107 protein-coding genes, 4 tRNA genes and 1 pseudogene (1 of these 112 only partly in view) are annotated in these 113,108 nt (G+C 68.2%); 64 read left to right on the top strand and 48 right to left on the bottom strand.

Annotation, left to right across the window (positions count from 1 at the left end):
• Both ACZ5ZX_RS18575 and ACZ5ZX_RS18570 read left to right on the top strand, forming a co-directional pair.
• Positions 1-488, top strand: the final stretch of a protein-coding gene (locus ACZ5ZX_RS18575; protein ID WP_465503225.1) for a ricin-type beta-trefoil lectin domain protein. 1,903 nt of this gene lie to the left of the window's left edge; the window shows 488 of its 2,391 coding nt (coding positions 1,904-2,391); its start codon lies beyond the left edge, outside the window; the stop codon is at positions 486-488.
• Between the two features lie 546 nt (positions 489-1,034).
• Positions 1,035-2,348, top strand: a complete 1,314-nt coding sequence (locus ACZ5ZX_RS18570) for an extracellular catalytic domain type 1 short-chain-length polyhydroxyalkanoate depolymerase (RefSeq protein WP_465503224.1) — start codon at positions 1,035-1,037, stop codon at positions 2,346-2,348.
• Positions 2,349-2,367: 19 nt separating this feature from the next.
• Here the strand turns inward: ACZ5ZX_RS18570 and ACZ5ZX_RS18565 are convergent, their stop codons facing one another.
• The 4 genes from ACZ5ZX_RS18565 to ACZ5ZX_RS18550 all read right to left on the bottom strand — a co-directional run bounded on the left by ACZ5ZX_RS18565 (position 2,368) and on the right by ACZ5ZX_RS18550 (position 6,098).
• Positions 2,368-3,159, bottom strand: a complete 792-nt coding sequence (locus ACZ5ZX_RS18565; RefSeq protein ID WP_465503223.1) for a class I SAM-dependent methyltransferase — start codon at positions 3,157-3,159, stop codon at positions 2,368-2,370.
• On the bottom strand, positions 3,152-3,418 hold the full coding sequence (locus ACZ5ZX_RS18560) for a MoaD/ThiS family protein (protein ID WP_465503222.1): 267 nt from the start codon (positions 3,416-3,418) through the stop codon (positions 3,152-3,154). Before ACZ5ZX_RS18560 ends, ACZ5ZX_RS18565 begins: the two co-directional genes overlap by 8 nt.
• Positions 3,415-4,584 carry an acyl-CoA dehydrogenase family protein gene (locus ACZ5ZX_RS18555; protein WP_465503221.1) on the bottom strand — a complete coding sequence of 390 codons (1,170 nt, stop codon included), beginning with the start codon at positions 4,582-4,584 and terminating at the stop codon, positions 3,415-3,417. Before ACZ5ZX_RS18555 ends, ACZ5ZX_RS18560 begins: the two co-directional genes overlap by 4 nt.
• A 278-nt stretch (positions 4,585-4,862) precedes the next feature.
• Positions 4,863-6,098, bottom strand: coding sequence for an MFS transporter (locus ACZ5ZX_RS18550; protein WP_465503220.1), 1,236 nt, complete (start codon positions 6,096-6,098; stop codon positions 4,863-4,865).
• Between the two features lie 90 nt (positions 6,099-6,188).
• Between ACZ5ZX_RS18550 and ACZ5ZX_RS18545 the strand changes: the two genes are divergently transcribed.
• Complete coding sequence (locus tag ACZ5ZX_RS18545) at positions 6,189-7,355, top strand: citrate synthase (RefSeq protein ID WP_465503219.1); 1,167 nt, start codon at positions 6,189-6,191, stop codon at positions 7,353-7,355.
• A 12-nt stretch (positions 7,356-7,367) separates the two neighbouring features.
• Here the strand turns inward: ACZ5ZX_RS18545 and ACZ5ZX_RS18540 are convergent, their stop codons facing one another.
• Positions 7,368-8,609, bottom strand: a complete 1,242-nt coding sequence (locus tag ACZ5ZX_RS18540; RefSeq protein ID WP_465503218.1) for a cytochrome P450 family protein — start codon at positions 8,607-8,609, stop codon at positions 7,368-7,370.
• A gap of 344 nt (positions 8,610-8,953) precedes the next feature.
• Between ACZ5ZX_RS18540 and ACZ5ZX_RS18535 the strand changes: the two genes are divergently transcribed.
• Together ACZ5ZX_RS18535 and ACZ5ZX_RS18530 are read left to right on the top strand one after the other, a co-directional pair.
• Positions 8,954-9,721 (top strand): dioxygenase family protein, encoded by a 768-nt coding sequence (locus ACZ5ZX_RS18535; protein WP_465503217.1) that lies wholly within the window; start codon positions 8,954-8,956, stop codon positions 9,719-9,721.
• Between the two features lie 227 nt (positions 9,722-9,948).
• On the top strand, positions 9,949-10,569 hold the full coding sequence (locus tag ACZ5ZX_RS18530; RefSeq protein ID WP_465503216.1) for a hypothetical protein: 621 nt from the start codon (positions 9,949-9,951) through the stop codon (positions 10,567-10,569).
• Positions 10,570-10,767: 198 nt separating this feature from the next.
• Here the strand turns inward: ACZ5ZX_RS18530 and ACZ5ZX_RS18525 are convergent, their stop codons facing one another.
• From ACZ5ZX_RS18525 to ACZ5ZX_RS18505, 5 genes are all read right to left on the bottom strand, one after another.
• On the bottom strand, positions 10,768-11,769 hold the full coding sequence (locus ACZ5ZX_RS18525) for a zinc-binding dehydrogenase (protein ID WP_465503215.1): 1,002 nt from the start codon (positions 11,767-11,769) through the stop codon (positions 10,768-10,770).
• A gap of 278 nt (positions 11,770-12,047) precedes the next feature.
• Positions 12,048-12,692, bottom strand: a complete 645-nt coding sequence (locus ACZ5ZX_RS18520; protein ID WP_465503214.1) for a lytic polysaccharide monooxygenase auxiliary activity family 9 protein — start codon at positions 12,690-12,692, stop codon at positions 12,048-12,050.
• A 111-nt stretch (positions 12,693-12,803) separates the two neighbouring features.
• Entirely contained in the window at positions 12,804-13,280 is a 477-nt protein-coding gene (locus ACZ5ZX_RS18515; RefSeq protein WP_465503213.1) for a YiiD C-terminal domain-containing protein, read from the bottom strand.
• A gap of 165 nt (positions 13,281-13,445) precedes the next feature.
• Positions 13,446-14,960 carry an aldehyde dehydrogenase family protein gene (locus ACZ5ZX_RS18510; RefSeq protein ID WP_465503212.1) on the bottom strand — a complete coding sequence of 505 codons (1,515 nt, stop codon included), beginning with the start codon at positions 14,958-14,960 and terminating at the stop codon, positions 13,446-13,448.
• A 69-nt stretch (positions 14,961-15,029) separates the two neighbouring features.
• A complete protein-coding gene (locus ACZ5ZX_RS18505) occupies positions 15,030-16,049 on the bottom strand; it encodes an AraC family transcriptional regulator (RefSeq protein WP_465503211.1) in 1,020 nt (339 codons plus the stop codon).
• A 118-nt stretch (positions 16,050-16,167) separates the two neighbouring features.
• On the opposite strand from ACZ5ZX_RS18505, the gene ACZ5ZX_RS18500 reads away from it, so the two are divergent.
• The 6 genes from ACZ5ZX_RS18500 to ACZ5ZX_RS18475 are packed head-to-tail and all read left to right on the top strand — an operon-like array spanning position 16,168 to position 22,261.
• Positions 16,168-17,052, top strand: coding sequence for a MaoC/PaaZ C-terminal domain-containing protein (locus ACZ5ZX_RS18500; protein WP_465503210.1), 885 nt, complete (start codon positions 16,168-16,170; stop codon positions 17,050-17,052).
• A 21-nt stretch (positions 17,053-17,073) separates the two neighbouring features.
• Positions 17,074-18,273, top strand: a complete 1,200-nt coding sequence (locus ACZ5ZX_RS18495) for a lipid-transfer protein (RefSeq protein WP_465503209.1) — start codon at positions 17,074-17,076, stop codon at positions 18,271-18,273.
• A 27-nt stretch (positions 18,274-18,300) separates the two neighbouring features.
• Positions 18,301-18,735, top strand: a complete 435-nt coding sequence (locus ACZ5ZX_RS18490) for a type II toxin-antitoxin system Rv0910 family toxin (protein WP_465503208.1) — start codon at positions 18,301-18,303, stop codon at positions 18,733-18,735.
• A gap of 1 nt (position 18,736) precedes the next feature.
• Entirely contained in the window at positions 18,737-19,621 is an 885-nt protein-coding gene (locus ACZ5ZX_RS18485; RefSeq protein ID WP_465503207.1) for an SDR family oxidoreductase, read from the top strand.
• Positions 19,618-20,457 carry an SDR family oxidoreductase gene (locus tag ACZ5ZX_RS18480; protein ID WP_465503206.1) on the top strand — a complete coding sequence of 280 codons (840 nt, stop codon included), beginning with the start codon at positions 19,618-19,620 and terminating at the stop codon, positions 20,455-20,457. The genes ACZ5ZX_RS18485 and ACZ5ZX_RS18480 overlap by 4 nt, the downstream gene beginning before the upstream one ends.
• Positions 20,458-20,497: 40 nt before the next feature.
• Positions 20,498-22,261 (top strand): AMP-dependent synthetase/ligase, encoded by a 1,764-nt coding sequence (locus tag ACZ5ZX_RS18475; protein WP_465503205.1) that lies wholly within the window; start codon positions 20,498-20,500, stop codon positions 22,259-22,261.
• 75 nt (positions 22,262-22,336) lie between these two features.
• Here the strand turns inward: ACZ5ZX_RS18475 and ACZ5ZX_RS18470 are convergent, their stop codons facing one another.
• Positions 22,337-23,269, bottom strand: a complete 933-nt coding sequence (locus tag ACZ5ZX_RS18470; protein ID WP_465503204.1) for an esterase/lipase family protein — start codon at positions 23,267-23,269, stop codon at positions 22,337-22,339.
• A gap of 188 nt (positions 23,270-23,457) precedes the next feature.
• Here ACZ5ZX_RS18470 and ACZ5ZX_RS18465 point away from each other — a divergent pair, with 188 nt between their 5' ends.
• Positions 23,458-24,501, top strand: coding sequence for an AraC family transcriptional regulator (locus ACZ5ZX_RS18465; RefSeq protein ID WP_465503203.1), 1,044 nt, complete (start codon positions 23,458-23,460; stop codon positions 24,499-24,501).
• Between the two features lie 168 nt (positions 24,502-24,669).
• On the opposite strand, the gene ACZ5ZX_RS18460 is transcribed toward ACZ5ZX_RS18465, so the two are convergent.
• Positions 24,670-26,160: a carboxylesterase/lipase family protein gene (locus tag ACZ5ZX_RS18460; protein ID WP_465503202.1), complete on the bottom strand. Its 1,491-nt coding sequence runs from the start codon at positions 26,158-26,160 to the stop codon at positions 24,670-24,672.
• Between the two features lie 96 nt (positions 26,161-26,256).
• Between ACZ5ZX_RS18460 and ACZ5ZX_RS18455 the strand changes: the two genes are divergently transcribed.
• Complete coding sequence (locus ACZ5ZX_RS18455; RefSeq protein ID WP_465503201.1) at positions 26,257-26,856, top strand: TetR/AcrR family transcriptional regulator; 600 nt, start codon at positions 26,257-26,259, stop codon at positions 26,854-26,856.
• Between the two features lie 689 nt (positions 26,857-27,545).
• Entirely contained in the window at positions 27,546-27,965 is a 420-nt protein-coding gene (locus tag ACZ5ZX_RS18450) for a DUF4279 domain-containing protein (protein WP_465503200.1), read from the top strand.
• 46 nt (positions 27,966-28,011) lie between these two features.
• On the opposite strand, the gene ACZ5ZX_RS18445 is transcribed toward ACZ5ZX_RS18450, so the two are convergent.
• Positions 28,012-28,692 (bottom strand): cysteine hydrolase family protein, encoded by a 681-nt coding sequence (locus ACZ5ZX_RS18445; RefSeq protein ID WP_465503199.1) that lies wholly within the window; start codon positions 28,690-28,692, stop codon positions 28,012-28,014.
• Positions 28,693-29,097: 405 nt separating this feature from the next.
• The gene (locus tag ACZ5ZX_RS18440) at positions 29,098-29,700 is read right to left on the bottom strand and encodes a VOC family protein (protein WP_465503198.1); all 603 of its coding nucleotides are present in this window, start codon (positions 29,698-29,700) and stop codon (positions 29,098-29,100) included.
• A gap of 609 nt (positions 29,701-30,309) precedes the next feature.
• Here ACZ5ZX_RS18440 and ACZ5ZX_RS18435 point away from each other — a divergent pair.
• Positions 30,310-30,924 (top strand): hypothetical protein, encoded by a 615-nt coding sequence (locus ACZ5ZX_RS18435; RefSeq protein ID WP_465503197.1) that lies wholly within the window; start codon positions 30,310-30,312, stop codon positions 30,922-30,924.
• Between the two features lie 266 nt (positions 30,925-31,190).
• On the top strand, positions 31,191-31,532 hold the full coding sequence (locus tag ACZ5ZX_RS18430) for a hypothetical protein (RefSeq protein WP_465503196.1): 342 nt from the start codon (positions 31,191-31,193) through the stop codon (positions 31,530-31,532).
• A gap of 28 nt (positions 31,533-31,560) precedes the next feature.
• On the opposite strand, the gene ACZ5ZX_RS18425 is transcribed toward ACZ5ZX_RS18430, so the two are convergent.
• A complete protein-coding gene (locus tag ACZ5ZX_RS18425) occupies positions 31,561-31,809 on the bottom strand; it encodes a hypothetical protein (RefSeq protein WP_465503195.1) in 249 nt (82 codons plus the stop codon).
• Between the two features lie 736 nt (positions 31,810-32,545).
• Here ACZ5ZX_RS18425 and ACZ5ZX_RS18420 point away from each other — a divergent pair.
• Positions 32,546-32,782, top strand: a complete 237-nt coding sequence (locus tag ACZ5ZX_RS18420) for an MDR/zinc-dependent alcohol dehydrogenase-like family protein (protein WP_465503393.1) — start codon at positions 32,546-32,548, stop codon at positions 32,780-32,782.
• A gap of 33 nt (positions 32,783-32,815) precedes the next feature.
• Here ACZ5ZX_RS18420 and ACZ5ZX_RS18415 read toward each other — a convergent pair whose 3' ends face one another.
• From ACZ5ZX_RS18415 to ACZ5ZX_RS18385, 7 genes and pseudogenes are all read right to left on the bottom strand, one after another.
• Complete coding sequence (locus ACZ5ZX_RS18415; RefSeq protein WP_465503194.1) at positions 32,816-33,163, bottom strand: hypothetical protein; 348 nt, start codon at positions 33,161-33,163, stop codon at positions 32,816-32,818.
• A 398-nt stretch (positions 33,164-33,561) separates the two neighbouring features.
• Entirely contained in the window at positions 33,562-33,780 is a 219-nt protein-coding gene (locus ACZ5ZX_RS18410; RefSeq protein ID WP_465503392.1) for a hypothetical protein, read from the bottom strand.
• A 12-nt stretch (positions 33,781-33,792) separates the two neighbouring features.
• A pseudogene (locus ACZ5ZX_RS18405) lies at positions 33,793-33,858 on the bottom strand (hypothetical protein); the annotation flags it as partial.
• 204 nt (positions 33,859-34,062) lie between these two features.
• Positions 34,063-34,137 (bottom strand) — tRNA-Val (locus ACZ5ZX_RS18400).
• Position 34,138: 1 nt separating this feature from the next.
• A tRNA-Cys gene (locus ACZ5ZX_RS18395) sits at positions 34,139-34,209 on the bottom strand.
• Between the two features lie 25 nt (positions 34,210-34,234).
• A tRNA-Gly gene (locus ACZ5ZX_RS18390) sits at positions 34,235-34,307 on the bottom strand.
• Positions 34,308-34,443: 136 nt separating this feature from the next.
• Complete coding sequence (locus ACZ5ZX_RS18385; protein ID WP_037307077.1) at positions 34,444-34,869, bottom strand: SsgA family sporulation/cell division regulator; 426 nt, start codon at positions 34,867-34,869, stop codon at positions 34,444-34,446.
• Between the two features lie 400 nt (positions 34,870-35,269).
• On the opposite strand from ACZ5ZX_RS18385, the gene ACZ5ZX_RS18380 reads away from it, so the two are divergent.
• From ACZ5ZX_RS18380 to ACZ5ZX_RS18360, 5 genes are all read left to right on the top strand, one after another.
• A tRNA-Val gene (locus ACZ5ZX_RS18380) sits at positions 35,270-35,341 on the top strand.
• A gap of 893 nt (positions 35,342-36,234) precedes the next feature.
• Entirely contained in the window at positions 36,235-37,761 is a 1,527-nt protein-coding gene (locus ACZ5ZX_RS18375; RefSeq protein ID WP_465503193.1) for a sugar transferase, read from the top strand.
• Between the two features lie 109 nt (positions 37,762-37,870).
• The gene (locus ACZ5ZX_RS18370) at positions 37,871-38,485 is read left to right on the top strand and encodes a malonic semialdehyde reductase (RefSeq protein WP_465503192.1); all 615 of its coding nucleotides are present in this window, start codon (positions 37,871-37,873) and stop codon (positions 38,483-38,485) included.
• Between the two features lie 139 nt (positions 38,486-38,624).
• Complete coding sequence (gene thrS / locus ACZ5ZX_RS18365) at positions 38,625-40,685, top strand: threonine--tRNA ligase (protein WP_465503191.1); 2,061 nt, start codon at positions 38,625-38,627, stop codon at positions 40,683-40,685.
• Positions 40,682-41,218 carry an HIT family protein gene (locus ACZ5ZX_RS18360; protein WP_465503190.1) on the top strand — a complete coding sequence of 179 codons (537 nt, stop codon included), beginning with the start codon at positions 40,682-40,684 and terminating at the stop codon, positions 41,216-41,218. Before thrS ends, ACZ5ZX_RS18360 begins: the two co-directional genes overlap by 4 nt.
• A gap of 291 nt (positions 41,219-41,509) precedes the next feature.
• On the opposite strand, the gene ACZ5ZX_RS18355 is transcribed toward ACZ5ZX_RS18360, so the two are convergent.
• A complete protein-coding gene (locus ACZ5ZX_RS18355) occupies positions 41,510-42,052 on the bottom strand; it encodes a YceI family protein (RefSeq protein ID WP_465503189.1) in 543 nt (180 codons plus the stop codon).
• A gap of 117 nt (positions 42,053-42,169) precedes the next feature.
• Here ACZ5ZX_RS18355 and ACZ5ZX_RS18350 point away from each other — a divergent pair, with 117 nt between their 5' ends.
• From ACZ5ZX_RS18350 to ACZ5ZX_RS18325, 6 genes are all read left to right on the top strand, one after another.
• Positions 42,170-42,721: a MarR family winged helix-turn-helix transcriptional regulator gene (locus ACZ5ZX_RS18350; protein ID WP_465503188.1), complete on the top strand. Its 552-nt coding sequence runs from the start codon at positions 42,170-42,172 to the stop codon at positions 42,719-42,721.
• 102 nt (positions 42,722-42,823) lie between these two features.
• Positions 42,824-43,465 carry a phosphatidylinositol phosphate synthase gene (pgsA, locus tag ACZ5ZX_RS18345; RefSeq protein ID WP_465503187.1) on the top strand — a complete coding sequence of 214 codons (642 nt, stop codon included), beginning with the start codon at positions 42,824-42,826 and terminating at the stop codon, positions 43,463-43,465.
• Positions 43,462-44,379 carry a phosphatidylinositol mannoside acyltransferase gene (locus ACZ5ZX_RS18340; RefSeq protein WP_465503186.1) on the top strand — a complete coding sequence of 306 codons (918 nt, stop codon included), beginning with the start codon at positions 43,462-43,464 and terminating at the stop codon, positions 44,377-44,379. The genes pgsA and ACZ5ZX_RS18340 overlap by 4 nt, the downstream gene beginning before the upstream one ends.
• A 22-nt stretch (positions 44,380-44,401) precedes the next feature.
• Positions 44,402-45,547: a glycosyltransferase family 4 protein gene (locus tag ACZ5ZX_RS18335; protein ID WP_465503391.1), complete on the top strand. Its 1,146-nt coding sequence runs from the start codon at positions 44,402-44,404 to the stop codon at positions 45,545-45,547.
• On the top strand, positions 45,544-46,026 hold the full coding sequence (locus ACZ5ZX_RS18330) for an NUDIX hydrolase (protein ID WP_465503185.1): 483 nt from the start codon (positions 45,544-45,546) through the stop codon (positions 46,024-46,026). Before ACZ5ZX_RS18335 ends, ACZ5ZX_RS18330 begins: the two co-directional genes overlap by 4 nt.
• A 548-nt stretch (positions 46,027-46,574) precedes the next feature.
• Positions 46,575-47,072 carry an XdhC family protein gene (locus tag ACZ5ZX_RS18325; protein WP_465503184.1) on the top strand — a complete coding sequence of 166 codons (498 nt, stop codon included), beginning with the start codon at positions 46,575-46,577 and terminating at the stop codon, positions 47,070-47,072.
• 195 nt (positions 47,073-47,267) lie between these two features.
• On the opposite strand, the gene ACZ5ZX_RS18320 is transcribed toward ACZ5ZX_RS18325, so the two are convergent.
• Complete coding sequence (locus ACZ5ZX_RS18320; protein ID WP_465503183.1) at positions 47,268-49,376, bottom strand: elongation factor G-like protein EF-G2; 2,109 nt, start codon at positions 49,374-49,376, stop codon at positions 47,268-47,270.
• Between the two features lie 174 nt (positions 49,377-49,550).
• Here ACZ5ZX_RS18320 and ACZ5ZX_RS18315 point away from each other — a divergent pair, with 174 nt between their 5' ends.
• The 3 genes from ACZ5ZX_RS18315 to ACZ5ZX_RS18305 all read left to right on the top strand — a co-directional run bounded on the left by ACZ5ZX_RS18315 (position 49,551) and on the right by ACZ5ZX_RS18305 (position 54,362).
• Positions 49,551-50,963: an FAD-binding oxidoreductase gene (locus ACZ5ZX_RS18315; RefSeq protein WP_465503182.1), complete on the top strand. Its 1,413-nt coding sequence runs from the start codon at positions 49,551-49,553 to the stop codon at positions 50,961-50,963.
• A gap of 147 nt (positions 50,964-51,110) precedes the next feature.
• Positions 51,111-52,025, top strand: a complete 915-nt coding sequence (pdxS, locus tag ACZ5ZX_RS18310; protein WP_034307818.1) for a pyridoxal 5'-phosphate synthase lyase subunit PdxS — start codon at positions 51,111-51,113, stop codon at positions 52,023-52,025.
• Positions 52,026-52,247: 222 nt separating this feature from the next.
• Positions 52,248-54,362 (top strand): acyltransferase family protein, encoded by a 2,115-nt coding sequence (locus ACZ5ZX_RS18305; RefSeq protein ID WP_465503181.1) that lies wholly within the window; start codon positions 52,248-52,250, stop codon positions 54,360-54,362.
• A gap of 13 nt (positions 54,363-54,375) precedes the next feature.
• Here ACZ5ZX_RS18305 and ACZ5ZX_RS18300 read toward each other — a convergent pair whose 3' ends face one another.
• Complete coding sequence (locus tag ACZ5ZX_RS18300) at positions 54,376-54,801, bottom strand: PaaI family thioesterase (protein WP_465503180.1); 426 nt, start codon at positions 54,799-54,801, stop codon at positions 54,376-54,378.
• Positions 54,802-55,240: 439 nt separating this feature from the next.
• On the opposite strand from ACZ5ZX_RS18300, the gene ACZ5ZX_RS18295 reads away from it, so the two are divergent.
• Positions 55,241-58,027: an AfsR/SARP family transcriptional regulator gene (locus tag ACZ5ZX_RS18295; RefSeq protein ID WP_465503179.1), complete on the top strand. Its 2,787-nt coding sequence runs from the start codon at positions 55,241-55,243 to the stop codon at positions 58,025-58,027.
• Positions 58,028-58,046: 19 nt separating this feature from the next.
• On the opposite strand, the gene ACZ5ZX_RS18290 is transcribed toward ACZ5ZX_RS18295, so the two are convergent.
• A complete protein-coding gene (locus ACZ5ZX_RS18290) occupies positions 58,047-59,111 on the bottom strand; it encodes a DmpA family aminopeptidase (RefSeq protein WP_465503178.1) in 1,065 nt (354 codons plus the stop codon).
• Positions 59,108-59,719 carry a TetR/AcrR family transcriptional regulator gene (locus tag ACZ5ZX_RS18285; RefSeq protein WP_465503177.1) on the bottom strand — a complete coding sequence of 204 codons (612 nt, stop codon included), beginning with the start codon at positions 59,717-59,719 and terminating at the stop codon, positions 59,108-59,110. The genes ACZ5ZX_RS18290 and ACZ5ZX_RS18285 overlap by 4 nt, the downstream gene beginning before the upstream one ends.
• A gap of 149 nt (positions 59,720-59,868) precedes the next feature.
• On the opposite strand from ACZ5ZX_RS18285, the gene ACZ5ZX_RS18280 reads away from it, so the two are divergent.
• A complete protein-coding gene (locus tag ACZ5ZX_RS18280) occupies positions 59,869-61,245 on the top strand; it encodes an APC family permease (RefSeq protein WP_465503176.1) in 1,377 nt (458 codons plus the stop codon).
• A gap of 1 nt (position 61,246) precedes the next feature.
• Here the strand turns inward: ACZ5ZX_RS18280 and ACZ5ZX_RS18275 are convergent, their stop codons facing one another.
• Positions 61,247-61,813 (bottom strand): helix-turn-helix domain-containing protein, encoded by a 567-nt coding sequence (locus ACZ5ZX_RS18275; protein ID WP_061982857.1) that lies wholly within the window; start codon positions 61,811-61,813, stop codon positions 61,247-61,249.
• A 68-nt stretch (positions 61,814-61,881) separates the two neighbouring features.
• Here ACZ5ZX_RS18275 and ACZ5ZX_RS18270 point away from each other — a divergent pair, with 68 nt between their 5' ends.
• From ACZ5ZX_RS18270 to ACZ5ZX_RS18250, 5 genes are all read left to right on the top strand, one after another.
• Positions 61,882-62,595, top strand: a complete 714-nt coding sequence (locus tag ACZ5ZX_RS18270) for an AzlC family ABC transporter permease (RefSeq protein ID WP_465503175.1) — start codon at positions 61,882-61,884, stop codon at positions 62,593-62,595.
• Entirely contained in the window at positions 62,595-62,915 is a 321-nt protein-coding gene (locus tag ACZ5ZX_RS18265) for an AzlD domain-containing protein (RefSeq protein WP_465503174.1), read from the top strand. The genes ACZ5ZX_RS18270 and ACZ5ZX_RS18265 overlap by 1 nt, the downstream gene beginning before the upstream one ends.
• 54 nt (positions 62,916-62,969) lie before the next feature.
• A complete protein-coding gene (gene pdxT, locus ACZ5ZX_RS18260) occupies positions 62,970-63,599 on the top strand; it encodes a pyridoxal 5'-phosphate synthase glutaminase subunit PdxT (RefSeq protein WP_465503173.1) in 630 nt (209 codons plus the stop codon).
• Positions 63,600-63,650: 51 nt separating this feature from the next.
• A complete protein-coding gene (locus ACZ5ZX_RS18255) occupies positions 63,651-64,400 on the top strand; it encodes a YebC/PmpR family DNA-binding transcriptional regulator (protein WP_465503172.1) in 750 nt (249 codons plus the stop codon).
• A gap of 67 nt (positions 64,401-64,467) precedes the next feature.
• Positions 64,468-64,998 carry a DUF4262 domain-containing protein gene (locus ACZ5ZX_RS18250; RefSeq protein ID WP_465503171.1) on the top strand — a complete coding sequence of 177 codons (531 nt, stop codon included), beginning with the start codon at positions 64,468-64,470 and terminating at the stop codon, positions 64,996-64,998.
• A 310-nt stretch (positions 64,999-65,308) separates the two neighbouring features.
• On the opposite strand, the gene ACZ5ZX_RS18245 is transcribed toward ACZ5ZX_RS18250, so the two are convergent.
• Positions 65,309-65,755, bottom strand: coding sequence for a cupin domain-containing protein (locus ACZ5ZX_RS18245; protein ID WP_465503170.1), 447 nt, complete (start codon positions 65,753-65,755; stop codon positions 65,309-65,311).
• A 77-nt stretch (positions 65,756-65,832) separates the two neighbouring features.
• Here ACZ5ZX_RS18245 and ruvC point away from each other — a divergent pair, with 77 nt between their 5' ends.
• The 8 genes from ruvC to ACZ5ZX_RS18205 all read left to right on the top strand — a co-directional run bounded on the left by ruvC (position 65,833) and on the right by ACZ5ZX_RS18205 (position 74,825).
• Positions 65,833-66,432 carry a crossover junction endodeoxyribonuclease RuvC gene (ruvC, locus tag ACZ5ZX_RS18240; RefSeq protein ID WP_465503169.1) on the top strand — a complete coding sequence of 200 codons (600 nt, stop codon included), beginning with the start codon at positions 65,833-65,835 and terminating at the stop codon, positions 66,430-66,432.
• A complete protein-coding gene (ruvA, locus tag ACZ5ZX_RS18235) occupies positions 66,429-67,028 on the top strand; it encodes a Holliday junction branch migration protein RuvA (RefSeq protein ID WP_465503168.1) in 600 nt (199 codons plus the stop codon). Before ruvC ends, ruvA begins: the two co-directional genes overlap by 4 nt.
• Positions 67,029-67,036: 8 nt before the next feature.
• A complete protein-coding gene (gene ruvB, locus ACZ5ZX_RS18230) occupies positions 67,037-68,113 on the top strand; it encodes a Holliday junction branch migration DNA helicase RuvB (protein WP_465503167.1) in 1,077 nt (358 codons plus the stop codon).
• Positions 68,114-68,258: 145 nt separating this feature from the next.
• Positions 68,259-68,654: a preprotein translocase subunit YajC gene (yajC, locus tag ACZ5ZX_RS18225; protein WP_465503166.1), complete on the top strand. Its 396-nt coding sequence runs from the start codon at positions 68,259-68,261 to the stop codon at positions 68,652-68,654.
• Between the two features lie 232 nt (positions 68,655-68,886).
• Positions 68,887-70,587, top strand: a complete 1,701-nt coding sequence (gene secD, locus ACZ5ZX_RS18220) for a protein translocase subunit SecD (RefSeq protein WP_465503165.1) — start codon at positions 68,887-68,889, stop codon at positions 70,585-70,587.
• The gene (secF, locus tag ACZ5ZX_RS18215; protein ID WP_465503164.1) at positions 70,584-71,786 is read left to right on the top strand and encodes a protein translocase subunit SecF; all 1,203 of its coding nucleotides are present in this window, start codon (positions 70,584-70,586) and stop codon (positions 71,784-71,786) included. Before secD ends, secF begins: the two co-directional genes overlap by 4 nt.
• Before the next feature lie 111 nt (positions 71,787-71,897).
• Complete coding sequence (locus ACZ5ZX_RS18210) at positions 71,898-72,416, top strand: adenine phosphoribosyltransferase (RefSeq protein ID WP_465503163.1); 519 nt, start codon at positions 71,898-71,900, stop codon at positions 72,414-72,416.
• Positions 72,417-72,494: 78 nt separating this feature from the next.
• Positions 72,495-74,825 (top strand): RelA/SpoT family protein, encoded by a 2,331-nt coding sequence (locus ACZ5ZX_RS18205; RefSeq protein ID WP_061982870.1) that lies wholly within the window; start codon positions 72,495-72,497, stop codon positions 74,823-74,825.
• Positions 74,826-74,836: 11 nt separating this feature from the next.
• On the opposite strand, the gene ACZ5ZX_RS18200 is transcribed toward ACZ5ZX_RS18205, so the two are convergent.
• Positions 74,837-76,687: a PPC domain-containing protein gene (locus tag ACZ5ZX_RS18200; protein ID WP_465503162.1), complete on the bottom strand. Its 1,851-nt coding sequence runs from the start codon at positions 76,685-76,687 to the stop codon at positions 74,837-74,839.
• 123 nt (positions 76,688-76,810) lie between these two features.
• On the opposite strand from ACZ5ZX_RS18200, the gene ACZ5ZX_RS18195 reads away from it, so the two are divergent.
• Entirely contained in the window at positions 76,811-77,590 is a 780-nt protein-coding gene (locus ACZ5ZX_RS18195) for an enoyl-CoA hydratase/isomerase family protein (protein ID WP_465503161.1), read from the top strand.
• A 111-nt stretch (positions 77,591-77,701) separates the two neighbouring features.
• Here the strand turns inward: ACZ5ZX_RS18195 and ACZ5ZX_RS18190 are convergent, their stop codons facing one another.
• On the bottom strand, positions 77,702-78,487 hold the full coding sequence (locus ACZ5ZX_RS18190; protein ID WP_465503160.1) for an aminotransferase class IV family protein: 786 nt from the start codon (positions 78,485-78,487) through the stop codon (positions 77,702-77,704).
• Between the two features lies 1 nt (position 78,488).
• The gene (locus ACZ5ZX_RS18185) at positions 78,489-79,346 is read right to left on the bottom strand and encodes a peptidylprolyl isomerase (RefSeq protein ID WP_465503159.1); all 858 of its coding nucleotides are present in this window, start codon (positions 79,344-79,346) and stop codon (positions 78,489-78,491) included.
• A gap of 157 nt (positions 79,347-79,503) precedes the next feature.
• Here ACZ5ZX_RS18185 and ACZ5ZX_RS18180 point away from each other — a divergent pair, with 157 nt between their 5' ends.
• Positions 79,504-80,112 carry an MBL fold metallo-hydrolase gene (locus ACZ5ZX_RS18180; protein WP_465503158.1) on the top strand — a complete coding sequence of 203 codons (609 nt, stop codon included), beginning with the start codon at positions 79,504-79,506 and terminating at the stop codon, positions 80,110-80,112.
• A 5-nt stretch (positions 80,113-80,117) separates the two neighbouring features.
• Positions 80,118-80,774, top strand: a complete 657-nt coding sequence (locus tag ACZ5ZX_RS18175) for a hypothetical protein (protein ID WP_465503390.1) — start codon at positions 80,118-80,120, stop codon at positions 80,772-80,774.
• 80 nt (positions 80,775-80,854) lie between these two features.
• On the opposite strand, the gene ACZ5ZX_RS18170 is transcribed toward ACZ5ZX_RS18175, so the two are convergent.
• From ACZ5ZX_RS18170 to ACZ5ZX_RS18160, 3 genes are all read right to left on the bottom strand, one after another.
• Complete coding sequence (locus tag ACZ5ZX_RS18170; protein WP_465503157.1) at positions 80,855-81,109, bottom strand: hypothetical protein; 255 nt, start codon at positions 81,107-81,109, stop codon at positions 80,855-80,857.
• An 83-nt stretch (positions 81,110-81,192) separates the two neighbouring features.
• The gene (locus ACZ5ZX_RS18165; RefSeq protein ID WP_465503156.1) at positions 81,193-82,608 is read right to left on the bottom strand and encodes a YibE/F family protein; all 1,416 of its coding nucleotides are present in this window, start codon (positions 82,606-82,608) and stop codon (positions 81,193-81,195) included.
• Between the two features lie 43 nt (positions 82,609-82,651).
• Positions 82,652-83,629 (bottom strand): GlxA family transcriptional regulator, encoded by a 978-nt coding sequence (locus tag ACZ5ZX_RS18160; protein WP_465503155.1) that lies wholly within the window; start codon positions 83,627-83,629, stop codon positions 82,652-82,654.
• 98 nt (positions 83,630-83,727) lie between these two features.
• Here ACZ5ZX_RS18160 and ACZ5ZX_RS18155 point away from each other — a divergent pair, with 98 nt between their 5' ends.
• Together ACZ5ZX_RS18155 and ACZ5ZX_RS18150 are read left to right on the top strand one after the other, a co-directional pair.
• On the top strand, positions 83,728-84,438 hold the full coding sequence (locus tag ACZ5ZX_RS18155) for a DJ-1/PfpI family protein (protein ID WP_465503154.1): 711 nt from the start codon (positions 83,728-83,730) through the stop codon (positions 84,436-84,438).
• A gap of 84 nt (positions 84,439-84,522) precedes the next feature.
• Positions 84,523-87,489 (top strand): AfsR/SARP family transcriptional regulator, encoded by a 2,967-nt coding sequence (locus ACZ5ZX_RS18150; protein WP_465503153.1) that lies wholly within the window; start codon positions 84,523-84,525, stop codon positions 87,487-87,489.
• A gap of 175 nt (positions 87,490-87,664) precedes the next feature.
• On the opposite strand, the gene ACZ5ZX_RS18145 is transcribed toward ACZ5ZX_RS18150, so the two are convergent.
• A complete protein-coding gene (locus ACZ5ZX_RS18145) occupies positions 87,665-88,741 on the bottom strand; it encodes an erythromycin esterase family protein (protein WP_465503152.1) in 1,077 nt (358 codons plus the stop codon).
• Positions 88,742-89,828: 1,087 nt separating this feature from the next.
• Between ACZ5ZX_RS18145 and ACZ5ZX_RS18140 the strand changes: the two genes are divergently transcribed.
• From ACZ5ZX_RS18140 to ACZ5ZX_RS18125, 4 genes are all read left to right on the top strand, one after another.
• Complete coding sequence (locus ACZ5ZX_RS18140) at positions 89,829-90,686, top strand: helix-turn-helix domain-containing protein (protein WP_465503389.1); 858 nt, start codon at positions 89,829-89,831, stop codon at positions 90,684-90,686.
• Positions 90,687-90,756: 70 nt separating this feature from the next.
• Entirely contained in the window at positions 90,757-92,265 is a 1,509-nt protein-coding gene (locus ACZ5ZX_RS18135) for a CYTH and CHAD domain-containing protein (RefSeq protein ID WP_465503151.1), read from the top strand.
• Positions 92,266-92,340: 75 nt separating this feature from the next.
• Positions 92,341-92,694, top strand: coding sequence for an STAS domain-containing protein (locus ACZ5ZX_RS18130; protein WP_465503150.1), 354 nt, complete (start codon positions 92,341-92,343; stop codon positions 92,692-92,694).
• An 84-nt stretch (positions 92,695-92,778) separates the two neighbouring features.
• Positions 92,779-93,171, top strand: a complete 393-nt coding sequence (locus ACZ5ZX_RS18125) for an SPW repeat protein (protein WP_465503149.1) — start codon at positions 92,779-92,781, stop codon at positions 93,169-93,171.
• 12 nt (positions 93,172-93,183) lie between these two features.
• Here the strand turns inward: ACZ5ZX_RS18125 and ACZ5ZX_RS18120 are convergent, their stop codons facing one another.
• From ACZ5ZX_RS18120 to ACZ5ZX_RS18105, 4 genes are all read right to left on the bottom strand, one after another.
• Positions 93,184-94,638 carry a DNA polymerase ligase N-terminal domain-containing protein gene (locus ACZ5ZX_RS18120; protein WP_465503148.1) on the bottom strand — a complete coding sequence of 485 codons (1,455 nt, stop codon included), beginning with the start codon at positions 94,636-94,638 and terminating at the stop codon, positions 93,184-93,186.
• A 111-nt stretch (positions 94,639-94,749) separates the two neighbouring features.
• On the bottom strand, positions 94,750-96,795 hold the full coding sequence (locus tag ACZ5ZX_RS18115) for an ABC transporter ATP-binding protein (RefSeq protein ID WP_465503147.1): 2,046 nt from the start codon (positions 96,793-96,795) through the stop codon (positions 94,750-94,752).
• Positions 96,795-98,528: an ABC transporter ATP-binding protein gene (locus tag ACZ5ZX_RS18110; protein WP_465503146.1), complete on the bottom strand. Its 1,734-nt coding sequence runs from the start codon at positions 98,526-98,528 to the stop codon at positions 96,795-96,797. The genes ACZ5ZX_RS18115 and ACZ5ZX_RS18110 overlap by 1 nt, the downstream gene beginning before the upstream one ends.
• 31 nt (positions 98,529-98,559) lie before the next feature.
• On the bottom strand, positions 98,560-99,207 hold the full coding sequence (locus tag ACZ5ZX_RS18105; RefSeq protein ID WP_465503145.1) for a TetR/AcrR family transcriptional regulator: 648 nt from the start codon (positions 99,205-99,207) through the stop codon (positions 98,560-98,562).
• A 273-nt stretch (positions 99,208-99,480) separates the two neighbouring features.
• Here ACZ5ZX_RS18105 and ACZ5ZX_RS18100 point away from each other — a divergent pair, with 273 nt between their 5' ends.
• From ACZ5ZX_RS18100 to ACZ5ZX_RS18070, 7 genes are all read left to right on the top strand, one after another.
• On the top strand, positions 99,481-100,701 hold the full coding sequence (locus ACZ5ZX_RS18100) for a sensor histidine kinase (RefSeq protein WP_465503144.1): 1,221 nt from the start codon (positions 99,481-99,483) through the stop codon (positions 100,699-100,701).
• A complete protein-coding gene (locus tag ACZ5ZX_RS18095) occupies positions 100,698-101,132 on the top strand; it encodes a roadblock/LC7 domain-containing protein (protein ID WP_465465010.1) in 435 nt (144 codons plus the stop codon). The genes ACZ5ZX_RS18100 and ACZ5ZX_RS18095 overlap by 4 nt, the downstream gene beginning before the upstream one ends.
• Before the next feature lie 19 nt (positions 101,133-101,151).
• Positions 101,152-101,535, top strand: coding sequence for a DUF742 domain-containing protein (locus ACZ5ZX_RS18090; RefSeq protein ID WP_044855021.1), 384 nt, complete (start codon positions 101,152-101,154; stop codon positions 101,533-101,535).
• A 170-nt stretch (positions 101,536-101,705) separates the two neighbouring features.
• Positions 101,706-102,299 (top strand): GTP-binding protein, encoded by a 594-nt coding sequence (locus tag ACZ5ZX_RS18085; protein WP_465503388.1) that lies wholly within the window; start codon positions 101,706-101,708, stop codon positions 102,297-102,299.
• A gap of 24 nt (positions 102,300-102,323) precedes the next feature.
• Entirely contained in the window at positions 102,324-103,550 is a 1,227-nt protein-coding gene (locus tag ACZ5ZX_RS18080; protein ID WP_465503143.1) for a styrene monooxygenase/indole monooxygenase family protein, read from the top strand.
• Between the two features lie 118 nt (positions 103,551-103,668).
• Positions 103,669-104,529 (top strand): non-homologous end joining protein Ku, encoded by an 861-nt coding sequence (gene ku, locus ACZ5ZX_RS18075; protein ID WP_465503142.1) that lies wholly within the window; start codon positions 103,669-103,671, stop codon positions 104,527-104,529.
• A gap of 148 nt (positions 104,530-104,677) precedes the next feature.
• Positions 104,678-104,890, top strand: coding sequence for a hypothetical protein (locus ACZ5ZX_RS18070; RefSeq protein WP_465503141.1), 213 nt, complete (start codon positions 104,678-104,680; stop codon positions 104,888-104,890).
• A 159-nt stretch (positions 104,891-105,049) separates the two neighbouring features.
• Here the strand turns inward: ACZ5ZX_RS18070 and ACZ5ZX_RS18065 are convergent, their stop codons facing one another.
• The 6 genes from ACZ5ZX_RS18065 to ACZ5ZX_RS18040 form a co-directional block, all read right to left on the bottom strand.
• Positions 105,050-105,271 (bottom strand): DUF2795 domain-containing protein, encoded by a 222-nt coding sequence (locus tag ACZ5ZX_RS18065; protein WP_465503140.1) that lies wholly within the window; start codon positions 105,269-105,271, stop codon positions 105,050-105,052.
• A gap of 126 nt (positions 105,272-105,397) precedes the next feature.
• Positions 105,398-105,553 (bottom strand): DUF6131 family protein, encoded by a 156-nt coding sequence (locus ACZ5ZX_RS18060; protein ID WP_005159014.1) that lies wholly within the window; start codon positions 105,551-105,553, stop codon positions 105,398-105,400.
• Positions 105,554-105,820: 267 nt separating this feature from the next.
• Complete coding sequence (gene ahcY / locus ACZ5ZX_RS18055) at positions 105,821-107,296, bottom strand: adenosylhomocysteinase (RefSeq protein ID WP_465503139.1); 1,476 nt, start codon at positions 107,294-107,296, stop codon at positions 105,821-105,823.
• 254 nt (positions 107,297-107,550) lie between these two features.
• Positions 107,551-108,603: a DNA polymerase IV gene (locus ACZ5ZX_RS18050; RefSeq protein WP_465503138.1), complete on the bottom strand. Its 1,053-nt coding sequence runs from the start codon at positions 108,601-108,603 to the stop codon at positions 107,551-107,553.
• A 9-nt stretch (positions 108,604-108,612) separates the two neighbouring features.
• A complete protein-coding gene (locus tag ACZ5ZX_RS18045; protein WP_465503137.1) occupies positions 108,613-109,038 on the bottom strand; it encodes a YciI family protein in 426 nt (141 codons plus the stop codon).
• 60 nt (positions 109,039-109,098) lie between these two features.
• A complete protein-coding gene (locus tag ACZ5ZX_RS18040) occupies positions 109,099-109,365 on the bottom strand; it encodes a DUF3040 domain-containing protein (protein ID WP_465503136.1) in 267 nt (88 codons plus the stop codon).
• 243 nt (positions 109,366-109,608) lie between these two features.
• Between ACZ5ZX_RS18040 and ACZ5ZX_RS18035 the strand changes: the two genes are divergently transcribed.
• On the top strand, positions 109,609-110,667 hold the full coding sequence (locus ACZ5ZX_RS18035; RefSeq protein WP_465503135.1) for a cobalamin-independent methionine synthase II family protein: 1,059 nt from the start codon (positions 109,609-109,611) through the stop codon (positions 110,665-110,667).
• Positions 110,668-110,729: 62 nt separating this feature from the next.
• Here the strand turns inward: ACZ5ZX_RS18035 and ACZ5ZX_RS18030 are convergent, their stop codons facing one another.
• Both ACZ5ZX_RS18030 and ACZ5ZX_RS18025 read right to left on the bottom strand, forming a co-directional pair.
• Positions 110,730-111,356, bottom strand: a complete 627-nt coding sequence (locus tag ACZ5ZX_RS18030) for a LysE family translocator (protein WP_465503134.1) — start codon at positions 111,354-111,356, stop codon at positions 110,730-110,732.
• Positions 111,353-111,919: a GNAT family N-acetyltransferase gene (locus tag ACZ5ZX_RS18025; protein ID WP_465503133.1), complete on the bottom strand. Its 567-nt coding sequence runs from the start codon at positions 111,917-111,919 to the stop codon at positions 111,353-111,355. The genes ACZ5ZX_RS18030 and ACZ5ZX_RS18025 overlap by 4 nt, the downstream gene beginning before the upstream one ends.
• A gap of 50 nt (positions 111,920-111,969) precedes the next feature.
• On the opposite strand from ACZ5ZX_RS18025, the gene ACZ5ZX_RS18020 reads away from it, so the two are divergent.
• Complete coding sequence (locus ACZ5ZX_RS18020) at positions 111,970-112,779, top strand: alpha/beta fold hydrolase (protein WP_465503132.1); 810 nt, start codon at positions 111,970-111,972, stop codon at positions 112,777-112,779.
• Positions 112,780-113,108 lie beyond the last annotated feature (329 nt).

Raw genomic sequence — 113,108 nt, 5'->3', positions numbered from 1 at the left:
GCACGGTGAACGACACGACGTGGACGGCCGGTCAGGCAGGGCTCGGGACCAGTCAGGGCGAGACGGCGCAGTTCGACAACTTCAGTGTGGTCTCGGCTTCGGGCGGGCAGTCGTCGGCGTTGCGCAATACCGGCTCCGGCCGCTGCCTCGATGTCTTCGGCCAGTCGCAGGCGAACGGCACCCGCACGGTGGTGTGGGACTGCAACGGGGGAGCGAACCAGTGGTGGACGCTCACCGCCGCCAAGCAGTTGCAGGTGTACGGCACCAAATGCCTCGACACGGAAGGGGGCGGCACCGCCCCCGGCACCCGGGTGCAGATCTGGGACTGCGGCGGCGGTGACGGCCAGCAGTGGACCGTCAACGCGGACGGCGCGATCACCGGGGTCCGCTCGAAACTGTGTCTTGACGCTGGCGGCGGTGATAACGGAACGCAGGTGGTACTCGCGGCCTGTATCGGCACGAACGGACAGAAATGGACCCGGGGGTGACCGGGGCCGCGTTCATTCGTCCATTGTAGACAGGGCGATGGTCAGGCAAGGTGGAGTCCGTGAAGGCCTCCTTGAGGGACTCTGAGTCCCTCAAGGATGTGTCGGTCTTGTGAACCTACTTCTGACCAGCAGATGAGCAGTGATTCGGCGGCCCGACGAGCGCGTCTATGAAGGATTTGGGACGTTGAGTGTCCCAAATCCTTCATAGACAGCGGGGGTCCTCACCGGCTCGGCTGCTGATCAAGGGCACCTCACTCAGGTCCCCGGTCAACAAATCATTGCTCGCCAAGGAGGCCTTCACGGACCAGCGACCTTCGTTGGCGAAACGTCACTGCGCGAGTTACGCGTCTGAGCACGCGAGTTACGCCCTTCGCTCCGCCCACCACCCCGGCGAACAGGCCGCCCACGGTCACGACATCTTTGCCGTACCTCGATGTAACTTGCACGGCTCGTGAATCGAGTGTTGACGTGATCACGCGGCGTGCTTAACGTCGGATTCAGAGGTGATGTATGAGACTGTCCCGGTTGATCAAGTCCTGCTCATCGATGAAACTCTTGCTGGCACTGATGATGCTGTTGCCGCTCGTGGCAGGCACGGCGCTGCTGACGGCCCGTCCGGCCAGTGCCGCGGGATTGACGAAGATCGGTGCCTTCGGCGCCAATCCCACCAACCTGAACATGTACCTGTACGTGCCGGCCACGGTGGCCCCGCGGCCGGCGTTGCTGGTGCTGGTCCACTACTGCGGCGGTTCGGCGGGTGCGATCTTCAACGGTAACGGCCACGACTACGCGACCGCGGCCGACCGGTACGGCTTCGTCGTGGTCGTGCCGGAGGCCACCCGCGACGGGCACTGTTTCGACGTCTCCACGAAAGCGGGGCTCACTCGCAACGGCGGCAGCGACTCCACGGGCATCATGTCGATGGTGGCCTGGGCGCGGCAGCGCTATCCGGTCGACCCCGGCCGCATCGTGGTCAGCGGCTTCTCGTCCGGTGCCATGATGACGAACGTGCTGGCCGCCGAATACCCGGACGTGTTCTCCGCCGGAGCGGCGTTCTCCGGAGTGCCCGCCGGCTGCTTCGCGACGACCAACGGTTCGCTGTGGAACAGTCAGTGCGCGGGCGGGAACGTCATCAAGACCGCGCAGCAGTGGGGTGAGCTGGCTCGTGCCATGTACCCCGGCTACACCGGCGGCTATCCCAGAATGCAGCTGTGGCACGGAAACCAGGACACCACCCTGGCGTATCCCAACTACGGCGAAGAGATCAAGCAGTGGACGGCACTTCGCGGGCTGAGCCAGACCCCGTCGTTCACCGACCATCCACAACAGACTTGGACGCGGACCCGATACGGCGACACCGGTACTCGTGCCACGGTCGAAGGAATCAGCATCGCGGGCACCGGTCACACGTTGCCACAGGCCGGGATGCTCGCGTACGCGATCTCCTTCCTGGGTCTCGACGGCGGCGGCGAGACGACCGGTCCGGTGCGCGCGGCGGCGGCCGGCCGATGTCTGGACGTGCCGGGCCTCTCACAGGCGAACGGCACGCAGACGGCGTTGTGGGACTGCAACGGCGGTGCCAATCAGCAGTGGACGGCCACTTCCGGCAAGCAACTGCGGGTATACGGGACCAAGTGCCTCGGCGCCGAGTCCGGCGGGACCGCGCCCGGTACGAAGGCCGTGATCGGCGACTGCGCCGGCGCGGATTCCCAGCAGTGGACGTTCGGCGCGGACGGCGCGATCGTCAATGTCCACTCAGGACTGTGCCTGGCCGCCTCCGGTGGTGGTACGGCCAATGGCACCAAAGTGATCACGTGGAGCTGCGACGGAGGCGCCGCCCAGCGCTGGAGCCGCGGCTGAAATTCTCGGCGCGGGGGAGTCAGGGAAGGGTGGCGACCACGGTGAAACAGGTGTTGTGCAGGAGATAGGAACCGTCGGGACGCCGGTAGGGAGAGATCGATCCGGTGATGGTTTCCGCGACCCTCTCCAGACCGGCGTGGCTGATCGCGGCCGTCGCGGGTCCGGTGGAGAGCAATCCGCGGAGGGCGGTCGTCAGGTCGGGGTACTCCCAGGGGCAGGACAACGTCCGCGCCGGGCCGACGGCCAGGCCGGCGCGCGAGAGCAGCCGCCGCACGGCCGCCGGATCCGTGAGGTGAGCGGCGGGTTCGGCGTGGCGCGGGGCGGGCGGCAGCAGCCCGCCGAGATCGAGGAAGTACGCCATCGCGTCACAGTCCAGGAGCGGTCCCCAGGCGGTGACGGCGATCCGTCCTCCTGGCCGGGTGACCCGGATCGCCTCCGCGACGACCCTGGCCGGGTGCCGCGCGAAGTGCAGGCTGTTGAACGCCGTCACCGCGGTGAATTCCGCGTCGGGGAAGGGAACGTGCTCGATGTCGCCCACCAGGAACGGCCCGGCCGGGTGGCGGGTGCGGGCGATGTCGACCAGTGCGAGGGAGGCGTCCAGGCCGGTGACGCGGGTGTGGTGTGCCGCGGCCAGCCGGGTGAATCCGCCGGCGCCGCAGCCGAGGTCCAGCAACGAATGTGACGACGAAGCCGGCAGCGCGGTCAGCACGGCCTGCCACGCGGGGCGGATCGTTCGCTCCTGGATCTCCGCCCAGTCCCGCGCGTGGCCGCCCCAGCGTTTTCCCTCCGCGAGCGCCGCGTCCTCAGCCACCGGCGACCGCGGTGAAGAACTCGATCCGGTCGTCGTCCCCCAGCGGCATGGTCTCGTCGGGATGGGGGACCAGTTCGCCGTTGAGGAACACGCGGTGCGCCTTCCGCAGGCTTCCGGTGTTGTCGAGCAGGACCCGGCCCATCGAGGGGAACATGCCGGACAGTTCGGCCAGGGCACCGGCGAGCGTGGTGGCTTCGACCGACACCGAACGCTGGTTGTCCGCCGTGCGCAGAAGGATGCCTGTGAACTCGAAGTTCATCCTCGGTCTCCGTTCTCGTGGTTCCGGCCCGCTCGCGCGACGACGCCCGCGCCGAGGTTGGTTTCCAGGATGTCGTTGGTTCCCGCGACGAGCGTGAGCCCGCTGAAGTCGCGCATGTACCGGCCCAGGTGCGGGGTGCCGTAGAAGCCGTAGCCACCCGACACCCGGAACGCCGATTCGAGCACGAAGCGGATCTGCTCGGCCGCGAAATGCTTGGCGGCGGACAGAACCGGGTCGAACACCGGCTCGGCGAGACCGGCGCCGACATGGGTGAGCGCGTGGTAGAGCATCGCCCTGGCCGATTCGATCGCCACGTACATGCGGCCCAGGGTCGCTTCGACGTTCTTGAACCCGGAGACCGGCTCGCCGTAACGGATACTGGTCGACAACCGTGCCGCGCACTCCTCCATGACCCGCTGCGCGCGACCGAGCGGCGCGCAGGTGATCCACAGCCGCTGGTTGCTCAGGAACCGTTGCGCGTGTGTGAGACCGTCGCTGGCCTGGAGTATCCGGTCCGCGGGGAGCAGGACGTCCTGGAAGGTGAGCGCCGCCGCTCCGGCCGTGCGCATCCCCAGCGGTCGCGCCGGGGTCACCTTCACACCCGGGTCGTTCCGCTCGACCAGGCACGCCACCATGTCCCCGCCCTCGTCCAGTGGATAGGTCAGGAAGACGTCACTCATCATCCCGGCCGTCACGTAGGACTTGTAGCCGGACAAGGTGAAGTCGTCGCCTTTGCGCCGCAGTACGGTCCGGAACGACCACGCGTCCGCGTCTTCCGTGTAGGCGATGCCCGCGCCGATGGTTCCCCTGCCGATGGGGACGGCGTACTTCCCGATCAGATCGGTGCGACCGGATTCGTGCGCGAACCGGGCGATGTCTATGGTGTGATTGATGATCATCGGAAGCGCCGAGTCCAGGCATCGGTAGCCGATCTCTTCGAGCACCATGCCCCAGGTCAGGACGTCGACACCTTCGCCGCCGATTTCCGGGTCCAGTGACAGCCCGTGCAGCCCGGCCGCCGCGAGCGCGTCGAGCAGCGCGGCTGGAGGCGGCTGCCTTGCCTCGTCCCGCTCGACCACGGTGCCGCTGACTTCGTCGAGCAAGGTTCCCCACCGGGTGTCGACCAGCTCGGAGATCTCGGCCTGTCGGGCGGAAAGGTCACGCACGGCGTTACCTCCAGCAGCGAGTCAAGGGTCGCTGTCAGTACAGCTTTCGGCCGCTGTGGTGTGCCAGCCGGTTCACGCGTGCTGGATGTTGAACGTGTTGAAGGAGCGCTTGACGTTCAACTTCTTTGTGCTGAACCGGCTATGCGGGGGCTCAAGCGAGTCAATCGCGCGGTCGTAGCGCCGGATGCCCCACGGACACCGGCCCGCCCAGGCATCGGACAACGCAGACGACCACCTCGTCCAGCTCTGGTTCGACATTCTCGACACCGACCCGAATCTCACTCACCATGGCCGTGCCGCCTCCTCGATGAACCGCCGTTCGACCCGCTCGGCAGTGCGCAAGCGGCGAGCAGCGCCGCGATCGTCCACGCGGTCGGCCCCACACCCCACCACGTGGAGAGCGCGCCCGCGGTGACCGCACCGATCGTCTGGGAGCCATAGAGCACGACGATATACAGCGCCACCGCCCGCGACCGCAGGGAAAGGGCCACCGTCGCCTGCAGGAAGCCGTTGTTGACCGTGACCATCGACGCCTGCGCCGCGCCGAACACCAGGCCGGTCGCGAACAACGCCGTCACCGAGCCGAGCAAGGGGAGTGCGGCGAGCGCGAGCGCGGCGAACAGTGCGCACGCGGACCGCAGCAACTGCTCGGGGACGTACCGGCGCAGGTTCGGGTAGGCCACGGCCGAGCAGACCGCGCCGATCCCGAACGCGGCCAACACGAACCCGAGGTCGGCGGCGGAAAGGTGCCGGACTGTCAGGACGTACACCGGGACGATCGCCGACATCGCTTGAGCCAGCGAGAAGAACGCCGCCGCGCGCACGAGCAGTTCGCGGTATCGCGGTGTGGTCCGGAGGAAGGCCGTGGTTTCCCGCAGTGAATCCCGCCATGAGCCCGTGACGTCCGGCGCCACGATTTCCCGGGTCTTCCGGAAACACAGTACGAAACCGGCGAAGGACAGCGCGTTGGCGAGGTAGACCGGGAACCCGCCGACCGCGCCGAACGCGAACCCTCCCGCCGCCGGGCCGAGCGTCCGGGCGAGGTTGAACGACAGGCTGTTCAGCGCCGAGCCATCCTTCACCAGATCCGCCGGTAGTACCGAGGACACTTCCGCGTTCCACGCCGGGTAGGCGGCCGCCCAGCCCGCGTTGAGCGCGAAGGTCAGCACGAGGATCACGACCGGAGTGAGGCCGCCGCACAGCCCGAGCGCGGCGAAGAGGGCCGCCACGAGGGCACTGGTCGCGTTGGCCCAGAACAGGACCGTGCCGCGGCCGATCCGGTCGGCCAGCACACCCGCCGGGAACGACAGGAGCACGGCCGGGAGGGTGGCCGCCGCCAGGAGAAGCGCGTTGATCAGCGGCGACGGCGAAAGGAGCGCGAGCTGCGCGGCGGCCGCGGTGTTGTGCATCCACGTGCCGAAGTTGGACACCGCCGAGACGATCCACAGCTTCCGGTAAGCGGGCACGGCCAGCGGCGGCAGCCCGCGCCACGCGATACGGCTCTCGGACACCACGCCCCCAGTCGATTCGGTTCGGTCCGCCGAGCATCGCCGCTACGATCAAGGTCGTCAATCTTGATCGAATCAATGTGAGATGCTGGCCGCATGACCGATCGGACGTTCACCACGGCGCAGGCCGCCCGTCTGCTCGGGGTGAAGGCGAACACGGTGTACGCCTACGTGAGTCGCGGGCTGCTGAGCAGGACACGGGCCGCCGACGGGCGGACGAGCCGGTTCGACGCCGAGGAGGTCCGGCGCCTGGCGGCGAGGAACCGCCGGGGGACACCGGAATCCGCTCGGATCGAGACGTCGCTCACCGCCATCCGCGACGGCGCGCTGTACTACCGGGGGTGGAACGCCGCCGAACTCGCGGGTACGAACACGTTCGAGGCCGTCGCGAATCTACTGTGGACAGGCGTGCTGGACGAGGAAGCGGCATTCGTGGCGTCCGCGTCCGTGCGCGAACTCGCGTGCGCGGTGATCCGGCCTCTCGTGGGGCAAGCGCGACCGGTGGACCTGCTGCCGGTGATCGTCGGAGCGGCCGCCACGGCGGATCCGCTGCGCTACGACGTGGATCCGGCGATCGTGGTGGCCACCGGACGTGCCCTGCTCGCGGTGATGGTCGACGCCCTGCCCTCGTCCGGGCACGCCGGCCCGACCGACCCCCTCGGGGTGCGCCTGTGGTCGGCGCTGACCACGAGGGAGCCGGACGAGGACGGGATCCGCGCGCTCGGCGCCGCTCTGGTGCTGCTGGCCGACCACGATCTCGCGGCGTCGACGATGGCTGTCCGCACGGCCGCGTCCACCCGGGCCCATCCCTACGCGGTGGTCGCCACCGGGCTCGGTGCCATGGATGGCCCGGCGCACGGCGCGGCCGCGGAAGCGGTGCGCCGCTTTCTGCGTTCGGCGGCCGAACTGGCCGATCCGATGGCCGCCGTCGCCGACCGCGTCCACGACACAGGGCGCGTGCCGGGGTTCGGCGAACCTCGCTATCCCGAGGGTGACCCGCGCGCGGCGAAGCTGCTCGAACTGGTCCATGTCCCAGGCCCGATCCGGTCCATGGTGGATGACCTGATGGTCGCGCGGCCCGGCATGCGGCCGAACGTCGACCTCGCGCTCGCGGTGCTCGCCGAGACCTACGACATGGTGCCGGGCGCGGGCGAGACGATCGGCGCGATCGGGCGGACCGCGGGGTGGCTGGCGCACGCGCTGGAGGAATACCGCGAGCGACCGAACCGATTCCGCCCTCAGGGGTTCTACACGGGGAGCTGACATCCGCCGGAATCAGCGCTTCGGGGAGGTGTCTTCGCGCCTGCCGTGCAGCAAGACCGGCAGCACACGGTGTCCATTGGAAATAAAGGACTCCAGATGCCGCAGTTCCGCCGGGGAGGTCGCGAGTGTCAGATCCGGGAAACGTTCGAACAGGGCAGGCAGCGCGATCGCCGCCTCCATCCGCGCCAGCGGGGCGCCGAGACAGTGGTGCACTCCGTGGCCGAACGCGAGATGTGATTTGTCGGCGCGGGTGACGTCGAACGCGTCGGCGTCCGTCCCGTGCAGCGCCGGATCCCGGCCGGCGGCGGCGTAACCCGCAAGGATCGCCTCGCCTTTCCGGATGACCACATCGGCGACGTGGATGTCGTCGACGGCGTAGCGCAGCGGCAGATGCGCCACCGGTGCCTGCCACCGCAGCGTCTCCTCGATCGCGTCCGGCCAAGACACCCGGCCGGCCCGGATCTCGGCGAGTTGCTCCGGATGGGTGAGCAGTGCGGTGATGGCCTGGTCGAGAAGGTTCACGGTGGTTTCGTGACCGGCCGAGATGAACAGGATCAGGGTGTCGATCAGTTCGGTCTCGTCCAGCCGGGCGCCGTCGTCCTGGGTCTGCGCGGCGATGAGTGCGGTGGTGAGGTCTTCGCCGGGGTTCGCGCGCTTGGCGGCGACGAGGTCGGTGAAGATCGAGTGGATGTCCTGGTACGCGGCCAGCATCGCCGCCTGGCTCGCCGAGGTCTGGAAAAAGACGTCGACGGACTCGCGTAGCCTGCCGCGGGCCGAGTCCGGGACGCCGAACAGTTGGCAGATCACCTCGATGGGCACCGGATAGGCGAAGCTCTCCCGCAGGTCGACGGGTTCGCCCGCGGGTTCGGCCGCGAGCTTCTCCAGCAGGTCGGAGACGATCGCGGTGATCCAGGGCCGCAGCATCGCGATCCGGCGCGCGGTGAACGCCTGCGCGACGAGCGAGCGCAGCCGTCTGTGGTCGGCGCCGTAAGCGGTGAACATGTTCCGCACCGAAACCCATACCAGCAACGGCCAATCCGCGCTGATGTCGGCGAACGCGGGCCAATGTCGCCGGGCGTCCTTCGACACCCGCGGATCGTTGAGCAGACCGCGCAGCACTTCGTAGCTCGTCACTGACCAGGCCACGACACCGCCTGGCAGTTCCACCTGGGTGAGCGGGCCGCGCTCGCGCAGCCGTTCGTTCTCTGCGTGGATGTCGTGGCCGTTCGGGTCCAGCACCAGCGGACGCGTCACCGGGGGTCATCCTTTCGGCGGGGACAGAAGTGATCCCAGCCTGTCAGCAAAGACCGTCGCCGGGGTACCGGCCAACCGGTGACGAGCCGGTCTTGACCCGACCGCGGTCGGTGAGATCGCGGGCGTGCTCAATCACCGATCGGCGTAGGCGAAATGCCGTAATGAGGTTCGAGAATTTGGTCCATCAATGGATACTGCTCGATTCGAAGTATGATGCGCGAGAGTGAACCGTCTCGACAGTGGGACAAGTCATGGCGGACGATCGGATGCGCGCGGCACCCTGCAGGAAAAGCCTTTGTCGCGCTCAGTTCCCCCGTTTCCGTCAATTGGCGAAAAGGAAACCCATGCATGACGATGATGAGCCGGTGGGCCGGGTGCTCGGTAGGCGGCAGGCGTTGATCCTGCTCGGCGCCGCCGGTGCGACACTCGCCGTCGCGGGCTCCACCACGGCGAGCGCGACCACCTCCACCTCGGGCGCGCCCGAGGTGTGCGCGCTGGATTGTGTGGTCAAGCCAGAGCAGATGGAGGGTCCGTACTTCGTCGACGAGCGGCTCAACCGCTCCGATATCCGCAGTGAGCCTGCCACCGGACAACTGGTTCCCGGCACTGCGCTGGTCATCAATTTCACTGTTCAGCAAATTCGGCAGCAGCAGTGCACGCCACTGCCGGGAGCGATGATCGACCTCTGGCAGTGCGACGCGTTCGGGCTGTACTCCGACATTCCGTCTCAGGGAAGTTCCGGCCGCCGTTTCCTGCGCGGTTACCAGAACACCGACCAAGCCGGGACAGCCCGGTTCACCACCATTCTGCCGGGCTGGTATTCGGGACGTACGCTGCATATCCACGTCAAGATACGCACCGTCGGAACGAACGGCAGACCGTACGAGTTCACCTCGCAGCTCTACTTCACGCCCGAGTTCGGCGCGGCCTATCTGCGGACCGAACCGTACCGGCGGAAAGGACCGGCCGACACGACCAACAACCGGGACTCGATCTATCGCAACGGCGGCTCCCAAATGCTGCTGCGTCCGGTGCAGGCCGGGAACGGCTACACGGCGGACTTCGCGATCGGTCTCGACCTGTCGAACACTCAGGTCGGCAGGCCCGACTAGAGCCGTCAGGACCCTCAGCCGCGGCGGGCCGGACAGGGCCGCCGCGGCCGAGGCGAGACTGCTGGAAGCCGGATTCGTGCCATCGGGGGAGCGGGCCAGGACCGCGTCGTCGTTGAGTGGTACTCCGACCCCCAGGCTGGACCACGCGAGTCGCAGAAATTGGCTACCTGCCCCATCGCGCAATGATCTTTGCTAGCGTCCGGAAACCGACTTGAGGAGACTGGGCGATGACAGGAGAAGTTGGGCGACGGGCGGCCTTCGGGATGGCGGCGACCGCCGGCGGCGCGTTACTGGCAGGGGGCACCGCGGCCGCGGCGGAGTCCACTGTGGACTCCACAGTGGACGGCAAGCATCAGGTGAGCCCTTCGTTCACCGTGGTGGACAAGCGAGGGCGGCAGCGGTTCCTGCTCGACAGTCGTAAGCCGCCGCTGATCATCGACGGCCAGACCTACCCGCCCGAGCGGCGCTCCGGACCGGAGAACGGCTCCTATCTGATCTTCAACGACGAGACCGGCGACGAAAAGGGTGGCCTGCTCGTCCACCCCAACGGCGGCCACATCGCCTTCGACTATCCGCACGCGGTGGACGGGATCAATCTCAGCCTGTCCGCGAAGGACAGCGTGGGTGGCGCGGGCCTGACCATCAACGGCATTCCGGATCCCGATGCGGGACCCGGCGTCCGTGCCACGCCACGCGCGCTCTTCGGCTGCCACACCAACTTCGGCGCGCAGCTGGCGTTGTGCGATTCCCAGGGACGGCCGCGGATCGTGCTCCAGGTCGACGAGAACGACCGGCCGACCATCAAAATCCTGGACGGGGACGGCAAAACGGTCAACGAACTGGCCTAGGCCGTGTCCTGCAAGTCATGTTCGCGGTCTCCGCGCCCAGGCGGCCCCTGACGGCACGGGTGGATGCGGCCGAGTACGACCCGGTACGAGGCCGATCCGCCCGCACCGTCAGGAACCACCTGGATCACGAAGCCCATCGAACAGACTTGCAGGACACGGCCTAGTGCTCCGGTTCGGGCGATGGGTCGATTCCAGGCCTCAGTGCCGGACGCGGACGACGAGCTTGCCGGTGGCCCGATCGTGTTCCATGTCGTCATGGGCCTGCGGCACTTGCTCGAGGCCGTCGTAGACGCGATCCACGGGGAACGCCAGCTCGCCGGCCGCGATCGCGTCGAGGATCTCCTGGAGCGCCTCGCGAGGCAGGTCGGTGGCGTCACCGAAGTAGCCCGACAGGCGCACACCCTTCGGCAGGTACTCGTTCGGGGAGAACTCCCGCACCGTCCACTGGTTGGACAGGCTGCCGCCGAAGCAGCCCGTGCCGTGCACACGCACCGCGCGCAGAGTGTCGGGCAGGGTCGGCGTGCCGACGAGATCAAGGGCGGCGTCGACCCCCTCTGGGTACAGCTCGCGCACGGCCGGCGCGACCTCGCCGGTGTCGAGCAGGGGATGGTGGACGCCGTGCTCCTTCAGCAGTGCGAGGCGTTCGGGCCGCCGGGTGGTGGACAGGACCGTGACGCCGCGCCACGCGGCCAGCGCGGCGGCGGCCAGGCCTACCGAGGAGGTTCCGCCGCGGATGAGCACGGTCTGACCGGGCTTGAGGTCCAGGCCGACGGTGAGCGAGCCGTAGGCGGTCTGGACCATCTCCGGCAGGGCGCCCAGTATCTCCCAAGGCAGGTCGGTGTCGACGGGGATGACCTGCGACAGCGGCACCGAGGTGTACTCGGCATAGCCGCCGTCGTAGGTGCGCCCCATGTTGCCCATCATCGCCACGACCCGCTGCCCGAGAGCCAGCCCGCTGCCCTCTGGGGCCGCGTCGACGGTGCCGGCGGCCTCGATACCCGGCACCCTGGGAAAGCTGACCCCTTCGCCCAGTCCCAGCCGGAGCTTGAGTTCCGAGCGGTTGAGCCCGAACGCCTCGACGCGGATGCGCACCCAGCCGTCCCGCTCGGGCGGGAGCGGGAGCGTGGTCAGCCGAAGGTTGTCCACAGGGCCGGGGGCGGAGAGCCGGACGGCGCGCATGGTGGTCGGCGAGGACATCATGGACTTGCCTCTTCCAGGGTAGGAGCGGCCAACGGCGGCCTCAACCTGCGGCCACCGCGGGTTTATTCCCGGCTCGTCCTGGACAACCGGTCCAATGCCGACCGGCTCTCATCGTCGGCGGCGCGGTAGATCACCAACGCTGGTCCGGATCTTGAAGTGACAAACCGACCGCGCGCCCACCGTCGTACTCGCGATGAGTGTTCGCCGGACGGTCAGGCCGGCCCGGCAGGCGGACGCCGTGGGAACTGCCGCCGCCGGGGCCGACCGGGTCGTGGAGGTCAGGTGAAGATGACGTCCGAGCAGGTGTAGAAGGCCTCGCCGGAGTCGGGCCAGTGACGTTGCCAGATCGAGTAGATCAGGTGCCTGCCGGTGCGTCCGCCGGGCAGGTTCGCCCGGAGCTGGTAGGCGTTGCCTGCGACCGGCGGGTTGTCCTGTTTGTAGAACGGGGTGTCTTCCAGGTCGGACCACTTGAGCGGCTTCGTCAGGTCGTAGCCCGGCTTGGTGACGTACAGCTCGAAGGTGCCCGGGTGCGCGGCTGTCCGCTGATACTTGAAGGTGTACGGGCCGCTGCCCGGCATCGTGGTCGCCGGCCAGTCGTTGCGGGCCAGGTCGAGACCCTTGTACTTGCTCCGGCCGGCGCTGCACAGCTTGCCGTCCGGGATGATCTCGCGACTGCGGCCGCCGGCGTCTGCGATGTTGACCTCGTCCCAGTCGTAGATCGGCCAGCTGTCGCCCACCGCGATGGCGGCCTTGCAGGCGGCGGAGCGCGGGTTCTCCGGACCTTCCTGGAAACATTGCATGATCCGGCTGATCGGATTGCTCATCGAGCCGTGCGCGAGGGCGGGGACGGCGGTGAACACCGAGACCGTGCCGAGTACGGCGGTCAGTATCGCGATTTTGACGGTGGAGCGGGAAATTCTCATCGCGGAAGTCCTCTCCTGAGAGGTCTAGACCACACTCAAGGTAGGCCTGCCATCGCACCGGCGTGTAGGCCCGAAAGTCGGACGTGGGCGATTTCGCCGACTCCGGCGCGGTCACGATGTGATCGTTCCCGTGGCGTTCGCCCGGACCTGGTAGGTCCCCTGAGTGCTGGCGACAACCTCGCCGGCGCTATCGGTGATCGTCGCGTCGAGCACGAACTCGGCCTTGCCGTGGTGATCCGCCTCGCGCCGCAGCCGGGCGATCGTGTCCGCATCGAGGGATGCTTCGGCCCGCACATCGGTGGTGGCCGGACGTCGGTAACGGATCCGAACGTCCTTCACCGTCGGGTAGAACCGCTCGATATCGAAGCTTGCGACGAACAACGCGCCGCCCAGCATCTCGGCCAAACCGAACAGGGTTCCGGCGTACATCGTGCCGAGGTGGTTGACGTTTCCCGTCAGCGGAGCCGCACCGATCACGTGCCCTGGCCGCAAGTCGACAACTCGAATTCCCAACGAGTACATCGGCGCGACGCCATGTTCGATCACGGCATTCATGAATCCCGCCAGATCGTCGGCCGCCACCATCATCACTCCTCACCAACAAATCAGCCGACCCGGCCGGGTCGGGTGCTGAAACTCGGATAGCCGTAGCCGACGAAGAACTGCGGCTTCGACAGCCAGATCCACTTCCGCTCCACCTCGCGGCCCCCGGGCCCGCGGTGATCGGTGCGCTCTTGGTTTCTCGTTCGGATGTCAGCGGCCGGTCATCGCTCGCCATCGCCTCCGCATGTCACGAGTTCCGGCGGCGCGCATGAATCTGGCGAACAGTTCCGCGTTGCCGCGCTTGTAGGGGAACCAATGCGGGGTAAGGGGCAGGGCGAACCGGTCGGACAGCACTGCCTGGCTGCGGCAGTACTTGCGGATGCCGTCCGGTCCACCGTTGCGGGCGCCGAGCCCGGAGGCCTTCCAGCCGCCGTGCGGCAGGGGCAGCGCGAGCAGGTTGACGATGACGTCGTTGACGTTCACCGCGCCCACTTCGAGCCGCCGCGCCTGGCGGCGGGCCAAGGCCCGGTCACGGGTCCAGATGCTCGCCGACAGCCCGTAGGGCGAGTCGTTGGCCAACCGGATCGCCTCATCGGCGTCCTTGGCCTTCATGATCGGCAGCAGCGGCCCGAAGGTCTCCGCTCGCATGCAGGTCATCGAGTGGTCGACGTCCACGAGGACGGTCGGTTCGTAGTAGTGCCCGCCCCGCCGCGACCCACCGATCAGCACGCGAGCGCCGCGCTCGCGGGCGTCGGCGACATGCTCGGCGACGATCTCCGTCTGCTGCGCGACCGACATGGCGCCGACGTCGATGCCGTAGCCGGGGGTGACCGGGCCGTGGCGCAACCGCCCGACCTCGGCGACAACGGCGTTGACGAACCGGTCATGGACCTCGGCGACCACATAGACCCGCTCGACCGACACGCAAGTCTGGCCGGCGTTGTACAGCGCACCGAACACCGCTCCCCGGGCCGCTCGCTCGATGTCGGCGTCGGCCAGCACGATCATCGCGTCCTTGCCGCCGAGTTCCAGGCCGCACGGGATCAGCCGCGCCCCGGCGCGCTCGGCGATGCGGCGGCCGGTGCGCTCGGAGCCGGTGAACTGGACGAAGTCGACCTCATCGACCAACGCCGCGCCGGTCTCTCCCGCCCCGGTCACGCAGGCGAAGATGTCCGGGGCGCCGATCTCGCGCCACCCGGCCACGGCGGCCTGGGTGGCCAGCGGGGTGAACTCCGACGGCTTGATCGCCACGGCTGCGCCCGCGATCAGCGCGGGCAGCGCGTCCATCATGGCCAGCGCGAGCGGGAAGTTCCACGGTGAGATCACCCCGACCACCGGGTAGGGGCGCAGCAACCGTTCCTGCCGCTTGTTCGCGACCAGTACCGACGCCGGGCGGGGGCGTTCGGCCGCGAGGAAGCGGGCGGCGTGCTTGGTGTAGTAGTTGATCACGTGGACCGGGTAGGCGGGTTCGGCGCGGGACTCCGGCCACGCTTTGCCCGTCTCCTCCTGCAGCAGCCGGGCCAGGTCGTCGGCGTGGTCGAGCAGCCAGTCGCGGTAGCGGTAAAGCCAGTGAGAGCGCTCGGCGACCCCGAGGGCTTCCCACTCCGGTTGCGCCGCACGCAGGTTCGCGACGATGCGCGCCACTGTCGCCGCGTCGGCGTTGCCGACCGACGCGAGCAGTCTGTCGTCGACGGGTGATCGCACGTCGATCCCGGTTGTTTCCACGGCTACGACGGTAGGAGCGGGTGGATGGGCATCCCATGGCCGTGCCGACCAGATGATTGGCCGAAACGCTCAGGTGTTCTGGTGTTGGTATGCGCCGGGCGGGCTGCCGGTCCAGCGCCGGAAGGCCCGGGAGAAGGTGCTGGGCTCGGAGAACCCGAGCCGTCGTGAGAGGGCCTGCACCGTCTCCTGCCCGCGGACCAGGCCGGCGATGGCGGCGTCGCGCAGGACCTCCTCGCGGATCTCCCGCGCGGAAGTTCCCTCCTCGCGGAGTCGTCGGCGCAGCGTCTGCGGGCTCATCGCCAGCTCGGTGGCGATCTCCTCGACGCGGGCCGGCTCACCGCCGAGGTCGCGGGCCATCCGCGCGCGGACCTGCTCGGTGAGCGTGGTGCTGCATCCGGCATCGGTGAGGATGCGGGTCGCCGAGTCACGCAGGTACTCGTCGAGCTCGTCGGAGCCGCGCATGATCGGCGCCGCGAGCCATTTGGCGTCGAAAACCAGGCCCGGTCGCACCGCGCCGAACATCGCAGGCGCGCCGAAAATCAGGTCGTAGTCGTCGATATCCGGCTGCCGTCGGTAGGGCACCTCGACGCGGTGCAGCGGCAGGCGCTCACCGATCGCCCAGCCGATGAACCGGTGGGCGATCGCGAGCATGGTGTCGATCAGCAGCGGAATGGGATCTTCGACGGCCCGGATGTCGCAGGTGAACCTTGCCAGGTCACCGTCGACCGTCACCACCAGCGGCGGGAACCCCGGGACCGCCCGACGGAACGCCTGGCCTCGCCGCAGCATCCCGCCGAGATCCGGTGCGGTGATCATGGTGTGCCCGAGCAGGTGCCCGGCGCCGCGCGGCACCGGCGCGAGCCCGAAGCCGAGCAGATCGTCGTCGGTGGCGCGCCACAGCCCCTTGATCACGGAGCCCAGCTGCGCGGCGGTGACTCGGGAGCGGCCCTCGGCGAGCAGGTCTGGCGAGATCCCGGCGGCGGCAAGCAGGGCGTTGACATCCCAGCCGCGCCGCATGGCCAGCGCGACGATCTGTTGTACGCGCTGAATCGGGACGGTATGGCCGGTCGTCACCGACACGTCGTGCATGGAATGGAGGTTAGTCCCCGGTCCGCGGCTTCAGCGACCGCAGACGTGAGCGGTTCGGCCAAGAGCGCGAGTGATTCGGCCATCGTCAGGCGACCGGTGCGGTTCATACCTTCACTGCATGTCCGATGAAGCGCAGGAGGTCACCGTGGCCGACAACGAGGGTTACCACCTCGACCGCCTCGACGTGTGGGGTGAGGAGCAGGAGTTCGTGGTCGAGGCCGAGCGCACCATCGCGTATGCGAAGGCCACCAACGACCCCATCGCTCAGCACCTGGACGGCACCTACGCGCCGCCGGTGTTCGCGATCGTGCCGGCGATGGTCATGATGGCCGACGCCACCATGTCCGTGGTGCCCGACGAGCTGATGCTGCGCATCCTGCACGGCGAGCAGGACTTCCGGCTGCACCGGCCGATCGTGCCGGGCGAGACGCTGGTGGTGCGGGCCAAGCCGGTCGGCATCCAGGGCAAGGAATCCGGCGTCGTGGTCACCACGCTGATCGAGACCCGCAGCAGCACCCACGGCGACCTGGTGAACGAGCAGTACTTCATCGGCTTCTTCCGCGGTGGCGAGTTCGAGGGCAGCGTCGGCGTCCCCGCGCCGGAGCACGCCTTCCCCGCCGAACTGCGCGAGCGCGAGCCGGACTTCGTCGCGGAGCAGCGGTTCGACGAGGACCAGACCTTCCGCTACGCCGAGCCGGCCGGTGACCCGATGCCGATCCACACCGACGACGAGTTCGCCCGGCAGATGGGCCTGCCCGGGATCATCATCCACGGCCTGTGCACCATCGCGTTCATCTCGCACGCGCTGATCACCGAGATCAGCCCGGACGACCCGACGCGGCTCAAGCGGCTCGCGGTGCGGCTGACCAAGCCGGGCCTGCCGAAGGAAACCATCACCACCAGCGTGTGGTCGGCAGGCGACGGCGCCTACGCGTTCGAGACGGCCGGTGACGAGAACCCCGGCAAGTTCCTGATCACCGACGGCCGCGCCGAGTTCGCGTAAACCAGCAGAGGAGCGTTTCTCATGAGCAACAAGGTTTTCGTGGTCGGCGTCGGCATGACGAAGTTCGAGAAGCCGGGTCGCCGGGAGGGCTGGGACTATCCGGCCATGGCCAAAGAGGCCGGCACCAAGGCTCTCGAGGACGCCGGTATCGACTACGCCAAGGTCCAGGAGGCCGCGGCGGGCTACTGCTACGGCGACTCCACCAGCGGTCAGCGCGCCGTCTACGAGCTGGGCCTGACCGGCATCCCGATCGTCAACGTGAACAACAACTGCTCCACCGGTTCCACCGCGCTGTACCTCGCGGCCCGGGGCGTGCGCAGCGGCGAAGCCGACTGCGCGCTGGCCATCGGCTTCGAGAAGATGCAGTCCGGCTCGCTGGAATCCGGCTGGTCCGACCGGGAACAGCCGCTGATGCGCCATCTCGAGGCGCTGGCCCAGTTGCGCGAGTTCGCGATGCCGGTGGCGCCGTGGATGTTCGGCGCGGCGGGTGCGGAGCACATGGACGTCTACGGCTCCACCCCCGAGCACTATGCCAAGATCGCCGAGAAGAACCACCGGCACTCGGCCGACAACCCGTACGCGCAGTTCCAGGACGTGTACACGCTGGACGAGATCCGCAGCGCGAAGATGGTGTACGAGCCGCTGGGCATGACCCGGCTGATGTGCTCGCCCACCTCGGACGGCTCGGCCGCGGCCGTGCTGGCCAGTGAGCGGTTCGTCGAGGAGCACGGGCTGGGCGACCGCGCGGTCGAGATCGTCGGGCAGGCCGTGGTCACCGACCTGCCCTCGACGTTCGAGGCCAAGACGGCCCGTGCCCTCGTCGGCGTCGACATGACCGCCGCCGCCGCCGAGAAGGTGTACGCCCAGGCCGGGATCGGCGCTGAAGACATCGACGTGATCGAGCTGCACGACTGCTTCGCCCCCAACGAGCTGCTCACCTACGAGGCGCTCGGCCTCGCACCGGTGGGCGAGGGGCACAAGCTCGTCGACAACGGCGACACCACCTACGGCGGCCGCTGGGTCGTCAACCCATCTGGCGGGCTGATCTCCAAGGGACACCCGCTCGGTGCCACCGGCCTGGCCCAGTGCGCCGAAATGACCTGGCAGCTCCGCGGCGAGGCCGAGGGCCGTCAGGTCGAGGGCGCGCGGATCGCGCTCGCGCACAACATCGGCCTCGGCGGGGCGTCGTTCGTCACCGCCTACCGGCCCGCCAACCGCTGAAAACCACGACACCAAGGAGAAATGAACATGGCCGAGGCACACGTTTCGAAGGAGTTCGGCGTCTCGCAGGAAAAGCTGTGGGCGGTCATCTCCGACCCGAAGCGCTTCGAGGAGTGGCTGACGGTGCACACCAAGTGGAAGGAAGAGCCGCCCACCGAGCTGGCCAAGGGTGCCACGATGGCCGAGGTCCTGACCATCATGGGCATGGCCAACACGATCACCTTCACCGTCGAAGAGTTCGACGCGCCGAACACCACCCGCTTCTCCGGCAACGGCATGGCCGGCGCGAAGATCACCTTCACCCTCTCCGTCGAGGCCAACGGCGCGGACGCCTCCGTGGCCAAGATCGACGCGGAGTTCATCAGCCAGATGATGGTCGGCGCGATCGGTGGCGCCATCGAGCGGGCCACCACCAAGGAGCTCACCGCCTCGCTGGACAACCTCGGGAAGCTGGTGGCCTGACATGGGCATGCTGGATGGACGGGTCGCCGTCATCACCGGAGCGGGCCGCGGCATCGGCCGCGAGCATGCCCTGCTGTTCGCCAAGGAGGGTGCCGCGGTCGTGGTCAACGACCTCGGCGGCGGCAACGACGGCAGCGGTTCGGACGCCGGTCCGGCCCAGGAGGTGGCCGACGAGATCGTCGCCGCCGGTGGCCGGGCCGCGGCCAACACCGGCAACGTCGCCACCTGGGACGGCGCGAAGGCGCTCATCGACCAGGCGGTCGCGGAGTTCGGCGGGCTGGACGTCGTGGTGAACAACGCGGGCATCCTGCGCGACGCGTTCGTCGCCGGGATGGACGAGACCCAGTGGGACTCGGTCATCGCTGTCCACCTGAAGGGCCACTTCGCCGTGCTGCACCACGCGTCGGCGTACTGGAAGGAGCAGACCAAGGCGGGCAAGCCGGTCTCCGCATCGGTGATCAACACCGCTTCGGCGTCGGGCACCTTCATGCCCAACGCGGGCCAGGCCAACTATGGCGCGGCCAAGGCAGGCATCGCGGCCCTCACCGAGGTCGCGGCACTGGAGCTGGAGCGCTACGGGGTGCGGGTCAACGCCATCGCGCCGGTCGCGCGTACCCGGCTCACCCTGGCCACCCCGGGTATGGGCGCGATCTTCGCCGAAGAGGTGCCCGAGGGCGAGTTCGACGCCTTCTCCCCGGCCAACATCGCCCCGATCGTGGCGTACCTGGCCGGCGCGGACTGCCCGCTCACCGGCAAGGTGCTGGCCGTGCAGGGGGGCGCGATCTCGCTGCTGCAGGGCTGGACGTCCAAGGACCTGGTGGAGACCGACGGTCCGTGGGAGCTGGAGAAGCTGCCAGGGCTGTTCGACCAGTGGGCGTCGGCGTGAGCAGGGACAAGACCGCGACGGTCCGCGGCAAGGTCGTCGTCGTCACCGGCGGTGCACGCGGTATCGGTCTCGCGACCGCTACGGCGCTGCACCGCCTCGGTGCCCGCGTCGCCATCGGTGACGTCAACGAGAACGCCGCGAAGGCAGCGGGCGAGCAGACCGGGTTCGAGGTCGCCGGGAAGCTGGACGTCACCGGACGGGAGTCGTTCGAGGCGTTCCTCCGCGACGTCGAGAACCGCATCGGACCGGTCGACGTGCTGATCAACAACGCCGGAATCATGCCGGTCGGCTTGGTGGCCGAAGAGTCCGACGAGGTGACCAGGCGCATCCTGGACATCAACGTCTACGGCGTGATCCTCGGGACCAAGCTCGCACTCGAGCGCATGCTCCCTCGGCGCAGCGGGCATGTCATCAACATCGCGTCCCTGGCCGGTGAGACGTACGCACCCGGGGTGGCCACCTACTGCGGCAGCAAGTACGCCGTCATCGGGTTCACCGACGCGGTCCGGGTCGAGAACCGCGGCAACGGCGTCGACTTCTCCCTGGTGCTGCCCTCGTTCGTCAACACCGAGCTCACCGCGGGCACCAAGGGGATCTCCGGGTTCCGGGCGGCCGAGCCGGCGGAGATCGCCGCGGCCATCGTCCGGCTGATCGGCAAGCCGCGTGCGGTCGTGCGGGTGACCTGGCAGACCGGGGCGCTGCTCGGGTCGCAGAAGTTCCTGCCCCGCCGTGTCTCGGAGGCCGCCGCGCGGCTGCTCGGCGGCGACCACCTGTTCACCGACGACGTCGACCCCGAGCAGCGCCGGGCCTACGAGGAGCGCGCTCGCGGCAACTGACGTCCCGCTCCCCACCCTCATTCACCAAAGGAGCCCCGCGATGCCTCGTGCGGTATCAACCCCCCGAACCCTGTGTGAGGCATTCCAGACGGTCGCGGCGCTGGACCCGGACGCGGTCGCTCTGCGCGATCTCGGCGGCGATGTGGCGATCACCTGGCGGCAGTATCGGGACCGGGTGCGCTCCATCGCCGCCGGGCTGGCGGGCCTGGGTATCGGCCGGGGCGACACCGTCGCGTTGATGCTGACCAACCGGCCCGAGTTCCACCTGTGTGACACCGCCACGCTGCATTTGGGCGCGACGCCGTTCTCGGTCTACAACACGAATCCGGCGCAGGCGCTGGCCTACCAGTTCGACAACGCCGACAACCGCGTCGTGATCTGCGAGCGGCAGTTCCTGCCCGTCATCCGCGAGGCCGTCCAGCAGGGCGGCAAGGTCGAACACGTCGTGTGTGTCGACGGGGACACGTTGTCGCTGGAGCAACTGGAAGCCGCGCCGGCCCCGGAGTTCGACTTCGAGGCGGCCTGGCGTGCGGTCCAGCCGCACGACCTGCTCACCCTCGTCTACACCTCCGGGACCACCGGACCGCCCAAGGGCGTCGAACTCACCCACGCAAACTTCCTTGAGAACGCACGGATCCTCGTCGACTTCGGCGTCCGCGATCAACCCCACCGGATGATCTCCTACCTGCCGGACGCGCACGCGGCCAACCGCTGGTTCAGCCATTACGCCCAGTTGCTGTACGGCGGGCAGATCACCACCGTCGCCGACCCCAAGAGGGTGCTGGACGCACTCACTCAGGTCCGGCCCACCTACTTCCTCGGCGTGCCGCGCGTCTGGGTCAAGATCAAGTCCGGACTGCAAACCGCCCTCGCCCAGCAGGACCCGGTCAAGCGCAGGCTCGCCGAATGGGCGATCGGCACCGGACGGGCCCGTGCACGGGCCCAGTCCGACGCCCGCGAGCAGCATCCGCTGGCCCGGCTGCGGTACGCGGTGGCCGACCGGCTGGTACTGGCGCGGGTCCGGCAGCGACTCGGCCTGGACCAGATCGTCGCCGCGGTCAGCGGTGCCGCGCCCATCCCGCGCGAGGTGCACGAGTTCATCCTCGGCCTCGGCATCCCGCTGTCCGAGGGCTGGGGAATGTCCGAATGCACCGCGGCGGTCACGGTGAACCCGCTGCACCGCATCAAAATCGGCACCGTCGGCCTTCCGGTGCCCGGCGCTCGGATCACCCTGGCCGACGACGGCGAGGTTCTCGCGCGCGGCCCGATGGTCATGCGCGGTTACCGCAAGGACCCGGCCAGGACCGCCGAGGCCATCGACGCCGACGGCTGGCTGCACACCGGCGACGTCGGCGAGTTCGATTCCGACGGCTATCTGAGGATCGTCGACCGCAAGAAAGAGCTCATCATCAACGCGGCGGGCAAGAACATGTCACCGACGAACATCGAGAACGCCGTTCTCGCGAACTGCCCGCTGGTGAGCACGGTCGCGGTCATCGGCGAACAGCGCCCGTACAACACGATGCTGATCTGTCTCGATCCCGACGCCGCGTCGATCTTTGCCGACCGGCATGAACTGCCGGCCGACCTCGCGACGCTGGCCGAGAGCCCGCGGCTGGTGGCGGCCGTTCAAGCCGGGGTGGACGCCGCCAACGCCACCCTGTCCCGGGTCGAGCAGATCAAGAAGTTCACCGTCCTGCCCGAGGTCTGGCAACCGGGCAGCGCACTCCTGACCCCGACCGGCAAGCTCAAGCGCGCGCCGATCGCCACCCACTACGCCCAGACGATCGAGGCCATGTACTGACCCGGACCCACAGCACCCGACCATGATCGGCCGCTCAGCACGAATGCCGCGTGCGCTCCGGACCTGAAAATGTTGTCAGGCTGTCGCGTAGCCGCGTAGTGCGGGTTCGGCGAATACGAAGGGGGCCGCGAGCAGGTCGTCGATGATCGTCCGCACCACGGGCAGGAGCCGGGACAGGGCGTCGGAGTCGATGCCGTCGAAGAACAGTCGCGAGCAGCTTGTCGAGCCGGCGCGGTCAAGGCTGGCCGGACCCGCGTGTGTGAGGGCGTCGTCGACCAATGCGAAGCCGGCGGCGTCGGCAACCTCACCGAGATGTCCGACGATGCGGCCCGGGCAGAGATCCTGGATCAACAGGTTGGTGGCGCCAGGCAGCTTGGTGCTGGCGGGTGCGGGCTGGACGAGTTCGTCGGTGATGGATCCGATCGAGGTAACCGATGGTCCTGGGGCGATCGGCGCACGGGTGACCGCGGCCGACCAAGCGGAGCCGACCCTGCCCTGCCAGGCGACGGGCGGGCATACGCCGAACACACAGATGAGTTTGTTGAGCACCTGTGAGCCCTGGTAGGGCGAGCCGAGCGAGATCGCGTCATCGACGGCGCCGGACAGGTCCGGCCAGAACCGCAGTGCCCAGGCGTTGAGCAGCCCACCCTGGCTGTGCCCGATGATCGAGATCTTGCGGCCGCTGGTGGCGTGCATGTACCGGATCGCGTTGACCACGTACTCCACGGTGATCTGCATGTCCTGTACGCCGCCGCCGGGCAGCGTCACCGTGCACACCGGGTGTCCCTGGCTGCGCAACACTTTCTGATAGCCCCAGCTGTAGACCTGCCGGGGTGTCTCGAATGTGCCGGGCGTCAGCAGGATGGGTGTCTTGTTCGCATCGGCCAGATCGTCCGAGCACGACAGCGCCGCTTGGAGGATCGTCTGCGGCGTCCGCAACGCAGGCCCTTGGTAACTCTCCGCCTCCACCGTGGCGGCGTCCGCAGTCGCCGGCAATACGGTCAGCATCACCAATATTCCTGCGAGACAACAAACTAGGCGTCGAACCGATCCAGTCACTAGCGCCTCCTTGCGCATTTGAGTCACCGGCCACGGTGAAGTCGTGCAGACGAACCTAAGAAAAGCCCCCGCGGTTGCCCAGGTGAGTTACGGCCGGAATCTTGTGAGTTCCGGACACGGTCCGTACGGTGCGCCCCATGGGGCAGTGGGACATTCCTCGGTCGGCGGTCGCCGCGCGGCAACTGATCGCGACCGGCGTGGCCGGAGGACTCAGCGTGCGGGACTGTCTCGCCGATGCCGGACTGGACGACGGTCCGCCGGACCGAGACGGCGAGATCTCGGCCTGGCAGGAGCTGGCGATCGCGCGCAATGTGGCGATGGAGCTCGGCGATCGACCGCAGCTCGGCCTGCGTAGCGGGCTCGCGTTGCACGCCACCGCGTACGGAGTCGCCGGACTGGCCATGCTCAGCTGCCCGACGCTGCGCGCGGCCTTCGACTTCGCCCAGCGCTACGCCGCGTTGACCTACGTGTTCAGCCGAGTCAGTACCGAACGCTCCGACGGCAGCACCATGATCTTTTTCGACGGCAGCGCCATACCGGCGGACGCGCGCAGATTCCTGGTCGAGCGCGATGTCGGCACTGCCACCACGGTGGCCAATGACCTGACCGGCAGACGGATTGCGGCTGACCGGGTCGAGTTCGCCTTCCCCGCACCCACCGGCAGGCCGCGGCTGCGCGGATGGGGTTTCCCGGCTGTCTACGACGCACGGGAGACCCGGCTGGTGATCGCCGATGCGGTGCTCGACCGGCCGCTGCCGCAGGCGAGCGCTGACATGCTGTGGCTCGCCGAACGCGACTGCCAGGCGTTGATCGCCCAGCGGCGCAGCCGGAACACGGTTTCCGGTCAAGTACTCGACCGGCTGCGCAGCGCCAGCGGAATACTGGGCCTCGAACAGGTCGCCCAAGCGCTGCTCACCACGAGCCGGACACTGCGCAGGCGATTGGCGGCGGAAGACACGTCGTTTCGGGAACTGTCCGATCAGGTCCGGGCTTCGGTCGCCGCTGAACTGCTCGCCACGGGCCTGCTGAGTGTCGAACAGGTCGCCAAGCGCCTGGGATACGCCGACACCTCGGCCTTCACACATGCGTTCCGCCGCTGGACCGGGATGACGCCACGGGTGTACCGAACGGTCCTCCGCGGCCGCGGTGATGCGGTCATCGGCGACCGCGTGCCCCGCTAACCGGTAGCGCGCGGTGATCATCGGTTTCAGGCGGGCGGTCCTCCATCGTCTCGCAACTCGGCCGTCGGCCACTTCAGAATGCCGAAGCCGGGCCGATTCGACTTGCCGAAATCAGCCAGGCGTCGGTGTCCGGCGGAGACGTCGCAGTCGTTGGAGCCGCCCGGACGATTACGGGAAATCGAAGGGGGCGGGGAAGTGGCCTTCCCAGATCTGGCGGGATGCCTGTTCGGGGTAGGGCAGAGTTTTCGACTCGATGTCCAGGACGCGGGTGAGATGCCCGCCGGGGCGGTGGGCGGACCAGCCCGCGTCGCCGGTGGTGACGAAACGGATCCATGCCTCCTGGAATTCGCGGGAGAGCGCGATGGCCTCGGGAGTGGGGTTCTCGCCGATGAGCTGGGTGCCGACGGGGCTGTCCAGGGTGCCGAACGCCAGGGGGACGTCGAGACTGTGGCAGGCGCCCAGGATGCCGCCGAGGGCCGGGGCAGCCCAGCACAGTTCGAACAGGTACGAGGTGCCGCCGGCCACGGTGTTCGCCTCGGCCAGCTTCTGTGAGGGCATGCGGAAGAGGGCGTCGGAGTAGACCGTCTCCACCAGTTCCTCCGGGCCTGCCTGCGGGAAGGCGGCACGGTAGGCCCGCGTGCCGTCCGGCTGCGGGGCATGCAATTCCAGGGCTGCGTTGGCGTCCTGCTCGGTGAAGGTGCCGTACCGTCCGCTTACGACGCTGAAGTACCGGAATTCGTCCCGGGTGTGGCCGACGAGCAGTTCGATCCCGCTCACACGCGTGCCGGTCAGCGCGGGCCAGGGTGTTTCCGGGAGGACCTCGCCGTCGACGACGGGGCACAGCGCGGTGCCGGTCTCCGTGAGGCGTCCCCAGTTCTCCCGGTGCGTGTGGAGGCCGGCGTTGAACGAGGTGAGCTCGGCGGCCAGGCGCCATGGGTCGATGTCGCGCAGGGCCTCGGCGGTGGGGGCCGCCGCGCCGAGCCGGTGCGCGAACGTCGCGGTGACCTGCCGTGCCAGTGCGGGGGTGCTGTGCAGCCCCGGCACCGAATGGGCGATGGCCCGCCGGAACAGCCCGCGCGCGGACTTCATCGTCAGCAGCGCGGCGACCGATCCCGCCCCGGCGGACACCCCGCCCACGGTGACCCGGCCGGGGTCGCCTCCGAAGGCGGCGATGTTGCGCTGCACCCACTCCAGCGCCGCGATCTGGTCGAGGAATCCGCGGTTGGGCGGCACGTCGTCGAGGAACGCGAATCCCTCCACGCCCACGCGGCAGTTGATGGTCACCACGACGACTCCCGCCTCGGCCAGCGCTGCCGGGTCGTACATCGGATCGCTCGACGCCGCCGAAAGGTAGCCACCCACGGGGATCCACACCAACACCGGCAGTCCCGCCGCGCCGGGATCCGGAGTGCCGACGTTGAGTGTCAGCCAGTCGGTGCCCTGCGGGGGCACGTCGATCGGCAGGGACAGCGGCACCACGGGGCCGAACTCGACCGCCTGCCTCGTCCCTTCCCAACGGTGCGGCGGTGCGGGCGCGGCGAAGCGGAGCGCTCCGACCGGGGGCTGGGCGTAGGGGATGCCGCGGAACACCGCGTGCCCCTGCCGCCAGAGCCCCTGCACCACGCCTTCCGTGGTTCGTACCTTTGGCTGTTCGGACAAGGACGATTCCCTCCCTCGACTGCCGTCAGGATTATGGGTCAGGTGTATTATGTCAACTGTATTGGAACAGACCCGGGTATCAGGGAGGAGCCGGCGATGCCGAAGCAGGTGGATCACCGGGGCCGCCGCGAAGCGATCGCCCGCGCACTGTGGCGGGTGGTTGAGCAGCGCGGCGTCACTCAGCTGACGATGCGCGTGGTGGCGCAGGAGGCGGGCATGTCACTCGGGCAGCTGCAGCACTACTTCGCTTCCCGGACCGACATGCTCACCTTCGCCATGGATTTCGCGTCCCAGCAGACCTCGGTGCGCGTACAGCAGGGACTCGAAAAGCTCGGTGACCGTCCGCACCCCCGTGACGTACTGCGACTGACGATCGCGGAAATGCTCCCTTTGCATGCCGACGCCCGCGCGACCAGCCGGATGAGCACCGCCTACGTCCTGGAGGCGCTGCACGACGAGGCCGTGCACGAGCAGGCCCGCCGCGGCCTCAGCCAAGGGCGGGCCCTCGTCGAGCAGCTGGTCCGCCAGGCGATCGCCGACGGGCACATCGACTCCGGCCGCGATCCGGCGACCGAGACCAACCTGCTCCTCGCCCTCACCGGCTTCACCCCCCTGATCGAACTCGGCGTGATCGAGCCCCAGGACGCACTCGCCGCGATCGACGTGCACCTGGACCGGCTGTTCAGGAGTACGTGACCCGGTCGCCTACTTCTTGATGCGCCATTCCAAATGAAGAGGAGCGGGAGTTTGCTTGACTTCCTTCATGGGGAACTTCGGGGCACCGTTCGGCAGGACCTCAAGCGGCGGGATACTGATCAGGACCACGCCGACGAGCCCAAGGCGACTGGCCGCGAAGACGCGGGCAACGCCCCGCCACCGCGGGCGGCATCACCTACCTCAACCTCGACGACGAAACCGGCAGGCTGAACATTGTTGTGACACAACGTCTCTGGGGCCGAGAACACAAGATCGTGCGCAGCTCACCCCGGTTACGCCGTCTACCAAGGCGCTGATGGGCTTCGTGTCGACCTGTTGGACGCAGTCGAGCGGCAGGTCCGTGACGCGACAGGGGTCTTGCGTGACGTCGCCGGGACTGGTCCGACGGCAGCCACGCCAGAAAGCTGGCGAAGGAACTGCTGGCGCTGATGGACGCGGGCAGCTGGTCGGATGTGGTGGCTACCGGTTGACGAGAGCGAGTGCCGGCAGCCCCGGCTCGAAACGTTCTTCTGCCGCCCGTCGCGCGTGTGTCAGTGGCGTGACTCCTTGCAGGACCACCACGCGCCCTGGTGCCGGCAGTGACGAAAACGTCGCGACCGCGTGGGAACCGTCCGCTCATGCCGCGAGGAGGTGCTCGGCCCGCGGGTATATGCCTCGCGGTGCGGCGTGTGCTGCGCGATGATGCGCCGGTGCGGACAGGTGCGACGTTTCGGCTCTCAGGTGATCATGGCGGTAGCGCTTCGTCCGTGACTCGACTACTTGGTCTGGAGCCATCCCATGCGTTCGAGGTCGGTGATCGAGTAGGGCGCCGTTCTGGAGCCATCCGTCGGGTGTCGCTGTGGCTGCTGTCGTCGGATTTGCCGCCGGGTGGCGAACTTGCCGATCATCTTCACTGGCTTCTCGACCGGCTCGAGCCAAAGGCTGACACGCTGTGGCAGTTGACGAATCAGGGGTATATGGCCGACTGGTTCTGCTTGGCGGCGTCGGATGCGACAGAACACGCGATCGAGCTCGACCGAAGGCTTCTTCGACGACTGCTGACAGTGCCAGGTGATCTACTCCTGGACGTGATGGGCGATGACGCCTGACCGCATCGTCTGCTCATGCCGCAGTGCGGGCTGTTGAAGAACGCGCTCACGCGGTGGCGGTGGTCTCCGCCCAGTAGGCCGGATCGCGGCCGTAGTTCGGAGTGGTGAACGCACGATCCCAGGCCGCATCGGGCGCGAGGATCTCCCGCCACGGGGCAACCTCGGTATAGAGGACGCGCAGGGAGTTGAGCGCGCCCTCGTGCAAAGCGGGGCCGTCGGTTGACACTGCGTCACTGGGCACGGCGACCTCGAAGTTGCGGGCCAGCGCGGCTCGGGCCGTGGCTTCGACGCACACGTTCGTCTGCAAGCCCGCAACAACGAGTCGCTGGACGCCGAGGTTGTGAAGCAGCGGATCAAGTTCGGTGTAGTCGAAGAAGCTGGCCCGGGTCTTGTCCAGTACGACGTCATCCCGCTGAGGCGCGACAGCGTCCATGATTTGCCGCTTCCACTCCTGCTCGGCCGCTCCCACCTCTGGAATGAGGTGGGAGCGGTGAGCCGACAACCGAGCCATACGGGGACTTACTCCGAGTGTCCCGGCAGCACCGATGGTCGACCGGGAGTAGATCACCTGCAGCCCCTGGGCCCGGGCCGCTGCCAGCAGATCTACGCACGCCGTGACCGTCTCCTCCAACCGCCAGATCGGCGGCCAGCCCAACGCGTCCCGGACGCCATCGTCTGCGACGTACGAGTTCTGCATGTCAATCATCAACAGCGCAGTAGATCCCATCGCTCAACTCTCCTTAAAGTGGACAGTCCTGCCGCTGATCGTCTTCACGCTCTGGCGCGGTGGCAGGAACCGTCAAAGCCGCATCGAAACCACAGCTTGTTCCTGCCATAGTGAAGCCACTGCAGCTTCCCGCGACCCTCGCCGTCGTGGAAGAGTCGCCGGATCAGGTTTTGTACTCGACCACGTCGCGAAGCCGTCTCCCAGGTCGTACAAGCTGCTTTCCTCGTGCTGGGTCGGGGTCCGGCGATGGCGTCCGGTACTCCGGGCGTGTAAGCGGTCGTAGGTGCCGCGATCCACGGCGAGGAGACATCGGATCCGATCCTGGTCGGCGACATATGAGCCCTACAGCCAGATCACTGTCGGCGACCCGCTTTCATCATGCAGACAATCCGGAAGCAGCCCCCGTCAGCGCACCACGATCTCACCTCGGGCGGTGGCGATCCCCACGGCCACAAGGCGTGGCTGACCGCCAACCAGGCGCAGCGGCACATCGACCTCGCCCACCCACTGCCGCACATCGGACGCATCGCCGCCGACCTCCAGATACGTCACCCTGCCAGGCGCACAGTCATGCGCTGCCTCCGTATAAGCGCGTTGCCATCCCGCTATGCGACCGGCGCGGGCGACGTCGTATTCGATGAAGAACGGCCGACTCTGTTCAACCTCGCCAAGCGAACGCCACCGCCCGATGTCTCCGCCGCCGCTCAGCGGCTCGACCTCCAAACCTGCCGCACGGGCATCGAGATCGTCCGGCTCAACCGCCCAGGTGAACAGGCGATCTCCTGCCGCGGTGACGGCCGCCAAACGCGCCGCAGCCTCACTCGCACCGGCATCCGTGGCGGTGACGAGTTCCAGATACACCGGCGGGGCGAGAGGAACCACCGCGTTGGCGACACCCGGAACCGGTGATCCGCCAGGCACCGTCCCCAGACCCCACTTGCGACGAAACCGGTCCGCCGCCTCCTCGAGATCGCGCACTCCCAAAAGAACATGATCAAGAAAGTTCATCCCGAGGACAGTAGCCAGCCGGCCCAGGACGTCACCACGCGCGCAGTGGGCGACGTCACACAGGTTGGCCGAAATCCGGCATCCCCCGATCGAGATAGGCACAAAAATGCCCTCGCGCGGCACACCTGTTGGTGAACATCTGCTCATGCCGCGACGAGGACCTTCGGGCATGCGGCTGGACCAGTCCGCACCACCGCGTCGCAGCGGCCTGGCAGGCTGACCCTGCCGAGGAAATGCCCCCGCCGCCTTGATGCTCCGTCCCGATCGTGCGCATTCTGTGTGGCGGGACCCGGCGTGTTAGAGAGAACCGGCTTCTGAATTCGCGTGTGAGAGGATTGACCTTTGACAGTTTCGCAGTAATGGACCTGTTATTGGGCCCTTCTGGCTAATGGTGAGATCGCCATCTTGGTCACTCGCATGGCGGGTTTCGAGCGACTGGAATGTTTCTCCTGTCAAGTCGATCAGGCAGGGGGAGAAGTCGCGCCGACCTGGCAAAGGTTCCGCATTTCCTGCTGCGGTTTCTCATGTAGGCGCGTAGCGGCACCGCTGGGGCTTCGGTAATACTCGCTGCTTGTAGTTCATTCCCGACGGTTCATGAATGGGGACACAGTGAAATATCATTACTCAGGTCGTTCGCTGGCGCTTCGTGCGACGGTGGCCGCGGCCGCGGCCGTGGCGGCGATGGCGGGGATCACTGGAACGAGTGGAGCCGCAACGTCGACCGGAGGGGCGGATGCCCCGCCGGTCGACAAGGTTGTGGAAGTGGTCATGAACGTTGTCGGATACAATCCGGACGTGGCGACGGCGAACGGTTACGAGGTTCGGACCAGACCCGACGGCACCCAGTACTCGGTGAAAAGAGGAACCCCGGCCGAAGTGATTCCCATGGACGTCGTTCCGGGGAACTGTGGGCGTTCCTGGATGTGGCTCGATGGTGTCGGCGGCAGGTCTGTGCGCATCAACACCGGTTTCCATGTCCGGGATGCGGTATCCACCTTCTCTTGGACCGCGACGTTGTCCGACACCGGCGGAACGACCAAACATGACTTTCCTGGCTTTTATGACGCGGATGGTTATGTGGATCTCAATAGAATCGTTGGTGGCCTTTCGGTTGGTTACGCGAGGGCGACGATCTACGGTTTCCCGTTCCAGAATTTCGCAGTTCTTGTCGATGGAACGGTTTGTTATTCCGGCGGCCCATCGGACGACGCCTACATCACGTGAGTGCTCTACGCTGAACCCGGCGAGAGGTGACTGTCATGGAACAGCAAGACGGAGCGGAGATTCCTGGAGGACGGATGCCGCGTCCCGTGGACAGGCTGGCCCGGTTTCCGCGGCCGGTCGCGATCGTTCATGGTGACGGCTCGCTGGGACCGGTAGCGTCCTTGGACGGTGATGCCGTCAATGACGAGCCATGGGCCATCGAGGCGACGTATCAGAAGTCGGGCAGGCCGTGTCTTGTGATTCGGACGGTGCGCTCGTCACGGGACATGAATCCTCGTGGGCTGCCGGTCGAGGACGCGAGCATTCAGATGGTCAACTTCCTTGCCCGAGCTGACCGTCCGCTGGGACACGGGCTGACCACGCCGTCGAGGGCGTCGTCGAGGGCGGGGTTCGATCAGGTTCGTGCCGCCGTGAACGGGGCCGCTGTTCAGGAGGTCGAGGTGGCGATCGATGGTGAGGGGGTGCGTGGCACCCGGATGGACGCGCTGGACGCCGCGGTCGTCGAACTGGCCTGGCACGGTCAGACTGTGTTCGTCACCGGCCGGCCGGACGCTCTGCAGACCCTCGCGCTCCGCGCCGCGACCCCGGCCGACGTCGCTCACCTCTAGAACTCGCCGGGCCTGAAGTTGCTGGGGCTCAGTCCGAATCGGGGAAGGTGGCCCCGCGCTCGCCGCTCAGCCGGTGGAGCGCGGAGCCATCTGATCCGCAGAGCGTTGACGACAGGCGCGCCGCAGCGTCGCCGTGAACGACGATCGCCGCGTTCTGATCAGCGAGCCCCCCTGCTTCGGCGACGATCGTCACGTCGAGGCCGCGATAGGCCGCTTCGACCACGACGGTGCCAGCACCGAAGGCGATGTCCGCGCCACCGTCGACGAACGTGTGCAAACCGGTGTGTGGGTCGGGCGCGGGGACCGTGGTGACGGCGGGGCAATCGTCGGCGGTCCACTGGCAGCCGCCACTCGCGCTGCTCGAGGGTCTCCGCCTTCCCGGACACGTGGATGTTCCCACGCTGCGCCGCCTATCCGCGAGGACGACAGCGCGCTCAGCACCGCGGCGCGGCAGCTGTGGGTTGTCTCTCGACATCGTTCGTCACCTTCTCGAACAACATCCCGTACCGCCGCGCCCTGTCACGAAGTCTCGAACACGAGCCACAGGGCTGATCCGTGTCGCCGTCCGCAAGGCGCTCCCCGCGAACGCCTCATTGAGTTCCCCGTCGAGGAATCCTGCAGGGCGGTAAGGGGCCGGGGCCTGCCGCTCTCGGCGGTGAGAGCTGAGGGCTGATTCGTTCGACGTTGACGACGATGGCGGTCAGCACGTGCTGACGTGGGCTTTGTCCTCGCTGCGGTAGTGGCACTGGTGCACGCCGTGGCAGTGGGTGAACTACTTGATGGCGTTGGCAACTCCAAAGAAACTGGAGTTCAGGCGCCCGCCGAAGGTCTCGCTTCCATTCGCTCGCGGCGAGGAAATGACACGGTTCTGAGACTATTGAGGGGTGAGGCGAACATGGCGTGCCCCGGCTCGGGGCCGGGCTGACTGACGGAAGCCGGGCCGCGCCCCAATGTCCACAAGGGACACTTTTTGAAGAAGGCTGCTGTCCGCCTTGGGTGGTTTGCGCGGTTTTGTGCCCGTCGGCGCCGGTGCCGTCAATCGTGAACTCGTGCTCGAGAACGATGCCTTTCTCGGCTCGGTGAACGCCAACCTGCGACATTGCCGCCAGGTCGCCGAAGCACTCGCCAAAGCCGATACCCACTGGCTCGAGCGGTTGATCACCCGCCGGGTCGGCTTGGCCCGTGCCGCGGACGCCTGCCGCGGCAAGGAGGACGACGTCAAGGTAGTCGTGGACCTCACCGCCGCCTGAACAAGGAAAGACCGTTCCCGGACGATCGTGAGGTCATAGTCGGTCCGTGTCAGGCTTGGGGTATTGGTCGTATCCGACGCAGGAAGGTATGGACACAGTACGTCGGCTGGCCTCGTCGTCCGCCGTCGCGGAATTTGTCAAGGTGAGTGAGACCAGTGGATGCCAGGCGGCTTTCGTTTCGGATTCGTGGTCGGTGTCGTCGGCGGGTCGGTTGTTCCAGGCGGTGTCGGAGAGATCGAGCACCTTCGGTGTCGTGGTGATGCCACCGAACCGGTGCGGGTTGGCGTCTTCACGCACCAGCTCATCGATCACCGACGATGCGGACGAGCCGCCCGCCGCACCGTCATCACCAGCAGCAGGAACAGGGACTACGTTCAGCATCGGGTCGTACCTTCCCAGCCCATCCACAGGTTTCAAGCATTGCGCCCTCAAGTCCCGGCAGGACACTGACCTGACCACACGAATCCCCGGAGATCGTGGACGCCGCAGAACAGCTCGGTGACATTGTCGACGCGCTTGCTGGCGAACCAGTCGTGCTCTGTCCAGAGGCCGCTGATGACCGCTCGATGGCCTCGCGGTGAAGCTGGGATTCACCGAGGTGGATCGGTTCGAGTACTACACCGCCGGGCAGTGGTTCGGCGTTCGGTACCCGGCCATGCCATCCCAGTGAACTCCAGTGTTGTCGGTGAGCTCATGAAGAATGATGGTCACGGAGCACAAGATCGGGCGGCAGCCAACACCGTGGTGCCTGCCGTCCCCGCCTTGGAAGCCAGCGGATTTCATCTGTCACAGGGAGGGAAACTACGTCGTTGCTGTTTCGGGGCAGGGAGGTTTGTCGCGGCGGATCCGGTGACTCTGCTCGGACCAGTGAAACTCGTCGAAGTTCGTGGCTGGTCCTGGCCGGCGGTTGCCAGGAGACGTCCGTCCGGACTGAACGCCACGCTTTCGACGATGCTGGCATGGTTGAGAGGCTGGCCGGACTGTCGGCGGCTCGTCACATCCCACAGCCGAGCGGTCTTGTCGCTGCTCGCGGTGGCCAGCATGCGGCCACCGGGGCTGAACGCCACCTGGTGGACGTCTCGGTGATGCCGTCCAAAACCCCGTCATTCGACGAGACCGCGTCATCGGGCCCACGTCGAGCGGGCGCACGAAGCTGGGGGAGTGGCACTCGCACCTGCACGCCACTTTTCGTGACAGGCACTTAGAGAGGCAATCGCCACTAAACGACTGAAGCCCCACCCCTCCGAAGAGGAGCAGGGCTTCAGACCTGCCAAAACAGATGGTGCGCGATACTGGGATTGAACCAGTGACCTCTTCCGTGTCAGGGAAGCGCTCTCCCGCTGAGCTAATCGCGCGAGGTGGAGACGGGATTCGAACCCGTGTACACGGCTTTGCAGGCCGTTGCCTCGCCTCTCGGCCACTCCACCGTGTCAGGCCCGAGAGGGCCTTCCGAGCGGATGACGGGATTCGAACCCGCGACCCTCACCTTGGCAAGGTGATGCGCTACCAGCTGCGCTACATCCGCACATCCTCGGTCGGGCTGGGAGGTCAGATCCTCGCGGTTCTGCTCCTCACCCCGTCGCCGTGGTGTGTGTAAACACTATCCGACCCCGAAAACGGCCCTGCAACCGGGGTGCCACTTGCTGTTCGCAAGCTCGTCATCAGGCCATATCGTTCGGGATGAGGTGAGTCAGGGCGTCGTCGACGTCGACCCACAGGTGCTCGTTGCCGGGCAGTACGACGTCGTAGGTCCGGTCGAGGAAGTCGGCCAGCTCCTGAGCGGACGCCTCGAACATGGCGTGCCCGGACGGCGAGTTCAGTTCGATGAGGACGGACTCGGGGTCTTCGACGGAGGGGCGGATGCGTACGTCGCCGTCGCCCGCGTCGGCCAGGAGGCCGTCGGCGAGGAGATCCCGCGCGTAGACCCACTCGACCCAGCCGGCCCGGCCGGTGCGGAAGGCGGCGACGACCGCATAGGGGTCGCGTGTGTCGTATCGCAGTTCCACCTTCACCGGGACCGCGGGGGTCCGCGGCGCCAGGAGGTCGAACACCGCCGTCGAGCGGAGCGTCACGTGATCGTTGCGCATCGTCCTACCCTTCGTCTCCTTCCCGGCTCGGTCGAACCGAGTGGCGATGATGTGACGCGTCGGCCGACTGATCGGAACGCGGTTTTGCCGCAGATCACCCGGACGGGGTCATCGGACCCCGGGTCCATGCTCCGTCACCCCATCATCACCCGCGCGACGCGCAGCCCTACATGCGCCCTGCAGGCAGTCCACATGTACATACTGCGCGGTTTAGTCGTCACGCGATAGCACCGTCGCACGAATGTCGAATCGCGTCGCGGGCGGCCCCCTGCCTCCACAGCCCCGGCTAGCTCGCGGTTGTTCGCTCCGTATTTGCTGGTGAGCGGAGTGTGGTCGGAGCGAACCACCCGTTTGCAGGCCCCCTAAAGTCGTGGGGTAGAGTCTGCCGGACACCGCGAGCGGGCGATTAGCTCAGCGGGAGAGCGCTTCGTTCACACCGAAGAGGTCACTGGTTCGATCCCAGTATCGCCCACCGGATGAAGGCCCTGGACCACTCGGTCCGGGGCCTTGTTCATTCTCGGACAGTGTCGGCGCAGAGCCGTCCGGACGCATTCGATCCCCAGGTCGGACGCGGGTTATCCGGGGACGGTACTTCTGCCGTGGCGGGGCGGGGCGGTAGCACGGCCGGATTCACCCGACGCGACGGCGATGACCGAAGGCCGTCGCGTTCGAAGATCGGCCGCCCGGGCGGTCCGGCCGGTGTGGACATTTGACATAAGTCTTGCGTCGCGCGGTGAATGGGTGGCAAGAGTCCGTCGTCGACACGACATTGTGATCCTCCGCACTGTGCACCCCTTCGGCAGGTTCAGACCACCGTGGAAGTGATACGGGGCACGGAGGAGCGGCTCACCCGCACGGCTCCGGTGCCGGCGTCCCCGTGATGCTGACGTGATGTGACGAAACCTCACTCCGGTGACGGATTGACAAGGTAGGTCGACGTCCGGTGGACGCACCGCGGGCGAGGTGGTCCTCGGCGGCCGCGGGATCCATAGTGGACCGGCCCGTGATCGATTCCCCTGCACCGTCCACTGTGGAGTTTTCCGGGCCATTCGGCCGTTCGGGCGCGCGGTGGTCCAAGTGGCCGCGAGAACCGGAAATTTGTGACTACTTTGCGTAGTTGTTGGGCGGATACGGTTTATTACGCATCGTCATCACCTTGTTATCATCGCGGCATTCATTTGCCGGAAGCCCGCGCAGGATGTGGCTGGAAATCCTTGTAACGATGGCCGGAGAGTGGCCGATACCTTGGCGTGTGTCGCCCCATCGGCCGCTGAAGGATCTTGAGAATCGATCACTCTTCGAAATCGCTCTCATTGACTCAGCGTGTTGATCCGGCGTTCGGGAATTCCCACTCCGGGAGGTCTGATGGAAGAGTCGGTGCGGTCGTCGTCCACCGTCAACGGGACGCCGCAGCACATCGACCTCCAGTCGATCCCGCTTCCCCCGCAACGGGGTGCGGGCAGTGCCGCCGAGGTCGACAACACTTCGGCGCGGCCGCCGTACGCGGCCTGGGAATCGCGCTATCGCGCGTGGGTCATCGGTAGTGACGTTTTCACCGCCTTCGTGCTCATCGTGATGAGCGCCTTCTTGATCGATCGCTCCGATCCGCACGACATGCACGCGCTCGGTACCGCCGCCGCCTTCCTGTTCGGACTGTCGGTTTGCCGGGCCTGGAGTCCGCGCGTGCTCGGCGAAGGCGCCGAGGAGTACCGGACGCTCGGACGAGGCCTGATAACCACCGCGGTGCTCGTCGCACTGGGCGGCCTGCTCTTCGGCGCGCTCGCCGTGCAGCCGTGGGTCTTCATCGTCGTCCCGATGATCTCGATCATCATGTTCCTGCAGCGGTACGCCTTGAGACAGGTGCTGCATCGGCGCAGGCGGCTCGGTGAATGCCTGCTGCCGGTGCTCGCGGCCGGAAGCCCCGACACGGTCGCCGACCTCATCGCCCGCACCAAGGCCGATCCTCATGTCGGCTGGCGGGTCGAAGCCGTCTGCACCTACTCCGGTGGCGGCGCGGAACGGGGGAGTGGCGAGGTGGAGGGTGTCCCGGTCGTCGGGAAGCTCGACGAACTGGCGGGCCACGTCCGCCGCGGCGGCTACCGCGTGGTCGCCGTGACCGCGGACCAGCACTGGAACCCCAAACGCCTGCAGCGGCTCGCCTGGGACCTCGAAGGTACCTCCGCGGAGATGGTGGTCGCCCCGATGCTGATGGAGGTGGCAGGTCCCCGGCTGAACGTCTCCGGTGTACTCGGCATGCCGCTCCTGCGGGTCAGCGCGCCGAGTTTCACCGGTGGGCGCCGCCTGGTCAAGGAGGTGCTCGACAGGTTCGGCTCGACCCTGCTCCTCACCCTCGTTTCCCCGCTGCTGCTGGCGATCGCGGTCGCGATCAAACTCGACGACCGCGGCCCGGTCATCTATCGCCAGCGCCGCGTCGGCCGCGACGGCCACACCTTCACCATGCTGAAGTTCCGCACGATGGTCACCGACGCCGACAAGCTCAAGCAGGACCTCCAGGCGGACAACGAAGGCGCGGGTCCGCTGTTCAAGATGCGCAAGGATCCCCGGGTGACCCGGGTCGGCGCCCTGCTCCGGCGGTATTCGCTCGACGAACTGCCGCAGCTGCTCAACGTCGTGAGCGGACGCATGTCCCTCGTCGGCCCCCGTCCGCCGTTGCCGGAGGAGACCGCGAAGTACGCCCCCGACGCGCGGCGGCGTCTGCTGGTGAAGCCGGGGCTGACCGGGCTCTGGCAGGTCAGCGGCCGCAGCGACCTCAGCTGGGCCGAAAGCATCCGTCTCGACCTGCGTTACGTCGAAGACTGGTCCCTCGCCCTCGACCTGGTGATCCTGTGGAAGACCTTCCGTGCCGTCGTGCAGGGGAGGGGAGCCTACTGACGCCTTCCTGTGACTGGACCCACACGCAGCGATAGTTGAACGAGAAATAGTTCAGCGCTCAACTAGGTTGGGAGGGGTACAGGCAAGCGTACGGAAGGAAGATCCACCCATGACCACCAGCGTTGAGCCGACCGAAGCCCTGAGCCTCCCGCAGGACGTCCAGGACCTGTTGTTCCGCGAAGCCCGCACCGCGAACAGCTTCAGCGACGAGCCGGTGACCGACGAGCAGATCCGCGCGATCTACGAGCTGGTCAAGTGGGCCCCGACCTCGATGAACAACCAGCCGCTGCGCGCGCTGGTGATCCGCACCGAAGAGGGCAAGAAGCGCCTCACGCCGCTGATGTCCGAGGGTAACCGCGCCAAGACCGAGACGGCGCCGGTCACCGTCGTGCTGGCCGCCGACACCGAATTCCACGAGCACCTCCCGCGGACGTTCCCGCACTTCCCCGGTGCGAAGGACCTGTTCGCCGATGAGGCCGGCCGCGTCGAGACCGCCAAGCTGAACGCACTGCTGCAGGTCGGCTACTTCATCATCGGAGTCCGCGCCGCCGGGCTGGCCGCCGGCCCGATGACCGGCTTCGACGCCGAGGGCATCGACAAGGAGTTCTTCGCGGACAAGCCGTGGAAGTCCCTCGTCGTGATCAACGTCGGAAAGCCGGGCGACAACCCGTGGTACGACCGCCTGCCGCGACTCGGCTTCGACGAGGTCGTCGAGACCATCTGACCTCGTCCCTCGCTACGCGAAGGCCTTCTTCCAACGGGAAGGAGGCCTTCGCGCGAGTTAGGGGTAATGCGCGTGAGCCGCGCCGCGTCTGACGACTAACATCACGGGAACCATCCGCTTTAACCACGAGGAGTCCATCGTGTCCCAGCCGTCGTCAGTAGCAGCCGCAACCGCCCCGCGCGTGGTGGTACCGGCGGGCACTACGGCGGGCACCGCGGTCCGCGAAGCCGGGCTGCCGACCAAGGGACCGGACACGATCGTCGTCGTGCGCGACGCCGAGGGCAACCTCCGCGATCTCGCCTGGGCCCCGGAGTCCGAGGTCGAGGTCGAGGCTGTCGCCGCGAACACCGAGGACGGCCGCAGCGTCATCCGCCACTCGGCCGCCCACGTGCTCGCACAGGCCGTGCAGCAGCAGTTCCCGCAGGCCAAGCTCGGCATCGGCCCGCCGGTCAAGGACGGCTTCTACTACGACTTCGCCGTCGACACCCCGTTCACCCCGGAAGACCTGCAGGCGCTGGAAAAGCGCATGAAGCAGATCGTGAAGGGCGCGCAGCAGTTCTCCCGCCGCGTCTTCGATTCGGTCGACGAGGCCAAGAAGGAACTGGCCGACGAGCCGTTCAAACTCGAACTCGTCGACCTCAAGTCCGATGTGGACACCTCCGAGGTGATGGAGGTCGGCGGTGGCGAGCTGACCATCTACGACAACCTCGACCCTCGCACCAAGGAACGCGTGTGGAGCGACCTCTGCCGTGGCCCGCACGTGCCGACCACCAAGTTCATCCCGGCGTTCAAGCTCACCCGCGTCGCCGCCGCGTACTGGCGTGGCGACGACAAGAACCCGCAGCTGCAGCGGATCTACGGAACCGCCTGGGAATCCGCCGAAGCGCAGGACGTCTACCTGGAGCGCCTCGCCGAAGCGGAGCGCCGTGATCACCGCAAGCTCGGTGTCGAGCTCGACCTGTTCTCGTTCCCGGACGAGATCGGTTCCGGACTGCCCGTGTTCCACCCCAAGGGCGGGATCATCCGGCAGGAGATGGAGAACTACTCGCGTCAGCGGCACGTCGAGGCGGGCTACGAGTTCGTCTACTCGCCGCACATCACCAAGGGCGCGCTGTTCGAGACCTCCGGTCACCTCGACTGGTACCGCGACGGCATGTACCCGGCGATGCACCTCGACGCCGAGCACAACGAGGACGGTTCGGTCCGCAAGCCCGGCCAGGACTACTACCTCAAGCCGATGAACTGCCCGTTCCACGACCTGATCTTCCGCTCGCGCGGGCGTTCCTACCGGGAACTGCCGCTGCGGATGTTCGAGTTCGGTTCGGTGTACCGCTACGAGAAGTCCGGTGTCATCCACGGGCTGACCCGCGTCCGGGGCATGACGCAGGACGACGCGCACATCTTCTGCACCCTGGAGCAGGTCCCCGGTGAGCTGAAGTCCCTTTTGGACTTCGTGCTGAACCTGCTGCGCGACTACGGTCTCGACGACTTCTATCTCGAACTGTCCACTCGGAACGAAGAGAAGTACATCGGTTCCGACGAGGTGTGGACCGAGGCCACCGAGGTGCTGCGCACGGCCGCCCTCGACTCCGGGCTCGAGCTGGTGCCGGATCCGGGCGGCGCGGCGTTCTACGGGCCGAAGATCTCCGTCCAGGCGAAGGACGCGCTGGGCCGCACCTGGCAGATGTCGACCATCCAGCTGGACTTCATGCTGCCCGACAAGTTCGAGCTCGAGTACACCGCGGCCGACGGCAGCCGCCAGCGCCCGGTGATGATCCACCGCGCGCTGTTCGGCTCGATCGAGCGGTTCTTCGGCGTGCTCACCGAGCACTACGCCGGCGCGTTCCCGGCGTGGCTGTCACCGGTGCAGGTGGTCGGCATCCCGATCACCGAGGACCAGGTCGAGCATCTGCGCGGGGTCGAGAAGGCGTTGCGGGCCAAGGGGGTCCGGATCAACGTCGACGCGAGTGACGACCGGATGCAGAAGAAGATCCGCACCCACACCACGCAGAAGGTGCCCTTCATGCTCCTGGCGGGCGCGAAGGACGTCGAGGCGGGCGCGGTCTCGTTCCGGTTCCGCGACGGCGGCCAGATCAACGGTGTCCCGGTGGACGACGCGGTCGAGGCGATCGCCGGGTGGATCCAGCGCCGCGAGAACTCCTCGCCGACGGTGGCGGGCTTGGAGGCGGTCCTCCGGTGACGGGCCCCGATGGCCCGGAAGTCGTCGGACAGGACGGTGTGGGGGTCCCGGACGCGTTGCAGCGCCTGTGGACCCCGCACCGGCTCGCCTACGTGCAGGGGTCGAAGAAACCCGACGAGGGCTGTCCGTTCTGCCGTCTCCCCGAGAAGAGTGACGAGGACGCGCTGATCCTCGCGCGCGGGAAAACGGTCTACGCGGTGCTGAACCTGTACCCGTACAACCCCGGCCATCTGATGGCCGTGCCGTACCGCCATGTCGCGGACTACACGGATCTGACGGCGGAAGAGACCGTCGAGCTGGCGGAGTTCACCCAGCACGCGATGCGGGTGATCCGGGAGGTGTCCTCGGCGCACGGGTTCAACATCGGGATGAACCAGGGCGTGATCGCCGGTGCCGGCATCGCCGCGCATCTGCACCAGCACGTGGTGCCGCGGTGGGGTGGCGACGCGAACTTCATGCCGGTGATCGGGCATACGAAGGTGTTGCCGCAGCTGCTGGGGGAGACACGGAAGCTGCTGGCCGGGGCCTGGTAGCTCCTGCTTGCGCGTGAAGGCCCCCTTCCCTCGGCTCAGTCGAGGGAAGGGGGCCTTCACGCGCAGCCGCTGTGACTGGCTGGTGGACGTGGCTGAAGGGGACTTTCCCCTCATCTCACGCGGCGAAGGGCGCTTTCCCCACATGCGATGCGGGGAAAGCGCCCTTCAGCCCCGAGGCGCAAACCAGGATGAAAAGCGCTATGAAAGGACCTTTCCTTGCAAATTTTGCAAGGAAAGGTCCTTTCATAGCGCGCTCGGACGCCTGACCGGCGCCCTGAAGCCGGAAGTCCCTCAGGAGTTGAGCGCGGCCTGCAGCTCGATGTCGATCTTGACCTTCTCGGACAGGAAGGCATTGCCCTCCGGGCCGATGCCGAAGTCGCGGCGGTTCACCGTCGCGCTGGCCGAAACGCCGAGGGTGGTGGCGTTGTCGTTGGCCGGGTTGGTGCCGATGCCGTTGAACTCGGCCTCGAGCGAGACCGGGACGGTCTTGCCGCGCCAGGTGAGCTCGCCGTCGATGACGTAGTCGCCGCCGTCCTCGCGGATGCCGGTCGAGCGGAAGGTGATGACCGGGTGCTCGTCGACGTGGAAGAAGTCCTCGGACTTGAGGTGCGTGTCACGCCCGTCGACACCGCTGGCGACCGAGGAGGCGTCGATTTCGACGGTGACCGAGGAGTCGAGGATGTTGTCGGCGGTGACGACCTCACCGGTGAAGGCGGTGAAGTTGCCCCGGGACTTCGCCAGGCCGAGGTGCTTCACGGTGTAAGCGATGTCGGAGTGAGCGGTGTCGATCGTCCACTTGCCTGCGACGTAGCCCGGGATTTCGGTGGTGGTCATGGAAGTCGATCTCCAAAGTCTGTGGTCTGCCTGTGGTGAGCCCTCAGCTTGTTGAGCGCTCAACAAGGACTGTAGCGCAATTTGGTTGAGCGTTCAACCAGGAGTAGAATGGGCTACATGTCCGAACCCCGATGGCTCTCCGATGAGGAGCAAAAAGTCTGGCGCGACTTCTCCGCGGCCACGCGGATGCTGCAAGCGCATCTGGAGGGCCAGCTCCAGCATGAGGCGGGCATGCCCCACACCTACTACGAAGTACTCGTCGCCCTGTCCGAGGCGCCGGGCCGCCGTCTGCGCATGAGCGAGCTCGCCGACGCGCGCAAGGCGTCACGCAGCAGGCTGTCGCACGCGGTCGCGCGGCTCGAGGCGAACGGCTGGGTGCGACGTGAGTCCTGTCCCACCGACAAACGCGGTTCGTGGGCGGTGCTCACCGCCGAAGGTTTCGCCGCGCTGGAGGAGGCGGCTCCCGGGCACGTCGAGGCGGTCCGCGAGAGCCTCTTCGACCCGTTGACCCCCGAACAGGTCAAGGCGCTCGGGGAGATCAGCGCCGCGGTGCTGGCCAGGCTGTCGCCGAAATGCGCCGCCGCCGAGGCGGCTCTGGCCTTGGAGGCGGAATCCGGCGTGGTCTCCGGCGACCTTCGGGAGGCACCCGAACTGGCCAAAACCGACTGAGAAAAAGCCGGTCCAGGGCGGGCACGGCGACGGGTGTCGGTGCGGGTGGATAGGCTTCGGGCGCCCATCCGACCCTGCTGCTTAGGTGCACCTGAAGAACCGATGCTCAACATTTTCGCGCGCGCCTCCGTTTCCCGCGTCACCGACCCGATGGGGAAGGTGCTCGTCCGCGCCGGTCTGACCCCGAACGCGATGACCGTCATCGGCACGGCCGGGGCGGTCCTGTGCGCGCTCGCGTTCTTCCCCAACGACATGCTGCTGTGGGGCACCTTCACCGTGTGGGGCTTCGCGATGCTGGACCTGCTCGACGGCGCGATGGCCCGCGCCCGCGGGTACGGTACGGCGTTCGGAGCCGTGCTCGACGCGACCTGCGACAGGCTCGTCGACGGCGCGTTGTTCGCCGCGATCGCGTGGTGGTGCTTCGTCCACGACGACAACCGCCCCGCCGCGGCCGCCGCGCTGATCTGCCTGGTGCTCGCGCAGGTCATCTCCTACGTCAAGGCCCGCGCCGAGGCATCCGGGCTGGAGGCGGACGGCGGGCTCGTCGAGCGCGCGGAACGGCTGATCATCGCCCTCGTCGGAACCGGACTGCACGGTCTGGGCGTTCCGTACACCGTGGACATCACCCTCTGGCTGCTCGCGGTGCTTTCGGCGATCACCCTGCTGCAGCGGACGGCCGCGGTCGCGAAGGCGGCCCGTGCCGCCAAGGCCGCCGGTCCACCAGCCGGGGAGGCCGGCTCGTGAGCGGGTTCTCACAGCGTTTGAGCGACTTCGGCTACGCGGCGGGCTGGCGGCTCGCGCGCTGGCTGCCGGAGTCGCTCGGCTCGGTGACCTTCGGGCTGGGCGCGGATCTCGCCGTCCGGCGCGACGGCGGCGGCGTACAGCAGCTGCGGACCAATCTCGCCCGCGTCGTACCGCAAGCGGACGAGGTCGAGCTCGACGAACTGACCCGTCGCGCGATGCGGTCTTACGCCCGCTACTGGCACGAGATGTTCCGACTGCCCTCGATGGACCACAAGGAGGTCAGCCGCAAGGTCGCCCAGTCGATCACCGGGGTCGAGAACCTCGACGCCGCCCTCGCCGAGGGCAACGGCGCGGTGATGGCGCTGCCGCACAGCGGCAACTGGGACGCGGCGGGCGTCTGGCTCGCGGATTACCTCGGCGGTTTCACCACGGTCGCGGAACGGCTGAAACCCGAGTCGCTGTACCAGCGGTTCGTGTCCTATCGCGAGTCGCTCGGGTTCGAGATCGTGCCGCTGACCGGCGACAGTTCCGCGATGCGCGTGCTGCTCAAACGGCTGCGGGAGAACAAGGCGATCTGCCTGGTCGGTGACAGGGATCTGACGAATTCGGGCGTTCCGGTCAAGTTCTTCGGCGAGCGGGCCCGGCTGCCCGGCGGACCGGCGCGGCTGGCCGCGACCACCGGTGCCGCGTTGATCCCGGCGGGCTGCTGGTTCACCGAGGACGGCTGGCAGATCCGGCTCCACCCGCGGATCCGGGTCACGAACCGGTCCGAGGTCCCGGCGGCCACCCAGGCGCTGGCGGACATCTTCGCCGGCGACATCGCCGCGCATCCGGCCGACTGGCACATGATGCAGAAGTTCTGGCTCTCCGATCTCGAACCCGGGGAACAGGCCGACCTCGGCGAAGCGAGCTGAGCCGATGGCTCAGACACGGGTCATGAAGATCGGGATCGTCTGTCCGTACTCGTTCGACGTACCGGGCGGTGTACAGGGCCACGTCATCGATCTCGCGAAGGCGCTGCTCGCGCGCGGGCACGAGGTCTCGGTGCTCGCGCCGGCGGACGAGGACTCGGACGTCCCGGATTTCGTCGTCCCCGCGGGGAAGGCGCTCGGCATCCCGTACAACGGCTCGGTCGCGCGGCTGCAGTTCGGTCCGGTGTCCTACGCCAGGGTGCGGCGATGGATCCGTGACGGCGAGTTCGACGTCCTGCACCTGCACGAGCCCGCCGCGCCGAGCCTTTCCTTGCTGGCGCTGAAGGTCGCGGACGGCCCGATCGTGGCGACCTTCCACACCGCGACGACCCGTTCGCGCACGCTGGCGGCGTTCCAGCCGGTGCTGCGGCCGCTGCTGGAGAAGATCACCGCGCGGATCGCGGTGTCGGCGCTGGCCCGCCGGGTTCAGGTCGAGCACGCCGGCGGCGACGCGGTCGAGGTACCTAACGGCGTCGACGTCGACTTCTTCTCCCGGGCGCTCCCGCTGGACGGCTACCCGCGGGCGGGCGGCACGGTCGGCTTCGTCGGGCGGTACACCGAGCCCCGCAAGGGGATGGGTGTGCTGCTGGAGGCGTTGCGCCTGCTGCTGCCGGAATTCGAGGACCTGCGGATGCTGGTGGTCGGCCGCGGTGACGCGGAGCAGCTCCGGCGCGAGGCCGGGCCGGAACTCGCGTCGCATATCGACCTGCTGGGCCAGGTCGACGACGAGACGAAGGCGCGGGCGCTGCGCAGCGTCGACGTCTACTGCGCGCCGAACACGGGCGGCGAGAGTTTCGGGATGATCCTCACCGAGGCGATGGCGGCGGGCACACCGGTACTGGCGAGCGGGCTGGACTCGTTCCGCCGGGTGCTCGACGACGGCAAGGCCGGGATGCTGACCGAAACCGGGGACGCGGCCGCGCTGGCCGACGGGTTGCGTGAGCTGCTCGGTGATCCGGCGCGACGGGTGTCGCTGGCGGCGGCCGCGGGGGAGCGGGTCGCGATGTTCGACTGGTCCGTGGTCACCACGCAGGTCCTGCGGGTGTACGAGACGGCGATCGCCGCCGATCCCCGGCGGGTCGGCGCGGGCGAACGCGAGTTCAGCCGGTGACGACGTGGTTGTGGATCGGTGGCCTGGTGGCCGCGATCGTGGTGCTCGGCGGGCTGTTCCTGCTCGCGACGGCGAACCGGCTGGACCGGCTGCACGTGCGTACGGACGCGGGGTGGGCGGCGCTCGACGCGGCCCTCGCGCGGCGCGCCGTCGTGGCCAGGGCGGCCGCGGCGATCCTGGGTGACGAGGGACTGCGCGCACTGGCCGAACGAGCCGAGCACGCCGAACGCCCGGATCGCGAAGCCGAGGAGAGCGAACTGACGCTGTGGCTGGCGCGCGTCGACCGGACGACGTTGCCACCCCCGCTGGCCGAGGAGCTGACCGACGCCGAACACCGCGTCGTCATCGCGCGGCGGGTGCACAACGACGCCGTCCGGGACACGCTGCATCTGCGGCGGCGCCGGAAGGTCCGGTACTTCGGCCTGGCCGGCACCGCGCGGCTCCCCGAATACTTCGAAATCGCCGAACCCGACCTCTGACCTCCGCGTTCAGTCCTCTATTGAGGGGTACGTCAATGTGGCGTGTCCTGAAGGCCCCCGTTGAGACGTTGAAGGTCTCAACGGGGGCCTTCAGGACATCACGCTTCGACGCTGGGCAGCGGCGCCTACGCCATATTTGCCTTACCCCTCGATAGAACTGGGGATGGGCGCTGGCACGCCCGCTCGCGGGTGGAGGTGAATCTCCTGACGCCCGGTTCTGATGCGCGTGAAGGCCCCCTTCCCTCGGCTCAGCCGAGGGAAGGGGGCCTTCACGCGCAAAGACGTCACCACAAAAGACCCATTAGTCACACCAGCCTCAGGTGCAACGATTCACGTGCCAACCCTCATTGCCACTCACGACCCCCGCCCAGAACCGCGCAAACCACCCAAGTCGGACAGACTTCTTCAGAAAGGTGTCCGTTGCGGATGCTGGTGCGCGGCCCGGCTTCCGTCAGGCAGCCCGTTACCGCGCCACGGCACGCCATGTTTGCCTTGCCCCTCAATAAACGCGGTAGTCGCGCGCGCATAGAGCGCGATCAGAGGACGAAATGCGGGAAGATGGGCTCGTGAGCGACGAACAGCGGGTGTTGGTAGCGGTGTTCGCGACGCCGGTGGCGTCGTACCTCCTGCGCTACGGCAAGGACCTCGGGTACACGACGGTGTTGTTCGAGCCGGACGGCGCGCGGGCGACCGACGTCGAGAACGGCTTCGAGGCCGTCTCGACGGTGCCGGAACTCGGAGCGGGCACAGACGTGGTCGTCACCGATCACAACCGGCCCGAACTCGGCGAGGTGCTCAAGGCCGTACTCGACCACCCGGCCCGCTGGGTCGGGGTGCTGGGCAATCCGCGCCATGCCGGACCGCATGTCGCCGCGCTCAAGGCACTGGACGTCCCGGAGAACCAGATCGCGCGCGTGCATCGCCCGGTCGGCTTGAACATCGGCTCGCGCACGCCGCCCGAGATCGCCGTCGCGACCTTGGCGGGCCTGCTCGCCGACCGGAACGGACGTCCAGGTGGCTTCGAGTTCCCGCCGCCTCGCGATTAGTCTTCTATGACGTTGAAGGTCTCAACGGGGGCCTTCAGGACATCACGCTTCGATGCTGGGGCAGCGGGCCTGGAGCCGGGACACCGAGTGCGGGATCCAGGCACACGAGTTACGCCACCCCGCCACCCTGGCGAACAGGCCGCCCACCGTCACGACACGTTCGACTTACCCCTCAATAACCGCGGTAGTTCGTGTCTAGAGGGCCACGGCTCCTTCCGGCATGGGCTCGAACCGGGCGTGCTTGCGGGTGAAGGTCGCCGTGCCCGAGGTCAGTGAGCGTAGGTCGGTCGCGTAGCGCAGCAGTTCCGCGGCGGGTACCTCGGCGCGGATGACCGTGCGGCCGCCTTCACCCGATTCGGTGCCGAGAACGCGGCCACGCCGGGACGACAGATCACCCAGCACGGTGCCCAGATGCTCGTCCGGAAGCCGCACCGCCACCTCTTCGAGTGGTTCGAGCAACACGATCCTCGCGGCCGCGGCGGCTTCCTTGAGCGCCAACGCGCCCGCGGTCTGGAACGCGGCGTCCGAGGAATCGACACTGTGCGCCTTGCCGTCGACGAGGGTCACCCGGATGTCGATCAGCGGATGGCCGTCGACCAGCCCTCGCTGGGCTTGGGCCCGGACCCCCTTTTCGACACTCGGGATGAACTGGTGCGGCACCGAGCCGCCGACGACCTTGTCGACGAACTCGAAGCCAGAACCGCGCGGCAGTGGCTCGACCTCGATGTCGCAGACGGCGAACTGGCCATGACCGCCGGACTGCTTGACGTGCCGTCCGTGCCCGCGGCCCGGACCGGCGAACGTCGAACGCAGGCTGATGCGGACGGGTTCGGTGTCCACGTCGGCGCCTCCCGCGCGCAGCCGCGACAGCACGACGTCGGCGTGTGCCTCGCCCATGCACCACAGCACGAGCTGATTGGTCTCGGCGTTGCGGTCCAGCCGGAGCGTCGGATCGCCCGCGACCAGCCGGGAAAGGTTGCGCGCCAGGGTGTCCTCGTCGCTGCGCGTCTTGGCGATCACGGCGACCGGCAGCAGCGGTTCCGGCATCGTCCACGGCTTCATGATCAGCGGATCGTCCGGTGAGGAGACGGTGTCGCCCGTCTCCGCAGAGCCGACCTTGGTGAGCGCGCAGAGGTCGCCCGCGACGCAATACGGGACTTCGCGCAGGTTCGCGCCGAGCGGCGAGTACAGATGCGCCACCCGTTCGTCGGCGTCGTGATCCTCGTGCCCGCGTTCGGCGAGGCCGTGGCCCGAGACGTGCACCGGACGTTCCGGGCGAAGCGTCCCGGAAAACACCCGCACGAGCGACACCCGGCCGACGTAGGAGTCCACCGCGGTCCGCACCACCTCGGCCGCCAGCGGGCCGTCGGGATCGGCGCGGAGGCTCGCGTGCGGCTCGCCGGTGGGGGAGGTGACCTCCGGCGGGGCATGTTCCAGCGGCGAGGGGAAGGCACGCACGATGCCGTCGAGGACTTCGGCGAGCCCGACCCCGGTCGTCGCGCATACGGGGATCACCGGATGGAAGGACCCGCGCGCCACGGCTGTCTCGAGGTCGGCGATCAGCGTGTCCTCGGCGATCTCCTCACCGGCGAGGTACCGGTCCATCAGGGACTCGTCCTCGCTCTCGGCGATGACCCCTTCGATCAGTTCGTTGCGCGCTTCGGTGATCCTGGCGAGATCGGCCTCGTCCGGCTCACCGATAGTGGGCGGGTAGCCGTCCGAATAGTCGAAGTAGCGACGCGTGATCAGCCCGACGAGTCCGTCACGAGCGGGCAGGTACAGCGGCAGGACGCCGGCGCCGAAGGCCGCTTGGCAGGCCGCGATCTCACCTTCGGGGTCGGCGCGGTGATGGTCGAGCCGGGAGACGACCACCGCCCTCGGCATCCCGACGGCCGCGCATTCCTCCCACACCGCGACCGTGGCCGCGTCGACGCCTTCGGCCGCGCAGACCACGAACAGCGCCGCGTCGGCGGCACGGAGCCCGGCCCGCAGTTCGCCCACGAAATCGGCGTATCCGGGGGTGTCGATGAGATTGATCTTGTGGCCCTGGTGCAGCACCGGCGCGACCGAGAGGCCGACCGACCGCTGCTGCCGGACCGCGGCGGGGTCGTGGTCGCACACCGTCGTGCCCTCGACGACGGAGCCTGCCCGCGTCACCGTCCCGGACGCGGCGAGCAAGGCTTCGGCGAGTGTCGTCTTGCCGGATCCCGAGGGGCCGACCAGGACCACGTTGCGCACTTTCACCGGGTCGTCCACAGCGACGGCGGCCCCGGAGTCCCCGTTCTTGCTCTGTTTGTCGGCCATGCCGGTCTCCTCACCACACGACGCCGGTAACAGGTGTGTCCTCGATCACACACCCGCGACGGCCGTCGCGGCAAGGCGACCGGCGATGGACCCCCCGAATGTCGACCCGCCGCTATGCTCGATGGCGGACACCCGGAGGCGAATCCGAAGCGAATCCGACGGTGGGGGAGAGCGATGGAGCTCGACAGGCGGACGGTGTTGCGGCTGGCAGGCGCGGTTCCGGCGATGGCGGTGATCCCCGGGGCAGGCGGCGGGGACGAGTGGGAGCGGCTGCGCGCCCGGCTGGCGGGCACGCTGTTCCGGCCTGGGGAACCCGGTTATGACGAGGCGCGGCTCGGCTTTTTCTCTCTGTACGACCATCGGCTTCCCGCCGGTGTCGCGGTGTGCGCGAACGAGGACGACGTCCGGCGCTGTGTCGATTTCGCGGCCAAGCATCGCGTGCCGATCGCGGCGCGGTCCGGCGGGCACAGTTACGCCGGTTATTCCACAGTGGACAGAGGGCTCGTCGTCGATCTGTCCCGCCTCTCCGCGGTCGAGATCCTGCCGGGTGGCCGGGCGGCGATCGGGGCGGGCGCGGTACTGGGCCACGTGTACGAGGCACTGGCGGCGGCGGGCCGCGCGCTGCCCGCGGGCAGCTGTCCGGCGGTCGGCATCGGCGGGCTGACCCTCGGTGGCGGAATCGGCGTCCTGGGCCGCAAGTACGGATTGACCTGCGATGTCCTGGAATCCGTGCGTTTCGTGGGTGCGGACGGGAAACTGCGCCTGGTGTCGGCGGAGACCGCGCCGGACCTGCTGTGGGCGTTGCGCGGAGGTGGCGGCGGCAACTTCGGCATCGTCACGTCGTTCACCTTCAAGACGGCGGCCGCGCGGACGCTGACCAACTTCGCGCTGACCTTCCCGCCCGCCGCGCTCGCCGACCTCGTCGCGGCGTGGCAGGAGTGGCAACCCGCGATGCCGGACGAACTGTGGGCCGGAATGGGCCTCGGCGCGACGGTCGCGAACTGTGGCGGTTGTTTCGTGGGCTCCGCCGCGCAGGTGAACCCGCTGCTCGACGACCTCGTCCGCCGCGTGGGCACTCAGCCGATCACACGCGAGGTGACCGAACAGAGCCATCTGGCCACGATGCGCGCCTTCGCCAAGGAGACCGACTTCCCGGCCGCGGCCCGTGACCGGGCGGATTATGTGGCCACTTCGAGGATGCTGACCCATCCGGTGTCGGACACGGACGCGCTGGCGTCCCTGCTGACCAGCGATCCTGATCTGTACACGATCTTCGACGCCTACGGCGGTGCGATCGCCCGCGTGTCACCGAGCGAGTCGTGTTTCCCGCACCGGGACGCGCTCGGAAGCATCCAGGTGATCCGCGGGACCAGCGATGGCGAAGCGCGGGCGCGACGGGTGATCGGCCAGGTCAGGGACCAGCTCGGCCGGGAACTGGGGCAGGCCGGGTACGTCAACTACATCGACCCGGAGATGCCGGACTGGGCGAACGCGTACTACGGCGAGAGCCTGCCGCGGCTGCGGCGGGTGGCGCGGAAGTACGACCCGGACGGCCTGTTCGCCTTCGCGCAGGGCCTGGCCCGCTAGCCCCTCACGCGACCAGAGGACCAAATGCGGGCCAGATCACCCAGTGGACTGCTGAAATCGTCATGAACTGGCCTGCTTGAGAGGTCCAAAAGCGGCCTACCCTCGGAAGGGTCACTCCACCTCGCGCGCTTTCCGAAAGGTCCAGCAGTGTCTGACGACTCCACGAACACGGCCACCACCTCGCTCACCGGCACCGCCCGGGTCAAGCGCGGGATGGCGGAGATGCTCAAGGGCGGTGTGATCATGGACGTGGTCACCGCCGAGCAGGCGAAGATCGCCGAAGACGCCGGTGCCGTCGCCGTGATGGCGCTCGAGCGGGTCCCCGCGGACATCCGCGCGCAGGGCGGCGTCGCCAGGATGAGCGACCCGGACTTGATCGACGGCATCATCGAGGCCGTCTCGATCCCGGTCATGGCGAAGGCCCGCATCGGCCACTTCGTCGAGGCCCAGCTGCTGCAGTCGCTCGGCGTCGACTACATCGACGAGTCCGAGGTGCTGACCCCGGCCGACTACGAGAACCACATCGACAAGTGGGCCTTCACCGTGCCCTTCGTCTGCGGTGCGACCAACCTCGGCGAGGCGCTGCGACGGATCAACGAGGGCGCGGCCATGATCCGCTCCAAGGGTGAGGCCGGCACCGGCGACGTCTCGAACGCGACCACGCACATGCGTAAGATCCGCGCGGAGCTGCGTCGCCTCTCGTCGCTGCCCGAGGACGAGCTTTACGTTGCGGCGAAGGAACTTCAGGCCCCGTACGACCTCGTCAAGGAGGTCGCGGAGAAGGGCAAGCTCCCCGTCGTGCTGTTCACCGCGGGTGGTATCGCGACCCCGGCCGACGCCGCGATGATGATGCAGCTCGGCGCCGAAGGCGTGTTCGTCGGTTCGGGCATCTTCAAGTCCGGTAACCCGGCTCAGCGCGCCGAGGCGATCGTCAAGGCCACCACGTTCTACGACGACCCGGACGTCATCGCGAAGGTTTCGCGTGGCCTGGGCGAGGCCATGGTCGGCATCAACGTCGACGACGTGCCCGAGCCGCACCGGCTTTCCGAGCGCGGCTGGTAAAGCCGGCCTTCTTTGGATTTCACCGCGGACCCCGGGAGCAGGCGTGCCTGCCCCGGGGTCCGCTACGTGAGCGCCAGGCAGGTGCGTTGACGCCCTCGGGCAACGGCGATTTTCCTTGCCCGGGAGGGTGAACGCAGGTGTTCGAATCGACGTTCTACGCTCTTCGGTGAGCGGCCGTCATTATCCCAGCGCGGCCGAAGCGACGGGATAAGGGTTGTTGCGATGGCGCTCGCGCAGGTCGAAGACACGGTTCCACTGAGAGCGGTATCGGCCAAGCCGTCCGGCCAGCGTCGGGACATCCAGGGATTGCGTGCGCTGGCGGTCGGTTTGGTGATCGTCTATCACCTCCGGCCGGATTGGCTGCCTGGCGGTTTCGTCGGTGTCGACGTCTTCTTCGTCATCTCCGGCTACCTCATCATCGGCACCCTCACCGGCGAACTGCGCCGCACCGGGACCATCCGCCTGCGTGAGTTCTACGCGCGCCGCATCCGGCGTCTGCTGCCGGCCGCGTCGGTCGTCCTGCTGAGCACCGTGCTCGCGACCTGGCTGATCCTGCCGATCTCACGCTGGCCGGCCATCATGAGCGACGTCCTCACCTCCTCGCTGAACGTCCAGAACTGGGCGCTGGCCGCCAAGGCCGCCGATTACGCCCATGCCACGGCCGCCGTGTCACCGGTCCAGCACTTCTGGTCGCTCAGCGTCGAAGAGCAGTTCTATCTGGTCATCCCCCTGGTCCTGCTGTTCTGCGCTCGACTGGCCCACCGCGCCGGCCCGAAGGCCGCCCGCCACGCCGTCACGGCGGTCGCCATCGTCACCGCCGTGTCGTTCGTGTTCTCCGTCGTCTACAGCGAACTCGACCACGGCCGTGCCTACTTCGTGACGCCCACCCGGATGTGGGAACTCGGCCTCGGCGGCCTCGCCGCGCTGACCGTCCATCGGATCCGCCTCACGGGCCGGGTCCGGCTGATTCTCGGTTGGGGCGGGTTGGCCGCGGTCGTGGTCGGTTCGTTCCTGCTGACCACCGCGATGGCGTTCCCCGGCTACGTCGCTCTCCTGCCGACCCTGGGTACCGTCGGCTTGTTGCTGGCCGGGGTCGTCGCTTCGGACCAGCGCGTGGCACGGCGGGAAACCGCCGTCGTGCTCGGTCTCCAGCCGCTGCGCTACCTCGGCGACATCTCCTACAGCCTGTACCTCTGGCACTGGCCGGTCATCGTGGTGACCCTGCAGCTCGCGGGCGATACGGAACTGACGCCGCAGCAGGCGGCGGGTGCTTTCCTGCTGAGTCTGGCACTGGCCGTGGTGTCCAAACACGTGGTCGAAGACGCCTTCCGGGGCGGGAGTGCCGTCTCTCCGCCGTTCCGGCTCCACCTGCCCCGGCGCCGCAGTGCCTACCTCCTCGGTGCGGCCATGATCGCGATGACCGCGGTCTCCGCGGCGGTACCGTGGCAGTACGCCTCGGCGGAACTCGATCGCCTCGCGTCGGCCACCGGCCTCGACGAAGATCATCCGGGCGCCCTCACGCTGGACAGGGACAATCCGAGAGCGGCGCCGGAAGGTGTCCCGCTGACTCCTGACCCGGCGGTGGCGGGAAAGGACTGGCCGCTCAAGGATCAGGCCGTCAACTGCACCACATACGACATCGAGAACTGGCCGCCCACCGGCGACAAGTGCACGTACGGCGCGGCGACCGCGCCGAAGACCCTCGTATTGGTCGGCGATTCGCACGCGGCGATGTTCAGCACGGCCTTCGCCCGGTTCGTGCGTGAGCATCCTGAGTGGCGAGTGAAGATGATGCTGCGCAACGGCTGCCCCTTCAACGCCGTCGCGCCGGCCGGTCTCACCGTCTGCTCCGATCAGAACGAACTCGAACTCGCCGGAATCCTCGCCCTGAAGCCGGAACTCGTGGTGACCTCGGCGATGTCTCCCGCGTCTTACGACAAGGATCTCGGTTGGCGTTGGGAGTCGCGCGCGGAGGCCGTGGACGGTTACGAGGCCATGTTGCGGCGCATCTCCGACGCCGGTATCCGGACCGGAGTGATCCGCGATGTGCCCCGGCCTGTCAAGAACACCCCGCGTTGCCTGGAAAGCAATCCCGGACGGCACAAAGAATGCGACACCGCTCTGGGTGCCGCGTTCGGCCCGGACGAGGATCCCTTGGTGGAGGCCGCCCGGCGTGTGCCACGCTCGACGGTCGTCGACTTGACCCCGTGGCTCTGCGTCGGCGACGTGTGCCCGGCTGTCGTCGGTAACGTCGTGGTGTACCGGGACAATCACCTCACCGACACTTACGTGCGCACTCTCTACGGGCCGTTGACCGCGGGCTTCCGCCTGGGATGACAGGACCGGCGAATCAGGGGGTCGCGCCGTTCCTGGTCATCACACTTCCTTGTGCCGCGGCACTGAGCGTCGTGGTCCCGTCCTCGCCGACCACGCGGAGATCGCAGCGGCAGGTGGCTTGCCGTCGGCCGCTGTAGAGGACCCGTGCCTCCGCCACGAGCCGGACTCCTTGGGCAGGCCGTAGGTAGTCGATGCTGAAACCACTGGTGAGAATGGCCGGTCCCAGTGTCGTCCCGGCGGCGAAGGTGATCGCGTTGTCCGCGGCGTAGGCGAGTACCCCGCCGTGGAGATAGCCGTTCTGTTGCAACAGGTCTTCGCGGATGTCGAGTTCCAGGGTCGCCGCGCCGTCGCCGAACGAGGTCACCCGGGCACCGAGCAGAACGCTGAACGGTTGCGCGGCGAGGCCCTTCCGGGCGTCTTCTAGGGTCAGTACGGTCATCAGAGCCACGCTTTCAGATCGGCCAAATCCACCATGGGCATTCCCCAGCGCAGCGCCGCCACTTCGAGGTCGGCGCTGCTCGCCGATTCGCCCGGTGAACATGAATCAACACCCCGTTTTGACGCGGTACCCCGAAAGGTCCGGCGACGGCCGGACACAGGGACGCGGGGTCTCACCGCCTGGCCCCGGAATCACACCGGGTCGTTCCACCCCCTCGGCGGAACCGGCCGGCTGTACGGCCACACCGTGGAATCGCACCACGAGTCGATCATAGCCAGCTTGTGGGCCCCTTTCGAGAAAAACGGGCCGTCTACGGTCTCGCTCCGTTCCCGCTGACCGAGACCGTCCCCGACCGTTGAACGATTCGCCCGAACGGATGACGCCTGACCTCACTGAGCCGTGACACTCTTGGTTCAGGTGTCACATCAAAGGGGGCTTCATGAGGACAGGAGCACGCTTTTATCGCCTACTGGGGGAGCCGGCCGCCGAATGGGAGGGCGCGGATCTCCCGCTCGGTCCGCCGCAGGCTCGCCGGCTCTTCGCGCTACTGCTCATCGAGGCCGGGCAACTGGTCTCCTGCGACCGGATCATCGACGAACTCTGGGGTGGCGCCCCGCCGGCGTCGGCGAAGGTGCAGGTCCAGGGGCTGATCTCCGGCCTTCGCCGTGCTCTGCGGTCACCGCTGGGCGATCAGCCGATCCTGACCAGGGGAGCGGCGTACCTCCTCGACGCGCGACCTGAGGAGACCGACGGCGGCCGGTTCACCCGCCTGGCCGCCCACGGCCGCGAACTGCTCGCGCGCGGAAATCACCGCGAGGCGGCGCAACGGTTCCAGGAGGCGCTCGCGCTGTGGCGCGGGCCGGTGCTCGCCGGAGTCCAGGTCGCGGCCGAGGTCGTCGCGCGCTGGGAGGATCAGCGGCTTTCCGTGCTGGAGGACCGCGTCGAGGCCGAACTCGAGCTCGGCGAGCACGACCGGCTGGTGCCGGAGCTGCGCGAAATGCTCGCCGCGGCTCCGTTCCGCGAACGGACCTGCGGGCAGCTGATGACCGCGCTCGCCAGGGCGGGCCGGATGGCCGAGGCGCTCGACGTCTACGGGAAATGGCGCCGCGGGCTCGTCGACGAACTGGGTGTCGAGCCGTCCTCGGCGATCCGCGCGCTGCACGGTGAGATCCTGCGTGACGACCCGAATACGACCGCGCGCGATCATCCCGGGTACCGGGAACCCGCGGTGCCGAGCCAGTTGCCGCCCGGCATCCCGGACTTCGTCGGCCGCGAGGCGCTGGTCGCCGACCTGCTGGCGGAACTGGTCCCGGCCGGGGACCGCGGGACACCGCGGGTCCTGCTGCTCACCGGCGCGGGCGGGATCGGGAAGTCCTCCCTGGCGATCCGGCTCGCGCATGAGGTGGCCGGGGAATACCCGGACGGCAGGCTGTTCGCCGCCCTCCGCGGTACGACGAACGAACCACGGTCGCCGGAGGCCGTGCTCGCCGGCTTCCTCCGCGCGTTCGGCGTTCCCTCCGACGCGATCCCCGCCGACGTCGACGAGAGTGCCTGCCTGTTCCGGAGCCTGGTCCATGGGCGCCGGGTCCTGCTGGTCCTCGACGACGCCGCGGGCGAGGCCCAGCTGCGGCCGTTGCTGCCCGCCGGCGGCGGCTGCGCGGTGCTCGTCACGAGCAGGTTCGCCCTGGACGGCCTCGAAATCGGCCGTCCGATCCCGGTCGACGTCCTGCCGTCCGCCGACGCGGCCGCGCTGCTCGCGAGGCTCACCGGCAGCGGCGAGATCGACAAGGACTCCGTTGCCGCTCGGCAGGTTCTCGAGTACTGCGGCGGGCTGCCGCTGGCGCTGCGGATCGTCGGGAGCCGGATCGGCGACCGGTCCGGCTGGAGACTCGCCGACGTCGCCGTCGAGCTGTCCGTCGAACGGCGGCGGCTCGACTGGCTTCGTGCCGGCGATCTCGCGGTCCGCAGCAGTCTTTCCCTTGGTTACCGCCAACTGGCGCCGGACAGGCAGCGGCTCTTCCGCAGGCTGGGTCTCCTGCCCGCGGCGGATTTCCCGGCCTGGGCGGCCGGGCTCGCCGACGGCGGCACCCCTGACCATGTCGAGGGCGCGCTCGAAGATTTGAGACACCGGCACATGATCCAGCCGCTCTCTCGCGGAACCGGTACGCCCCGCTACCGGGTGCACGACCTGCTGCGCGCGTTCGCCGTCGAGGAGGTGGGCGCCGAGCCGGAGCGCGAACGCGCGGACGCCGTCGAACGGGTGCTCGGCGGGTGGCTCTGGCTCGCCGAGAAGGCGGCGGACCGGTTGCCCGGCAGTGTGCTCCGGCCCGAGCCAGGCACGGCTGCCCGCACGGCCGTCGACGAAACGCTGGTGGCCGACCCGCATTCGTGGTTCCAGGGCGAACTTCCCGCGCTGGAAGCCGTCGTCTCGCACGCGGCGGATGCCGGGCTCGGGGAGCTGGCCTGGGAGATCGCCGTCGTCGCGGCGTCCTACTTCGACCACAGTGGACTGTATGCGGAATGGTCGCGGTGTCATCGGCGCGCGCTCGAAGCGGCGAGGGCGTCGGGAAGCGCGCGCGGGGAAGCCGCGCTGCTGCGCGGAATCGGCCAGATCCACCTGTACTGGGACGACTATCCGGAGGCCGCCAGGACACTCACGGAGTCGTACCGGATCAGCGAGCGTATCGGCGATCCCGCCGGGCGGGCCAGGGCACTGGCCGGACTCTGCGTCCTCGCGCGGTCGACCGGACGGCACGAGGAATCACGGGCGATCGCGAAACGTGCGCTGGCGATCTTCACCGAGATCGGCGACGTGCTCGGCATGGCGCATCTCCACACGTCGCACGCGGTCGCGAGCGCCGAACTCGATCTGCTCGACGAGGCCGAGGCGGAACTGGACGAGGCCTGGCGGCTCTGCGTCGAACTGGACGATCCGCACCGGATGGCGCTCGTCCTGCGCAGGCAAGGACAACTGCATCTGCGGCGCCGGGACCCGCGTGGCGCGATGTCCTGCCTGCGTCGCGCGCTGGAACTGCTCGAATCGCTCTCCGACGAACTCTGTGCCGCGCAGGTCCGGCTCGACATCGGCCGGACCTACACGACACTGGGGGAGCGGCAGGCCGCGGCGAAGGTGCTCACCGGCGCGTCCTCGCAGTTCACCGGGGCGGGCAACCGCAGCAGCGCGGCCGCCTGCGCGCGTCTGCTCGGCGCCCTGTCCGGTTCCTGACCGACGAAACGCGAGGGGGTCAGGGGTGCCAACGTGAAGTCGGGAGTGCGGGGACCCGGTGACCGAGGTGGCCGGTCATCTCCTGGTTCGCGAAGAGCGCGTTGAGCACCGCCTCTTCGGTCGCCTGCACCACGGCTTCGAAGAACGGGTCGAGCCTGCCCCACGGAACGAACCGGAGGCTCTCGTACTCGGCCTCCTCGGTGCGCGGGAACCGGCTGCTGAGCGCGCCCGGGTTCGCCGTGCTGAAGGTGAGGAAGAGGTCACCGGAGAAGTGCGAGCCCGTGGTGCCGGTCCGGGCGAGGCCCAGCGGGACCCGGCGGGCGAGCGAGGTGCACTGGCCGGGCAGCAAAGGAGCGTCGGTGCCCACGATCACGATCACCGACCCCGCGCCCGACGGCGCCGTCCAGTCCTCCTCCATCGGGTTGTCCTCGCCCAGTGCGAGCCCGACCGGTTCGCCGGCGACGGTGAGTTCGCGGCGCGAGCCGAAGTTGGCCTGTACCAACACACCCACGGTGTACTCGTCGTCCCCGTAGGACACCAGGCGCGAGGCAGTGCCGGTGCCGCCCTTGAAGCCGTAGCAGGTCATCCCGGTCCCACCGCCGACGGAACCCTCGTCGATCGCCCCGCCTCGCGCGGAGTCGATCGCGGCGACGGCGTGTCCACTGTGGACTGTCGGCGCGGTGCTGTCGTTCAGGTAGCCGTCCCAGGTTTCGGCGACCACCGGCAGCAGCCATTCCGCGGCGACGTCCGGCCGTTCGCGGACCACCCAGTCGATCACGCCGCGATGGCACGGGCCGACAGCGTGCGTCGAAGTGATCAGCACCGGCAGGGTCAGCGATCCGGTCTCGGCGAGCCAAGCGGTTCCGGTCATCTCGCCGTTGCCGTTGAGGGCATAGGTCCCGGCCGCGCACGGCACGGCGAAATCCTCGCGGCCGCGCGGCAGGACGGCGGTGACACCGGTGCGCACCGAGTCGCCCTCGACGAGGGTCGTGAACCCGACCTCGACTCCGGGGACGTCGGTGAGCGCGTTGTGCTCGCCGGTCCGGCCGGGCAGGGGGACACCCAGGTCGCGGGCGCGGGTCACTTCCGTTCCTCCAAGGGGTGGGCGGTGGCGGTGCGGGCGTAGGAGAGCAACATCGCTTCGGCGGTGGCGGTTTCCAGCGTCGGTACGGCCTGGGTGAGATGCAGGCCGTAGCCGTCCTCCAGCGCGACCAGGTTCCGCGCGATCGACACCGCGTCGGCGGTCAGGGTGAACTCGCCGGTGGCCGAGCCGGCTTCGAGGATGCCGGTGTAAATCCGCACCTGTTGTTCGAAGAGCGTGATGTGGCGCGCCGCGTACACGGGATCGCGCCGGGCGATGGTGCCGAGTTCGTAGAGCAGTACGCAGAGCTCGTCGTCCGGGCCGGTCGGCAGGCCGCTGCGGATCATCGAGCGCAGCCGCTCTCCCGGATCCGTCTTCGCGGCGGCTGCCTGCTCCCTCGCCGAGCAGAAGCGCGCCACTGCCTCCCGCTGCACCTCTTGGAGCAGGTCGTCGAGGGTGGGGAAGTAGTACAGGATCGATCCGGACGACATGCCCGCGCCCTCGGCGATGTCCCGCAGCCGCAGGTTCAGCACTCCTCGTTCGAGGACGGCACGTCTCGCCACCTCGATCAGCTCGGCTCGTCGTTCCGGTGCCTTGCTCGGTCTCGCCATGGCTCCATTCTTCGAATCTTGTTCAAAAAATGCAACCCCGGATCCGGATCGGCTCTTGACGTCACAACGAGAAGAGCCTTTGATGCGTGCTCAACAGTTTTTCGAAGGAGACTCAAAGAACCGATTCCCGCCCCCACTGGAGGTCGGCCGTGTCCACTCCCGCACTACGCCGCGGTCTGCGCACCCTCGGCACACTGCTCATCACGCTCTCCGCGATCAGCCCGGCCTCGTCGGTCTTCATCATCGCGCCGGGGGTCGTCTCCGGCGCCGGTACGGGCGCCTTCTACAGCTTCGTGGCCGCCGCGGTCGTCGGCGTGTTCATGGCCTTCGTCTACGCCGAACTCGCGTCGGCGTTCCCGCTGGCAGGCGGGGAGTACGCGATCGTCACCCGCACCCTCGGCAGGCTGCCGGGGTTCGCCGTACTGGGCTTGATGATCATCACCCAGGTGCTCATCGTCGCGGTCATCGCGCTCGGCGTCGGCACCTACCTCGGGGTGCTGATGCCCGGTGTGCCAGGTCCGGTGATCGCGGCGGTGACCTGCGCCGTCGCCGCCGTGGTCGGGGTGTTCGACATCAAGCTCAACGCCTGGGTGACCGGGATCTTCCTGGCCATCGAGATCCTCGCGCTGATCGTGGTCAGCGCGCTCGGCCTGCTGAATCCGGCGCGTTCGTTCGGCGAGCTGCTCGCGCATCCGGTCGCCCCGGACGGCGGCCCGGCGACGGTCGGCGCCATCGCGATCGCCACCTCGGTCGCGATCTTCGCCTACAACGGCTACGGCTCGGCGGTGTACTTCGGCGAGGAGACGCAGAACGCCTCCCGCGGGATCGCCCGCGCGATCCTGTTCGCGCTCGGCATCACCGTCCTCGCCGAACTGGTCCCGGTGACCGCCGTGCTGCTCGGCGCGCCCGACCTGAACGCCCTGTTCGCCTCGGGGAACATGTTGTCCCACTTCATCGACTCACGGGGCGGCGGCACGCTCGGCACGGTGATCGGCCTGGCGGTCGCGCTCGCGATCGTCAACGCGGTGCTGGCGATCGTGCTGATCAGCTCGCGGATGCTGTTCAGCAGTGGCCGCGACCGCGCGTGGCCGTCGCCGGTCAACCGCGCGCTGGCCGCGGTGCATCCGAAGTTCGGGACGCCGTGGGTGGCCACCGTCGGCACCGGGCTGGTGGCCGCGCTGCTCTGCTTCGTCGACCCGAAACTGCTGCTGGTGGTGACGAGCACGTCGATCGTGGCGGTCTACGCGGCGCTCTGCCTCGGCGCGATCGTCGGCCGCCGCACCGGCGCCACCGCGCACGCCGAGTATCGGATGCCCTGGTTCCCGGTCGCGCCGGTGCTGGCGCTCGCAGTCCTGGTGTTCGTCGTCTACCAGAACCTGCTCGACCCGGCGGTGGGCAGGCCGAGCCTGATCGTCACGGCCTGCGTCGCCCTGCTCTCGATCGCGTACTACGTTTTCGTGCTCCGGAGGAGGGGTGGCTGGAAGCTCGCCGACGTCACCGAAGAGAAGGCCGAGGAGCCCGCCTGAATCAGGTGTACTCGGCGATCTCCACGCCGTAGGTGCCCGGTTCGAGTGCCTCGAAGATGTGCGGGACGTCGCCGGGGTAGCAGATGTAGTCGCCGGGCAGCAGTTCGACCGGCTCGTCCCGCGGTCCGACCTTGGCGCGGCCCGCGCTGAGGACGATGTGCTCGACGATGCCGCTCATATGCGGATCCGAGAGCCGGGGTTTCCCGGGCTCGGCGCGAATCAGGTACACGTCGCGCCGGGCACCGGGCGGGCAGGAGCTGAGCAGTGTGCACGCGTAGTCGGCGTGTTCGGCGAACACCGTCGGCCCGCTGCCCGAGCGGATCACCTGCACGCGGGGGCGTTCGGGCTCGACCACCCGGGAGAACGGGACGTCGAGCGCGACGCACAACGCCCAGATCGTCTCGACGCTCGGATTCCCGGTGCCGGACTCCAGCTGGGAGAGCGTCGACTTCGCGATCCCGGCGCGTTTGGCGACCTCGGTGAGGGACAGCCCGGTGCGGGCGCGTTCCCGGCGCAGGGACGTGGCGATGACGTCCAGTGGTGCGCCGTCGGACGCGGTCGGGGACATGCGTTCGCTCCATCGGTCGTTTCGTTCGCCTTGACGAACACGGTGGCGTTCGTTCATTGTATGACGCTATGCGTTCGATATGGCGAACAACCACTCGTGTCCTGGGGCGCGATCTTCTCCGTGACATCGGGCTGGTCTGCCTCGCCGACACCATTGTCGGCATCTCCTACGGCGCGATCGCGGTGGGCTCCGGCTTCCCGATCTGGGCGCCGATGCTGCTTTCGGTGCTGGTCTTCGCCGGCGCCTCGCAGTTCATGTTCGTCGGCATCATCGCCGCCGGTGGCAGCCCGGTCGCGGCCGTCGCGGCGGGCCTGCTGGCCAACGCGCGGCATCTGCCGTTCGGCTTCGCGATCGGCGACGTCCTGGGGAAGCGCTGGTCGACGAGGCTTGTCGGCAGCCATCTCATGATCGACGAATCCGTCGCGTTCGCGCTGGCCCAACGGGACGAGGAACGGCGCCGGGCCGCGTACTGGGTCTGCGGCATCGGGCTGTTCGTGTGCTGGAACATCGGCGTCCTCGCCGGTGCCTACGCCGGGACCGCGATCAGCGACACCGACGCGTTCGGTCTCGACGCGGCGTTCCCCGCCGTCCTGCTCGCGCTGGTCCTGCCGTCGCTGCGGGACCGTGCCGCCCGGCTGCCCGTGTTCCTGGGGGTGGCCGTCGCGCTGGCCACGACGCCGTTCCTGCCCGCCGGGCTGCCGGTGCTGCTCGCGCTGGTCGGCGTACTGGCCGGGGTCGCCGCGAAGGAACCCGCCGACCGTGAACCCGAGGGAGTGCACTGATGGACCCGCTGGACCTGATCATCGCGGGCGGCGTGCTCGCCGTCGGGACCTTCGCCTTCCGCTTCGCCGGACCGGTCCTGAAAGCCCGGTTCACGGTTTCGCCCAAGGCAGAAAAGCTGATGACGCGCTCGGCCATCGTCCTGCTGGCCGCGCTGGTCGCGGTCGCCGCGCTGACCGAGGGACACGAGTTCGCCGGTTACGCCCGGCCAGCCGGTGTCCTGGTCGGCGGCGTGCTCGCCTGGCGTAAAGCGCCGTTCGCCCTGGTCGTCGTCGCGGCCGCCGCGACCGCCGCACTCCTGCGGCTCGCCGGGGTCCCCTGACCTGGCCGTTCCCCGGGACGCCTAAGCTGGGGGGAAGGTCTTTCGGGAGGTCGAGTGGCGATCGCGACGGGGGCACAGCCGGTGGTCGGCGTGCTCGCACTGCAAGGTGACGTGCGGGAGCACGCCGCGATGGTGGAACGCGCGGGCGCCCGCGCGCTGCCCGTCCGCCGCGCGAGCGAACTGTCCGAAGTGGACGGTCTGGTACTGCCGGGTGGCGAATCGACCACCATGTCGAGGCTCCTGGAGAGCTTCGAACTGCTCGAACCCCTGCAGGAACGCATCGCGGACGGACTGCCCGCGTTCGGCTCCTGCGCCGGGATGATCCTGCTCGCCCGCCAGGCCCTCGACGGACGGCCTGACCAGCGGCAACTCGGCGGGCTCGACGTCGTCGTCCGGCGCAACGCGTTCGGGCGGCAGGTCGACTCGTTCGAAGCCGACCTCGACTTCACCGGTATCGAAGGCGGTCCGGTGCACGCTGTGTTCATCCGCGCCCCGTGGGTGGAGAAGGCGGGCGACGGGGTGGAAGTACTCGCCAGTGTCCCCGAAATACCGGGCTCGGACGACGCGGCCGCTAGGATCGTCGCGGTCCGGCAGGGGGCGGTACTCGCCACGTCGTTCCATCCCGAACTCACCGGGGACGAACGCGTGCACAGGCTGTTCGTCGACCTCGTGCGGCAGGCTTAAGCAAAACCGACACTGTGCTCAGCGGCGGGCACAGGAGTAGATGGAGGAGAGATGAGCGGCCACTCCAAGTGGGCCACCACGAAGCACAAGAAGGCCAACCTGGACGCGAAGCGCGGCAAGCTCTTCGCCCGGTTGATCAAGAACATCGAGGTGGCGGCACGGACCGGCGGTGGCGACCCGGATGGCAATCCGACGCTCTACGACGCCATCCAGAAGGCGAAGAAGAACTCGGTCCCGCAGGACAACATCGAGCGCGCCCGCAAACGTGGTGCCGGTGAAGAGGCCGGTGGCGCCGACTGGCAGACCATCACCTACGAAGGCTACGGCCCGAACGGTGTGGCCGTGCTGATCGAATGCCTCACCGACAACAAGAACCGCGCCGCGATGGAGGTACGGACCGCCCTCACCCGGAACAACGGCTCCCTCGCCGACCCGGGTTCGGTCGCCTACATGTTCAACCGCAAGGGCGTCGTGATCATGCCCAAGGGTGACGCCGCCGAGGACGACGTCCTCATGGCCGTGCTCGACGCGGGCGCCGAAGAGGTCAACGACCTCGACGAGAACTTCGAGATCGTCTCCGAGGCCACCGATCTCGTCCCGGTCCGGAAAGCCTTGCAGGAAGCCGGTTTCGAGTACGAGTCCGCGGATCTCACCTTCCTGCCGTCGGTCAGCGTCCCGCTGGACGTCGACGGTGCGAAGAAGGTCTTCAAGCTCATCGACGCGCTCGAAGACTGCGACGACGTACAGAACGTCTATGCGAACTTCGACGTCTCTGACGAGGTCATGGCCGAGGTCGGCTGATCGTTTTTCCAGTCATGCCGCGGAAAATCCGTCCCGGGGCTAGGTGCGGGCGCGGACGTGGGGCAGAATGTCGCGCGTGACGACCTCCGAAGCCGATGCCCTCACCGCCGAAGAAACCGAACTCATCCAGTGGATCGAGTCGCAGGCGAAGGCGAGAGGGAACGCGGTCATCGCGGTCGCGGGCGACGAGGAGGAAGCGGGCTTCTGCTTCACCGCGTGCGCCTGGGCGCTGCACAGCGTCGCGGAAGCGGTCGTGATCGGGCTGCCCGAGCACATGGGGCCGGTCCTGCTCGACGCCTACGTCGACCGCGCGGCCAACGGTGAGATCTTCGAGGTCGGCAAGCGCTACGACGATTTCTTCGAGGGCGCGCCGGTGGTCTTCGAACGGGTCGCGAAGGGGCACTATCCCGAGTACTTCGGGAGCGCGTTCCTGATCTACCCGGACGGGGACTTCCCGGCGCTGCAGCTGATCGTCGCCACACCGGACGGACACTTCCCCTGGCACCCGGACGCGCCGGAGGGCTTCGCGCGGTATCAGCCGGTGCTGACCGAATCCGGCGACCCGGAGAGCTGGACGCCGGGCGTCGACGGTCCCTGAGGTCGCTGCTGAGCGTGCTATGAAAGGTCCTTTCCTTGCAAGATTTGCGAGGAAAGGACCTTTCATGGCATCCGTCGTCTTGGTTCGCGGTGCTTCTCGGCAGGGGTGAGGCGGGCCTCGGGGTAATCGTGAGTGGTGAGTGGTGAGTGTCGTTCTGGCGAAGGGTGTTTTAGGTACATACGCGGATGGAGGTCCGGTAGCGGCCGTCACGAGCCTCAGCGGCCTCAGCCGTTGTGAGCCAGGCCGCGGACCACCCCGACCGACCCGGTACCGGCCGCAAGCGGCGCATTCAGAGGACCAAATGCGGACCTCACGAGAGCCAGGGTGCCAGGTCCTCCACCGCCCCCGGCCACTCCGCGGCCAACGCCGCCGCGGAACGGAACTCCACACAGTCGTCCGTATAAGGCGGCACCACCACAGTCCCGAGCAGGCTCCACTCACCGGTACTCACCGACGCCTGCCACACCCCGGCGGGCACCACCACCTGCGGACGCTGACCGCCCGCGACGTCCGGTCCCAGTACTGGCCGCGAGATCCGGCCGTCCGGGAACAACAACAGCATCCGGACCGGCGCCCCGGCGTGATGGGCGTAGATCTCCAGCCGGTCGAGCCGGTGCGGCGCCGAGGTTTCCGGCGGTACCAGCAGGTAGTAGATCGCCGACGCGGTCTCGTCGCGCCAGCTCTGCGCCCAGCGGCCACCTTCCACGGGCAGCGGCTGGAGACCCAGATGAGCGGTGAAGTCGGCAGGGCTCGGCATGTCTCCATCCTGCCGTCGATCGCTCCGGGTAGCCTCAGGCTCGAACGGATGTTCGTGAAACCGGCGGAGGGAAACACGTGCGGGTACTCGGGGTCGACCCCGGTCTGACCAGGTGCGGGCTCGGCGTGGTCGACGGCGGCACGGGCCGCACCGTCCGCGCGGTGGCCGTCGACGTCGTGCGGACCTCGCCGGACGCCGACCTTTCCGTGCGTCTGCTGGGGATCTCCGACGCCGTCGAGCGCTGGATGGATCGCTACAAGCCCGAAGCGGTCGCCGTGGAACGGGTTTTCGCGCAGCACAACGTGCGCACCGCGATGGGCACCGCGCAGGCGGGCGGGGTCGTGGCGCTCGCGGCCGCCCGGCGCGGGCTGCCGGTCGTGTTCCACACGCCGAGTGAGGTGAAGGCGGCCGTCACCGGCTCCGGCCGTGCGGACAAGGCGCAGGTCACCGGTATGGTCATGCGGCTGCTCGGCCTCGAAGTCAAACCGCATCCGGCGGACGCCGCGGACGCGCTCGCGCTCGCGATCTGCCATCTCTGGCGCGAGCCGATGCGGGTCCGGCTCGCCGAAGCCGAGGCCAGGGCGGCCGAGATCGCCAAGAACCACAAGGCCAGGCTCGCCGCCGCGGCACAGCGCGCCAAACAACACGAAGCGAAAGCGCAAGGAGCGGCTCGATGATCTCCTCGGTACGCGGTGAAATCCTCTCCATCGGCCTCGACCACGTCGTGATCGAGGTCGGGGGAGTCGGCTTCGCCGTGCAGGCCACGCCCGCCACACTCGCGACGCTTCGCCGCGGAGAAGAGGCGATGCTGCACACCGCGCTCGTGGTCCGCGAGGATTCCTTGACGTTGTTCGGTTTCGCCGACGCCGACGCCCGCGAGCTGTTCGGCCTCCTGCAGACGGTCTCCGGGATCGGCCCGCGGCTCGCGCTGGCGACGCTGGCGGTGCTCGATCCGGACAAACTGCGGTCCGCGCTGGTCGAAGGCAACATCACCGTGCTGACCCAGGTGCCCGGCATCGGCCGCAAGGGCGCCGAGCGGCTGACCCTCGAACTGCGCGACAAGGTCACCGCGCTCGCCGGCCCGACCGACGGCTCCCCGGTGGTCACCGCACCCGGCGTGCTCCGGGGCGAGGTCGTCGAAGCGCTCGCGGGCCTCGGTTTCCCGGCCAAGCAGGCCGAACAGGCCGTCGACAAGGTGCTCAGTGAGGGCGACGGACATACGACGGCCTCCGTGCTGCGCGCCGCGTTGGCCACCCTCGGGCGTAAGCGGTAGCCGGCCACATGGACTATGAGGCCGTGACGGATTTCGACGCCGAGGAAGAGACGCTTTCGGCGCTGCCGCAGACCGGCGAACGCGAGGTCGAGACCACACTGCGCCCGCGCAAACTCGACGAGTTCGTCGGCCAGCCGCGGGTACGCGAACAGCTCGAACTCGTACTGGAAAGCGCGCGCCGCCGGGGTGTCCCGCCGGACCATGTCCTGCTCTCCGGGCCGCCGGGGCTTGGCAAGACGAGTATGGCGATGATCGTCGCCGCCGAACTCAACGCCGCCATCCGGATCACCTCCGGTCCGGCGCTGGAACGGGCGGGTGACCTCGCCGCGATGCTGTCCAACCTGGCGCCCGGCGACGTCCTGTTCATCGACGAGATCCACCGCATCGCCCGCCCAGCCGAGGAAATGCTGTACCTCGCGATGGAGGACTTCCGCGTCGACGTCGTCGTCGGCAAGGGGCCCGGCGCCACCAGCATCCCGCTGGAGATCGCGCCGTTCACGCTGGTCGGGGCCACGACACGGTCCGGTTCGCTGACCGGGCCGCTGCGTGACCGGTTCGGTTTCACCGGCCAGATGGAGTTCTACACCGACAGCGAACTGGAACTCGTCGCGCGCCGCGCCGCCACCATTCTCGACGTCGACATCGACCGGGACGGTTGCGCGGAGATCGCCCGCCGGTCCCGTGGCACCCCCCGGATCGCGAACCGGCTGCTGCGGCGGGTGCGCGACTACGCCGAGGTCCGGGCCGACGGCAAGGTCACGCGCAAGATCGCGCGCGCCGCGCTGGAGGTCTACGACGTCGACGAACTCGGCCTCGACAGGCTCGACCGCGCGGTGCTGACGGCACTGGTGCGGTCCTTCGGCGGCGGTCCGGTCGGCGTGTCGACACTGGCCGTCGCGGTGGGGGAAGAACCCACCACCGTCGAGGAGGTGTGTGAGCCTTACCTGGTCCGCGCCGGTATGCTCGCCCGCACTCCTCGCGGCCGGGTCGCCACAGCGGCCGCTTGGGAGCACCTCGGACTGACGGCTCCGGCCGGTGCCACGCGCGGCGATCAGGGCGGCCCGACCCTGTTCGACCAGGACTGACCGGACCGTGCACGCGGTACGGGGCCCGTGGTGGCGACGGGTGGTGGTGGAGTTTCCGCTGGCACCTGGCACACTCGGGTAGAGCACACCCCGCCAAATCGGACAAAACAGCGCACCGCGCGGCGTCCGCTCGAAATGGAGAACCATGAACCAGTTATTGCTGCCGCTGCTCCTGATGCTCGTTGTGGCGATTCCGCTCGTCATGGGCACCCGTAAGCAGAAGAAGGCGGCGGCAGCGCAGCAGGAGCTGCTCGCGAGCCTCGCTCCCGGCGACCGGGTGATGACCACCTCCGGTCTCTACGCGTCTGTCGCCGACGCCTCCGCCGACACCACGATCGACCTCGAGATCGCCCCCGGTGTCGTGACCACCTGGCTGCGCCAGGCCGTCCGCGAGAAGGTCGAGCCGGTCGTCGAGACCGACGAAGACACCATCGACGACGAAGCCGTCGACGAGACGGTCGTCGAGGCGAAGGACGACGAGCGCGTCGAGGAGAAGTCGGGCGCGCAGATCGCCCCGCCGCTGGAGCACGGCAAGAAGTAGCGGTTGTAAGGCCATCCCCGACACCAGACTTTCGTAGGTGCGGGGGCAACGCCGGGCTCACGCAGCACCGAGTAGTGTCTCGGTGCTGCGTGCGTGTCCGTCGTCATAGTCGTGCCCGTTCATCGGGCAACGTCATCGAGGCACGTTCGCGGTACCACCGGACTCCCGTCCGGTGCGTGAACAGCCAAGTCCATTGGGGAACACCCAGTCCGTCCGAGGAGACCGAAGCACAGTGGCCGCACCGGCCGGGCATCTCCGCCCGGGACGCTATCTCGCCTTCTTCGCCCTGATCGTGGTGGCGCTGTACGCCCTGGTGTTCTTCACCGGTAGCGGCAAGCCGACGCCGAAACTCGGCATCGATCTGCAAGGCGGCACGAGGGTCACCCTGACCGCCCGTAATCCCGACGGCGGCGACCCTCCGCGAGAGTCCCTCGAACAGGCCCGCTCGATCATCGAGCGCCGGGTCAACGGTATCGGCGTCGGCGGCACCGAGGTCGTCCTCGACGGCAGCAACGTCGTGATCACCGTTCCCGGCGAGCAGGGCGACCAGGCCAAGACCCTGGGCAAGACCGCGAAGCTGGGCTTCCGGAAGGTCGTGACGTCGCAGCCGGTGACCCCGGCGCCGCAGCCGTCGACCCCGCCTGCTTCGGGCGCGCCCTCGTCGGCCCCGCCGTCGTCGGGTGCCCCGGGCGCGTCGAGCGCTCCGCCGAGCAGCCCGGCCAATGGCGGCGGTGGCGCCGCGGGCGCGCAGCAGCAGCCCGGCGACTCCGACGAGCAGACCAAGAAGGAGATCGAGGAGGCCCGGAACCTCCGGCAGAACCCCGATCTGCTTTCGACGGACCAGGCGAAGCAGTCCGCGGCCGCCGAGAAGGCCTTCGCGGCCCTCAACTGCGACCCCAAGGTGTCGGACCCGCTGGTCGGCAACGACCTCACCGACAAGCCGCTCGTCGCCTGCGGTGACAAGAACACCATGAAGTACCTGCTGGAGCCGGAGTTCCTCCCCGGAACCGAGATCTCCGACGCCTCCTCGGGCTACGACACCCAGAACTCCCAATGGGTCGTCAACCTGAACTTCAAGGGCGAGGGTTCGCGGATCTGGGGCGACTTCACCTCGAAGAACGTCCAGAAGCAGGCGGCGTTCGTCCTCGACACGCAGGTCGTCTCCGCGCCGACCATCCAGTCCGCGATCCTCGGCGGCCAGACCCAGATCACGGGCCGGTTCAGCCAGTCCGAGGCGAAGGACCTGGCGGATGTGCTGAAGTACGGCTCGCTGCCGCTGTCGTTCGAGTCGTCGGACGCGACGACCGTGTCCGCGACACTGGGGCTGGCGTCGCTGCAGGCGGGCCTGATCGCGGGCGGTATCGGCCTGCTGATCGTGTTCATCTACTGCTTGTTCTACTACCGGCTGCTCGGTGTGCTGACGATCCTTTCGCTGGCCTTGTCGTTCTCGCTGGTCTACGCGGTGCTGGTGCTGCTGGGGCGGTGGATCGGGTACACCCTCGACCTCGCCGGCGTGGCGGGCCTGATCATCGCGATCGGTATCACCGCCGACTCGTTCGTCATCTACTTCGAACGGTTGAAGGACGAGATCCGGGAAGGCAGGACCTTCCGCTCGGCGGTGCCGCGAGGCTGGTCCCGTGCGCAGCGCACGATCCTGGCGTCGGACGCGGTCAGCTTCCTCGCCGCGGCCATCCTGTACTGGCTGGCCGTCGGTGAGGTCAAGGGCTTCGCGTTCACGCTCGGCATGTCGACGGTCCTCGACCTCGTCGTGGTCTACCTCGTGACCCACCCGCTGGTCGCGATGGTGTCCCGCTCGAAGTCGAAGTTCCTGTCCAACCCCAAGAATCTCGGCCTCGGTGCCGTGCAGCAGGTGGGCTCGGAGCGCAAGGCGGCCCGTCCCGCCGCCGGCCGCCCGAACGTCAAGGAGGCGTGACCGTGGTCGACGACAACACCACCACCGCGGGCAAGCGCGAGAGCATCTTCCGCCGCCTCTACGTGGGCACGGGCGCGTTCGACGTGGTCGGCAAGCGCAAGCGCTGGTACATCTTCTTCGGCGCGCTGGTGCTGGTCTGCATCGCGTCGATGGGGATCAAGGGCTTCAACTTCGGTATCGACTTCGAAGGCGGCACCCAGATCCAGTTGCCCGCCAACGGCAAGAACGGGCAGATCAGCGAGCAGCAGGCCAAGGACGTCTTCGCCGAGGCGCTCGGCCGTCCGGCCGACGAGGCGCAGAAGGTCGGCAGCGGTGCCTCGTCGACCATCCAGCTCCGTTCGGACACCCTGGACGCGGCCGAGGTCTCCAAGATCAAGGAAGCGCTGTTCCGCGAGCTCGGCCCGATCGGGTCCAACAACCAGCCGAGTGTCCAGGCCATCAGTGACAGCGCGGTGAGCGCGTCCTGGGGCGGCGAGATTTCGCGGCAGGCGCTGATCGCGCTCGGAGTGTTCCTCCTGGCGGTCACGCTGTTCCTGGCGTTGTACTTCGACACCAGGATGGCCGCGGCGGCGCTGATCTCGCTCCTGCACGACATCGTGGTGACGGCGGGTGTGTACTCGCTGATCGGCTTCGAGGTCACGCCGGCGACGGTGATCGGTCTGCTGACGATCCTCGGGTTCTCGCTGTACGACACGGTGGTGGTGTTCGACAAGGTCCGTGAGAACACCCGCGGTCTGCTCGGACTCACCCGCCGCACCTTCGGCGAGGCGGCCAACCTGGCGCTGAACCAGACGCTGATGCGGTCGTTCAACACCGCGCTGATCGCGATGCTGCCGATTCTCGGTCTGCTCGTCGTCGGGTACGTCCTGCTCGGCTCCGGCACGCTGCAGGATCTCGCGCTGGTGCAGCTCACCGGCACCCTGGTCGGCGTGCTGTCCTCGGTCGCGCTGGCCACCCCGCTGCTGGTGGATCTGAAGATGCGTGATCCGAAGTACCGTCAGCAGGCCGACAGGGTCGCTTCGCGGCGCGCGAACCAGGCCCGCAAGGCCGCCGAGCGCGACGACGACTTCGACCCGAACGACGAAGAAGCGCTGGAGGCCGAACTCCGCAAGGAGAAGGCGTACGCCGCCGCGGCGAGCGTCCCGGCCAGGAACCAGAAGGCCCACAAGGGCCGTCCGTCCGGCAAGCGCAAGAGGTAGACCCGGGTTTCCGCCGCTAGGAAAGGTCCTTTCATTGCAAATTCTGCAATGAAAGGACCTTTCCTAGCGTTCAGAGGAGCCCGGACGCACGACACGAGAGCAGGGAAGTACATGGAGCTGGGCAAGGCACTCGACCTGATCGCCGAGGTGCCGGACTTCCCGGAACCCGGCGTGCTGTTCCGGGACCTGAGCCCGTTGTTCGCCGACGCCGACGGCTTCAAGGCCGTCACCGACGCGCTGGCGGCCACCGTCGGCCCCGACATCGACCTGCTGGCGGGCGTCGAAGCACGCGGTTTCCTGCTGGCCGCCGCGGTCGGCTACTCCCGTGGACTCGGCGTGGCGCTGATTCGGAAGCCCGGCAAGCTGCCCCGGGTGGCGGGCCGGGTCGATTACGCGCTGGAGTACGGCACGGCGACCGTCGAGTTGCCCGAAGGCATCGTCGAACCCGGGCAGCGTGTCGCGATCCTCGACGACGTGCTCGCCACCGGTGGCACCGTCGCGGCCACCTGCAAACTGCTGGAAGAGGCGAAAGCGCAGGTCACCGGCGTGTCGGTGGTCATGGAACTCGCCGGGCTCGGTGGTCGTTCCGTGCTTGAAGGGCGTCATGTGGAGGCCCTCCGGGTGTGTTGACCGGGCGTACCAAGTGGGCCGCGAGGGGGAGCGGCTACTCTTGATGTCCGAAGGCCGCACGAAGCGCAGGAGGTGCGGGTGAGCCAAGAGCTCGATGCCGCGGTGTCCTCGAAGGACGGCACCGAGCAGAACGGTGTGTCGCGACAGGGGGCCGCGCCCACGCCCTCCGCGACGCGCCGGGTCCGTGCCCGCCTCGCCCGCCGGATCACCGCACAGCGCGCCGCGCCGGTCAAGCAGGTACTCGAACCGCTCGCCGTCATCCACCGCGAGCTGCACCCCAACGCCGACCTCGCGCTGCTACAGCGCGCTTACGACGTCGCCGAGGAGCTTCACCGCGATCAGCGGCGCAAGTCCGGCGACCCGTACATCACGCATCCGCTCGCGGTCGCGACGATCCTCGCCGAACTCGGCATGGACACCACGACGCTGGTCGCGGCACTGCTGCACGACACCGTCGAGGACACCGGCTACTCGCTGGAGAGCCTGAAGGCCGACTTCGGGGAGAAGGTCGGTGAGCTGGTCGACGGCGTCACCAAGCTGGACAAGGTCAAGCTCGGCACGGCGGCCGAGGCCGAGACCATCCGCAAGATGGTCATCGCGATGGCGCGTGACCCGCGCGTGCTGGTCATCAAGCTGTCCGACCGGCTCCACAACATGCGCACGATGCGCTTCCTGCCGCCGGAGAAGCAGGCCCGCAAGGCGCGCGAGACCCTGGAGGTCCTCGCCCCGCTGGCGCACCGGCTCGGCATGGCGACGGTCAAGTGGGAGCTGGAGGATCTGGCCTTCGCCATCCTGCAGCCGAAGAAGTACGACGAGATCGTCCGGCTGGTCGCCGATCGCGCGCCTTCGCGTGACACGTATCTGCGGTCGGTGATCACCGAGCTGACCAGCAACCTGGAGGGTTCGCGGATCACCGCGAAGGTCGAAGGACGGCCGAAGCACTACTACTCGATCCACCAGAAGATGATCGTCCGAGGGCGCGACCTCGACGACATCCACGACCTGGTCGGCGTGCGGATCCTGGTCGAAGACGTCCGCGACTGCTACGCCGCGATGGGTGTCGTCCACGCGCTGTGGCAGCCGGTCCCCGGCCGGTTCAAGGACTACATCGCGCAGCCGCGGTTCGGCGTGTACCAGTCGTTGCACACCACGGTGATCGGACCGGACGGCAAACCGCTGGAAGTCCAGATCCGCACCTACGAGATGCACCGCACCGCCGAGTACGGCATCGCCGCGCACTGGCGGTACAAGGAGACCAAGGGCACCCACAACGGGAACGCGGTGGACGTCGACGAGATGGCGTGGATGCGCCAGCTCCTCGACTGGCAGCGGGAAGCCGCGGATCCTGGTGACTTCCTCGAATCGCTGCGTTATGAACTCGCGTCGCGCGAGATCTTCGTGTTCACGCCCAAGGGTGACGTGATCACGCTGCCGGTCGATTCGACCCCGGTCGACTTCGCCTACGCCGTGCACACGGAGGTCGGGCACCGCTGCATCGGCGCCCGCGTCAACGGCAGGCTCGTCGCGCTCGAGCGCAAGCTGGAGAACGGCGAGGTCATCGAGATCTTCACCTCGAAGGCCGAGACGGCGGGCCCGAGCCGGGACTGGCTCCAGTTCGCCGGTTCGCCCAAGGCGCGCGCGAAGATCCGGCAGTGGTTCGCCAAGGAACGCCGCGACGAGGCGATCGAAGGCGGCAAGGAGGCCATCACCAAGGAGGTCCGCAAGGTCGGTCTCCCGATCCAGCGGCTGGTCTCCGCCGACTCGATGGGCGCGGTCGCCACCGAACTCCGGCATCCCGACATCAGCTCCCTGTACGCGGCCGTCGGCGAGGGCCACACCAGCGCGAAGCACGTCGTGCAGCGACTGGTCGCCCTTATCGGCGGGGTCGACGAGGCGGAGGAGGAGCTCGCCGAGCGCGCGACCCCGTCCACGGTCACCCGCCGCCGCGGGTCGAACGACGTCGGCGTCGTGGTGAAGGGCGCCAGCGACGTCTGGGCCAAGTTGGCCCGCTGCTGCACGCCCGTGCCGGGTGACGAGATCCTCGGTTTCGTCACCCGTGGCGGCGGGGTCAGCGTCCACCGGACCGACTGCACCAACGCCGACGACCTGACAGCACAGCCCGAGCGGCTGGTGGAGGTCGAGTGGGCGCCGTCGGCCTCGTCGGTGTTCCTCGTCGCGATCCAGGTCGAGGCGCTGGACAGGCACCGCCTGCTTTCGGACGTCACCAAGGTCCTCGCGGACGAGAAGGTCAACATCCTGTCCGCGTCGGTGACGACCTCGCGTGACCGGGTCGCGGTCAGCCGGTTCTCCTTCGAGATGGGCGACCCGAAGCACCTCGGTCACGTGTTGAAGGTGGTCCGAGGGGTCGAGGGCGTCTACGACGTCTACCGGGTGACTTCGGCTTCCTAGACCGTATTGGCCTAGCCGGTCCCGCGGACGAAGGCCCACGCACTGCGGTTGAGGGTGTCCTCGATCCCGGTGAAGCCTTCGGCCGGGCTGATCTCCTCCTCGACCAGGTCGAGGTCCGGGTCATCGGCCGTGCCGCCGCGGCCGTCGGGACCGACCGCGAACATCGCGGCCGGATTCCCGCCGGGGTCCATGATGCCGGGGACGTCGTTGGCGAGGTTCGTGTGCCAGCTTCCCGACATGTGCCCGGCTTCGTGGCTGGTCACGTTGCCGACCGCCCGGCCGAGGAACGCGATCTTGTCGCTGCCCGGCCCGAGATAGGTGTTGAGTGACCATGCCGGTCCGGCGGGACGGCTGATCTCGTCGAGCAGGACCAGCGCGGTCTCCTCCTTGCCGAAGTTGCCGGCGTCGATGGACTGCGCGATGCCGATGGTCTGGATACCGGACTCCAGGGTGGTGCCGCCCACCACGACCCGGCTGACATTCGGCTGCCCCCACGGATCGGCGTGGTCCCGGCTGTTGAGCACACGCAGCGCGAACCTGGGGTTGGTGCCCTTGGCGATCAGATCCCGTTCGAGGTTCTCCTTGACCGTCGCGACGATCGCGTCGATGAGCGCGCGTTCGTCGCCCGCGGCGAGCCCCCACCGCGGCAGGAAGGCGGACAGCGGGGAGAGGTCGCGGATCCCGCCGCCCGAACCGTAGATCGCGGTGTTGACCCTGGCGCCGTCGAAGTCGAGGAAGATCGTGTGCACGCTGCCGCGCGGGGCGGTTTCCGTGCCGGGCCGGAACGCTTCGAGTTTGATGTCGTACGCGCCTTCGCCCGCTTCGACACCGAGGCGGTAGCGGCCGTCCTTCGGTGCCACGAAGTCCACGACGGCGTTGCCGCCGCCGGGCATCGGTGAGGCGGTGGCGAAAATGGAGGTGAAGTCCTGCGAGGAGCCGAACACTTCCCGCCCGGCGGGGTCGATCACCGCGAGCCGCGTCCCGCCGCCTGCCACCGACGCGCCCAGCACGTCTCCGGCACGCAGGTCGAACGAGTAGTAATCGAGGTCGCCGCCGCTCTTGCCGCTGGTGATCGTCAGGTCGTACGGGCCCTCGGTCTGGACACCGCTGCCGGTACCCGGTTTCTTGGGATCACCAGGCACGCCGAAGGGACCTGAACCCACCATGAGGAAGTACTCCCGGCCCGGCGGGATGGTGAAGGCGAGCGCGGAGTCACTGGAGCCGCTCGCGTTGTCGTTGACGGCCCACACGTTGCCGTCCCCGTCGAACAGCGCGAGGAACGTGTCGAGGTCGCCGGTCGGCGTCCGGGTCCGCGCCGAGAACGCGACCGGGGTCGCCGCCGCGCTCAGCCGGTAGAAGTCGAAGTCACCCGTGCCGTCACCGGCACCGCCGTACGGTCCGTCACCGATGACGCCGCTGGTACGGACGGCCCGGCGATCGGCGCCGACGCCGGTATCGCTCGCGAGACCGAGAGCGTCATTCGGTTCGGCGGCCGGGGGAAGGGTGGGGATCGAGGCGTCGGGTTTGAGGTCGCCGGTCAGCCGCACCTTGGGGTTCTTCGAGCGCTGCGTCCCGAAACCCGCGATGTGTTCGGCGGTGGCGGGGGAGTCGTTGGCGCCGCTGGTCCCGGCCTGCTCCTTTTCCGCGTACGGGAGCGGGTTCTGAGCGGACACCTGCGAGCGCGTAGTGGTCTTCGCCGCCCTGTCGCGGGTGACGGCCGCCCAGTCGACGGTCCCGAAATGCGAAGGGAACATCAGCAGCGGGTCGGGTTGGATACCTGCGGGCGCGGCCGTCGACTGTCCGCTCAGCAAGGCCGAAGTGAGCAGAGTGACCGCGAGAATTCCGAACACGCGTTTCGCCATCGAGTTTCCCCCTGGCTCGTTGGACGACCAGAAAACCACAGCGGGACGGCGTTGAAAGCCGCCTTTTGGGGTCTTGTTCACGTTCGGCGAGTACCGGCGGGGACGCGCACTAGGGTGCGGAACATGACTGAAGGGTTCGAATTCACGCGCGACGGTGAGGTCGCCCGGCTGACGTTCACCAGGCCGGAGAAGATGAACGCGATCACCTACGGGATGTGGTCGGCCATCCCGGACGTGGTGGCGCGGGTGGAGGCGGACCCGGGGATCAAGGTGCTCGTACTGACCGGCGCGGGCGCGCATTTCTCGGCGGGCGCGGATATCAGCGAGTTCCGAGACCTGCGTTCCACGGCCGACGCGGCCGAGACCTACGACAAGGCCGTCGACGGGGCCGTGGCGGCACTGACGGCGTCGCGGAAGCCGACGGTGGCGATGATCAAGGGGAACTGCATCGGCGGCGGCTGCCAGATCTCGGTCGCTTGCGACTTCCGCTTCGCCGCGGAGGGTTCGCGGTTCGGCATCACGCCGGCGAAGCTCGGCATCGTCTACCACTTCGACTCGACGCGGCAGCTGGTCTCCCTGGTCGGACCGGCGAACGCGAAGTACTTCCTGCTCTCGGGCGAACTCGTCGACGCGCGGCGGGCTCGGGAGATCGGGCTGCTCAACGACGTCTTTCCCGCCGGGGAGCTGGAGGCGTCGACGATGAAGTTCGTCGAGACGCTGGCTTCGCGTTCGCAGGCATCGGTGCGCGGGATGAACCGGATCATCGAGAAGATCGTCGCGGGACAAGAGGAATCCGACGCCGAGGTGGACGAGATCCGGCTGGGAGCCTTGCACGGCGAGGACTACGCCGAGGGCGTGGCCGCGTTCCTCGCGCGGCGGCCGCCGAAGTTCACCTACCGCTGACGTCTCCGGTGTCGTGAGTGCGGGCGGCCTGTCCGCCGAGGGGCGGGCAGAGCGAAGGCGTAACTCGCGTGCTCAAACACGGAACTCGCGTGCCTGGACCCCGTACTCGGGTCAGATTTCGTCCCAGGGATTGCTCTCGTACGCCTCGGTCAGGATCCGGCGTGCTTCCGGCGCGAACGGCAGCGCGACCTCGTCCACCGAGGCCACCGGCCAGCCGACCGACTCCGAATTGGTCAGGAACATGGCGTCGAATCCGCGCAGGTCGGCGGGCCGGACCTCGCGGGTCTCCTGCGGGACCCCGGAGCGCTCCAACCCGCGCCGCACCAGCTGCTGGGTGATGCCGTCGAGTACCGGCGCCTGCGGCCAGACCACCGTGCCGCCGTCGAGGAAACCGACGTTCCAGATCGACGCCTCGCTGACCCGGCCCTGGTGATCGACGAACAACGCGTCGTCGTAACCCGCCAACCTCGCCTCGCGCGTGTGGTGGAGAAGGCCGAACGTGCCGACGTGCTTGACCTCCGGCAGCACCCGTTCGTAGCGCACGGACCGCAGGCGCAACGGCGTCAGGTCGTGCTCTTTCGGCGGCCCTGTCCGGACCAGGACGTCCGGGGTGGCGGGCGCGCCGGGATCGGACCAGTCCATCGCGCGGGAGAAGATCAGCACCCGCACGGACAGCGCGTCTTCACCTCGGACGGCCTGCCGGACGTACCCACGCACGGCTTCGGTGTCGAGTTCGCTCGCGAACATCCGCCGCGTGCTCGTCACGAGCCGGTCCAGGTGGGCGTCCAGGCCGCGGACCTTGCCGTCGCGGACCTGCATCGCGGTGAAATGACCGTAGCCGAAGGCGCCCGCCAGGTCTTCCGACCTGGCGGGCGCGCCGTTGAGCTCCAGCTTCACGTCAGGCGTTGACCGTGACGCCGGTGAACTTGACCTCGGTGTTGGGCGGGCCGGTGCCGTCGCCGTTGCCGGCCTGGGCGTTGGCGCCCGCCTTGGCGACCTTGTCGAGCACCTTCAGCCCCTCGTCGGAGATGCTGCCGAAGACCGAGTACTCCGCGGGCAGTTCGGCTTCGCCGTAGACCATGAAGAACTGGCTGCCGCCGGAGTTCGGCTGCTGTGTCTTCGCCATCGCGAGGATGCCGCGGCCGTACTTGATCTCGGGGAACGCCTCGTCCGGCATCGTGTAGCCCGGACCGCCCATGCCGCTGGCCTCGGGGTCACCGCACTGCAGCATCTGCAGACCGGTGGTGCCGAGCCGGTGGCACTTGGTGTCGTTGAAGTAGCCCTGCTGCGAGAGGCTGATGAAGCTCTGGACGGCACACGGCGCGAGCGCCCGGTCCAACGTCAGCGGAATGTCGCCCGCGGTGCTCTTCAGCACGAGGTTGACGGTGCCGTTCGACGAGACGTCCTTGCCTTCGGGCTTGTTCACCTGCTTCGACGCCTTCTTGGTGGCGTCGTCCTTGAAGTCACACGTCACCGGGTTCGCCAGCGGCGTCGCCCGCTTGGGCATCGGCGCGCGTTCCGTGGGGATGGTGACCTCGGGGGTCGGAGGAGCCGAGCTCGGGGAAGCGTCGGAGGCGGCGTCGTCACCACTGTTACTGCTGACGATCCACCACACCGCGCCCGCCACGATCGCGACGACGCCGACGACCGCCACCGAGCCGACGATCTTGCGCCGCTTGGCCTTTTCGGCCCGTCGCACGATCTGTCGCTCGAGCTTGCGCTTCGCGGCTTCGCGGCGCTGCTGGTTGGTCGGCACCCGCCCTCCCGGTTTCCACTCGATGTTCACACGTCTGAGGTGGGGGAAGTCTATGGGCACAGCCTGTGAGACCCCCGTACAGGGGCCGCTAGGCTTACTTGATCGTGATCAGGGCCATCCTGTCACCTGTTCGGCGGAAGAATCGAGGAGGCGTTTCGTGCTGGTTGTCGGATTCCCGGCCGGCCCCCTCGAAGCCAACTGCTATCTGCTCGCCCCGGAGGGCGGCGGGGAGTGCGTGCTCGTCGATCCCGGCGAGGACATCGGCGAGCCGCTTGAGGCCGCGCTGTCCGCACATGGGCTTACGCCGGTCGCGATGCTCGCCACCCACGGCCACCCGGATCACGTCGCTTCGGCGGCCGAGGTCGGCGCGCGGCATGGAATACCGCTGTATCTGCATGAGGCGGACAGGCCACTCTTGGCCGCGGACGCCGGGGAAGGGAAGGACGGGATCGTGCCACTCGTCGAGGGCCCGCTCAGGCTGGCCGGACTGGAGATCACGGTGTCCCGTACGCCGGGCCACACCGCCGGTTCGGTGATCTTCGGGCTGTCCTCCGCCGAGGGCGGCCGGATCGTGCTCACCGGCGACAGCCTGTTCGCCGGTTCGATCGGGCGCTCCTCCGGCGACGGCGACGAACTCGTGCGGTCCCTCGGTGCGAAGGTGATGACGCTGCCCGACGACACCGTCGTCCTGCCGGGGCACGGCCCGGCCACCACGATCGGGCAGGAGCGCGCGGGCAACCCGTTCCTGGCCGGGACGGGATCGTGAGCGAGATGGCCGAACGGGCAGGTGTGCCGGAGACGCCCGAGCGTCTTCCGTTGTTCCACGACGACCCCAAGCTCCGCCGCCGTCGCGGCTGCTCCGGCATCGCCGGTGTCGTGATCTTCGCGGCCGCGTTCGGCGGGATCGCCGGGCTGATCGGCGGCGAGGTCGCCGGGCTCGTCGTCGCCGGGGTCATCGCGCTGCCGCTGCTCTACGTCATGTTCTACAACCTGCGCCGCCGTGTCTGGCTCGAAGGCGACACGCTCGTCGTGCGGACCTGGGGCCTGCGGCGGATCGCGCTGCCCGAGGCCGAACGCATCGACCTGGTGATCAGCGACGTACGCGGTACCCGGACGGTCAGCCTGCTGGTCAACGCGGGCAAACGCCGCAAGGTGGCGAAGGTCGACCTCGCGGTCTACTCCGGTGCGGGCGGCCGGGAACTCGGCGTGCTGCAACTGCGCAGGCTGGCGAACGCGCTGCTGAACAACACGGACGCGAACGGCCTGGTGTTCTCGGAACTGCTGGTGGCACAGCTGAAATCGGAGGCGCGCGGGGACGCGGCGGCGGAGCGGCCGCTCTACCGGCTGGCTTCGGCGGCACCCGCGGGCAAGTACATCCAGCGATTCACGATGGAAGCCGTCAGCAGGTTCGTGGCGACGTTGGAGTGAAGGCGGCGGAAATCGTCCAGCCTCGTGAGTGGTCGTGGGCGGTCTGTTCGCCGGGTGGCGGGCAGAGCGAAGGCGTAGGCCTAAGCGCGGGTCTCCAGCTTTTCCAAGCGTGCCTTGATCTCCTCCAGCTGATACACGATCTCCGGCAGCTCGCCCGCGGCGAAGGTCGCCAGCCGCTCGGAGTGCTTGAGCGTCGCTCGCACGTCGTCGAGCGCGACGGCGATCTTGGGGATCGCCTCGGCGGCTTCCAGCGTCGAGACGAGGACGCGCCGCGCGACGGCGCTCAGCTGTCTCGGGACGGCGAACACGGCGTCGAACATGGCCCCTCCGATCACGCGGCGAACCTCGGGTGCGGCCTCTTCGTACCCGACTCCGGCCCGTGATCGCGTGGCGGGCTCGCGCTTTGGGGCGCTTGTGACTACAGGGACTCTTGAGGCTCCCGCGAGGCGATCAGCGCGGCCAGCACGGTGGTGACCGGTACCGCCGCGACGATGCCGACGCTCCCGGCCAGTGTCCGCACGATCTCCTGTGCGATGTCCTCCGCCCCGAGGATCGAGCCGAGTCCCACGCCCGAAAGCGACGTGTACAGCAGCACCGGCAACGCCGCGCCCGCGTACGCCATCACGAGCGTGTTGACCGCCGAACCGACGTGGTCACGCCCGATCCGCAGGCCCGCGCCGTAGAGCTCGCGCCAGCCGAGCGACGGGTTCGCCCGCCGCAGCTCCCACACCGCGCTCGTCTGCGTCACCGTGACATCATCGAGTACGCCGAGCGCGCCGATCACGACACCGGCCAGCAGCAGGCCCCGCGCGTCGATCCCGTGCCCGAGCGAGCCGATCAGCTGCGACGTGCTGTCGTCCAGTCCGGTCAGCGAGGCCGCGGCCGAGAAGATCGCCGACAGGACGCCGATCAGGATCAGGCTCACCAAGGTGCCCAGCACCGCCACCGAGGTTCTCGCGGACAACCCGTGTGTCAGGTACAGCGCGACGAACATGATCGCCCCCGCGCCCGCGATCGCCACCAGCAGCGGACTTTCCCCGGCGAGGATCGAGGGCAGTACGAACAGGGCCAGCACCAGGAAGCTCAGTCCCAGCGCGATCAGCGCGGCGAGCCCCTGCCAGCGGCCGAGCACGATCACCGCGAGCGCGAACAGTCCGGCGAGCAGAAGCAACGGCGTGCCGCGCTGGAAGTCGACGATCTGGAACGACGCCGGATTCGCGGCGTCACCGCCGTTGTAGGACAGCACCACCTTGTCGCCCGCGGCGAACCTCGGCGTGCTCGGCTCGATCGGGAGGGTCAGCTTCAGCGGCTTCCCGGCGCCGGGACCGTCGGTCATCGTCAATTCGCTGGTGAGGCACGGTTTCGCGTCCGGCGAGGGCTCGCCGACCTGGACCTGGCCTTCGGCGAGACACGGACCGGTGATCGTCGCGGTGATCGTGGCGTTCACCGGCGTTCCCTGCGGGAAGGCGCTTTTCGCCGGATCCTTGCCCCACGGGTAGAGCAGGACCATCCCGGCGACGGTCGCGACGGCGAGCGGGATCAGCAGCCACATCAGCAGCAGCCGGACGCGGCGCGACGCGGGCGCCGCCGGTCCGTGGCCGTGCGAGTGCCCGTGCCCGACCGGCGCGGGTTTCGGTTCGGGTTTCGGTTCGGGGGCGCGACGTCTGCCCGGTTCGCCCTGTCGCGGCCGTTCGGCCGGGGGACGCGGGCGCCGGACGCCTTCGGGCGGGGTCCGGCGCGGCGAACGGGACGTTCCGGGCGGACGATCGGACGGGGTGTCCGTAACCCGGCGAATCGGGCCGGTGTCGTCGTCGGAGATGTCGCGGCGGTTCACCCGCACATCCTGCACAGCCCGCATCCGCCGCCGCGCGTCGGCCCTAGCCGAAGGCCTGCCGCAGATGGACCCGCCGGTAGGCGGACGGGGGAGTGTCGAAGTGGTCGAGGAAGGCCTGGCGAAGCGTCTCGGTGGAGCCGAAACCGCACCGCCTCGCGATCGAGGTGAGCGGGAGTTCGGTGCCGCACAACAGTTTCGCCGCGTTCTCGGTCCTCGCCGCCCGGACGTACCTGCTGGGCGTGGTACTCAGATGCGCGTCGAACAGCCTGGTCAGCTGGCGGGTGCTGATGCCTGCCCGTTCGGCGAGCACGGTGGTGCTGAGATCACCGGCGAGGTGTTCGGCGACGTACGCGGTGATGTCGCGGACCAGCCGGTTCTCCGGCGGCGGACCGGACAGGAACATGCTCACCTGTGCCTGATTGCCCGGCCGCTGCAGGTAGGTGACCAGCATGCGGGCGGTCTCCCTGGCGAGGCTGGGCCCGTGATCCTCCTCGACGAAGGCGAGGGTCAGATCGATCCCGCTGGTGACGCCCGCCGCCGTGTAGACGTTGCCGTCGCGCACGTACAACGGAACCGGGTCCACGTTCACCTGCGGATAGTTCGTGGCGAGCCGGTTCGCGTACCGCCAATGGGTGGTCGCGCGGCGCCCGTTGAGCAACCCGCACGCGGCCAGCACCGTGGCGCCGGTGCACACCGAGGCGACGCGACGGCTGCGCTGCGCGAGCCTGCGGATGTGGGAGACGATCCGCGGGTCGGCGGCGGCCGCCTCGTGACCGGTGCCGCCCGCGACGATCAGCGTGTCGAGATCGCCGGTCACCTGGTCGAGACGGTGCTGTGCCTGCAGGGTCAGTCCGGATTCGCAGCGGATGCCGCGTCCGTCGACGCTGGCGAGCATGATCTCGTACCCCGGCCGCCCGCCGAGTTTCGTCGCGGCGTCCAAGACGTCCGACGGACCGGCGATATCGAGCAGTTCGGCGTGGGTAAAACCGACGATCAACACTCGTCTGGGTGAACCCGGCATGATCGAACGCTAGCAGCCTCACCCGGCCGTAGGACGTAGTTCGCAGGAATCCGGACATCGGGCTCACGCCGGTTCTCCGGCTGCGACACCGTTGCCCCATGACAGAGGACAAGAAGACCATCGCGTTCGTCGTGTACCCGGGGATGACCCCTCTCGACATGGTCGGGCCGCTGACCGTGCTGGACGGTATGGCGAGCACGGGGCAGGAGTACCGGACGGTCGTGGTCGGCGAGACGAAGGACCCGGTCGTCACCGACAACCCGCTGAAGCTCGTGGCGACCCACACCTACGACGAGGTCCCGTCGCCATACGCCCTCCTCGTACCCGGCGGCGCCGCGCCGACGCTGAAGGCACTCGCCGACGAAAAGCTGATCGACTACGTGCGCGGTGCCGCCGCGAACGCGGAACTGGTCACCTCGGTGTGCACGGGCTCGCTGGTACTGGGGCAGGCGGGTCTGCTGGAAGGCCGCAAGGCCACGACGCATTGGATGTTCCGGGACCTGCTGCGTGCGTTCGGGGCCGAGCCGGTCGCCGAACGCTGGGTCGAGGACGGGAACGTGATCACCGCCGCCGGGGTGTCGGCGGGGATCGACCTCGCGCTGCACCTGGTCGAGCGGCTCGTCGGCGCCGAGATCGCGCGGACGATCCAGTTCGTCATCGAGTACGACCCGGAGCCGCCGCTCGGCGCGCTCGACTGGTCGAAACGGCCGTACGGGGATCTCAAGCCGTTGCTGGAGCACACCTTGAACGACGCTCTCGCGGACGAGCCCGCCTTGCGGGACAGGCTGCTCGCGCACACCGGGAAGTGAAGGGGCGGCCATCCGGGTGAGAAGCGGTAAATCGGCGACCCCGCCGGGTTAGATTCTGCCCACCCGTCCGGTGATAGGTGCTTCGTGGAGTTCAAGGTGCTCGGCCCGCTCAGGGCCTCGGTCCCGCTGCCATCGGCGGCTCAGCCCCGGCTGGTGCTCGGGGTGCTCTTGGCAAGGCCGAACGAGTTCGTCCACCGGGACACCCTCGTGGACGAACTCTGGCCGCAGGGGCCGCCGTCGAGTGCCGCCGCCGTCGTGCAGATGGCGGTTTCCAAGCTGCGCAAGGCGTTGTCGCCCGGATTGGCGGTGGACGACGCCCGGCAGCGGCTGCGATCGGGCCGGGGTGGCTACCGGCTGACCGTGTCGGAAGGGGAACTGGACGTCGCCGGTTTCACCGGCCTGACCGCGGCGGCCGCGACGGCGGCCGGTGACGAGCGCAGGGCGCTGCTCGACCGGGCACTGGGGCTGTGGCGCGGCCGGGCGTTCGCCGACGTCCCGGCCGGTCCGCTGCTGGAGGCGCACAAACTGTGGCTGGAGGACCGGCGATGCTCGGTACTCGGCAAGCTCGTGGAGCTGGACCTGGCGGCCGGTGACCACAAGGCAGTCGCCGACCGGCTCGGGCCGGAACTGGCCGACCGGCCGGGTGACGAGCGCCTCGCCGGATGGCTGGCCGAGGCACTGCACGGGCTCGGTCGCCGGGACGCCGCGCTCGCCGTCCTTGACCGGTGCCGTCACGCGCTCTGGGAGCACGCCGGCGTTTCGCCTGGAGAAGACCTCCTCGCGGTCCACCGGCGGATCGCCGGAACCGGCTGGTCGGCAGGCGGCCCGCCGTGCCGCCTGCCGCCGTCGGTCCCGGATTTCACCGGCCGGGCGGGTGAGCTGGCTGAGCTGGGCCGCGCGCTGCGCGGTCCGGCGCCGGTGGTGCTGCACGGCGCGGCGGGCGCGGGGAAGAGCGCGCTGGCCGTCCATGCCGCGTGGCGGGTGCGCAAACGGTTCCCGGACGGGCAGCTCGTCGCCGACCTCCGCGAGACCGGCGACGTGCTCACCGGGTTCCTCCACGCTCTCGGCCTCGCGGAAACGGAACTCCCGCCGGATCGGGCGGGGCTGATCTCCCTGTGGCAAAGCCATACCGCGGACCGACGGCTGCTGGTGATCCTCGAGAACGCGCGGTCCGAGGCCGAGGTGCGGCCCTTGCTGCCGACCGGTCCCGGCTGCGCCACGATCGTCACGACCCGGCGACGGCTGGCCGGGCTCGTCGGTGCCCGGCCGATCGAGGTCGGTGCGCTGTCCTACGCGGAATCGCGGGTGCTGCTCGGCGCGATCATCGGGGAGGGCAGGCCGTCGGCCGAACCCGACGCCGTCCGACGGCTGCTGGCCGGCTGCGACGGGCTCGCGCTGGCGGTGCGCGCGGCGGGAATGAAGCTGCTGCGGCGACCGAGGCTGAGTATCGCCGAGTTCGCGACCCGGCTGGAAAACGAGCGCCTGCGCCTCGACGAACTCGCCGCCGGTGACCTCGCCGTCCGTCCGGTGCTCACCGAAGCCCTCGCGGAGCTGTCGCCACGGCAGCGGAATTCCTTGCGGTTGCTCGGTTTTCCCGGCGCCGTCGAGATCGCCGACTGGTTCGCGACCGCCCTGCTGGGCTGTTCCTCCCGCGAGGCGGCCGAGCTGCTCGACGAACTGGTGGACGATCACCTGCTCCATGCCGCACCCGATCAGGCGGGCTTCCTCCGGTACCGGCTGCCGGGCCTGACCCGTCTCGCGCTTCGGGAACCGCCGGATCCCGACGCCCTCAAACGCGCGTTGACGGTCACTGCGGCATTGGCCGAACACGCGACCGCCGCGCTCGGCGCCGAATACTCACCTGTCCGCCGGATGGACGCGCCCGCGGCGGCGCTGGACCGCGTCGCGGCCGACCCGATCGGCTGGCGCGAGGCCGAAATCGAGAACCTCGCCCTCGCCGCCCGTACCGCGAGCGGCCATGGCTGGACCGAGCTGGCGGCGCGGCTGGCCGACGCCCACAGCGATCTCGTCGGCCCCCGGCACGGCGGTTCACTGGCCTTGCTCGGCTTCGACATCGTGCGCGAACGCCTCGATCTCCCCGCGGAGGCGGAAAAACTGCTGAAGCTCGGCCATTCCCACGCGAACGCGGGTGATTTGGCACGGGCGCGGACGTGTTTCGCGTTGGCCGAGGCCAGATTCCGGTCCGCCGAGGATCCGCGGGGCACCGGGGCCGCACTCGTCGCGCTCGCCGACGTCGACGCGGACTCCGGCCGTCCCCGCTCAGCGGTCGACGCGTTGCGTGAGGCCCTGGACCTGTACCGGGACTGCGGTGACCTCGCCGGGCAGGCGATGGCGTCGGCCCAGTTCGGCTCGGTTTGGGACGACCTCGGTGACTTCGGGCGGGCGAAGGAGTGTTTCGAGGCGAGCCTGCTGCTTTCGCTCCATTGCGAGGACGGGCGGCAGCACGACCGATCCGCCAAACGCTACGCCGACGTCCTGCGCCGGAACGGTCGCCTCGACGAAGCCGGTGATCTGCTGACGAGTGCGCTGACCGGTACTCGAAGCTCGGGTGAACGTCACTGGGAGGCGCACGTGCTGCGCAGTCTTGGTGATCTCCACGCGAAGGCGGGGGACGCGGGGGAGAGCGAACGGTGTCTTTCGCGGTCGCTGGAGCTTTTCGAGCATGTCGGCCATCGGCACGCGGCCGCCTACACGCATCGGAGTTTCGGCGAATCCCTGCGTCTGGCAGGTGAAGCGGACCGGGCGGAGGAGCATCTCGGCCTCGCGATGAACACGTTCCGCGCGCTCGGTGACCGCCGGGGCGGCGGATATGCCTTGCTCAGCCTCGGCCGTCTGCGGGCGGACGAAGGTGTCGCGACCGAAGCCGCCGAAGGACTCCGCACCGCGGCTGGGCTCTTCCGGCAACTGGGATTCCCGGTGTGGGAACTGCGCGCGCTCCGCGATCTTTCCGCCGTCGACCGGGACGGGCGGCAGCGGGAACGGGCTCGTGAAGCCTTGACGAAGATCCGCTTCGGGGCGATGCCGGGATAACCCGGAAGGGGAGCGGCGGCCTCCGCGTTTGGCGAAGTTATGGCGCCGGTCTGTTGACTCGAGTCCGGGTGAGCGGACTTCGCGCCGTCCCGGATTCGCGGGACTGGGGGTGACGGCGCGTGCTCGTGGCCGGGTGACGCCTTCCGAGGGCAGGAGGCGTCACCCGGTTCGACGCCTAGGCGTCGACGTGCAGGATCACGTCGGCGTCGTCGAGTAGTGCTTGGTCGAGCGGGAAGTAGCCCTGCCGCGGAGTGGTATCGGCCCGGACGCGAGCGGGCGGGACCTCGGCGGCCGGGAGCAGCCCCCAGCCGGTGGTGACGTGCTTCTGCAGGAACCCTTCGTAGGTGTCGGCCTCGGGAGCCTGAAGCCCCATGGCCTCGCTGCGGCCGAGGCTGGTCGCGACGAAGGTGTACCGATCGCCGAGCAGCGGCGAAACCAGCCCACCGGCGGCCTCGGTCCCGGTGCGCCGGAGGTGGAGGTTGTGCGCGAACACCATCGTCGCGCCACGACCGGCCTCGGCGGCGCGGATGTCCAAGAGGTTCCGGGCCATGATCGCGTCCCTGACGGCGGAGAGGCGCTGATATCGCTCGCCCTGGTCGAGAGGTTCGGCGCACTGCCGGTGATACCGCAGCAGATCGATACCCGCCATGAGGTGGAGTTCGGCGCGGGACCATCCGGCGTCCGGCTCACGGGCGCGCAGTGCGGTCAGGAGATCCGACGCGATCGCGCGCAACCGGTACGCCTCCGCCGTCGCACCCGGTGACCCGGCCGGATCCATCACCGCTTCCGTACGGCTCCAGCGTTCGTCGTCGCCCGCCACACTCGCGATGTCCTGAGACGAGCCGAGGTAGCCGGCGGCGTATTCGAGGTACCGCCGCGGGCTGGGCGCCGAGAAGATCTCCGTCTGCGTGTCGAAACCGTGGAACGACAGGCGTTCCTCGGGCGGGCGGTTCTCGTTGTACTCGCGCAACCACGCGATCAGCCGCCGATTCGCTTGCAGGGCGCCGAAGTCGTGACTGAAGCCTTCGCTCATCGCAAGGTCGAGCGTCCCGGTGCCGTCTTGGACGAAGTCGTTCGCGGTGAGGGCGGCCACACGGTCGGTTTCGAGGGCGATGGAGCGGAAGCCTCGGTCGACGAGCTGCGCGAACAGCTCGTTGCGGATCTTCGCGAAGACAGGGATCGCGTGCGCCGGCTCGCCCAGGCCGAGCAGATCGCACGAGGGGGTCACGAAGTCTCGAATGTCTTGACTCATGGGGTTCAAGCGTATCGTTGATGTATCGGTTGAGACTTTGACGCAAGTTCTGTGGTTGATAGCCGGAAAAGCTTCAAACAGGTTTCATTCATGGCGTGGTTCCGGTGCGCTTGCCCGCGAGTGGGTCGTGAGTGGCGATGCCGGCCTATTGAGGGGTGAGGCAAAGTGGCGTCATCGGCTGGCTGCCGTGAAGGTCCCCTTGCCTACCCTGAAGGTAGTGAAGGAGGCCTTCACGGACCGGGCTTGGGCCTGACCTGGACGAGGGTGGTTCCGCGGGCATCGTCGCCTGGTCTCGCCCCTTGATCACGACCGGTGGACCGGCGACCGGGTGGGGAAGATTCCGGACGCTCAACGTCCGGAATCTTCCCCACCCGGACCGCCCCGGCAACCCGCCCAAGCCCCACCCCAGTGGGTAAGCAAATGCGAGCCCCTCAAGGAGGCCTTCGCTACCTGATGATTGTCCACAAGGGATAGTTGTCGGCCACTCGGTGTCCGATTGACGTCTATATGTACGGTCCTCAAGGGCGCCATCATGTACTGGGGAAGGCGTGAAGGTCGAGTTTCCTCGGCTGAGCCGAGGGAAGGGGGCCTTCACGCGCAGCCGTTGTGACTGGTGGTGCTGCTGAGGCTCGTGACGGCCGCCCGCCGTAGGTACCTAAAACCCCCTTGGCTAGAACGCTCCTTGTCACTCACGACCAGACTCACGACCAGACTCACGACCAGGGTCGCGGCCCGGCCTTCGTCAGTCAGCCCGGACCCGCGCCGCGGGCACGCCACGTTTGGCCTACCCCTGCAGAGAACCCGAATCGCCCTTCACGACCCCGAACCAGTGCGCCAGACGCGGCGAAGGGCTTCGTCGCCGCTCGCGACCCGCCCGCGATGCCGCCTCCGCAACAATTCCCCTTTCCCGAGTCTCGCCCTTATTCCTTTCGTGCGCTATAAACGTTAAGAACCCTTCGCGCGCGAAGGCGCTTCGCCCGCGAAGCGGCGCTTCGCAGGAATGCGCGAGCGCAAGTTATCAGCAGTTGAGGTGAATTACCGCGTGGCAGTGACTGTGCGGCCGGAGTTCGGCTCTACTTTGGCCCGCATGGTTGAGAAGGATTCGACGGCGCGGACCCGGGAACTGGGCCACCGCATGAAGGCGTTCCGGCAGCGCAGGCACTTCAGCGGAGCCGACGTCAGCCGCCGTAACGGCTGGTTGCAGAGCAAGGTCACGAGGTGGGAACAAGGGCTGCGGGAGCTGTCCGTGGTCGACGCGGCGCTGTATCTCGCGACCTGCGGCGAGGCGGAACCCGAGCGCGATCTGCTGCTGGAACTCACGCAGCCGGGCAACGACCTCTACTGGGTGCGGCCGTACTTCGACGAACTCGTCGACCCGGTGAAATCCCTGATGATACAAGAGAATCTCGCGCACACCCTGGTGCGCTACGAGTCACTGACGCTACCCGGGCTGCTGCAGACCGAGCCGTACGCCCGCACCACCTACGAGCTGATCGGCAACCGCGGCCAGGCGCGACTGGACCAGATCGTGAATGCCAGGATGGACCGGCAGAAGCTGCTCCAGCGGGACCGTCCGCCGCGGTGTCGGTTTTACGTCCACGAGCGTGCGCTGCGTTCGGTCATCGGCGGCCCGCGGATCATGCACGAGCAACTGCTGCATCTCGTCCTGTCGGCGAATCTGCCTTATTGTTCCATTCGCGTCGTGCCCGAAACTAACGAAGTGAGCAGAACAATCGAGAATTCGTTCACCATCATGGAATTCACCGAGCATCCCGCGGTGGTGTACACGGATTCTTATGCGGCCGGAGTGTTCATCGACGACCGGGTGGCGGTCGAAGCGTACTATTCTCTTGTTGCGCGGCTGGAAAGCGATAGCCTGACCGAGGAGAAGTCACGTCAACTGCTCGCCGAGTGGGCGGACCGGTACGACCGGATGGAGGAATGACCCGATCGGGGTTTCCCGGCAGCTCTTCCGGGGGTAATCCTTCCAGGTAGCCGAGGAGAAGGAGTTCGTGGTGGCGAAGACTCAGGGTGGTGCCCCGGTCGCCGAGGCGGAGATCGAGCGGAAGTACGACCTGGCGGCCGATCGGCCCATCCCGCCCCTGGTCCCGGCCGGGCCCGTCACGGAGCAGGCCGAACCGAGGGTGGACGTCCTCGACGCCACGTACTTCGACACCGCGGACTTCCGGCTCGCGCAGGCGGGTATCACGTTGCGGCGCAGGCTGGGCGGAAGCGACGAGGGCTGGCACCTCAAACTCCCGGTCAGCGAGGACAGGCGCGAGGAACTGCGTCTCCCGCTGTCGGGCAAGCCGGACAAGGTGCCCGGCGCGCTGGCGAAACTGGTTCGCGGGCACACCCTCGGCGCCAAACTCGTCCAGGCCGCTCATCTGCGCACCGAGCGCACGTCGTACGCCTTGCTCGACGCGGACGGTCGTGAACTCGCGACACTGACCGACGACGTCGTCACCGGCGAGGCGGGTGGCGAGAAGGCGCACCTCGACCGCTGGCGGGAGATCGAGATCGAGCTTTCGCCCGGCGCCGATCCCGCGGTACTCGACAGTCTGGACCGGGCTGTGGTGAAGGCGGGTGCGGAGCGGTCGAGGTGGCCGTCGAAGCTTCGGCGACTGACCGACGAGCTTGTCCCTTCGGCAGGGGGATCGTCCGGTTCGGTGCTGGCGGACTACCTCTCCGAACAACTGGACGCGTTGCGCCGCAACGACATCGGGGTTCGCCGGGACGTCGAGGACGCGGTCCATCAGATGCGGGTCGCGAGCAGGCGGCTGCGAAGCGCGCTGCGGACGTTCCGGCGTTCCCTCGATGCCGACGTCGCGAACGGGCTCGCCGCCGAACTGCGCTGGCTCGGTGGGGAACTCGGGCCGGCGCGGGACAACGAGGTGATGGCCGAACGCCTGCACGAAGAGGTCAAGGCGCTCCCGCCGGAACTGGTTCTCGGCAACGTCGAGCAGTTGATGACGCGGCACTTCGGGCGTGAGGCCCAAGAGGCGCAGGCGCGGGCCATCCGGGCGCTCGACAGCAAGCGGTACCTGGATCTGTTGCGGGCACTGGAGAAGCTCGCCGCGAAACCGCGGAAGATCAAGGATGGCAAGAAAGAACTCCGCAAGGCAGTGGCGCGCACGGACCGGAAACTACGCAAGGCCGTCGCGGCGGCCGCCGACCTGGAGCCCGGCGCCGAGAAGGACGCCGCGCTGCACGAGGTGCGCAAGAAGGCCAAGCGCGCCCGGTACGCCGCGGACACCGTGCGGCCGGTGACCGGCAAGAAACTTCGAAAATGGCGGAGGAACGTCAAGGCGGTGCAAAGCACGCTGGGTACGCATCATGACGTGGTCGTCACCCGGGACGTCCTGCGACTGCTCGGACTCCGCGCCTACGCCGAAAGCGAGAACGCTTTCACGTACGGCCTCCTGCATGGCCGTTCGCTGGCCACGGCCGAAGCCGCGCACCGCCGTTTCGCCGAGCAATGGCAAGGTGTACGTAAAGGTTCTCGCCCGAAATGGCTCAAATGAGCTAGCCCGTCTTGACCTCGCGCCGCCGCCGAGTACCGTCGATGGCACTTGGTGGTCTGGAGAGAGGCGCCCCCAATGTTGCCTGGCAAGCGTGTTCCCGGCGACCCGCCTCCCTTGGCCGTGACCAGCAGCCGCCGTCCGGACGGTGTCCTCGTCCTCACCGCGGTGGGGGAGATCGACGCGGCCACGGTCGGCCGGTTCCGCACCGAACTCAGCGGTGCCTGCGTCTCGGCGAAGCGGGTGATCCTGGACCTGTCGGGCGTTGGTTTCCTCAGTTGCGCCGGATTGCACGCCCTCGAAGAGGCCAATGCCGTGTCGCCGCGGTTCTCGGTGATCGTGAAGACCACGCTGGTGTCGCGCATCTTGGACATCAGCGGGGTCGGCGCCGACCTCGACGTCCGCCGAGACGTCGAGGAAGTCCTGCACTAGGCCGGTCTCGTTCACCCTTTCGACGCAGTGGATGTTGAGCTCTCCCCCGACCGGGGTACCCACTGTGGGAAAGGGGTTGATCGTATGAACGCCACCACTGGTCCGGTGGCCGGGGCGCGGCCGAAGACCCACCCCGAAGCCGGGTTGATCCTGCTGGCCGGGCTCTACCTGATCGTGGCGCCTTGGATCATGGGTTTCGGCGGGGCCGCGGACCTCGCGGTCAGCAACACGGTCGCCGGACTCGCCCTGGCGCTGCTCGCCGCCGGTCGCACGCTGTCTTCGACGAGGTTCCAGCCGCTTTCGTGGGTGCTTCCGGTACTCGGGTTGTGGGCGGCGATCTCGCCGTTCGCGATCCCGACGTCGGACGAGCAGGTCACGCCGCCGACGACGGCGGGGATCGTGGGCAACATCGTCGCGGGCGCGCTGGTCGTCGTCGCGGGGATCGTGATGATCGCCCGTGACCGCCGGTCCGCTTGACCGAGCGCGTGCTCAGCCGTCGAACTCGACCTCGTCGGCGGAGACGTCCGGCAGCAGGCCGCGCCAGCGTGGATTGCGCAGGCAGCCCGCGTCCGTCCAGCCGCCGAAGACGACCTCGCCGACGATGGTCGGCCGCGACCAGCGTGCGTCCCGTGCCTGTTTTTCCGGTACGGAGTGGAACGGGGACGTCTTGCGCTCCAGGCGGAACAGCCGCCGTGAAAGCTCTTCCAGTTCGTCGCCCGCGAATCCGACGCCGACGTTTCCGATGTACCGCAAGCCGTCTTCATGCGGGACGCCGAGCAGCAACGAACTGAACGTGCCCGCGCGGCTGCCGCCACCTGGCCGCCACCCGCCCAGTATCACCTGCTGGACCCTCGTGCCGGTGATGGAAAGCCAGTCGCCGGTACGCCTTCCCGGGTGGTACGCGGAGCCGGCGCGTTTCGCGATGATCCCGGCGAGCCCGTGTTCGCGGGCGGCCCGTGCGACCGCGCCGCCGTCTCCGACGTAGTGGCGGGGGACCTGCCAATGCGGTCCGGCGAGGCCGAGCCCGTCGAGGAGATCCCGCCGCTCGAGGTAGGGCGATTCGAGGCAGGACCGGCCGTCCAGATGCAGCAGATCGGTCACCAGGTAGAACGCCGGATACCGGGACGTGAGCCGTTTCGCGGACGCCTTCGTGGCACGCGCCCGGTGCCCGAGCCCTTCCGCGCTCGGCTTCCCGCCGTCGAAGACGACGATTTCCCCATCGAGAAAGGCTTCCGTGGCACCCAGTTGCTCGCCCAGCCCGCGGAACTCGGGGTACAGCCCGGTCACGTCGTCGCCCGAATCGTCGTAGGCGGTGATCCGGCCGCCGGACACCCGGATCAAGGTGCGCCGCCCGGACCAGTCGAATTCATAGGCCCATTCCGCGTCTTCGCCGGTCGAGGGGAGACGTCCGGGCTTGGTCAGCATGGGGGCGAGGAAAGGGGGAAGTTCCGTTCGGCCGGGATCGGCCGGGTCGAGCCGTTTGAGCAGCCAGCCGCGATCGTTCCCGTCCTTCTTCACATTGAGGAACAGGTACTTCCCGCGCGCCCGGGTTCCGTGGAAGACGACCTCGACCTTGTGGTCGTTGAAGTGCAGTGTCTCGTATCGGCCGGTGTCCCAGATCGTCATGCGGCCGCCGCCGTATTCGCCTGCCGGGATCTCGCCCTCGAAGGTGAGATATTCCATCGGGTGGTCTTCGGTGTGCACCGCGAGTCGTTCGAGATCAGGCGACATCGGCAGGCCTTTCGGCACCGCCCAGGAGACCAGCACCCCGTCCCGTTCCAGACGGACATCCCAGTGCAGGCTGCTCGCGTGGTGTTCCTGGATGACGAAGAGATCGTCGGATCCGGTTGCCCCATCGCGATCCGGAATGGGTTCGGGGGTCCGTCCCGGTTTGCGCTTACGGCGATATTCGCCGAGTTTCTCCGCCATGGTCGGCCAGCGCACCCCTCTCCGGATCCGGTCACGCAAGCCTAGCGCCGTTCATCGCCCGTACGCGTGGTGAAGGCCCCTTTTCCCACTGTGAGAGTAGGGAAAGGGGCCTTCACGAACGACGGATCAGTCGGTTTCGGCCAACGCCTCGGCGAACTGGGCGGCGTAGAGCCGCGAGTACGCACCGCCGGTGAGCAGCAGCGTTTCGTGGTCGCCCTGTTCGACGATCGAGCCGTTCTCCATCACCAGAATGACGTCCGCGTCGCGGATGGTGGAGAGCCGGTGCGCGATGACGAAACTCGTCCGGCCCTCGCGCAGCGAATTCATCGCCCGCTGGATCAGCACCTCGGTCCGGGTGTCGACCGAACTGGTGGCCTCGTCGAGGATGAGGATCGCGGGCTTCGCCAGGAACGCCCGCGCGACGGTGATCAGCTGTTTCTCACCGGCGCTGACCGTGCCGCCCTCGTCGTCGATGATCGTGTCGTAGCCGTCGGGCAGGGTGCGGACGAACCGGTCGACGTGGGTCGCCTTGGCCGCCGCGACGATCTCCTCGTGCGTGGCGCCCGCGGAACCGTAGGCGATGTTCTCCGCGATCGTGCCGCCGAACAGCCACGCGTCCTGCAGCACCATGCCGGTCTTGGACCGCAGGTCCTCGCGGTCCATCTCGGCGATGTCGACGCCGTCGAGGGTGATCCGGCCGCCGTCGAGTTCGTAGAACCGCATGAGCAGGTTGACCAGCGTGGTCTTCCCGGCCCCGGTCGGCCCGACGATGGCGACGGTGTGCCCCGGATCGACGGTCAGCGACAGGTCCTCGATGAGCGGGGTGTCCGGCGCGTACCGGAACGACACGTGCTCGAATTCGACCTGGCCGCGTACCGCCCGCACCCGCGCGGGCTCGGCGGGCTCGGGTTCCTGCTCGTCCGCGTCGAGCAGCGCGAAGACCCGCTCCGCGGACGCGAGCCCGGACTGCAGCAGATTCGCCATGCTGGCGATCTGCGTGACCGGCTGGCTGAACTGCCGCGAGTACTGGATGAACGCCTGGACGTCGCCGAGCGACAGCGTCCCGGACGCCACCCGCAGCGCGCCGATCACGGCCACCAGCACATAGCTCAGGTTGCCGATGAACATCATCGCGGGCTGGATGGTGCCCGAGATGAACTGCGCCTTGAAGCTCGCGCCGTAGAGGGTGTTGTTGTGCTCGCGGAAGACCTCCTCCGCCTCCTCACGGCGGCCGAACACCTTCACCAGCGAGTGCCCGGTGTACATCTCCTCGATATGGGCGTTGAGCCGCCCGGTGGTGGACCACTGCTTGATGAACTGTGGCTGCGCCTTCTTGCCGATCTTCGCCGCGACCAGCACGGACGCCGGCACCGACAGCAGCGCGACCAGTGCCAGCAGCGGCGAGATGACGAACATCATCGTGAGCACGCCGACGACCGTCAGCAGCGACGTCACGATCTGCGCGAGGGTCTGCTGCAGCGACTGCGCGAGGTTGTCGATGTCGTTGGTCGCCCGGCTCAGCACCTCACCGCGTGGCTGGCGGTCGAAGTAGCTCAGCGGGAGTTTGGCGAACTTCTCCTCGATCCGCTCCCGGAGTTCGAACACCGCCCGCTGTACCAGGTTCGTGGTCAGCCGGGCCTGCAGCAGCGAGAAGAACGACGCCACGATGTAGAGCAGCAACACCCACATCAGGACCTGGCCGACGGCGTCGAAGTCGATCCGCCGGCCCGGTACGAAGTCGATCGCCGAGAACATGTCGGCGAGGGTGCTGTCGCCCTTCGCCCGCAGCCCGGCGATGACCTCTTCCTTGCTGACCCCCGGGGGACGGCCCTGCGCGATGACACCCGCGAAGATCAGGTCGGTCGCCATGCCGAGGATCTTCGGGCCGATGACGCTCAGCGTCACGCTGGCGACCCCGGCGGCGAGGATGCCGTACAGCACGGCGCGCTGCGGCTGGAGCAGGCGCAACAGGCGTTTCAGTGATCCCTTGAAATCCAAGGCCTTCTCGGCCGGGCCGCCCATGAGGGCGGCGGGGCCACGGCTGAAGACGGCTCCACCTCCGCCCGCTCCCGGCCCGCGGGGCGCGCTCGCTCGCTCACCCACGCCTTTCGCCGGAGCGGCCGACGCGCCTGAAGCGCCTGAAGTGTCCGTTGTGGACTCGGGCGCGCTCATCAGGCGGCCTCCTGTTCGGTCAGCTGGGACAGCACGATTTCCCGGTAGGTCTCGTTACCGTCCATGAGTTCGGTATGCGTTCCGCTACCGACGACCCGGCCTTCGTCGAGCACGACGATGCGGTCGGCGTTGCGGATCGTGCTGACCCGCTGCGCGACGATCACCACGGTCGCCTCGGCGGTCTCGGCGACCAGCGCCCGCCGCAGCGCCGCGTCGGTCGCGTAGTCGAGCGCGGAGAAGGAATCGTCGAAGAGGTAGATCTCGGGGCGGCGCACCAGCATGCGCGCGATCGCGAGCCGCTGCCGCTGACCGCCGGAGACGTTCGTGCCGCCTTGCGCGATGGGGGAGTCGAGGCCCTCGGGCATCCGCTCGACGAACTCCTTGCCCTGTGCCACCTCCAGCGCGTGCCACAGTTCCTCGTCGGTGGCGTCGGCCTTGCCGTAGCGGAGGTTGCTCGCGACCGTCCCGGCGAACAGGTACGGCTTCTGCGGCACCAGCCCGACGGCGTCGGACAGCACGGTCGGATCCAGTTCGCGGACGTCGACGCCGTCGACCCGCACGGAGCCGTCGGTGGCGTCCATCAGCCGCGGGATCAGGTTGAGCAGCGTGGTCTTCCCGCTGCCGGTGCTGCCGATGATCGCGGTCGTCTCACCGGGCATGGCGAGCAGCGAGATATCCTGCAGGACCGGCTTTTCCGCGCCCGGATACCGGAATTCCACATTGGACAATTCGAGTCGTCCGTGTACTTCGCCGGGGCTGACCGGGTTCAGCGGCAGGACGACGCTGGAGTGGGTGTCGAGCACCTCGGTGATGCGCTCGGCGCTGACCTCGGCGCGCGGCACCATCATGAACATGAAGGTGGCCATCATGACCGCCATGAGGATCTGCATCAGGTAGGACAGGAACGCGGTCAGCGCGCCGATCTCCATGCTGCCGTCGTCGATGCGCAGCCCGCCGAACCACAGCACGGCGACGCTGGAGGTGTTCATCACGAGCATGACGATGGGGAACATCAGGGCCATGAGCCTGCCGACGATCAGCGAGACGTCCAGCAGCGCCGTGTTGGCCTCGGTGAACCGCCGCCGCTCGTGGGTGTCCTTGACGAAGGCCCTGATCACGCGGATGCCCATGATCTGCTCGCGCAGGATCTGGTTGATCTTGTCGATCCGCTCCTGCATGAGCCGGAAGGCCGGGCGCATCTTCGCGATGATCACGCCGACCGAGATACCCAGGATCGGGACCACGACCACCAGCAGCCACGACAGCGTCACGTCCTGGTTCAGCGCCATGACGATGCCGCCGAAGCACATGATCGGCGCCGACACCATCAAGGTGAACGACATCAACGTCAGCATCTGCACCTGCTGGACGTCGTTGGTGGTGCGGGTGATCAGCGACGGCGTGCCGAATTGGCCGACTTCGCGGGCGGAGAAGTCCTGTACGCGGTGGAAGATCGCCGCGCGGACGTCGCGACCGACCGCCATGGCGGTGCGGGCGCCGAAGTAGACGGCGCCGATCGAGCAGGCGATCTGCACCAGCGACACCAGCAGCATCACGCCGCCGACACCGAGGATGTAGTCGATGTCGCCCTTGACCACGCCGTCGTCGATGATGTCGGCGTTCAGCGTCGGCAGGTAGAGCCCGGCGAGGGTCTGGACGAACTGCAGCAGCACGATCAGCCACAGGTCTCGCCGGTATGGGCGCAGGTGAGTGCGCAACAGCTTCGTCAGCACAACGGTTACTCCCCCAGTGGTGGGTAGGGTGTTACTTCTTGTTCGGTTTCTTCACCGATTCGGGTCCAGTGAGCGAGGGGACGCCCGTGGCGGCCTCGCGCAGGAGGCTCTCGATCGTCTCCAGGAACGGCTCGGCGCCCTCGTTCGTCAGCCAGTCGAAGAACGCGGTCTTCACCGCGGACTCCACCATCGCCGCCATGAGCCGCGCGTTCAACGCCTTTTCCGGCCCGGCGCCCGCCCGTTCGAGGATCGCCTCGGCCAGCACCTGCTCGACGGTGGCGTGTGCCTTGAGGAACTCGCCGTGCATCGACGGGTGCAGCATCATCGACCGCGCGACCTTCACCGTGCCGCGGTCCGGTTCCCCCGAGCTGCCGTAGGCCTCCAGCGTGGCGGCGCTGACCGCCTCCCACAGCGTCTCCTCGGCAGGCCGCTCGCGCAGCGCCTCCCGCACGCGTTCCTGCCGTTCGACGATGAACGAGCAGATCGCCTCCTCCTTGCTGGAGAAGTAGTTGTTGAACGTGCGCGGCGAAACCCCCACGGCGCTGGCGATGTCCTCGACGCGGACCTGTTCGACGCCCTTCTCCGCGGCGAGTTTCAGCGCCGCCTCGCTCATGGCGCGCCGAGCCGCGCGCTTCTTGCGTTCGCGTAGTCCGAGAGGGGCGACAGGGTCCGTTGGCACGACGGCAAGGGTAGGCAAAAGTTGCGTGGCACGCAAATTTATGCGCACTCCGCACTTTTCGGGCACGACACGGCGCACGCGATGGGCAAATTGAGCCGAATGGCCTAGTGTGCACCGCTCACCAGCCGCAACGCTTTCGTTATCAGGTGACTGCCAGCGGTTGAACGGAAACCGGTTGTGGACACCGATAGTTCCGTCTGCTTGCATGTCGGACGTTGTCACTGGGGAGTGCAACACGGGTCCGGGTACGCGAAGAGAAAGAAGTGGAAGCACATGGTGACGCGGGCTCGAGGCTTGCTTGACCGCTCACGGGTTCTTCTGGACCGCTCCCGGGTCGCCGCGGCGCAGTTCCTCGCCGCACCGCCCCGGCACGCCCCTTCGGCGCCGCCTGCCGAACCGGCGGCGGAACAGCGGCCAGCCGTGGAGGCGCCGGACGCCGGAGCACTCGCGGGTGTCTGTTCCAACGTCGCGTTGCGCGACCTCAACCTGCTCGACCAGTTGCTCGCGCAGCTGGAAACGATGGAGGCGGGGGAGGAGAACTCCGACCGTCTCGCCGAGCTCTACCGGCTCGACCACCTGGCGACCCGGTTGCGGCGCAACGCCGAGAACCTGCGTGTCCTCGCCGGTCGCGACGCCGACGACGCGGCGACCGGGACCTCGTCCGTGCTCGACGTGATGCGGGCCGCGATGTCGTCGATCGACCACTACTCGCGGATCACGATCGGCCGCGTCGTTCCGCTCGGCGTCGTCGGTTTCGCCGCCGAGGACGTCAGCCGGATCCTCGCGGAACTGTTCGACAACGCGGCGAACCAGTCTTCGCCGAGTTCGCCGGTCAGCGTCAGCGCGCATCTGACCGAACAGGGAAGCGTGCTGATCCGCATCGAAGACGAGGGCATCGGCATGCCGCCGGAACGCCTCGCGGTGCTGAACGAACGTCTTGCCGCCGGTCCCGTCCTCGACGACGATTCGGTACGGCATATGGGACTCGCCGTCGTCGGCAGGCTCGCCGACCGGCACGAGATCACCGTCAAGCTCGATCGCCGCACCCCGCACGGCACGGTCGCCACCGTGCTGCTGCCGGTCCCGGTGGTGTCGGAGCTGGCCGAGACGCAGTGGTCCGGCACGCAGACCGTGGTGTTGCCACAGACGAAGATCGCCAACGGAGCACCTTTGGGAAGCCCGGTCGCGACGCCGTCGGGGCTGCCGAGGCGCCGCCCGGCGCCGTCGGCGGAACCGGAGCGGAAGCCCAGCCCGCGTCCGCGTACGGCCGTCCCGCCGCCCGCCGACGGCGGTACCACGCCCAGTGGCCTGCCGCGCCGGGTTTCCCGCAGTATCAGGACTTTGCCCGACGAACCGGCCCCGCCGACCACCCCGCCCGCCGACGCGGCGGAGGGGCACGAGGCGCTGCTGGCCGACCTCGACGCCTTCACCGACGGCGAGCGCGCCGCTCTCGATGACCGGCGCGAGCGTGAGACCGGAGGAAACACCCAGTGACCGCCCAGGACGCGACCACGGATTTCACGTGGCTGCTCGACGATTTCGTGCGCAAGGTGCACGGCGCCAGTCACGCGCTGATCATGTCCGTCGACGGTTTCCCTTTGACCGCTTCGGAATCGGTGTCCAGCGACGACGCCGAGCAGCTCGCCGCCATCGCGAGCGGCCTGCTCAGCCTCGCGGGCAACAGCGCTTCGTTGTTCGGCAAGGGAAACTGTGAGCAGATCATCATCCGGCTCACCCGCGGCTACTTCCTGTTCATGGGGATCGGTGCCGAGGCGGGACTCGCCGTGCTCACCGAACCCGACTGCGACATGAAGGTCGTCGCCTACGAGATGACCCAGTTCATCACCAACGCCGGTCACGCCCTCACCCCCGAGGTGCGCGCGGGACTCCGGCAGGTCCTGACCGCCCGACGGCCGCAGGCCTGAGAATCCGGAGAAGGAAGGGATGACCGTGTCCAGCGACCAAGCTCCGGACCGGCCCGTCAAGATGCGCAGCCGCAGAATCCGGCCGTACGCGCTGACCGGCGGCCGGACCAAGAGCAGTCACCTGCTGCTGGTGGAGACCCTGATCTCGGTACCGCGCTACGACCCGGCACTGGCCGAGGCGCTGATGCCCGAATCGCGTTCGCTGTACGAGCGCGCCCGCGATCGCTCCTCGATCGCCGAACTGTCGGTGGGGCTCGACCTGCCGCTGGGCGTGGTCCGCGTCCTCATCGGCGACCTCGCCACCCAGGGCGCGGTCTTCGTGCACCCGACGGCACACGCCTACAACCACGATACGAACGTGCTCGAGAGGATCCTCGATGGACTCAAGCGCCTCCCGGTCTGACTCAGACGGAGCGGCGGAGCCTTCGGGTCGTTGGCCGCACGAGTACCCAATTCGAACCCGCCCCGGCCGCCAGGCCCCGCATTCGAGGTGGCAGGGCGCCATTCAGGAAGGGCGTGAGTGACGTCGTGAAAGAGCGCCCTGGCGACACGAATGCGGTCGCGGGTTCCGAAGTGAACACGGATCTGCTGGCGATTTCCGCCAAGATCGTGGTCGCCGGTGGATTCGGCGTGGGCAAGACGACGTTCGTCGGCTCGGTTTCCGAGGTTCCGCCGCTGAGCAACGAGGCCTGGATGACCGAGGCAGGCGCCGGCGTTGACGAGCTGGTGCCCCCGGGAACCAAGTCCACCACCACGGTCGCGATGGACTTCGGCCGGATCACCCTGCGGGAAGACCTGCTCCTGTACCTGTTCGGCACGCCAGGTCAGGCCCGGTTCTGGTTCCTCTGGGACGACCTGTCGCGCGGTGCGCTCGGTGCCGTCGTGCTGGTCGACACGAGCCGGATCGACCAGTCGTTCGCCGCGATCAACTACTTCGAGAACGACTCCGAACTGCCGTTCATCGTCGCGGTCAACCAGTTCGAGGGAATGCCGGTGCACGACCTCGACGAGGTCCGCGACGCGCTGGCGCTCTCCCCGGACATCCCGTTGATCACCTGCGACGCGCGCGACCCCAAGTCGGCGGTCGCGACGCTGCAGGAACTGGTGACCCACACGCTGTCCCTCGCGGTGCTCTCCGGGGGACGTGAGTTTGCTTCGCTCAGCTGACCGGTTCTGGGAGGAATGTCGAGGATGCGCAAGGTTCTGATCGTCGGTGCCGGGCAGTCGGGGTTGCAGCTGGCCTTGAGCCTGCTGTCCCACGACTACGACGTCACGGTGATGTCGGCGCGGACGCCGGACGAGATCCGGTCCGGCAAGGTGATGTCGACCCAGTGCATGTTCGACTCCGCCCTGCAGCACGAGCGTGACCACAAGCTGAACCTGTGGGAGAACGAGACCGTCAAGGTCGAAGGCCTCGGTGTGTCGATCGCCGGTCCGGACTCCAGCCGGGTGCTGGACTGGTTCGGGCCGTTGGAGCACTACGCGCAGTCGGTGGACCAGCGGGTGAAGATGGCGGGCTGGCTCGAACTGGTGGAGGAGCGCGGCGGGAAGGTCGTCATCCACGGCGTCACCACCTCGGACCTGGCGCCCCTGGCGAAGCTGTACGACCTCGTGGTGATCGCCGCGGGCAAGGGTGAGCTGGTCCAGTTGTTCGATCGCGTGCCGGAGCGTTCCCCCTACACCGAGCCGCAGCGTGCGCTTTCGCTGGCCTACGTGCACGGTCTCGAGCCCCGGCCGGAGCATCCGGACAAGGCCGGGGTGCGGTTCAACATCATCCCCGGTGTCGGCGAGCTGTTCATGATCCCGGCGTACACGCTGAGCGGGAACTGCGACATCCTGTTCTTCGAGGGCATCCCGGGTGGGCCGCTGGACTGCTGGGACGACCGGCCGTCGCCGCAGCAGCATCTCGACCGGATCCTGTCGCTGATGAAGCAGTTCCTCCCGTGGGAGTACGAGCGGTCCAAGAACGCCGTGCTGACCGACGACAAGGCGACGCTGGCCGGTGGGTACACCCCGGTCGTGCGGAACGCGGTCGGCAGGCTGGACTCGGGCACGGTGGTGCTGGGCATGGCCGACGTCGTGGTCGCCAACGACCCGATCACCGGGCAGGGCTCCAACAACGCGAGCCACTGCGCGGCGTCCTATCTGGACTCGATCCTCGAGCGCGGGGACAAGCCGTTCGACGCCGAGTGGATGACGGCGGCGTTCGAGAAGTACTGGGAGTACGCCCAGCACGTGACCATCTGGACCAACGCGATGCTGCAGCCGCCGCCCCCGCATGTGCTCCAGATCATCGGCGCGGCGGGGGAGAACCCCGCTGTGGCGAAGCGGTTCGCGAACGGATTCTCCGATCCCACCGACTTCCAGCACTGGTTCCTCGATCCGGCAAAGGCGGAGAAGTACCTGGCCGAAGCGTGATTTTCGGACCACGACGGTCCCGCGATCGGGTTCACGGGACTGTCGCGGTCCGACGTTTCGGGCTACCGTTGTTACCGAGCGTGAGTACGGTCGGTAACGGCGGTGGAGGTGCGGCGCGATGCGTTCGATGTGGAAGGGCTCGGTGTCGTTCGGGCTGGTGAGCATCCCGATCCAGCTTTACGCGGCCACCGAGAACAAGAACGTCTCGCTGCGCCAGGTGCACGAGTCCGACGGTGGCCGGATCCAGTACAAGCGGTTCTGCACGATCGACGGCGAGGAAGTGCCCTACGCCGAGATCGCCAAGGGCTACGAGCTGCCCGACGGCGAGATGGTCGTGCTCACCGACGAGGACATGGCCGAGCTGCCGCTGGCGTCGTCACGGGCGATCGACGTGCTCGAGTTCGTGCCGCTGGAGTCCATCGACCCGATCAACTTCGACAAGACCTATTACCTCGAGCCGCAGAAGAACGCGGTCAAGCCGTACGTCGTCCTGCGTGACGCGCTGCAGAAGGCGAGTCACGTGGCGATCGCGAAGGTCGCCATCCGCCAGCGGGAGGCCTTGGCGGTACTGCGGGTGCACAACGACGTCCTGATGATGACGACGATGCTGTGGCCCGACGAGGTCCGCGTCCCGGACTTCGGTTTCCTGCACGATGACCCACCACAGGTGCGGCCGCAGGAACTGACGATGGCGGGCTCGCTGATCGACTCCCTTTCGGAGCCGGTGTTCGAGCCCGAGAAGTACACCGACTCCTACCGTGAGGCCCTGGAGGCCATGATCGAGGCCAAGGCCGCGGGGAGCGAGACGACGAAACCGAAGGCCGTCAGCGCGAAGGGTGACGTCGTCGACCTCATGGAGGCCCTGCAGGCCAGTGTGAGCGAGGCGAAGAAGAGCCGGAAGTCGTCGGGATCGTCCGCCAAGAAGGCGACAGCGGCGAAGAAACCCGCCACGGGCAAGCGAACCCCGAAGAGCGCCTGACCTTCCTTTGTGGACACTGTGGCCGGACTCACCCGGCCGGGTCTCGCGACACGCCGCGCGTATGCGAGGATCTGTCGTCCCTCGGTGGTAGTAAGGCAATCGAGGAGAACTTTTCCGAAGCGATCTTCGATCGATCGCGGGAGGCGGCATGAGCATGGAGTGCGCGTTCTGCGCCGACGGTCTCGACCACTGCCACGGAACCCTGGTAGTCCACCGCGAAGGCGGGTCCACCGAATGCAGTGAGGACGGCTGCGTCGACTTCGACTTCGCCCGGCACACGCTGACGATCGACTGCTTCGACGTCGACGGTGGCTGCACGTGTGCGGAGGTGGAGGCCCGGCTGCTGCTGCGGGCTTCCTGACCGGCGGCGAATACACCAGTCCGGCCCGATCGGGGCGATCAGGACCGATTGCCACCCGAAGGTGTATGCATTCGTGTACATCCGGGCCGTGAATGTGTTAACTATGACGGGGTCCTCCGGCTCTCCCTCCCCCTCGGAGCCGGGGGACCCCTTCATGTGTCAGGGGGCTTCCTTCGCGGTGTCGTGGATCGAAGCGCCGTCGCACTCGCGCACCGCTTCCCAGACGCCGTCCCCGTCCGCGTAGTCGGTCGCGGGAAGTGTCCCCAGTGGACCGAGGACGTCGTCACCCGCTCCGGCCGCCGCGGCGGCCCGCAGGAGTTCGTCGCGTCCGCACGGGTATTTCGCCGCCGTCAAGTAGGGGCGGGGGTCCGTTCCGGGCATCGGCTCTCCCTCCTTCTCCTCGTCCTGGGTGCATACCCGACGGACGGGGAACGGAAACGCCGACGGGCACCCGGCGTGAGGGGTACGTCGGGTGCCCGTCGGCGTTTCAGTACTGGTACCGGGGGCTCAGTACCAGTGGGCGCGACCGCCGATGGCCTTCCCGGTGTTGCCGAGGACGGCCAGGATGATGCCGATGACCGCGAGCGCGATCCCGATCGAGTACAGAACGGGGATGCTGGCGATGACACCGATGACAATCAGGATGACGCCGAGAATGATCACGGGGCACCTTCTCCTTCGTAGTCGCCCGGCCGAGTTGATGCCGGGGTGTGGCTACTTAGGGGATGCCCGGTCCACGTCCGGGGAAACAGGTCCATCCGGCGGCAGTTTTCACGCATTCGGCCTAATGTCACAGTCGTAGCGTGCCCCCTCGTGACCCGTGGGAGCGCGTGAAGGACTCCTTCCCTACCCTGAAGGTAGTGAAGGAGTCCTTCACGGACCGGCTGGGATCAACCGCCGCTCAGGTAGGGACCTGAGCCATGAGGGAGCTCAGTACCGGTAGTGATCCAGCTTGTACGGGCCTTCGACGTCCACGCCGATGTACTCGGCCTGGCGCTTGGTCAGCTTCGTCAGCCGGACGCCCAGCGCGTCGAGGTGCAGGCGCGCCACCTTCTCGTCGAGGTGCTTCGGCAGCACGTGGACGTCGGTGGTGTACTCGCCCTGCTTCGTGAACAACTCGATCTGCGCGATCGTCTGGTTGGTGAAGGAGTTCGACATCACGAAGCTCGGGTGGCCGGTCGCGTTCCCGAGGTTCATCAGCCTGCCCTCGGACAGCACGATGATCGAGTGCGCTTCGCGCTCGCCGGTCGCGGGGAAGACCCACTCGTGCACCTGCGGCTTGATCTCGATCTTCTGGATGCCCGGGATCTTCGCGAGCCCGGCCATGTCGATCTCGTTGTCGAAGTGCCCGACGTTCGCGACGATCGCGTTGTGCTTCATCTTGGCCATCTGGTCGGCCATGATGATGTCGAAGTTGCCGGTGGTGGTGATGAAGATGTCGCCACGCTCGACGACGTCGTCGAGTTCCACGACGTCGAGACCCTCCATCGCCGCCTGCAGCGCGCAGATCGGGTCGATCTCGGTGACGACCACGCGGGCGCCCTGGCCCCGCAGCGATTCCACCGCGCCCTTGCCGACGTCGCCGTAACCGCAGACGACGGCGACCTTGCCCGCGATCATCACGTCGGTGCCGCGGTTGAGACCGTCGATGAGCGAGTGCCGGATGCCGTACTTGTTGTCGAACTTCGACTTCGTCACCGAGTCGTTCACGTTCATCGCCGGGAACAGCAGCTCGCCTTCCTTGGCGAGCTTGTAGAGCCGCTTGACGCCGTTGGTGGTCTCCTCGGTGACCCCGCGGACCTCCTTGGCGATGCGGGTGAACCGGCCGGCGTCACGCGCGAGGCTCTCGCTCAGCGTGCGCAGCACGGAGTGGTATTCCTCCGGGTCGTCGTCGGTCGGCTGCGGGACGGCACCGGCGGCCTCGAACTCGACGCCCTTGTGGATCAGCATGGTCGCGTCGCCACCGTCGTCGAGGATCATGTTCGGGACGCGGCCGCCGCCGAAGTCGAAGAGCTGGTCCGTGCACCACCAGTATTCGGCGAGCGTCTCGCCCTTCCACGCGAACACGGCCGAGCCCGAGGGAGCGTCGACGGTGCCGTTCGGGCCGACGACGACGGCCGCGGCCGCCTCGTCCTGCGTGGAAAAGATGTTGCAGGACACCCAGCGCACCTCGGCACCGAGCGCGACGAGCGTTTCGATCAGCACGGCGGTCTGGACGGTCATGTGCAGCGAACCCGCGACACGTGCGCCCTTGAGCGGCTGCGAGGCGGCGAATTCGCGGCGCAGCGCCATCAAGCCGGGCATCTCGACCTCGGCGAGGCGCAACTGCTTACGGCCGGCCTCGGCGAGCGAAAGATCGGCGACGGCGAATTCGATCCCGTTGACCTTGGTCAGGGTGGGGCTCACAGGTTCTCCAATCGTGAAGGAAGGCAGGGTGGAGCGGTTCTTCCCGCCGATGGCGCGAAGAACGGAGTCAGCGCGGGAGCTCAGCGTGCGGCCTCGAAGACGGCGGCAGCCGGAAAAGTGTTACAACGCAAAAAAGGACACCTCCGCAATGGGAGGCGCCCTTACGACTGTCACGGCGGGCCGAGCGTGGCGGAAGAATTCCGTCGCAGCGCCTCTCGGCCCGAAACCAGGATGGCAAAGCGCCCAGAGCGCTGTCAAGGCGACGCGGATCGCGCCGCCGCCGAGGGGAATTCGGCGCGGACACCCAGCAGGCGGACCGGTCTGCCGAGGTCGAACATGTCGAGCACGGCCAGCGCCGCCTTCTCGATCTCACCGGGGTCCGCCGTAGGTGCGGGCAGGGTCACGCTGTGGGTGTGGGTCAGGAACGGCGCGAACCGGACCTTGACCGCGACCCGCGCGGCCGGCCTGCCTTCGTCGGCGACGTCCTGGGAAACGCGTTTCGCCAGCGCGACGACCTCGGCGGCCATGGCCCCGGGGTCGGTCAGGTTCTGCTGGAACGTCGTCTCACGACTGCGGGACCGGGCGATGTACGGCGTCGCGGTGACCTCGGCGTCGCCGATTCCGCCGGCGAGGATCCGGTACCACGGGCCGAGCTTCGGGCCGAATCGTGCGGCGAGGTCACCCGCGTCGGCGCCTGCCAGGTCCAGCACGGTGTGCCAGCCGGCCGCCGCGAGCTTTTTCGCGGTTTTGGCGCCGATGCCCCACAGCGCGTCCGTCGGCCTGTCGGCCATGACGTCCCACCAGTTCTCCTGGACGAGACGGAAGATCCCGGCCGGTTTGGCGAATCCGGTGGCGAGTTTGGCCCGCAGCTTGTTGTCTCCCACGCCGACCGAGCAGGACAGCCCGGTCTCCTCGGACACCACCCGCCGGATGTCGGCGGCGAGGGCTTCGGGATCGTCGGTGGTGGCGCCGAGGAACGCCTCGTCCCAGCCGAGTACCTCGACCACCACCGGGAATTCCCGCAGCGTCGCCATCACCCGGTCGGAGACCTCTTGGTAGGCGGGGGCGTCCGTGGCCAGGAAGATCGCCTCAGGACAGCGTTTCGCGGCGGTGCGCAACGGCATCCCGGACTGGATGCCGAACTCTCGCGCTTCGTACGACGCCGTCGCCACCACGGCCCGTTCGGCCGGATCACCCTTGCCGCCGACGACCACGGGCTTCCCGCGCAGCTCAGGCCGCCGGGCGACCTCGACAGCAGCGATGAACTGGTCGAGGTCGACGTGGAGCACCCACTCCCGGACGGCCATACGGCGAGCTTAAGACCGTTCGGCGATCTCGTCGCGCATACGCTGCTCGTTCTCCTGCAGTTCCGGAGTGAAGTTCTCGCCGAAGTCCTCCGCTTCGAGGATCTTGCGGATCTCCAGCACGGTGTCGCCCTGCGGGGGAATGGGGCAGCGCTTCGCCCACTCGATCGCTTCGGCCCGCGACGGGACGTCGACGATCCAGAAGCCGCCGACGAGTTCCTTGGCCTCGGTGAACGGGCCGTCGGTGACGGTGGCCCCCGCGGCGCTGAGGGTGACCCGCGCGCCCTTCGAGCTTTCCTGTAGACCTTCGCCGCCCACCAGTACGCCGGCGTCGAGCATCTCCTGGTTGAACTTCGCCATGGCGGTCAAGGCTTCCATCGGCGGCATCTTCCCGGCTTCGGACTCTTCGTCCGCCTTGATGATGATCATGAACCGCATGGTCTTCCTCCCAGTGAACCGGACGTATCGCCCAGACCTTACCGGGGTGCGGGAAGACGTTCAGTCACGGCCGAACCGGGACAGGTGGACGATCACGGCCGCGGTCACGGTGATCATCCCGACCAGCAGCAAGGCCGGGCTGTTCGTCACCATGCCCAGCAGCATCAGCAGTCCGGCGGTCAGATCGATGCTCAGAACGACCGCCAGCCGGACAAGGGGGGGCCGTGCGGGCTTGCCGGACCGGAGCCGGGCCGCCAGCGCGGGCTCCGTCAGTTCGAACCAGCGCTCGATCTTCTCCAGCTCCTGCCGATCGTGATGGCTCAGCATCGGTTTCTCCTTCGGCGCGCGCCCGCTCGACAACGAGGGAATACCCAGGGCCAGTGCGGGATAAGCATCGAATTCGAGCCGGATTTCGTATAACGACCTATACGCCCGGTGAATGGTGCGTTCGGCTGGACCGCGCTGGCCCATTCGGGGCCTCCGCACGCAGAAAGATCCTCGACGAGGGGAATGATCGGTAGTTTTCATGATCTCGACCGCAGGCGGTTTCACCTGGGAGGAAAACGCACGATGACGATACCCACCGAACCGATCGGCAGCATTCCCCGTCCGGCGTATCTCCTGGAAGCTCTCAGTGAGCACGCGGCCGGTCGGCTGGACGCCGACGGGCTCGGCGAAGCGACGGAAAAGGCCGTTGCGGAGACCGTCAACCGGTTGGAGGAGACCGGTTCGCCGGTTCTCACCGATGGCGAACAAGGCAAGCCGAGTTTCGCCACATACCCCTTGGCAGGGCTGACTTCGCTCGCGCCGGACGGTGTCGTCATCCCCTTCGCCGACGGGCACACCCGGCAGCTTCCGCGGCTCACCGCCGGTCCGTTCCGCTATCAGACCTACGCCGCTTCGTATCTGCGCGAGGCGAAGAAGCATACGACCAAACCGGTGAAGCAGGCGGTGATCGCGGCTTCGGCGATCGGGCTGATCTACCCCGGTGAGGAATTGGCCGGATACAGCAAAGAACAGTTCACCGCCGACCTGGTGAACGAAGCGGAGGCCGATATCCGCGGCAGTCTCGACGCGGGCGCGGACAGCGTCCAGATCGACTTCACCGAAGGCAGGCTGTCGCTGAAGCTCGATCCGTCCGGTGGGCTGTTGCAGTCCTTTGTGGACCTGAACAACGCCGTGCTGGACCGGTTTTCCGAGCAGGAGCGCGCGAAGATCGGTGTGCACACCTGCCCCGGCGGAGATCAGGACTCGGTGCACAGTCTCGATGTCGACTACGACGCACTCCTGCCGACGTTGCTCCAGCTGAAGGTGGGCAACGTCTACGTGCAGCTGGCCAGTGAGCCGGACCCCGAGCGAGCGCTCCGTGTGATCGCCGAGCACTCCCGGCCCGAGCAGCGGATCTTCGTCGGCGTGACCGACCCGATCGACCCGCGCGTCGAAACCGCCGAGGAGGTTCGGGACCGGGTGCTTCAGGCGGCGCGGTACATCCCGGCCGAGCGGCTGGGCACCTGTGACGACTGCGGTTTCTCGCCGTTCGCCGACGACACGTCGACGTCGCGGGAGATCGCGTTCGCCAAGATCGGCGCCCGGGTCCAGGGCACGCACCTCGCCGCCGAAGTTCTCTGACGTCGCGTGAAGGCCCCCTTCCCTCGGCTCAGCCGAGGGAAGGGGGCCTTCACGCGCGTTCGTCAGCTCTGGACGGCGACCCGGATGCCGAGCCCGACCAGCAAGGTGCCCATCACCGCGTCCATCGCGCGCCGCACCCGTCCGGCGGAGAAGAACCTCCGCAGTGAACCGACCAGTGTCGCCAGGACGAAGGTCCACACGACGGCCACCGCGGTGGCCAGCATCGCCAGCTGGAGGGTCTGCGCTGTCGAGGCCGTGTGCGGGAGGAACTGGGGGAGCAGGGCGAGGAAGAACACCGCGACCTTCGGGTTGAGCAGATTGGTGAGCAGCCCGTGCCGGAACGCCGCCCTCGGCGCGACGACCGGCGTCACCTTGTCCTTGAGTTCGCTGTAGTCGCCGCGACGCACCGCCAGCCAGGCCTTGACACCGAGGAAGACCAGATAGGCGGCGCCGATCAGTTTCACCACGGTGAAGGCGATCGCCGAAGCGGTGAGAATCGCCGCGACACCGAGCGCGATCGCGACCACCCAGACGAAGACGCCGAGCGCGATCCCGAGTCCGGCGGCGATCCCGGCCCTGCGTCCGCCCAGGATCGCGCTGCGGGTCACCACCAGGAAATCCGGGCCGGGCGCCATCGCGCCGAGCAGGCAGACCAAGACGAACGAGAGTGCGGTGGCCCCGGAGATCATCCGCCGATGCTATCCGGGGCGTCGATGTCTCGGACCATGACGGCGCCCGGGACGTCGACACCGTCGGGTGTCGTCACCGTCACCCGCTCGACCTCGGTGAAACCGAACGCCCGGTACAGCGGGACACCGGGCAAGGTCGCGGTCAGCGTCAGCGAAGTGAAGCCCTCGGCTTTCGCCGCGAGGCGGCACGATTCGAGGATCGCGCTCCCGAGCCCCCGCCGGGTCCAGTCACCGCGGACGAACATGGCGCGAACCCGCGCGGGTTCGGTCGCCGGGTCGAGCGGGCGGTCGTCGTCCGCCGCGTCGCCGGAGCCGGCGTGCGTCTTGTTGCGCCTGCTCCACCCGCCGCAGGCGACGATCTCGCCGTCCGCCTCGTGCACGAAGTAGGTGCCGTCTTCGAGCAAGCGCAGGTCGAGGTGCGCGATGTGCTCCGCCGCGCTCGCGGTCTGCCGCTCGTCGTAGAACCGGGGGAACAACTCCAGCACCGACGCCCGCATCAGCGCCGCGATGGCGGGCGCGTCGGCGAGCGTTGCCGTCCGCTGCGGCGGCGTGTACGTCGTCATGCGCGGAAGATAACCAACGACGGCGATCGTGCCTACTGGATAATCGCGGGATGATCACCGACGACGGCCGTCAGCTCTGGACCTCGGCGGCGGGCCGGGGCGAACCGATCCTGTGCTGTCATGGCGGTCCTGGACTGTGGGACATGTTCGGCACGCTCGATCTCGGCGCGCGGTTCCGGCTTGTCCGGTGGGATCAGCGCGGTGCCGGACGATCGGACCCGCGCGGTCCGCACACCCTCGCCCGGATGGTCGCCGACGTCGACGCCGTCCGTGCGTGGCACCGGCTCGATCGCGTCCCGGTGCTCGGGCACTCGTGGGGTGCGCATCTCGGTCTCCTTTACGCCCTCGCGCATCCTGAGCGGGTGAGCGCGCTCGTCTACGTGTCCGGCGTCGGTCTTGGCCACGGCTGGCACGCGGAGTTCAAGCGGAACTTCGAGCAGGCGCTGGGTGGACGGCTCGCGCGGTGGACCGAGCTTCGCGCGAAGGAGCGTGACGAGGCCGAAGAGCGTGAACTCGCGGTGCTGCAGTGGGCGGCCGACTTCGTAAGGGAAGGAGCCCGCCACGCCGAGGCGATGGCGACACCGTGGTTCCCGATCAACTACGAGGCGAACCTCGCGCTGAGCGAAGAAATCCGGGCGACGCCGGAGCAGGAACTGGCCGAGGCCTGTCGCGCGCTCACGGTTCCTGTCCTGATCATCGACGGAGTGGCGGACAACCGGCCCCGATGGGCGGTCGACTCGCTGGAGCGTGCGCTGCCGTCGGTGACCCGGGTGCGGTTGTCCGGCGTCGGCCACGTGCCGTGGCTGGAGGCGCCCGACGCGTTCCGCGCCGCGGTGCTCGATTTCCTGACCGGTCCGTGAAGGCCTCCTTCCCTACCCTGAAAGTAGGGAAGGAGGCCTTCACGGACTCGCGCGGGCCGGAGACTCTGGCATCGAGCCGGTCAAGCCTCGTGAGTGGTAAGGCAACGTGGCGTGTCCCGGCGCGGGACCGGGCAGACTGACGGACGCCGCGCCCCCAGTGCCCCCACCGTCCACAAGGGACACTTTTCTGAAGATGGGTGTCTGACTTGGGTAGGTTCTGCGGTTTTGCGCGGGGGTCGTGTGTGGCAATTTGGGTGGTTACACCATTTTGCCCACAAGACCCCCCCCGGGACCCCACAAATCGTAAAACGCCCGACCCCCCCGCTGCG

Source organism: Amycolatopsis sp. NPDC033938, assembly GCF_055575975.1.
Note: the sequence above shows the minus strand (reverse complement) of the source record. Positions and strands in the feature narration are given on the sequence as shown.

Bases quoted from the DNA above. Each gene is read 5' to 3' on its own strand.
- ACZ5ZX_RS18505 (WP_465503211.1), bottom strand. From the start codon at position 16,049: ATGCACGACGTGTCGGTGACGACCGGCCATACCGTCCCGATTCAGCGC.
- ACZ5ZX_RS18245 (WP_465503170.1), bottom strand. From the start codon at position 65,755: ATGCCGAGCCCTGCCGACTTCACCGCTCATCTGGGTCTCCAGCCGCTG.
- ACZ5ZX_RS18475 (WP_465503205.1), top strand. From the start codon at position 20,498: ATGCCTCGTGCGGTATCAACCCCCCGAACCCTGTGTGAGGCATTCCAG.
- ACZ5ZX_RS18335 (WP_465503391.1), top strand. From the start codon at position 44,402: ATGAAGATCGGGATCGTCTGTCCGTACTCGTTCGACGTACCGGGCGGT.
- ACZ5ZX_RS18370 (WP_465503192.1), top strand. From the start codon at position 37,871: ATGACCACCAGCGTTGAGCCGACCGAAGCCCTGAGCCTCCCGCAGGAC.
- ACZ5ZX_RS18050 (WP_465503138.1), bottom strand. From the start codon at position 108,603: ATGGCCGTCCGGGAGTGGGTGCTCCACGTCGACCTCGACCAGTTCATC.
- ACZ5ZX_RS18535 (WP_465503217.1), top strand. From the start codon at position 8,954: ATGCATGACGATGATGAGCCGGTGGGCCGGGTGCTCGGTAGGCGGCAG.
- ACZ5ZX_RS18270 (WP_465503175.1), top strand. From the start codon at position 61,882: ATGCGTTCGATATGGCGAACAACCACTCGTGTCCTGGGGCGCGATCTT.
- ACZ5ZX_RS18385 (WP_037307077.1), bottom strand. From the start codon at position 34,869: ATGCGCAACGATCACGTGACGCTCCGCTCGACGGCGGTGTTCGACCTC.
- ACZ5ZX_RS18160 (WP_465503155.1), bottom strand. From the start codon at position 83,629: ATGCCGGGTTCACCCAGACGAGTGTTGATCGTCGGTTTTACCCACGCC.
- ACZ5ZX_RS18200 (WP_465503162.1), bottom strand. From the start codon at position 76,687: ATGGCGAAACGCGTGTTCGGAATTCTCGCGGTCACTCTGCTCACTTCG.
- ACZ5ZX_RS18445 (WP_465503199.1), bottom strand. From the start codon at position 28,692: ATGGGATCTACTGCGCTGTTGATGATTGACATGCAGAACTCGTACGTC.
- yajC (WP_465503166.1), top strand. From the start codon at position 68,259: ATGAACCAGTTATTGCTGCCGCTGCTCCTGATGCTCGTTGTGGCGATT.
- ACZ5ZX_RS18525 (WP_465503215.1), bottom strand. From the start codon at position 11,769: ATGATGTCCTCGCCGACCACCATGCGCGCCGTCCGGCTCTCCGCCCCC.
- ACZ5ZX_RS18375 (WP_465503193.1), top strand. From the start codon at position 36,235: ATGGAAGAGTCGGTGCGGTCGTCGTCCACCGTCAACGGGACGCCGCAG.
- ruvA (WP_465503168.1), top strand. From the start codon at position 66,429: ATGATCTCCTCGGTACGCGGTGAAATCCTCTCCATCGGCCTCGACCAC.
- ACZ5ZX_RS18040 (WP_465503136.1), bottom strand. From the start codon at position 109,365: ATGCTGAGCCATCACGATCGGCAGGAGCTGGAGAAGATCGAGCGCTGG.
- ACZ5ZX_RS18490 (WP_465503208.1), top strand. From the start codon at position 18,301: ATGGCCGAGGCACACGTTTCGAAGGAGTTCGGCGTCTCGCAGGAAAAG.
- ku (WP_465503142.1), top strand. From the start codon at position 103,669: ATGCGTTCGATGTGGAAGGGCTCGGTGTCGTTCGGGCTGGTGAGCATC.
- ACZ5ZX_RS18100 (WP_465503144.1), top strand. From the start codon at position 99,481: ATGGTGACGCGGGCTCGAGGCTTGCTTGACCGCTCACGGGTTCTTCTG.
- ACZ5ZX_RS18560 (WP_465503222.1), bottom strand. From the start codon at position 3,418: ATGAACTTCGAGTTCACAGGCATCCTTCTGCGCACGGCGGACAACCAG.
- ACZ5ZX_RS18545 (WP_465503219.1), top strand. From the start codon at position 6,189: ATGACCGATCGGACGTTCACCACGGCGCAGGCCGCCCGTCTGCTCGGG.
- ACZ5ZX_RS18250 (WP_465503171.1), top strand. From the start codon at position 64,468: ATGTCGCGCGTGACGACCTCCGAAGCCGATGCCCTCACCGCCGAAGAA.
- ACZ5ZX_RS18130 (WP_465503150.1), top strand. From the start codon at position 92,341: ATGTTGCCTGGCAAGCGTGTTCCCGGCGACCCGCCTCCCTTGGCCGTG.
- ACZ5ZX_RS18175 (WP_465503390.1), top strand. From the start codon at position 80,118: ATGGCCGAACGGGCAGGTGTGCCGGAGACGCCCGAGCGTCTTCCGTTG.
- ruvB (WP_465503167.1), top strand. From the start codon at position 67,037: ATGGACTATGAGGCCGTGACGGATTTCGACGCCGAGGAAGAGACGCTT.
- ACZ5ZX_RS18520 (WP_465503214.1), bottom strand. From the start codon at position 12,692: ATGAGAATTTCCCGCTCCACCGTCAAAATCGCGATACTGACCGCCGTA.
- ACZ5ZX_RS18530 (WP_465503216.1), top strand. From the start codon at position 9,949: ATGACAGGAGAAGTTGGGCGACGGGCGGCCTTCGGGATGGCGGCGACC.
- ACZ5ZX_RS18350 (WP_465503188.1), top strand. From the start codon at position 42,170: ATGTCCGAACCCCGATGGCTCTCCGATGAGGAGCAAAAAGTCTGGCGC.
- ACZ5ZX_RS18140 (WP_465503389.1), top strand. From the start codon at position 89,829: ATGGTTGAGAAGGATTCGACGGCGCGGACCCGGGAACTGGGCCACCGC.
- ACZ5ZX_RS18495 (WP_465503209.1), top strand. From the start codon at position 17,074: ATGAGCAACAAGGTTTTCGTGGTCGGCGTCGGCATGACGAAGTTCGAG.
- ACZ5ZX_RS18070 (WP_465503141.1), top strand. From the start codon at position 104,678: ATGAGCATGGAGTGCGCGTTCTGCGCCGACGGTCTCGACCACTGCCAC.
- ACZ5ZX_RS18025 (WP_465503133.1), bottom strand. From the start codon at position 111,919: ATGACGACGTACACGCCGCCGCAGCGGACGGCAACGCTCGCCGACGCG.
- ACZ5ZX_RS18465 (WP_465503203.1), top strand. From the start codon at position 23,458: ATGGGGCAGTGGGACATTCCTCGGTCGGCGGTCGCCGCGCGGCAACTG.
- ACZ5ZX_RS18325 (WP_465503184.1), top strand. From the start codon at position 46,575: ATGCGGGAAGATGGGCTCGTGAGCGACGAACAGCGGGTGTTGGTAGCG.
- ACZ5ZX_RS18315 (WP_465503182.1), top strand. From the start codon at position 49,551: ATGGAGCTCGACAGGCGGACGGTGTTGCGGCTGGCAGGCGCGGTTCCG.
- ACZ5ZX_RS18300 (WP_465503180.1), bottom strand. From the start codon at position 54,801: ATGACCGTACTGACCCTAGAAGACGCCCGGAAGGGCCTCGCCGCGCAA.
- ACZ5ZX_RS18320 (WP_465503183.1), bottom strand. From the start codon at position 49,376: ATGGCCGACAAACAGAGCAAGAACGGGGACTCCGGGGCCGCCGTCGCT.
- ACZ5ZX_RS18065 (WP_465503140.1), bottom strand. From the start codon at position 105,271: ATGCCCGGAACGGACCCCCGCCCCTACTTGACGGCGGCGAAATACCCG.
- ACZ5ZX_RS18415 (WP_465503194.1), bottom strand. From the start codon at position 33,163: ATGCTGAACGTAGTCCCTGTTCCTGCTGCTGGTGATGACGGTGCGGCG.
- pgsA (WP_465503187.1), top strand. From the start codon at position 42,824: ATGCTCAACATTTTCGCGCGCGCCTCCGTTTCCCGCGTCACCGACCCG.
- ACZ5ZX_RS18125 (WP_465503149.1), top strand. From the start codon at position 92,779: ATGAACGCCACCACTGGTCCGGTGGCCGGGGCGCGGCCGAAGACCCAC.
- ACZ5ZX_RS18210 (WP_465503163.1), top strand. From the start codon at position 71,898: ATGGAGCTGGGCAAGGCACTCGACCTGATCGCCGAGGTGCCGGACTTC.
- ACZ5ZX_RS18305 (WP_465503181.1), top strand. From the start codon at position 52,248: ATGGCGCTCGCGCAGGTCGAAGACACGGTTCCACTGAGAGCGGTATCG.
- ACZ5ZX_RS18020 (WP_465503132.1), top strand. From the start codon at position 111,970: ATGATCACCGACGACGGCCGTCAGCTCTGGACCTCGGCGGCGGGCCGG.
- ACZ5ZX_RS18030 (WP_465503134.1), bottom strand. From the start codon at position 111,356: ATGATCTCCGGGGCCACCGCACTCTCGTTCGTCTTGGTCTGCCTGCTC.
- ACZ5ZX_RS18035 (WP_465503135.1), top strand. From the start codon at position 109,609: ATGACGATACCCACCGAACCGATCGGCAGCATTCCCCGTCCGGCGTAT.
- ACZ5ZX_RS18155 (WP_465503154.1), top strand. From the start codon at position 83,728: ATGACAGAGGACAAGAAGACCATCGCGTTCGTCGTGTACCCGGGGATG.
- ACZ5ZX_RS18515 (WP_465503213.1), bottom strand. From the start codon at position 13,280: ATGATGGTGGCGGCCGACGATCTGGCGGGATTCATGAATGCCGTGATC.
- ACZ5ZX_RS18440 (WP_465503198.1), bottom strand. From the start codon at position 29,700: ATGAACTTTCTTGATCATGTTCTTTTGGGAGTGCGCGATCTCGAGGAG.
- ACZ5ZX_RS18485 (WP_465503207.1), top strand. From the start codon at position 18,737: ATGGGCATGCTGGATGGACGGGTCGCCGTCATCACCGGAGCGGGCCGC.
- ACZ5ZX_RS18500 (WP_465503210.1), top strand. From the start codon at position 16,168: ATGTCCGATGAAGCGCAGGAGGTCACCGTGGCCGACAACGAGGGTTAC.
- ACZ5ZX_RS18195 (WP_465503161.1), top strand. From the start codon at position 76,811: ATGACTGAAGGGTTCGAATTCACGCGCGACGGTGAGGTCGCCCGGCTG.
- ACZ5ZX_RS18045 (WP_465503137.1), bottom strand. From the start codon at position 109,038: ATGCGGTTCATGATCATCATCAAGGCGGACGAAGAGTCCGAAGCCGGG.
- ACZ5ZX_RS18090 (WP_044855021.1), top strand. From the start codon at position 101,152: ATGACCGTGTCCAGCGACCAAGCTCCGGACCGGCCCGTCAAGATGCGC.
- ACZ5ZX_RS18255 (WP_465503172.1), top strand. From the start codon at position 63,651: ATGAGCGGCCACTCCAAGTGGGCCACCACGAAGCACAAGAAGGCCAAC.
- ACZ5ZX_RS18430 (WP_465503196.1), top strand. From the start codon at position 31,191: ATGAATCCTCGTGGGCTGCCGGTCGAGGACGCGAGCATTCAGATGGTC.
- ACZ5ZX_RS18080 (WP_465503143.1), top strand. From the start codon at position 102,324: ATGCGCAAGGTTCTGATCGTCGGTGCCGGGCAGTCGGGGTTGCAGCTG.
- ACZ5ZX_RS18265 (WP_465503174.1), top strand. From the start codon at position 62,595: ATGGACCCGCTGGACCTGATCATCGCGGGCGGCGTGCTCGCCGTCGGG.
- ACZ5ZX_RS18295 (WP_465503179.1), top strand. From the start codon at position 55,241: ATGAGGACAGGAGCACGCTTTTATCGCCTACTGGGGGAGCCGGCCGCC.
- ACZ5ZX_RS18115 (WP_465503147.1), bottom strand. From the start codon at position 96,795: ATGAGCGCGCCCGAGTCCACAACGGACACTTCAGGCGCTTCAGGCGCG.
- ACZ5ZX_RS18275 (WP_061982857.1), bottom strand. From the start codon at position 61,813: ATGTCCCCGACCGCGTCCGACGGCGCACCACTGGACGTCATCGCCACG.
- ACZ5ZX_RS18145 (WP_465503152.1), bottom strand. From the start codon at position 88,741: ATGAGTCAAGACATTCGAGACTTCGTGACCCCCTCGTGCGATCTGCTC.
- ACZ5ZX_RS18355 (WP_465503189.1), bottom strand. From the start codon at position 42,052: ATGACCACCACCGAAATCCCGGGCTACGTCGCAGGCAAGTGGACGATC.
- ACZ5ZX_RS18455 (WP_465503201.1), top strand. From the start codon at position 26,257: ATGCCGAAGCAGGTGGATCACCGGGGCCGCCGCGAAGCGATCGCCCGC.
- ACZ5ZX_RS18285 (WP_465503177.1), bottom strand. From the start codon at position 59,719: ATGGCGAGACCGAGCAAGGCACCGGAACGACGAGCCGAGCTGATCGAG.
- ACZ5ZX_RS18570 (WP_465503224.1), top strand. From the start codon at position 1,035: ATGAAACTCTTGCTGGCACTGATGATGCTGTTGCCGCTCGTGGCAGGC.
- ACZ5ZX_RS18470 (WP_465503204.1), bottom strand. From the start codon at position 23,269: ATGCTGACCGTATTGCCGGCGACTGCGGACGCCGCCACGGTGGAGGCG.